Raw genomic sequence first — 92778 nt, 5'->3', positions numbered from 1 at the left:
CAGGTAGGCATAGCAAAGTAAAAATTAAGCCAACTTCCATATATTTATTTCAGCGATATCACATTTAAAAAGCTGTGTAATACATTTAGATGTGTCCATCTTATCAGAGTAGGACGAACCTCAGAGATTGATAACTTAAAGTCAGTTTCATAATTCGCCTCGACAATCGCTAATAACTAGGTATACGGCCACATACCTTAAACAGCTCACCGTTCATATATCATACACGTCCATGTTGAAATTAAGTACTACCCGAAAAAAGTGTTTGCATATAAATAGTGTAACGCTTGTAAGGTTTGTACTTGAAGCGCGTTGCGCTTCTTATATAGGAAAGCAATTATGCGATTACTACACAAAACCCTTTCTTTCAAAATTGCGCTGTTACTTTCGATAGCGTCAATATCAACGCTGAGCGCCAATTCAGCATTTGCCACCTATTATAAAAAGCATGATTACTCTTATTGTGGCTCATCGAGTAGTAATAGTGGACAGAGCAAACAATGTAATTCACCGTTAGGCGAAAACACTTATGACTTGGTTGACGACGGTGTTTACAATAGTGTCGACCCAGCTAATTCAACCGTTGAAATTAATGGCGTAAACGTTTCTCTGTCTGCATTTTCAGATACGAATAATGTAAGTGGCGAAACAGTGGTTGCCGCTAACCTACAAAAAATCTCAAATACCTGGGCTTATGGAATTACTAATAATGACGAAGCTTATTATAATGGTAGTGCCGACCATGCTATCGACAACCTCAACTACTATTATGAAGGTAGTAATGCTGCTTACAAAAGTGGGGTGACCAATGTTGAGCGTGATTATGACTTTGTACTGCTTTCATTTGACTCTGCAGTAACGCTAACTGGCGCTAGTTTTTCATGGCTTTATAGCAGTAATGATAGTCAAGTTTCAGTAGCTGCCTTAAATGACACTTCCACTTTAACCTCTGGTGTAAATACATGGAGTGATATTGTTGCAGATGCTCTTACTTCAGCATCTTACGATATCGAGAACTGTGACTACGTAGAACACCGTGCAGATTTTGCGTTTACTGAATCAGCGCAATATTGGCTCGTGGGTGCATACAACACAGTATTTGGCAATATTGGTGGATACATTGGTAACGACGCTTTCAAACTTGCTAATGTTGGTTTCTCGATTACCGAAACGACAGGCACATCAGATACAACTGAAGTGTCAGAACCAGGAGCCATTGGTCTTCTAATGGCTTGTTCGCTCATCGTTATGTGGCGCCGCAAGAAACTTGTTTAACAAAATTAGACTTTAGATCAATGACAGGTGGTAGGACCTGTCAGCTTTTTTTACTCATCACTCTAGAATCCACAAAAAAACATAAAAATAACTTAAAAATCAGCATTATAAAATTTGGCACAGTTCTAGCATTCAATAGGTATTGCCTCTTTGTAGAAATTAAGTTGTAAGGCCAATACTTATGAACAAGTTATTAAACGTATCCTTTTCGTCGTTGCTACTTATCAGTACATCAGTCGCTTACGCGAGTGATTCAATGATCAAACAGTATACGTACGACATGATCACTCAAAATGTTAGTAAAGGGTTCGAACCTACAACTAATTCAATAAAAATCGACGGCTCAGATATATACGTCTCTTACACGACATGGGCAGATACCGAGCATTCTGATTATGATGGCGATGATCGCGTAGTGCGACAAAATGGTCTTGACTATTCGGCAACTTATGGATTGTCTATGCGTAATCGAGACCATGGAGGGCAGCTTTTTGATTCGCATACTATTGATAACAGTAAAGCGGACTGGAAGTATGATTTTGATATGGTACTTTTTTCATTTAGTGAAAAGGTTGCTCTTACAAATACCAAATTTAATTACCTTACTGGCGCCAGTAACGAAAACCAGTTGACAGTAGTAGGTTTCGATAACATTAACATTTTCAAAAATGCTGACAGTACGGTTACTACTTGGGAAGATATCGCTTCCTCAAATGCAATAACATCAATTACCCATAAGAACATTTCGACAAACCCCACCGGGCTTAACAAATATGAAGTAACTTACCCAACACTGACTGAAGCTAAATATTGGCTTGTGGGGGCATATAACACATTTTTTGACCCTAACAGCTCGATAGATGACATATCTGGTTCAGGGTTCAAACTAGCATCTTTTGGCATTTCTCAAGCAAAAGAAGAGTCGATCAATGAGGTAAGCGAACCAGGAGCTCTAGCACTAATGAGCTTAGGTTTAGGTCTTGTTCTATATAGACGTAAGCGTCGCGTTTAATTGTTTAAAAACGTTTAAAAAACACGTATCGTTACAAGGTGGCTTAAGCCACCTTTTTTTATGCTATTTTTAAGCCAGTGACTAGGCTGAATATCGAAGGTTTATATGGATTTTTTTAATAATAAAAAGCGTTTTATACAACGCGCTATTGTCTCTGCAGTTGCCTCATCATTTATCGCGTTTAGTAGCTTAGCTACTACGTCAGAAGACTACGAAAAGGCGCTTACTGCGTTTAACGAAAACGAGTACGATGAAGCCTATATTCACCTTAAAAACAGCTTACAAAAAGACCCTGAAAACCTAGCCGCTAAAATACTAATGGGCGAGATACTACTTATTAATGGCTACCTTACTGCGGCCGAGATGGAGTTTGTAGAAGCATTGGAAATGGGTGCCGATATCAACCTTCTGGCAGAGCCGCTAGGTAACACATGGCTATTCCTAAATAAATATCAAGAGATTGTAGACTTCTCTGATTTAACTAAGCTATCAGGTGATGCTGACCGTGAATGGTTATTAATTCGAGCTACAGCATGCATTAGATTGGAAGATGAGCAATGCGCCTCACGTGACTACAACACCATCATTTCCCGTACGCCCAACTTCGTACCTGCTATAAATGGGTTAGCTTCCATCGCCCTTCAAAACGAAGATTTACCTAAAGCGACCTCTCTTATTGATAAAGCTATGTCTTTAGAACCAGAGAACGCAATAACCTGGCGATTGAAAGGGCAACTTGCATACCGTAAAGGTGATACCGACGCTGCAACCGCACATTTACAAAAAGCCCTAACGTTTAACCGCGACGACCCTATTGCACTGCGTAATCTTGTAGATTTGTATTTAGAAGCGAAAGACTACGATACAGCAAAGCTATTCGTTGATGAGATCATTGAAGACACGCCTAACGATCCCCTCGCCATATTACTCAACAGCTGGCTGCAAAGTAGAGACAACCAACAAGCGATTGATAACGAGAAGCTAAAAGAGCTTAACGACTTCATGGCGCAGCTTGACCCTGAACTAATAACTTCTCAACCCATGTTGTTATATATAAGCGGTTTAACTAACTTCTTTAACAACAACATGGAGACAGCAGCAAAAGACTTTAATGCCTATTTGCAGCAGGAGCCTAATGACTTACAGGCAGTTTTAATGCTGAGTCAAGTTTATATGGCGACTCAACAAGATAAACAGGCCCTAGCGCTGCTTGAACGTCATCAAGATGCGTTAATGGAAGACCCCGACTCTGCACTTCTTCTAGGTGATTTGTTTATTCGCCAAAATAAAGCGTTTAAGGCTGAACGCCTATTGCAAAATCTTGAATACAAATACCCTAACGAAAACAAGCTTCAGCTTTTCAAAATTAAATTGATGGCTGCAAGAGGAAAGCAGGACGAAGCGCTATCGATTCTCGAAAAGAATTTGCCTACCTACAAAGATAATGCAGGTTTTCTTTTCACTTATTCACTAATGAACTTACAAGCGCAGCAGTTTGATAGTGCTTTGAAGGGCGCAAATTTACTGAGTGAGCTTTTTCCTGACGAAGCTGAAGTGTACAACCTAAAAGCAGGTATTTTGATTAGACAGGGTCAGTTAGAAGAAGCTAAAACCAATATTGAAAAGGCGCTAGCGCAGAACCCTACCCTCTTTCCTGCAAAATTCAATTTAGCAGCCACAGAAAGTCGTTTAGGGAATGTAGATAAATCCAATCAGCTAGTAGAAGAGTTGCTCGCTCTATCGCCTCAGCATAACGAAACACTGATGCTAAAGGCGTTTAATTTAACCAAAGCGGGCAACGTAGAAGACGCAAAGCAAATTTACCTTGATATATTAACGCTCACCCCTTCAAATATTGGTGCTAGAGAGCGCATTTCATCTTTATACCAGCAACAGGGGGACATTAAGAACGCACTATATCATTTAGATCTGCTTATTAAAGATGACTTCGACAATGCTGACTATCTCCTTCGTAAAGCCGCGCTTCAGCTATCAAATAATCAGCGTGCCGATGCGGAAAAAACGCTAAGCATAGTAAGGAGCTTTATCAATGACGATGCCGGTAAATTAATTGCATATGCCGACCAAGCTGGAAACCTTGGTAATAATGATGGCGCGTTGAACGCTATGGCCCGTGCTCATGAAATCGCCAATACAAGCACGTTTGTTACTTTGCGCTATACAAGCCTATTGTTAGACTTGCAGAAAAACGATAAGGCTCAGTCACTATTAACAACTGTTCCCCGTGAGCAGCAACAAAGCCCTGTTTATTACTTTTTAAAAGGCAGGTTAGCAGCAAATAAAGGGAGCGATAAAAGTGCTATCAAAGCATTTGAAAAAGCACTAGAAATCGACGCCACTTTTGCGCAGGCATTTATCGCTATTTACAACTACGCATTAAACGAAGAATTTGTTGATGTATTTTTGAATACTGCGCGCAAACTGGTGGATGAAAATGACAACAATCTTCTGGCAAAAAACCTGCTAGCACAATATTTATTCTTTATTCAAGAGTTTGACGAGTCTACAGCGCTTTACAAAGAGCTTATTGAAGAACCAAACTTACTGAATCCTGCCGAAGCCTTTAACCGTTTAGCTATCATGCATATCGAAAAGTCTTTGGTTTCCGCGAAAAATTATGCGCGTCAAGCTTACGAGCTGCAGCCTAACTCGTCGAAAATACTAGACACCTTCGGGCATATTAAAGCTCTGCAGGGAGATTATGAGGGTAGTCTCAAAATGCTTAGAGACGCGTTCGCTAGGGATGCTAACGATCCCAACATTCGCTACCACCTTGGCTACACGCTTGCAAAGCTAAATAGAATTGAGGAAGCGAAGAAAGAACTGGAGTTCGCAGCTAACGTTGAGCGTCCTTTCTTTAAGCGGCCCCAAGCTAAAGCATTGTTAGAGAGCCTTTAGAGCTCTCATTATGATACTTTTGCTAAAGACAGCACGAACAATTACGTTTGTGCTTTTCCATCTTACCAATACCTGGATTGAAGGTATTGGTAGGGTCTAGCTCTTTGTAAAACTGCTGTAGAGTGCTCTCTGCTTCATACAAATGCCCAACATTATGTTCTGCAGGGTACTTAGCACCACGGCTATCTAGAAGGGCTAACATGTCTGCTTTTACTTTTTTGGCGTCGCTGCCCTTTTTTAGAATGTAATCTTGATGGAAAACATGGCAGAAGAAATGCCCGTAATAAAGTGGCTTTTCTACATGCTTGCCTATGTGCTCAGGAAGCTTTTCCACCCAAAACTCGTCATTACGTCGTAAAGCGATATCTAACGCAAGAATCTCCCCTACTTGTTTGTGATGCATCATTTGATAACGCACCGCGGCACCTGCTGCTGCGAAGCGCAGTAAAAAGGCTTTAGACGCTTCCTCTTCATTACAAGTAATGTAGTCACCATCTAGCTTCTCGTCTGTAAACAGTTTGGCTAAAAGTGTCTTTGCCTCTTCAATACCGCCATCGCTCATCTTAAGAATAAGATGGTGCTCGTATTTGTCGCGGTAGACTCTTAAACTTGAAGGAATTTGATCAGAAAAAAACTTACTCCCAAACTGCATAACTCTGTCGCTTACGTAACCAGGCATAAAAGGCAGTTTGTTGAGCACAGCATCCACCCGCCCTTTAAGTGCAAACATTTTAGGTAGTGAGTCAGTGCCTAAACGTTCAATACTTAATATCGTATCTTTACCATACACATCTGCAATATCAAACATTTCTCTATGCAGGTATTCACCTACTTCAGGAAGGTATTTAAAGGTCGACAAAATATCTCGGCGGATACGGGTAAGTACAGCAGCATCATTAGTACCGATATAAAACGTTTGTTCTTTTTTAGGCACTTCAAATGTGTCTAAGCGTACGGCAAAAACGGCAACTTTACCGGCGCAACCACTGGCTTCATATAGTCTTGATGGGTCGGCATTGAAGCGACTAGGCGTATCAGCGTTCACATCGCGAACGATGGATTCATAATCACTAGCTGATGCTTTCTTACCAGTATCAGGTAAAGATTTTGAAAAATTGCCTGAAGAAAGGTTCTCAATAATTTCTTCCGGAGTCTCGCCCAAGTCTACTCCTAAACGATTGACTAGCTTTAGTTCGCCGTTTTTGTCTATTTGAGCGAATACCGATAACTCCGTATAGGCTGGGCCCCTTTTAACAAGCGCACCACCTGAGTTATTAGCAACACCACCAACAATAGACGCCCCCAAGCAAGACGACCCAATTACAGAATGAGGCGCACGCCCAAGGGGCTGCAACATTTTTTCAAGCTTAAACAATGTTGCGCCCGGAAAACTCAACACCTGTTTACCATCGTTTATTAGAACGATATCGTCCATTGCTAGTGTGTTAATAACCACCACAGGTCTATCGTAATCATCTCCGCTTGGCGTAGAGCCTTCGGTCAAACCTGTTTTCGCAGCTTGCATAATAATAATGCAATTAAATTCAACGCATACCTTTAGCACTTCCCAATATTGCATTAGCGTATGTGGAAAAAGTACAGCCAATGCTTCGCCTTCGCCTGACCGCCATCCTTTGCGATAGTGCTCAGTTTGGCGCGTTCCAACGGCTAGGTTGCTTTCCCCTAGTACGCGTTTAAATGCGTTAATAATTGGGGCTGTTTCCATGTATAACTCCTGACAATCGCGCTAAATTCACTTTAGTAAGTAAACTAATAGAGAAAGCACTAACAAGGCAATAAAAAAGGCACTGTCTCCAGTGCCTTTGGTGTAGTTGAATTGGCTGTTTGGTTAACCGCTTACCACAAATAAGCCGTTTTCGTCGGCGTCAATTCGAATGGTTGATTCAGGTATCAACTCACCAGCAAGTAATTGGTGCGCGAGTGGATTTTCCACCTGTACCTGTATTGCTCGCTTCAGCGGCCTAGCGCCAAATACTGGATCGAATCCAGCGTCCGCTAATTTATCCATAGCAGCGGCAGACAAAGTAAGTTTATACCCTTTTTCGGCTAACCTTGCTCTAAGCGAAGCAAGCTGAATTTTAGCAATGGACTTAATTTGCTCTTTACCCAACGGGTGAAATACCACAATGTCGTCAACGCGGTTTATAAATTCAGGCCTGAAATGCTGCCCTACCACACTCATCACCGACGCTTTCATATCGTCGTACTGACTTTCATTGTGCTTATCTTGAATGATATCTGAACCTAAGTTAGACGTCATGATCACAACCGTATTTTTGAAATCTACGGTACGCCCTTGTCCATCAGTTAGCCGTCCATCATCTAAGACCTGAAGCAGAATATTAAATACATCAGGGTGAGCCTTCTCAACTTCGTCTAACAAAATTACTGAATAAGGCTTACGGCGCACCGCTTCTGTTAAATAACCACCTTCCTCATAACCAACGTAGCCGGGAGGAGCACCTACTAAGCGAGCTACCGAGTGTTTCTCCATAAACTCTGACATGTCGATACGCACCATGGCATCTTCAGTATCGAACATGAAGCCGGCCAGCGCTTTACACAACTCAGTCTTACCAACGCCAGTTGGCCCTAAAAATAGGAATGAGCCAATAGGACGGTTCGGGTCGGCAAGTCCTGCACGCGAACGGCGAATGGCATTTGATACCGCTTCAACCGCTTCTTCTTGTCCAATAACTCGTTTGTGCAGTACATCTTCCATACGTAGCAGCTTCTCACGCTCGCCTTCTAGCATTCTAGCTACAGGAATACCTGTCCACCGTGAAAGTACATCAGCAATTTCAACGTCAGTAACTTTGTTTTTAAGTAGCGTGGTCTCGCGGGTTTCATTTTCAGCGGCTTGCTCTAGTTTAGCTTCTAACTCGGGAATACGGCCATACTGAAGCTCTGACATGCGGTTTAAATCAGATGCACGTCGTGCAATTTCCAAATCAAGCTTTGCTTGTTCAAGCTCCCCTTTAATGGTCTGGGTGCCCTGCATGGCGTCTTTTTCGTCCAACCACACTTTTTCAAGCTCAGCGTATTTAGTCTCAGCTTGCTCTCGCTCAAGTTCAATCATTTCGAGGCGCTTGTGACTGGCATCATCAGTTTCTTTAGCGAGCGCTTGTTCTTCTAACTTAAGTTGGATGATTCGCCGCTCCAATCGGTCCATGTCTTCCGGCTTAGAGTCAATTTGCAGACGAATGCTAGACGCTGCTTCATCAATAAGATCGATAGCTTTATCTGGAAGCTGGCGGTCACTAATATAGCGATGTGACAAACTTGCAGCCGCAACAATAGCTGGGTCTGTGATATCGACCGAGTGATGAAGTTCATAACGTTCTTTTAAGCCTCGAAGAATGGCAATGGTATCTTCAACGCTTGGCTCTTCTACCAATACTTTTTGGAAACGACGTTCAAGCGCAGCGTCTTTTTCAATATACTGACGATATTCGTCTAACGTCGTAGCACCTACACAGTGGAGCTCTCCGCGCGCCAGGGCAGGTTTTAGCATATTCCCTGCGTCCATCGCGCCATCGCCCTTCCCAGCACCTACCATAGTATGCAGTTCGTCAACGAATAAAATCACGCGACCTTCTTCTTTAGCTAATTCGTTGAGCACCGCTTTTAAGCGCTCCTCAAATTCGCCGCGGTATTTAGCGCCAGCCACTAACGCGCCCATATCTAGGGCGAGGACACGTTTATTTTTTAGTCCTTCTGGTACTTCACCGTTAATGATGCGTTGGGCCAAACCTTCGACAATAGCCGTTTTGCCCACACCTGGCTCACCAATAAGCACAGGGTTATTTTTAGTTCTGCGCTGCAAAACTTGAACGGTACGACGAATCTCATCGTCTCTTCCGATAACTGGGTCAAGTTTGCCTTGTTCCGCTCGCTCGGTTAAATCCGTAGTAAACTTTTCAAGGGCCTGGCGCACGTCTTCCGCGTTAGGGTCCGTCACTTTCTGTCCACCACGCATATCATCAATAGCGCCCTCAATGGTTTCTTTAGTGATACTCAGGCTTTTAAGAATTTCACCCAATCGCCCTTTATCTTCAAGGGCTGCTAACACAAAGATTTCCGAGGTAATATATTCGTCTTTGCGCTGCTGGGCTATCTTGTCGCAAAGATTAAGTAGAATGCCGCTGTCTTTACTTAACTGAACATCGCCTCCGATGCCTTCGATACGCGGAAGGCGCTCAATAGCCTGACTCAACGCAGAACGAAGCGCATTAACATTGATATTTGCTTGGTCAAGTAAAGGCCGTACTGAACCACCCTGCTGATTTAGCATGGCAGTCATTAAATGGACAGGTTCAATATATTGATGATCTCGCCCCAATGCGAGTGATTGAGCATCGGATATCGCGAGCTGAAATTTGCTGGTAAATCTATCTAGTCTCATAATCTCAACCTAATAAATGAACAACTATACCAATCCGCTTAGATAACTGCCCACTCAGAAGGCGCTGGCGAGTTTAAAATGTTCGTACTCTTTGTTGTATCACCTTGATGTAGAACCACTATACCTGCGGTAACACGCCGCGATTACGAACATTTTAACTCTCGCTGAGTGGGTAATGACCTATGCGCAATGGAATTCTTTATGTTCTAGTTATGTAGGCTTCTCAATTGCGATTCAAGTATGAGATTGAAAAGTTAGCCAAAAAGATAAGAAATAGTGACGAGAGTTTGATTTAGCGCAAACAATTAGGGTGGCATACCACATTGGCGGAAAAGTTCACAGAATGCCGATAACGCTTACTATACGCCCTGTCGTGCGTTTATTCTGATGGGTTGCTCGTCGATGCGAGTAAAAAAGCTTATCGCCGGTGTAAGTACACAAATTACTTAAAGTAATATTTTCAACACCGACTTGCTGTAATTGTAATTGTGCTACTAACGGCAAATCTAACAGGTACTTACCTTCAACACTGCTATTAACGATGGCGCCCTTTATGTGACGAAATTTACTCGCCAATTGAGCGTCGACTTCATAACAGGGACCGCTAATTGCGGGCCCTATCCATGCAATAAGCTTATTCGCATCACTGTTAAAACATGCAACAGCGTTTTTGATAATGTTGCTTTCAAGGCCTTTCCATCCCGCATGCACTGCGGCAACTTCTTGGCCGCTTTCGTCACACAATAAAATAGGTACACAGTCTGCGGTCATCACCGCACAAAAGTGTGATTTAGAAGATGAATAAGCCGCATCAGCGCTTGTATCTGCACTTGGCAGTGACACTACGCGGTTGCTATGAACTTGCTCTAACCACGTAATTTTTTGACTGTGTGGGATCAGGCTTCTATTGGCTTTTACTAGCATCAAGTCGTCACCAACATGGGCACCAACGTTTAAACCTGCAAAATCACCTACGCTTGTTCCCCCTATTCTTGTCGTTGTATAAGCGACAATGTTAGACGGACAAGACCACACTGGCGTAATCAAATCCAGCGTTGATGAAATAGATGAGTTTGCAGCTATCAATGTCATAAGCTCAACTTTCTGCTTAAAGCATATCTTGCGGATTGTCTGTAGTGTCTTTCCTTACCGCTCTGAGCATGTCTTGCATGTCCTGAGGTAGAGGCGCTTTCCAGGTCATCCACTCTTCGGTCTCAGGGTGAAATAGCGATAGCTGAGCCGCGTGTAATGCCTGGCGTTGGAACCCGCGAAGCGCAGCGATAAATTCCTCTGACGCACCTTTAGGTAAACGCGGACGCCCACCATAAACCTGATCGCCCAATAACGGATGCTTTAAATGAGCCATGTGCACGCGGATTTGGTGCGTACGACCGGTTTCAAGTTTCAAGCGCAAGTGAGTATATGCACGAAATTTTTCGATAACTCGATAATGGGTCACTGCGGGTTTACCCATTTCACGAACTGCCATATGTGTGCGCTTTGTAGCATGCCTTCCAATAGGTTCATCTACAATTCCGCCAGCAACCATTGTACCTAGAGCAATGGCTTCATATTCGCGGCTCATTTCGCGGCGCTGTAGTTGATCAACAAGGTGCGTTTGCGCAGGTATTGTTTTTGCCACGACCATTAAACCCGTGGTGTCCTTATCAAGACGGTGAACAATGCCCGCACGTGGTACCTTGTCAATCTCTGGGTAGTGATTCAACAAAGCATTTAGCACGGTACCGCTTGGGTTTCCCGCACCTGGGTGCACAACCAAATCAGCAGGTTTATTTATGACCAAGATGTGCTCATCTTCGTAGACAATATCTAGCGCAATGTCTTGCGCCACACTTGTTACCTGCACATCCATTTCGGCTTGTACAGTAATGAGTTCTTCCATTTGCATTTTGTGTCGTGGAACGGTGATTACCTCACCGTTTACAGCAACATTACCGTCTTGAATCCAAGTTTTTAACTTAGAACGAGAATATTCCGGGAACAAATCAGCTAAAACCTGATCTAACCGTAAACCAAAATGCGCAGCTTCCGTTGAAGCTTCTAATTGTATTGTGTTCGGCGACTGTGTCATAACACCATTGATTACGTCTAAAAAAGGGTATTATAACAAGTATTCACGCTGTACACTGCCTTGTTTACGTTTTTGTATGGTTTTTCTCATCGTTAGTAAGTTAGAATGCAATATAAAGTGTTGTTGTTTAACACATGAGCTTAGACAGCGAAGTATTAAACTGTTTAGCAGGAAAATAGAATTATTATGAAATCATTTCGTCTACTGGCTCCCGTTTTATTGGGAGCTATGGTATCTGTCGCAGGATGTAGCTCTTCTGACAAAGAAGAAAAAGCCGTTTTAGCTAACATGGGCGCACAACAACTGTATGACAGGGCAAAGCAGAGCATGGAAGTGGGGAACTTCAGTGCTGCAGCACAAACATTGGGTGCGTTAGATTCACGCTACCCGTTTGGTCCTTTATCGCATCAGGTACAGCTAGACCTTATCTATAGCTACTACAAGTCAGGTAAGAACGAAGAAACCCTAGCCACCATCGACAGATTTATCCGTCTGAACCCTAACCATTCAGATGTTGACTACGCTTATTACATGCGTGGATTGACTAACATGGAATCTGATAGCAATTTGTTTCAAGAATTAATGAATATTGACCGTACGGACAGAGACCCATCAAAATCCCGAGCGGCATTTGAAGATTTTCGCAGGCTAATTCAACAGTACCCTGACAGTAAATACGCAGCTGACGCGAAGCAGCGTATGGTTCATATTAAAGACCGCCTGGCGCGTTATGAAATTGCTATCGCGCGCTTTTATATGAGACGTGAAGCTTATGTAGCTGCGGCAAATCGCGGTCGCTACGTGATTGAACATTTCCCAAATAGTACTCAAGTACAACAAGCACTGGAAATCATGGTTTCAAGTTACGAACAACTTGGCTTAGCAGAGCTACGTGACAATGCAATGAAAACGCTTAAGCTTAACTATCCAGACAGTGAGTTCATTAGCTAATTGCCGCAATTATTATTGGGGTAATCACAGGCCATGTGTAGCTAAAAAGAAAAACGCACTTAGGTGCGTTTTTTTGTGATTATGGGCGAACATTTTTTAAAACGGTCTTTGCGTAACCGATACAAAGGGAAAGCTAGCGGAAAAACAAATGACTAAAGGGGTTCAGTAGTCTAGCTAGACCAGAAGTGAAGTGTAATGGTTGATCGACAATGCTGAAAACCAAGCATCCTTCTTTTCCTTCAGCCTTAGGAGTATGTGTTTTTTCGCCATCCATAAAAATAAAGTCGCCAGTATCGTAGTGGCTAAGTCCGTCACTGAACTCCCCATCGATAACTAATGTGTATTCTGTTCCGCGGTGCGTGTGCTCAGGTACGCTTCCACCACTTCCCATAAAAATAAAGTTGGCCACACCTTGATTACCTAAATCTACAGGCGCCTGCCAAAGTTTTCCGACCAAACTAGACCAGTTCCCTGTTTTATCTATATAGCGATGCAGCGTACGAGGTAATGTGAATTCCCGACCATCTAATTCAATCGTACTTAAACCCTTGTGTTCGCTACGAAGATTCGACTTATTTATCGTTTCTCGATATTCAGGAGGATGGTCTTTTTTAAGTTCGTCCACTTGTGATGAGGGAAGTTGGGTTATTTGAGACAGCATATCGCCAAATTGAAGTGTGGCATCAGCCTTATCGACGAGGCTTTCATTGGCTGTCGGAACCATTTGTGCAGCCAAACGCTCAGTTTCAATCTCCACAAGTCGCTGACACCTCTCACACATATCACAGTGCGCGGATACCATCAAAGAAATAGCTGGAGTCAGCGTGCCCTCAACGAAATCTTCGAGTTGTTGGGCACTTGGATGAAACTTAATCATTATCGTTTAACATGACCTTTAATCGTTGGAGCGCCAAGCGGGTCCGCGACTTCACTGTACCTAATGGAATAGAAAGCTCATCGGCTACTTCTTGCTGTGATTTACCATCAATATAAATGGCCTCAACTACCGCTTTTTGCTTTATAGGCAATGATTCAAACATATATCCGATCTGCTCTAACGTAATCTGCTCGTCGAGCGGTGTTTCGTTTGCATCTGCTGTTTGTTCGCAAAGAACTGGCCATAAATCGTCTGAGCATACATCTTCTTTTCGGTTTTGCAGTTTACGTAGCATATCGAAACGTATATTCCGTGCAATAGTAAAAATCCATGTCGAAGGCGAACCTTTCTCAGAATTGAACAAGTGCGCTTTTTGCCAAACATTCGACATTGTGTCTTGCACCAGCTCCATTGCTAACGCTTCGTTACCCATTTGTTTTAAAGCGTAAGAGCGTAAGCGAGGCGCGAAGTAATTAAATACTCGAGCAAATGAGCGTTTGCATCTGACCTCAGCAACCGCGACAAGGTAATCAGACATTTCAGTTGCACATTCTTTAGGTTTGATTGTGCTGTTACTTTGTTCCAGAGGAATTCCAACTAACATAAGATTCGTCCGCTTTTCCGTTTTGGTTGTATTATTCTACGACGTTATGACTTAAAGCGTTTGCGAAAATCGCAAATGTCGGATTACGAATTTGTAATGTCAATTTTAACTCTCAATATTAAACGATTAGTGCAGAGAGGTAATTTACCAAGCTAGTACATTCTCTTTGCGCTAAAAAGTGCTGCTTTTGCGAGCCATCGACTGGCAGTAATTCTAACCACCGATTTAATACCCAGTTGGGGCAGTCAAATTTTGGTGATTCGTATAGCGATGCCAATTCTTCGTAATTTCCAAATATTTCTTTAAGCCGCTCGTCCATAGGCGCTATTTGTTGAGGGGCCAAATCGCATTTCCAAGGCTCTAAAACCTTACAGCTTCCAGTGCGAAGACCATCGTTTTCAACTTCAATGCTACTTACCTCAACTAAACTAGAACCAGCAACCTTTATGCCAAGCAACCCATCGTCGAGCATGTCAAAGTCGACAACCTGTGCGTATGTCCCTATTTTATGGATATGTTCATTTGAATCTTTGTCGCCATTCGCATTTAGCATACACATCACAAAGCCTTTATTTTCGGCACATGCCTGCTTAACCATGCGCACATACCTAGGCTCAAAAATACGCAACGCCATCCTGCCCTCAGGCAATAGGTGCGCAGATAAAGGAAATAAGGGAAAACGTTCTACACTCATACTCAACACTTCCGAAAACACGAAAATAGTTACGCAACTGAGTACAAATAGGATCTAATGGGAAAATTTTTCACGGATAAATTGTTAAACATGATCTTAAGAACACCGTTTAATGTAAATTATGATTTAGATAAAAACATTAACAGATTTTAGATCAGAGACTTGCAACTCAATTTTTGAAAGTTGTATGAAGACGTAATGATACATTTCAATTAACTTGTACGTCGACTCTTAATCTTTCAACGTGAAGGAAGCTGTATGGATGTCATTGAGCGCTTTTGTAAAATTTACACAGATATATGTCAGATTTCTCCAGCAGAGTTAGAATCCATCTACGCTAATGACATTTTATTTATAGACCCTATCACCACGCATCGCGGAATAAATGAAGTTAAAGACTATTTTGCTAATCTATTAACCCAAGCTCAAAGCTGTCAATTCGATATCGCTAACATCTTCACCTGTTCATACAATTCATCACAAAGCCAGTCTGATGTATCGCACGTTGTAAATTGGACGATGACCCTGGTTCTTAAAAACAACGCTAAAGTAATTACTCTAGATGGTACAACCCAACTTGGCGTTAATAACGACCGCATCATTTACCATAAAGATTACTACGATTTGGGCGAAATGGTTTACGAGCACGTACCTATTCTAGGTTTTATAATCAAAAAGATTAAAGGGAAGCTAGCGAAATGAAGACTATTCTGATTACTGGCGCAACGTCAGGAATAGGTAAGGCATTAGCAATCAAGGCTGCCGATAATGGATATCACGTCATTGCGTGTGGAAGAAACAGAGAAGCTCTGAATGAACTGAGCAAATATAGTAACATTAGCGGTCGTCAATTTGACGTCTCAGATCTCGAAGATACACGCCAGGCACTAGCCAATGTTAAGTTCGATATTGCTGTACTTAATGCTGGAACCTGTGAATACGTAGACCTTGAGGATTTCGAGCCAGAGATGTTCCGCCGCGTTTTCGAACCTAATTTCTTCGGCGTGGTTCATTGTGTTGACGCGCTTCTTCCACGGTTAAAAGACGGGGATAAGCTAGTAATAGTCGACAGTATGGCCCGTCTATTACCTTTCACTCGCACTCAAGCTTATGGTTCTAGCAAAGCCGCCCTGCACTATTTCACAAAGTCATTAGAAGTCGATCTTCACCATAAAGGAGTGAAGGTACAAGCTGTATCACCTGGCTTCGTAGAAACTCCATTGACCGACAAAAATGACTTTGAAATGCCGATGAAGATTAGCGCTGAAGAAGCCGCTGAAGCCATGCTTAAAGGAATAGAAAGTAGTAAGCAAACCGTTTTCTTCCCTCGCTTCTTTGGGTTTATTCTGCGCTTTATGCACATTTTACCAGCACTGCTTCAAAAGCGTTTATCCCTGGCCATGCGAGAAAAACAATAAGAGAACTAAGAATGAATAATAAGATAGCCATAATAGGCACAGGTATTTCAGGGTTAACCTGTGCACACCTTCTAAACCGACAGCATGACATCACAGTTTACGAAGCGAATGACTACATTGGTGGTCACACTGCGACAAAGAAAATAGATGATAACGGCCAGACACATCATATTGATACAGGCTTTATCGTTTTCAATGACTGGACTTACCCTAACTTTATCAAGCTTATTACTCAGCTTAACGTTGAATACCAACCAACAGAAATGAGCTTCTCTGTGATGAGTAAAAAAGCGAACCTAGAGTACAACGGTAATAACTTAAATAGTTTATTTGCACAGCGAAGTAATATTTTAAGGCCCAAGTTTTGGCGGATAGTAAAAGATATATTAACGTTTAACAAAGCGTGTAAAGCGATGGTAGCCGAGAAACGGGACACGTCTACGTTGACGCTCGAAGATATTATTAAAGAGTTAAAGCTAAGCGATGATTTCGCACGCTATTATATATTGCCTATGTGCGCAGCTATTTGGTCTAGTAGTCTAGAGCAGACAAGAAAATTCCCATTAACCTTCTTCTTGCAGTTTTTCAATAATCACGGCTTGCTCAATATTACTGACCGACCACAATGGTACACAATTAAAGGTGGCTCTAGCCAATACATCCCGCCTTTGATCGCGCCATTTCAATCAAAAATCAAACTATCTACCGCCGTTGTTTCAGTGGCCAAAAGCGATGATAAGTGGAAAGTTACCGACTCATCAGGCGACGTAGTGATATATGACCATGTGGTATTTGCCTGCCACAGCGACCAAGCGTTAAAAATGCTTCATTCTCCAACCGTGCTTCATCAAGAAATTCTTGGCAATATTCCTTATGCGGAAAATGATGTAGTGATGCACAAAGACACAGGCCAATTACCTAAAAGGAAGTTGGCGTGGGCAAGCTGGAACTACAGCTTAAAAGAGGATGCAAGCGAGGAAGCCCGCCCCGCTTCTGTCACTTACAATATGAATATTCTGCAGCGATTAGAGGCGGAACGTACTTATTGTGTAACGCTGAATAATACGCTTGAAATCGACGAACATAGTATTTTGCGAAGCTACCAATACGCTCACCCACAATACAGTGCCAACATGGTTGAAGCGCAGTCACGAAGAAGAGAGATTTGCGGCGTAGATAACTTACATTTTTGTGGTGCTTATTGGTACAACGGTTTTCACGAAGACGGCGTTACTAGCGCCTTAGATGTTTGCGCTCGCTTTGGTGAAGCCCTGTGATAGAAAGCGCAATATATAAAGGCAAGGTGTATCATCAACGCTTCAAGCCTACCCAACACAAGTTCGACTACGACATTTATCTGTTTTGGTTAAAGCTTGATGCCGACGAACTTGAAACCTTATCTAGCCAGGTGACACACTTTAGTGCTATTGATAAAGCGAGGGTTTGCTTTAAGAGAGAAGACTATTTAGGCGACGCTTCAATTTCGTTGAAACAAGCCGTATTGGAAAGGATGACTGAGTTAAATGATGGTAGAGCGCTAAACGGCGACGTTTTTATACTGGGACAGCTGCGCACGTGGGGGCTATACTTTAGCCCAGTAAATTTTTATTACCTTCGCAATACTGAGGGTAAATATACTCACATGCTTGCTGAGGTTAGCAACACACCTTGGAATGAGCGTTATCATTATCTTGTAAACCTAGACACCCAAGACGATACGCCAAAGGCATTTCACGTATCGCCTTTCAACCCTATGGATATGACCTATAAATGGTCGATTTCCCAGCCTTCGACTAGACTTTCCTTAGCAATGGATTGCGTCAGAGAAGACAAAGAATTCAGCGCAGGTATAAACTTAACTAAATTTACTTTAGATAATGCGAATCTATCTGCCGCACTTAAACGTATACCCAGTATGACAATAAAAACTGTGGCCGGAATTTATTGGCACGCGCTTAAGTTACTGCTGAAACGAACGCCACTATATACACATCCAGAAAAGAGTCAGGAACAATAATAATGTCTTTCGGTGAATCTGTACTACTGACCACTTCAGAGGTCTCTTTTGTAGATAAAACTTGTAGAACACTATTTTTGAAGTGTTTAAATCAGCTTCCATTTGGTCGCTTAATTATTCAAGAAAACGGCGACGTAATAGCACGTTTTGGCGAAGAAAATAGCGATTTGAGCGCAACGGTTAACATTAAAGATGTTCAGGCGTACCGTCAATTATTGCTGGGCGGCAGCGTTGGCGCTGGCGAAGCTTTTATGGATGGGTTGTGGGACAGTGACGACGTGACTGCGGTAGTAAGGATCTTCGCCAGAAACTTACCCACACTTGACGAGTGGGAAAACAAGTTCAAATGGGTCACCATGCCTATTAATAAGCTTCAACATTTTGCCCGTCGAAACACCAAAGACCAAGCTAAGAAGAATATCGAAGCGCACTATGATTTGGGCAACAAGCTTTATACCCGCTTTCTTGACCCCACAATGATGTACTCTTCGGCCATCTATCCCGATTCAAATGCTACACTGAACGACGCGCAGAATTACAAACTAAAAGCCATTTGTGACAAACTACAACTGGCCGAAGCAGACCATCTTCTAGAAATTGGTACAGGCTGGGGCGGCCTTGCCGTTTACGCTGCTAAACATTATGGCTGCAACGTAACTACTACTACTATTTCAGAAGAACAGCACGCATGGGCCAAAGATTGGATTGTACGTGAGGGGCTTGAAAATAAAATTACGCTACTGAAAAAAGACTATCGTCTACTTGAAGGTAAGTACGATAAGCTGGTTTCTATTGAAATGATTGAAGCCGTTGGTAAAGAGTATTTAGGTAACTTTTTCGCAAAATGCGCTTCTCTTTTGAAAGACGACGGTCTTATGTTACTTCAGTCAATAACCATTGATGACCGACGTTATGACAGCTACTCAAGCAGCGTAGATTTCATTCAGAAATACATTTTTCCGGGTGGTTTTTTGCCTTCGCAATATCAGCTAAATGCCCATCTTAAAAAGTACACGAATATGATGATTCGTGACCTACACGATATTGGTATCGACTATGCCAAAACCCTGAGCCATTGGTATGATGCATTTATTTCCGCAAAGGATGAGTTACTGAGCGATGGGTACGATGAGCGCTTTATGCGTATGTGGACCTATTACCTGAAGTATTGCGAAGGCGGCTTTTTAGAAAGAACCATCAGCACTGTACAACTTGTTATATCTAAACCTCAGTACAGAGAGGATTTGGCTAGAGTTTGACTATCTTAGCTGGGTGAATACCCAGCAAGCACTTTGAAACCAAAAAGCGGTGCTATATGGCACCGCTTTTACGTGGATATCGCATTTTCAAAGGCGTAACGCTTAATCGTCAACCACTGATATGGGTTTAGATATCATTGGTTTACCTTGGTTAATATTAATTTCCACTCGGCGATTTTTGGCTCTATCGCTCGGTGTCGTTGCATTTTCAACGATGGGGTTGGTATCTGCTTTGCCGACAACAGACATACGGCTTTCATCAAAACCCGGCGCCGTCCGCATGGCTTCTGCCACCGCTACAGCACGTTGTGACGACAAATCCCAGTTAGACCGATAAAGCTCATTGGCAATATGCTGACCATCGCTGTGCCCAGAAATTTCAATTTCACCAGGCACATCCGCTAACAACGAACCAATTTTGCGTAGCACAGGCTGAAATTGTGGCTGTAAAAATGCTGACCCCGCGGAAAACGAGCCATTCTCTCGAATACGAATAGTAAGCTGCTGCCCCAGCGACTCCATCTCTACTGACCCGTCTAAAATTTGTTTTTCTAATTGTTGGGCCACTTTTTTCATTAGCTCAGCCATTTGAGACTGATCGGTGCTCTGCTCAGCCGACGAAGATGACTCAGTAGCCGTTTGTTGAGACTGTCCGCCGCGTTGTTCCCCACGCTGCTTCTGTCTACCACCGGCAGAGTCTTCATTTCCTGCCTGAAACTCTAGCATTTGCTGGGTCATTTCGTTGGTTTGCTGCTGAATGGACTCAATTGGCGTAGGGTCAGGCTTACCCGGGCGAAACTCCATGGCTATAACGCTAGTGCCCTTTGGAATGTCTTTCACTTCGATTTTATTTTGTACACCGAATGCAAATTTCATTGAGCCTGCAATTTGCTTAAATTTGAGCACATCCATTTCTGAGAATGAAAGTAGAAGTACAAAAAAGCACATAAGCAACGACATCAAGTCTGCGAAGGTCCCCATCCAAGCTGGAAGCCCCTCGGGGGGGCATTTTGGGCATTCTTCTTCGGCCATTACTCTTCCTCTGCGCTTCCGCGTTTGCTCGCCGCGAGATAATTTTTCAATACGCCTTCAATAACTCGCGGATTTTGACCATCTGCTATGCCGACTATACCGTCTAAAACAAGACTTTGATTTAGCTTCTCTTCCCCTGCTCGCACAGACAGCTTGAAAGCAATTGGCAAGCAAATAACGTTAGCGAAAAAAGCACCATATAGCGTGGTAAGTAGCGCTACCGCCATAGCAGGACCGATAGCTTTTGGATCATCCATGTTTGATAGCATAGCAACCAAGCCAATCAAGGTTCCAATCATTCCCATGGCCGGTGCGATATCACCCATGCCTTTAAAGAATGAAGCCCCAAAATCGTGGCGCTCTGACGTCATTGATATATCTTTTGCTAGTGTTTCTCTAACCACCTCAATATCGTGACCATCAACCAGCATATCGACGCCTTTTTGCATAAATTCGTTAGCGATTTCTGCTTCCTCTAATGCAAGAAATCCCCCTTTACGCGCTGCATCAGCCATTTCTACAATTTTTTCAATGAGCTCTTCTGGCGACTCAATTTTAAACATGAATGCTTTGCCAGCAATTTTACCTGCACCGAAAAACTGACCTAAAGTAAACTGTGACAAGACAACAAATAAGGTCCCACCAAATACGATCAATATTGATTGGACGTCGATGAACATGCTCAAGCTGCCACCAAGAATCATAGCCATAACTATGAAACCAATAGCGCCCAACATACCTATGACGGTTGCTAAATCCACTCACTCTTCCCCATTTATGCGCAGTCAGTGCTGTTAATGTACAAATATTCTATCGGCCATAGATAGAAATACTAAAACGACATTATTGAAAAATATCACATTTATTTGTTTTTTATGAAGTGTGTTCACTACTAATGTGTAACTCGAAGCGTTTTGCGAATATCTACGCTAATCGGCTCGAGTAATGTCCTAATTTCGACTTCACTTTAGCAAGTAATCTAACCACTAATGTCGAATATAGCACAATTTCTCCAATTTCAGCTTTTCCAACTGAATGAAAAAGAAGCTATGCCATAGTGATATTGGCGATATACAGACAAACCATTTGACCCTTGTGCGGCCCTCGGTTAATGTGCGCGGTATACGTATTTTGGCCACTATATTGAGTGTTTTTATGACGAAAGAAAAAGCATCAGCGTCTTTTGAAGAAACCTTATCAGAACTCGAAGCTATCGTTAACGAGATGGAAAACGGTGATCTGCCTCTTAATAAAGCGCTAGAAAAATTTGAACGCGGCATAGCACTTTCTCGTCGAGGCCAGCAATCGCTTGAAGATGCCGAGCAAAAAGTAAAAATACTACTTAGTGAACAAGGCGAAGAAACGCTTCAAACTCTTCCTGAAAATGAACAGCCGTAAGTCGTTCATTTTTAACTAACAGGCAATCTATGAATTTTTCTGCTTTGCATCAGCAAGTCAAACAACAAACTGATGCATCACTTCTTACATTAATAGACGAATTACCCGATTATGCGCCGCGCTTGAAAGACGCGATGCGCCACGCATTACTCGCTGGCGGCAAGCGTATGCGTCCGCTTCTGGTTCAGGTTGTGGGCAACACGTTAGACGTGCCAAAGAAAGATCAGATGGCCATCAGCATGGCTATTGAGTGCGTGCACGCTTACTCGTTGGTTCACGACGATTTACCAGCCATGGATGACGACGACTTGCGTCGTGGTATGCCAACTTGTCATATAGCCTTCGATGAAGCGACGGCTATTTTAGCTGGCGATGCGCTTCAAGCGCTTGCATTTACGGTATTAGCCGATGCGCCGCTAAGTACACATGCTGAAGCGAAGCGTGGCCAATTACTGTCTGTGCTTGCAAAAAGTGCGGGTTACGTTGGCATGTGTGGTGGCCAGGCTATTGATTTAGCAAGTACTGGTAAAGCCATCTCGTTAGAAGAGCTAAAACAACTCCACAGGCTGAAAACCGGTGCTTTGCTAAAAGCCTGTGTCGAAATGGTTGCCATCGTTAGTGAAGGCTTACTGCCTCAAACTAAAATTGACTTAATGGCTTATGCCGCGGATATTGGGCTAGCATTCCAAGTTCAAGACGATATTTTAGACGTCGAAGGCAGTAGCGAACAATTAGGTAAACCTGCAGGGTCAGACGAAGCATTAGGGAAAAACACCTTTCCAGCTAAGCTTGGTATGGAAGGTACTAAGCGAGAATTAGAAATGCTTCACAATAATGCACTTCAAGCATTGGCGCGTTTACCCTACAATACTGACAGTTTAATTGCGTTTAGCGAGCTTTTGGTAAAACGTGACCATTAGCCACGCGCCATGTTGAAAAAGATAATAAGTAAATGAGTTTAGATCTCCAACATTACCCAACGCTTGCGCTTGCGCAAACACCTGAAAAATTGAGGCAACTGCCCCAAGAGAAATTACGTGAACTAGCCGACGAATTACGTGAGTACTTACTAAATAGCGTAAGCCAAACTAGTGGCCACTTCGCTTCAGGTCTAGGCACGGTAGAGCTTACAGTCGCGTTGCATTATGTATACAACACGCCCGTTGACCGTTTATTATGGGATGTAGGGCATCAAGCCTATCCGCATAAAATTCTTACCGGCCGTGCAGAACGCATGAGTACCATTCGCCAAAAGAATGGCCTACACCCTTTCCCTTGGCCCCCTGAAAGTGAATACGACACCTTTGCCGTTGGGCATTCTTCTACTTCAATAAGCGCCGCGCTTGGTATGGCTGTGGCTGCCGAAAAAGAAGGAAAAGATCGTAAAGTAGTGGCGGTTATTGGCGATGGCGCAATGACAGCAGGTATGGCTTTCGAGGCACTTAACCATGCCGGCGATATTAAAAAAGACATGGTGGTTGTACTTAACGACAACGAAATGTCTATTTCTGAAAACGTGGGTGCATTAAACAGTCACCTAGCACGTTTGCTTACGGGCAACTTTTTCAATTCTATACGTGATGGCGGTAAAAAACTGTTAAGCAACGTACCGCCTATAAAAGAGTTTGCCAGCCGTGCAGAAGAGCACATTAAAGGCATGGTTGTGCCGGGCACAATCTTTGAAGAGCTTGGATTTAATTACATTGGCCCTATTGACGGTCACGATGTAAACGCAGTGGTAGACACCCTTCGCAATATGCGTAACTTTGAAGGTCCTCAGCTTTTACATGTCGTCACTAAAAAAGGTAAGGGCTACGCCGTTGCTGAAGAAGACCCTATTAAATTTCACGCGGTGCCAAAATTTAATCCGGCAGATAACGCTCTGCCAAAGTCGAAGCCTTCTGCCCCTACCTACTCAGCTATTTTTGGAAAATGGCTATGTGATATGGCCGCGCAAGATCCTAAGCTTATGGCGGTGACTCCCGCTATGCGCGAAGGTTCAGGCATGGTTGAGTTTTCTCAGCGTTTTCCAGAGCAGTATTTCGATGTTGCCATTGCCGAACAGCATGCGGTGACCTTTGGTGCCGGACTTGCAAAAGACGGAATGAACGCCGTAGTAGCCATTTATTCTTCATTTCTCCAGCGCGCCTACGATCAATTAATTCACGACGTTGCAATTCAAGACTTACCAGTACTATTTGCTATCGATAGAGCGGGTATTGTGGGGGCCGATGGCCCTACTCACCAGGGTGCGTTTGATATAGCTTTCCTTCGCTGTATTCCAAATATGGTCGTTATGGCACCGTCAGACGAAAATGAGTGTCGTCAAATGCTCTACACCGGTCACAAGCTGCAAAAGCCTACTGCAGTGCGTTACCCTCGCGGTGCTGGCATGGGAGTTACACCAGATGAAGCCATGACAGAACTTGAGATTGGTAAATCACGTACTTGTCGTGAATCATCAAAGGGTCATTCTGAAAGCGTAGCTATTCTTAACTTTGGCTGCTTGTTGCCAAACGCACTTGAAGCGGCAGAGGCAATCGACGCCACCGTCATCGATATGCGGTTTATAAAACCAATAGATGGCGACGCCGTTTTAAAAGCTGCAAATGAACACAGCGCACTTATCACGTTAGAAGACGGCTGTATTATGGGTGGTGCTGGCAGCGCAGTGCTTGAGCACTTACAGCAGAATGGTGTTTTAAAAGCGGTGAAAATGTTAGGTCTGCCTGATAGTTTTATCCTGCAAGGTACACAACAGGAAATGTACAAAGAGCACGGCTTGGATGCTGAAGGTATCGTTGCTGCGGCGAATAGTCTTAAGGCTGAATAGTTTGCTGTAAAACTAGCCTAATAAAGCAAGATGTTTTGCAGACCGAGAACATAAAAAATAAAGCCCGCTAATTGCGGGCTTTTTCCTAATGTTTTGTCGTTGTCGTCTAACTTTCATCTGAAGCGCATTTATCAGAGCGGCTTTGAATGTTCAAAACTAGCTAGAACACCGCCAGGGCTGCTGGCCAGAACACCATTAATAAATGTAAGCAGCCACATGCCATAGCGCCAGCGAGAAGATCATCTAACATAATGCCTGTGCCGCCGTGTAAGCGCTTATCTATAACGCCTATTGGCCATGGCTTTAAAATATCGAAAAGCCTGAAGAGAATAAACCCAATAAGCAAGGATGACGCTGAAATAGGTACAAATAGGAAGGTCACAAACATGCCCGCTATTTCATCCCACACGATGGATCCGTGATCGTGAACCTGCATATCCTCAGCGGTCTTACCACACAGATAAATACCTACAATTGAAAATATAAGCGTGACCGCGATGAAAGAAATTATGGAAATCTGGCTGCACGCTATAAGAAGCGGTAATGCAGCAAGAGAGCCAAATGTTCCGGGCATGAAAGGAGTTAGCCCACTGCCAAAGCCTAGCGCGAGAAAATGAACAGGATTTTTCATACTCACTCTAGCGCGATATTCAGCCTGCATGCTTCTTCCTTTTTATAACTTTTGCTGGATATAGGTTGCCTAAAAGGCGTGTTCGTAACCAGAAGTATTAGTCGGCGTATACTTTTCATTATCTTTGAGCAATGAAAGTGTGCCGTTGTGACCTGTTAACTGTCCGATACACGTGGCTTTAACGTTAGTACTAGCCAACGAGGTTTCAAGGCTTCCGCGCTGCTCTTCACTTACGGTAAAAATAAGCTCATAGTCATCACCAGCCGTCAACGCGTATTCGATAGCTTGTTCTGATGTGACCGCACTTGTAAGCGCGCGTGACAGCGGTAAGCGCTCCACATGAACATTCGCACCGCAGTTAGACGCTTTTAAAATGTGTCCTAAATCTGAAATCAATCCATCAGAGACATCAATGCACGACGTTGCAATACGTCGAATCGCTGTTCCCACCGCTACTCGAGGGGTTGGGAAGTAATGGCGGTTTACCAATACGTCTTTTGCTTCACCACTTACACTTAACTTATTTTGCAGAATATCTAAGCCTGCTCCTGCATCACCAAGCGTTCCGGTAACGTAAAGCCAATCACCCGGCTTCGCGCCACTGCGCGTTAGTTCTGAACCAGGTGGTATAAAACCTTGTGCAGTAATAGTAAACGCCATGGGGCCTTTTACAGTATCGCCACCAATAAGCTGGACAGAATAGTACTGAGTAAGCTCGTATAAACCAGATACAAAGTCATCTAACCACTCTTCTTTCACTTCAGGAAGAGATAGGGATAGACTAATCCAAGCTGGCTCCGCGCCCATAGCAGCCAAGTCGCTCAAATTAACAGCAACTGTTTTGTATGCCACAGACTTTGCGGGCGCATCTTCAAAAAAATGCACTCCAGCGACAAGAGTATCGGTAGTAACGGCAAGCTGTTGGTTTTCAGGAACCGTTGTTACAGCACAGTCATCACCAATACCAATAACAACGTCTTTGCGTTTGTGGCCACTGTTTGAAAAATAGCGGCCGATAAGATCAAATTCTTTCACGGTAATTATTAAACCCTTTCAGCGGCAATCCATGCCGCCACGGTAAGGTTAGTCGCGCTCGTCTTTACGCAACGTGCGCACTGCTTTATCCAGTGCACCATTAATGAATTTATGGCTTTCTTCAGCACCAAATGCCTTAGCAAGCTCAATCGCTTCATTAATAATTACGCGGTAAGGTACGTCAATGCGTTCGGTCAGTTCCAGCGTCGCAATGCGCAAGATCGCTTTTTCAATAGCGTCTAACTCTTCTGGCAAACGGCCAAGGTAAGGCTTAATGGTTGCATCAAGGTTGCTTGCGTTGTGGGCAACACCACGAAGCAAGGCTTGAAAATACGCCATGTCTACCTTTTGCATGTCGTTACTGGTGGCTAGCGCCAGTTCAACCTGCTGGATATCGTTGTGACTCATTTGCCATGAATACACGCCTTGAAGGGCGAGTTCACGGGCTTTACGACGAGCTGAAACTTTCACTTAATGTTTACCTTAAAGCTTTTCAACAGCATCGATAACGTTAACCATTTCTAGGGCACCTAGTGCGGCTTCCGCACCTTTATTGCCCGCTTTGGTTCCAGAACGCTCGATAGCTTGTTCAATTGAATCTGTTGTGATTACGCCAAATGATACGGGTACGCCGTATTCAAGTGATACTTGCGCAAGGCCTTTATTACTTTCACCTGCTACAAAATCAAAGTGTGGCGTGCCGCCACGAATGACCGCACCAAGTGCGATAATGGCGTCAAATGACTTTTTCTCAGCTAATTTCTTAGCAATAACAGGTAACTCGTATCGCCAGGTACACGTACTACCGTGATATCGTCGTCGCTTACTTCACCGTGACGCTCAAGCGTGTCTAACGCACCTTCTAATAAGCTTTCAACAACAAAGCTATTAAAGCGTGATACAACGATAGCAAACTTCTTACCGGTTGCTCTGATATTACCTTCAATTACCTGCATGGATTCATTCCTCGAGAAAAAACGGCGCGAAGTATACCACAACTGCGCCCAAACTAAATCGATTGTTTCTTTAACTTCAACTATTCGTAAACGGCTGCTTTGTGCTTAACAAAATGCGGTGGCGGAGCGTACAGGGATGTATTCACCGCTTGTTTGCGACGAGCATTCCCTCTGCACTTTTACTGTTGCCTACACCCCAGAGCTAGTCGTGTACGTACTCCACCACTTCAAGGCCGTAGCCTGACAGTGCGTGGTATTTAATTGGCTTACTAAGAAGACGCATTTTGTGTACACCCATCGATGAAAGAATTTGGCTACCTACACCTATAGTACGCGACGAACCTTGCCAGTCAGCGCCAGTTGGGCGTTCGCCTCTATCTTCTGCAGCAAAGCGGCGTACCTGGCTTTCAATATGCTCTTCTTTACCTAATAGCACCAACACGCCGCCTTCTTCTGAAATTTTACGCATGCCATCAGCTAGCGTCATTGAGCGGTGGATACCGCGCGTCGAGCCAAGAAGATCACTAAACGTATTGTGAAGATGTACACGAACAAGTGTCGGCTCATCTTCGTTAATGTCGCCTTTTTTAAGCGCATAATGAAGCTGGTTGTCGATGCTGTCTTTAAACGTGTGAAGCTCGAAATCGCCGTACTCGGTCGGCATGTTGCACTGAGCGACTTTCTGAATGGTCGTTTCGTTTAAATTGCGATATTCAATTAAATCAGCAATGGTGCCAATTTTAAGGTTGTGTTTTTCAGCGAATTTTTCTAACTCTGGACGACGAGCCATAGTGCCGTCTTCATTAAGAATTTCTACAATAACACCTGCTGGCTCTAACCCTGCCAAACGTGGCAAATCCACACCCGCTTCAGTGTGACCCGCGCGATTAAGTACACCGCCCTCTTTAGCAATTAATGGAAAGATATGACCAGGCTGAACGATGTCTGTCGCCTTAGCGTCTGTGGCGACTGCCGCTTTAATTGTAGTTGCGCGATCTGCCGCTGAGATTCCGGTTGTCACGCCGGTTGCTGCTTCAATAGACACGGTGAAGTTGGTAGAAAACTGCGCTTCGTTTTTATCAACCATTAAGGGAAGATTTAGCGTGCGGCAGCGCTCTTGAGTCATTGGCAAACACACCAAGCCACGAGCGTGAGTAACCATAAAGTTAATGGCTTCTGGTGTGACATGCTCCGCCGCCATGATTAAATCACCTTCGTTTTCCCTATCTTCATCATCCATCAAGATAACCATTTTACCTTGGCGAATGTCTTCAATTATTTCTTGTGTAGTGTTAAATGCCATGTTGTGTGCTTCTTGTAGGGTTATTTTCTTAAAAATCCGTTCTCGGCAAGGAATGCCATGTCGATGCCTTTACTTGTTGGCTCAGCAGCTTTATCGCCTAACATTAATCGCTCTAAATAGCGCGCAATAACATCAACCTCTAGGTTTACCGCTGTGCCCACTTTATAGCTTCCCATAATCGTTTCTTGCAACGTATGAGGAATTATCCAAAGCATGAATTCCGCGCCATTGACTTCGTTCACGGTCAAACTGATACCGTCGACGGTGATGCTGCCTTTGTGCGCAATGTATTTCGCTAGTGCTTCAGGCGCCTTTACCCAGAACTCGACATAATCTGAGTGCTTGATAATTTGCGTAACCTCGCCCACGCCGTCCACGTGACCTGACACGATATGACCGCCTAAACGGTCGCTAGGGCGCATCGCTTTTTCAAGATTAACGGTTGAGCCTGCACTGTAATGTGCAAACCCGGTTAGTTTGATAGTTTCGGCAGACACGTCTGCGCAGTAATAATCGGGCCCCATATCAGTTACGGTTAAGCAAACTCCATTGGTCGCGATACTGTCGCCAAGGGCGACATCAGACATATCAAGCGTAGGTGACGCAACGGTTAGGCGAATATCGTTGCCACGGTTATCAAGCTTTTTAATAGTACCTAGCGCTTGAATAATTCCAGTAAACATAAGGTTCCTCTTTAATCGCGTTAACCACGAGTGTTGCTAACATCAGGGCGATAGATAAGCTTAATATCGTTCCCCACCTGACGATTTTCAATAAGCGAAAGCGAAATACATGTATTTAAAGACGTAAACGCTGGCAAATTAACCATACTTATTCCCTTATCACCTAAAAGCTTAGGCGCTTGGTAGCAAATTAGCTCATCCACCAGCCCTTCGCACAACAATGCACCGGCTAAGCCTGGGCCCGCTTCCACCCATACTTCATTATATTGCTTATCGCCTAATGCAGACATTAGTGCATGTAAGTTTAGCTTACCGTCTTTTTCATCCACCACTAGGTAGTGCTGTGCTGCCGTATCTGGATGGGACTGAGAAGTAGCTGTTAAGGTAATATTGCCGTCGTTAAATAACGCGTAGTCTCGACTGAGTTCACTTTTACTATCAACCACAACACGGGCAGGCTGTCGAATGTGCTCAAGAGGATAGTCTGTGAACTGCGCCTCTTGTTCTCTAACTAACAAACTAGGGTTATCGGCTTTTACTGTACCCGAGCCTGTAAGTACCACGCAGCTTTGCGCGCGGTAGCGCTGCACATCGCGCCTCGCCTCTGGTCCAGTAATCCATTGACTCTCACCGTTTTGAAGGGCTATCTTTCCATCTAAGCTAATGCCTAATTTCAGACGAACAAAAGGCTTGCCGGTAAGCATGCGTTTAATAAAACCAGGGTTTAGTGCAGCAGCTTCTGCGGCCATTACATCACTGACCACTTCAATGCCTGCTTCCTGCAAGATGCTTATACCGTTACCGCAAACGTTTGGGTTAGGGTCGGTCATGGCTATAACCACCCGCGCTACTTTTGCTTCAACCAAAGCCACTGCACAAGGCGGCGTGCGGCCAAAATGACTGCAAGGTTCAAGGGTAACGTAAGCCGTCGCGCCTTTTGCGCCGTCTTCTCGTGTATTAACTGCTTGTCTTAATGCATGTACTTCAGCGTGAGGGGTGCCAGCTTGGATATGATATCCCTGACCTAATAGCTGATTGTTTTCATCAACAATTACGCAACCAACGCGAGGGTTAGGAGAAGTGGTATAGCGCCCTTGTTGGGCAAGTTGAATGGCTTTTGCCATCCAATGATAATCGTTTTTAACCGTTTCGTGGTTCACTTGGATTCCTGTTGTAGCCCTAAGTGCCTGAGATTTTGGGTATGTCCGACCTAATCCCCTAATCGTGCAATTTCTTCTCCAAATTCACGAATGTCTTCGAAGGAACGATAAACGGAGGCGAACCTGACATAGGCAACTTTGTCGAGTTCTTTTAGGGCTTTCATTATAAGGTTGCCAAGCAGTTCGCTACTCACCTCACGTTCACCCGTTGCACGCAACTGTGACTTCAGTGAAAGGATACACTGTTCAACCTTTTCAGTGCTAACAGGGCGCTTTTCCAGTGCCCGTTGCAAGCCTGCACGAAGTTTGTCTTCGTTAAACGGTTCACGAGAGCCATCGCGCTTTATCACGCGGGGCATGACAAGTTCGGCACTTTCAAAGGTCGTGAAGCGCTCGTGACACACCATGCATTCGCGGCGTCTACGCACTTGTTGCCCTTCTGCAACCAAACGAGAATCAATGACTTTTGTTTCTTGTTCTGAACAAAAAGGGCAAAACATAAATATTCCTTAAATATTGCGTACTTAGTCTAATCAATCGAACCTAGACTAGTTAGTCCAGCATTAGTATCAAAGTACGCAATAAAACACAATCCTATTTATTTATAAACAGGGAATTGTGCGCAAAGAGCAACCACTTCGTCTTGAACACGCTTAATAACTGACTCATCGCCCATGTTATCTAGAATGTCGCAAATCCAAGTAGCAACTTGCTTAGCTTGTTCTTCTTTAAAACCACGGCGAGTAATCGCTGGACTACCGATACGAAGACCACTGGTTACAAACGGTGAACGCGGGTCATTTGGAACCGAATTTTTGTTAACGGTGATGTTTGCTGCGCCTAAGGCCGCGTCTGCATCTTTACCCGTAATGTCCTTATCAATGAGGTCAAGAAGGAACAAGTGGTTGTCAGTACCGCCAGAAACGATGTTATAACCGCGCTCTTGCATTACAGAAACCATAGCTTTCGCATTAGCAACAACCTGCTGCTGATACACTTTAAATTCTGGCTGTAATGCTTCTTTGAAAGCAACCGCTTTAGCCGCGATTACATGGCAAAGAGGGCCACCTTGGTTACCTGGGAATACCGAGCTATTAAGCTTTTTGTAAATTGCTTCGTCGCCACATGCTGACAAGATTAGACCACTACGCGGGCCTGCAAGGGTTTTGTGCGTAGTCGTTGTTACTACGTGTGCGTGAGGAAGTGGATTAGGATAAACGCCAGCTGCTACAAGACCTGCAACGTGCGCCATATCTACAAGCAAGTACGCGCCGATGCTATCTGCAATTTCACGGAATTTAGCCCAATCGACAATACCTGAATAGGCAGAGAATCCACCGATAATCATTTTTGGTTTGTGCTCTTTAGCTAGCGCCTCAACCTGAGCATAGTCAATTTCACCGGTTTCTTTGTTCAAACCGTACTGAACAGCGTTGTACGTTTTACCCGAAAAGTTTACGTGTGAACCGTGAGTCAGGTGACCACCTTCGGAAAGGCTCATTCCCAATACCGTATCGCCGGCGTCAAGTAGCGCCATGAATACAGCAGAGTTTGCTTGTGAACCAGCGTGTGGCTGAACGTTTGCATAGTCTGCACCAAATAGCGCTTTTGCGCGGTCAATGGCGAGTTGTTCAACAACGTCTACATGCTCACAACCACCGTAGTAACGCTTGCCAGGATAACCTTCAGCATACTTATTCGTAAGCTGCGAACCCTGTGCTTCCATTACACGTGGACTACAGTAGTTCTCAGAGGCTATTAGCTCAATGTGATGTTCTTGACGCTCAACCTCTTTAGACATTGCATCGGCTAACTCAGGATCGAAGTCGGCTATATTCATTTCGCGAGAAAACATGGGGGCTCCTTAACTGCGGTTTTTATATGGCGTTACGCACTGATTGCTCAAATTCGAGCCATATTCTAGTCATTTTCGGTTACTTGTATACCGCTTTATGACCAAATTAATATAAATGGCACAGGTTTAACGTAATACCTGCGCCAGCGCGAGATCAGACCTGTTTTTCAAGGGCTTTAACACGGTCAAATAAACTACCAATTTTGGCTAGGCGAACTGTATTTTTACGCCAGTCGCGGTTAGTTTGTGCTGGCTGACCAGAAGAATAAACACCCGGTTCAGTAATATCTTGTACAATCATGGTATAGCCAGTTACCTGAACATTGTCGCAGATGCTGATATGACCGTTGATGCCGACTCCACCGCCAATAATCACGTGTTTGCCAATGTGACAACTGCCGGCAATACCGGTCGCGCCGCAAATGCAAGAATGATCGCCAATAATGCAGTTATGGCCAATTTGTACTTGATTGTCGATAATAACGTTGGTGCCTAACACCGTATCTTCCATAGCACCGCGATCAATACTGCTGCTCGCACCAATTTGACTGTCGTCACCAATACGAACTGATCCAGTTTGCGGAATAGGTATCCAAACACCCTTGTCGTTTGCATAACCAAAACCCGCAGCTCCAATTACCGTTTGACTGTGAATTGTCACGCGCTTACCAACGACGACGTCGTGATAAATGGTCACATTCGGGTGAATAGTACAGCCTTCACCAATGTGAGTGCCTCTGCGGATAACGGTATTCGCGCCAACCGTAACTCTATCACCCAGCACTACGTTATCTTCAATAATAACGTTGTGCCCTAGCGACACATCACTGCCGATACGTGCAGACGGCGCGATAACCGCTGACTCAGCAATGCCTGTAGCAACCGCTGGTGTGGTATCGAATAGTTGCGCGATAAGCGCAAAGGCCGCGTGAGGGTTTGCCACAACTAATGCAGGCACTGGGCTGTCACCTTTTAGGCTCTCGTGCAGAATAACCGCGCCGGCATTAGTATCTTTCAACTGTGGTTTATATTTAGGGTTGGTCAGAAACGAAATTTGATGCGATGCTGCACCAGATAGCGTGCCCACTGCAGAAATAGTGATATTGCCATCGCCCTGCACTTCCCCACCTACATGTTTGGCGAGCTCATCCAGACTGTATATGCGTTTATTCATAGCGGTCATCTTAATTGCCTGTTCAGAAATATGAATAGTATTGAGTCTATCGCTTTGGGTTCTCTATCGCTGCCTGTTAGCTCACCCAAAAGCCCCTGTTTACTCATGCTTATAAAATTAAGTTTACCTTAAATCAACTCGCCAACCGATGCATAAATCGATATTTTTAACTTGAGCGTTCAAAATATCACCAAGAGGTACAAGACCTAACGTAAGTGGCAAGGGCTTGTTGACCTTTGATGAACAGCAAAGGTCAACAGGCCCTAGCATAAACTACCCTGTTACGAGTAGAATACGCCACAATCACTTTTTTATTTTTCACCGCTTATTCAGCGAGGATAGAGCATGGCGCAATACGTTTACAGTATGCATCGCGTGGGCAAAATCGTCCCACCTAATAGACACATTTTAAAAAATATCTCACTTAGCTTTTTTCCAGGCGCCAAAATTGGTGTGTTAGGTCTAAACGGTGCGGGTAAATCAACCCTGCTTCGTATTATGGCTGGCGTAGATACCGATATCGAAGGTGAGGCACGTCCACAGCCGGGGCTGAAAGTAGGCTATCTTCCACAGGAACCTCATCTTGATGAAACCAAAGATGTTCGTGGCAATATCGAAGAAGCCGTGGCCGATGTTAAGCACGCACTGACTCGCCTAGACGAAGTCTATGCCGCTTATGCAGAGGCAGACGCAGATTTCGACGCACTTGCTAAAGAACAAGGTGAGCTAGAAGCTATCATTCAAGCGAAAGATGGCCACAATTTAGAAAATGCCTTAGAGCGTGCTGCAGATGCCCTTCGCCTGCCAGCTTGGGATGCGGACGTAAGCAAACTATCTGGTGGTGAGCGTCGCCGTGTTGCGCTTTGTCGCTTGCTTTTAGAAAAGCCTGAGATGTTGCTTCTTGACGAACCGACCAACCACTTGGACGCGGAATCAGTGGCATGGCTGGAGCGCTTCCTTCACGATTATGAAGGTACAGTGGTAGCTATTACCCATGATAGATATTTCCTTGATAACGTGGCGGGTTGGATTTTAGAGCTTGACCGAGGTGAAGGTATTCCATGGGAAGGTAACTACTCTTCTTGGTTGGAGCAAAAAGAAAACCGACTTGAGCAAGAAGAGCGCACCGAAACGGCACGTATGAAGAGCATGAAACAGGAACTTGAGTGGGTACGTTCAAACCCGAAAGGTCGTCATGCTAAAAGTAAAGCCCGTATGGCTCGTTTTGAAGAACTATCGACCAGCGATTACCAAAAGCGTAACGAAACTAACGAACTCTTCATCCCACCAGGTGAGCGCTTAGGTGATAAGGTTATTGAGGTCAGCAACCTTAAAAAGTCCTATGGCGATCGTGTACTAATTGATGATTTAACGTTTAAAGTACCGAAAGGTGCAATCGTAGGTATTGTTGGCCCTAACGGTGCGGGTAAATCGACCTTATTCAGAATGCTTACCGGCGCTGAGCAACCTGATTCAGGTAACATAGATTTAGGTGATACCGTTCAGATTGCTGCGGTAGAACAGTTCCGCGACCACATGAACGAAGAAAACACTGTGTGGAAAGAAATTTCTGACGAGCAAGATATTATTCGCATTGGTAACTTTGAAATTAACAGCCGCGCATACTGCAGCCGCTTTAACTTCAAAGGCACCGATCAGCAGAAGTTTATTAAAGACTTGTCAGGTGGTGAGCGCAACCGTGTACACCTTGCAAAACTGCTTAAAGCTGGCGGTAACGTATTGCTGCTGGATGAGCCAACCAACGACCTAGACGTAGAGACACTTCGCGCCCTAGAGAACGCGCTGTTGGAATTCCCTGGCTGTGCCATGGTTATCTCGCACGACCGCTGGTTCTTAGACCGTGTTGCAACTCACATCATAGATTACCGCGATGAAGGTAACATTAGTTTCTTTGAAGGCAACTATTCAGACTACGAAAGCTGGTTGAAGCAGGAGTTTGGAAAAGATGTAGTTGAACCCCATCGCCTTAAATATAAGCGAATGTCTAAATAAAGGTAATGTAGGGTAGACATTTCCTTACCTTTAAAGCCCAAGAGCCGCTGTCATCGATAGCGGCTTTTTTATTTGCCTGCTTTTCGTTGCGAACGCGAGAAAATTAACCAATACTAATACCAGTTCGCATAGATAATTGCCCACTCAGAAGGCACTGGTATAAAAGCGTATACAAAAATTAGGTATTTCAGTAATGACAGACAAGCGTCAATTTCAACGGGTATCACTAAATGTAAATGGCACACTGGCACATAACGACATCAGTATTGATGTGGTAGTCAGCGACGTTTCTTTGCAAGGCATTAAACTTCAGGCAACCGAAACTGCATTGTCGAACCTACCGTTCGACAGCCATGAACCTTATGTTGCTACCTTTCAAGCAAATGATGACAGCCCAGTCATTACCCTTTCCATCTCGCAGCTATATCGCCACGCGGACAGCAGGCAGGAGCTTGTTTCTTTAGGGTGCAAAGTAGAGCGTATGGATGTGGACAGCATAAGCGCCCTTCGCCGTTTAATCACCTTAAACAGCGATGACGCGAGTATTGAAGAAAAAGACCTTAACGCATTGGTTAATGCGGTCTATCAAGCGCAAAATTAAAACCTAGAGAGACTACAGGTACTAACTACGCTGTAGAAAAGTCCATACCGTTTAAATTGCGCAAGAAGCCGTATTCAATTAGCTATCTTGCACAATTCAGGTTGTTAACAAAAACCAGACTTTCGCCTTATTCCAAGGCATCTAACGCTTCGGACAAGCGTGCTACTGGCACGACTTTCATGCCGTTAATGGTTTGTTTTGGCGCGTTAGCTTTGGGCACAATGGCGCGTTTAAAACCATGTTTCGCGGCTTCGATAATACGCTCTGTCCCATTGGGGACTGGTCGAATCTCACCTGCTAATCCTACTTCACCAAATACAATTAAGTCTCGTGGTAACGAGCGATTTCTGAAACTTGAAATCATCGCCAACAACAAGGCCAAGTCAGCACTGGTTTCAGAGACGCGTACACCACCCACCACGTTTACAAATACGTCTTGGTCGTTCATTTGCACGTTACCGTGTCGATGGAGTACTGCTAAAAGCATAGACAAACGGTTTTGATCTAGGCCCACTGCTATTCGCCTTGGGTTAGACATCTGCGAATAATCCACTAAAGCCTGTATTTCAACAAGTAACGGACGGGTACCTTCCCAAATGACCATAACACTCGACCCTGGCGTTTCATTTTCACCTCGACTCAAGAAAATAGCAGAAGGGTTGCTTACCTCTTTCAATCCTTTTTCTGTCATGGCAAATACGCCCAGCTCGTTGACTGCACCGAAGCGGTTTTTGTGGCTTCGCAGAGTACGGTAACGACCATCACTTTCCCCTTCCAGCATCATAGAACTGTCAATACAGTGTTCAAGTACTTTAGGGCCCGCTAAGTTACCATCTTTGGTAACGTGGCCAACGATAAACATGGCAATGTGATTTTGCTTGGCAAAGCGCGTTAAATAGGCGGCGCTTTCTCTTACTTGGGATACGCTGCCCGGCGCAGATTGAACATCTGACACATGCATAACCTGAATAGAGTCGATAACCATAATTTTAGGCTTTTTGGTAAGCGCCAAGTCGCAAATAGTTTCCACATTAGTTTCAGCTAGCATCATTAGCTTGTCGTCAGGAAGATTCAAACGTTTAGCACGCATTGCCACCTGTTGAAGGGACTCCTCCCCAGTGACGTAAAGGGCGGTTTCGCTTTTTGCCATTTGACACATTACCTGCAGCAAAAGCGTACTTTTACCTGCACCAGGCGAACCACCAATCAACATGGCTGCACCTGGCACTATACCACCGCCTAATACTCTATCTAGCTCTTTAAACGTTGAAGAAAAGCGCGGCAATGATTCTAAATCGATGGCATTAAGTGTTTCGATTCTGGCAGCGGTTTGCCCTGCATAACCTGAGGTGGTTTGACGAGCTACACTTTTAGCACTTGCCACCACAAACTCACTTATCGTGTTCCACGCTTTACATTCAGAGCATTGCCCTTGCCAACGGGGGAATTCTGCCCCGCAGTCAGAACACACATAAGCGGTTTTACGTTTTGCCATATTCCAGTTTTATCCGTTGCTTAAAAAGAGTATTCTAACACTTAACAAGGGTGAATTAAGCACAAACCTACGGTCAGTTTTCTGACTAAAAAAAATCCCAAAATACAACAAATTTAAGGGTTAATGAGTTTTGCTGATTTGCCGATAACAACTAAAATAATGATACTTAACAACAAAGTTGCGCATTCATGAGTCAAGATTTAAAGCAATATGCTGATATTATCGAACAGCTAAAGCCCATGGTTAATGAACCTGAGTTTAACCAGGTATTGCTTCAAACTGCATCTGACGTACCTAAAGAAAAACGCTTTCTTATTAAAATGGAAGTGAAGAGGTTAGCTAAACCTTGCATGCGTACCATAGATTTGCGCGGTCACGTTGATGGCAAGTGCAAAAAATACGCACACGAAGGGCGTAACCACTACATGGACGACGTGGCTGTTGATAAGTTCGAAGAACAACTTCGCGTATTTGGTAGATACACTTACGGTGTATACGAAGCCGTCCAAAATACTGAGAACAACTTCCGATTAATGCGCGAGAAAGAACTTGTGCAAGAACGCGCAGATAAGGATAAACCTGAACTTAAAAAGCGTTCAGCGGTATTAGAGCAATTCAAAGTCCCTACAGTCAACCTTCTTGATTACAGGCAGCGCAATACCGAACGTATGAATTTTGCTGTTGCTGTTGAGATATTTAACAGTGCAAATCAGTCTATGCGGGGCTTGAGTGTAGACGTATCTTTAGAAGGTCTGCAGATTAAGCTTTCTAAAGACTCTTTTTTTGAGAAGGGCGAAACGCTTTTTATTTATTTCAGAGGGCTTGAAAACGAGTTTGCCATGGATAAGAAAAATGGCATTGCGTACAAGTTAGTAAAAATAATAACCAAAAATGATGTTAACTATTTAGCGCTTCAGCGGGACAAAACTCACCCAAACTTAGCATTTGATAAGTTCTTAGAAAGCTTTATCCACGGTAACAAACGCCGCTATAAAGTGAACATGACGAACACCATCGAAGCGATAACCAGTAAAACCTGCGAACAATACTTTTCTCCTCGCAGTCCTACGCTTCCCGTTTTTATTGACGTCGTAAACGAAACTTTGGTGCCACGCTATGCAATGGTAAATGAAGTAAACCGAGAAACCGTTCAATACTGGCACGACGAAGAAGAAAACTGTCGGCTAAACTTTTTGCTAACGCAAGAAAGACTCACCCGATTACTTAACAAATCTGATGAAGTTCGAGAAATTTTTGTTTTCAGCTTCACGCATTTGCACACTGACAAAGTTTATTTTTATTCAGCCTCTTATGAAGAGTTACTGCAAAAAGAAGTATTATCACGTGTATTTTTAGGGTTTGGCTCAAGAAAAGCGAGTTGGAGAGTTTTTAAGATAACCCTGACAGACATTGTTCCAGAACAAGCGCATATTCCGCTCTCTATCCCAGATTCCGTTGGCAATAAAGTTAAAAAACTCAATACTCCGCCTTCTGCTCGCTTAATGTCAAAACTTAAAAACTTGCGCTTTCTTGCTCATGTCACAGACGTAACCTCTGTAACAGGGCAAGAGACATATAACGAACTAAAGTTCAATCGAGACAACCTTTCGCATTTGAGAGTATTCGGTCACCCCAGAAATCGTGCGGCTTCAAATATTCATATTGTTCGCTTTAAATACGAAGAGCAGCGCATTGAAAGTCGATACCAGTTAAGAACGCAAATTGAAGCAAGATTTAATGGCGAATCGACGCTTCACCGTGGGATCAGCGAAGACATTTCAGTTCACGGACTAGGCCTTCGAGTTGAACTAGCAAAAGACTATAAAGGCAATTTAGAAGGACGAGTTGAAGTTGCATTCCCTCGCCTTCAAGAAATAGCGAACGCCTTTGACGTCATGCATCTTCAATATGAAATTATTTATCACAATGTGGAGAAAAACATCCTTCACTTGAAAACAGCCGCAGGCGAAGAGGGCAAAAGCGCACGTAACTTTTTTGAAGAACTCATCAAAAAGAATAAGGGCAACCTTAAAGTCGATAACGATGATGAAGAAGTTCCGGGTATGGGGCAAGCACTGCGCTGTATAAACGCAAGAAACGCGACCTCTTTATCTTTTCTCATGAGTAAAGAAGGGGTACGCTATACACCTCAGGCTTGTATGGTTGGTAGACAAGACGAGCGCATAACTACCCTTACTACGCAATACGCCGAACGGAACAAAGTAAATCTTGAGTTTTTGTTCAGGGATAGAAAACAGGACTCTCCATTTGTACAAAGCGGTATTAAAACGGTTAAACTTGAGAATATGCCTTTGCGACAGGAGCTATTCATATCATTTGATTCGTCGCAAAAAGAACCGCGCATGGCGATCATTCCTCGTTATTCACACAAATTTGAAAGCAATGATCAACGCCGTGCGTTTATCAAAGAAGCCATGGTACGCGGCCAATTTATAGCTATACACGTTATGCTTACAACAACTGGCAAACCCGATTTAAGCATGCTTCAAACCGAAATTAACTATGTCACCATGTACGCCATGCATAGAGCCCGTGAGTTAGAGAAGAAAATGTGGAGTATTGCAGCCTGTTCTCACCTTGTCGACGTGACTGACGAGGTGCTCATAAGATACGGTTTTACTATGGAAGACATTACGGCAAACAAAACACTGAAAAGTGAAGTCCATCCTAGTGCTTTAACAAGCAATGCATAGGTAAGATTCAATATTTCAAGCTTCTACCGCCGATCGCGCTTGAGCTTAATAGCTTTAGCTCTAGGAAATAAACCTCTGAAATTAACCTATTGAAAACGAGGACAATAGGAAAAACGCATTTAAAAGTAAGTTTGTGACCAATACCAGTAGAACGCTAGTAAGTTTGAAATTGCAAACTAGCGCTTCTCTACCAATTCAAGTTATTTGTCTAAAAAGTACAGAAGACTGTGCAAACTACCAATGCGTATTGCCACATCCGCTTTTTCGTTTACTAACGGTTTGCCGTGACACGCTACACCTAGCGCAGACTCAGCCATCATAACTAAATCGTTTGCGCCATCTCCCATAGCAACGGTTTGATTAGACGGTATTCCCCACTGTTCAGAAAGCGCTTTGACCGTGCGTGCTTTTACATCAGCGTTGATAATTTCGCCTTCCACCTTTCCTGTTAAGTGCCCATTTTTTATTGCTAATGTATTTGAAATCGCATAGTCGAGGCCTAGCCTTGCTTTTAGGTGATCAGCAAAAAAGGTAAACCCTCCAGATGCGATAGCTAACTTCCAGTCATGTTTTTTCAAGTGATTAAGCAACGCCTGAATACCAGGCATAATAGGAATGCTGTCGCGTATTTGATTAAGATGTTCAATAGGTACACCCTCTAAACACGCTACCCTGTGTGTTAAGCTATCGTTGAAAGCAATTTCTCCGCGCATGGCTTTCGCTGTAACTTCGGCGACTTGCTCGCCGACACCGGCAAGTTTTGCTATTTCATCAATACACTCAATGGCAATAACAGTACTATCCATATCCATTACAAGCAGTCCAGGCTTAGACAAGGACGGTCGCGAGGCTTGCAATCCAACATCAAGGCTATAAGCATCACTAACATCGCCAAGTAGCGACTTTATGTGCTCCGGCTTTGCGTTGATTACCTCCCCTCTTATCTCGATGGCATCATCCCCCATATGCTGATGCAAATGATGAAACGCAGCACTGGCTGGCGTAAACACCGCTTTGAGCTTTTGTAGCACACCGTCTAGTAAATAAGGGGTGATAGCTTGGCCGATAACAGTAAGCGTATGTGAATACGCGTGATTATTGTGCTCATTGCTGACAATGTTTGACAGAGATGATGCAAAATGAACATCGTGGTTACTAATATCTATGATGAATGTGTCTTTCATAACTCACACAGGAAACTGCGGTGATTGGAAAATGATGCTCTAATGCTAACCAATTAGGCTAACTAATAAAATATCCTCTTTAAAATTATTTAGATTTCACCTACTGTTAGGCAACTTATCGTATTTATGGAATTCCGCATTGGCAGACGTGCTTAGCAAAGCCCCTTCACAATCAAAGAGCAACCCACATTCTTTGTATACAGCACTGAAAAGGCTTTTTCACACGTTGATTGTAAGCACGGTTTTCGCGCTAGTCATTGTGTTAATACTATTGGTGCAACAGTATCAAAATGATTGGTTAACCGTACAAACTCGTTTTTCAGGGGAAAGTATCGCCAGGCAATACGCCAAACTACTACAACCGGCGTTTATTATTGACAACGTTCCTGTTGAAGAAAATGAATCAAGCAGTAGTTCAGTGTTATCAGGTAATTTCTCTCAACGAGAATACATTGAAAGTGTAGCTTTAATATTGGCCAACGAACCGCATATCCTCGCCTTATCTGTGTTTGATAAAGACGGTAGATATATAGCACCTCTTCCTCAAATTGACAGTGTAGTGGCATTGAGCCAAATGCAAAGAGTAACACCGCTCACCTATGTTGGCGCAATTACCGACAACAGCGGCAATTTGATGGGCTATGTGAATATTCATATGGATACACAGGAAGTATTAAAAAGCCCGCTTACACTGCGCTATCAACTGGCTTTTATTGCGTGTATTTTGGTATTTTTAGCTCTCTTGTTAGGCATATACCTCACTCGTGCATTTTACAAATCTCGCCCATGGTTTGTTCAGGTAATTGAATCTAAAAGGAACAAATCAAAGCGTTAAAGCGAATATTTACAACGTTTCAAATCCTTAGGCACTGGAGTCGGAGTTCGTGTTGAAGAGTTTAGCGTAATTAGCCGTTGTAGTAGATATTACCTCTTCTCGCGACACACCATAATTGTTGCTTATAACATCGATGACATCAGCTAAATAGCGAGGTTCGTTAGGCTCTCCCTGTCTGCCATACATAGGCATGTCTGGGGAATCAGTTTCTAAAAGCAGTTTATCGAAGTGGCAATCTAATAAAAACTTAAGGGTATCTCTCGTCTTTTGTGCCCGCTCATATGTAATGGTGCCACCTATCCCTAGGTAAAACCCTCGCTCGATATATCCTTTGGCTGCTTCGACACTGCCAGAAAAAGCATGCACAACGCCGACACCTTGGTACTTGACGTACTTAAACGCTTCAAGTAGTAAATGATGGCTTTTTCTGTGATGCAAAATAACAGGAAGCGATGTTTTATCGGCAAGCTTTAAATGGGTGTGAAGCACTTTTTTTTGAACCGCTAACGGCACGCTTATGTGCCCGTCGATACCGGTTTCTCCCACCGCTTTTACTGAAGGGTGCAGCGCGGCAGCAGCCGCTTCAAGCTGCTCAAGGTTTTCATGAATTGCCTGCTCAGGTATGTCAGTGGTAGAAGCTCTACTAGTGTGATTGCTGTCAGTCAAAAAATAGGGATGGAGACCTAGCGCGGTATCGATAGGCAAAACGCTGCTGTAATGCTCACTAAGCGCTTGGAGCGCCTGCCAAGATTGCGGATTTATACTCGGGGCCATAATGCGAGTTAGCCCAGCTGTTTTGGCATGTTCTAACGCGACTCGAAGGTCTTTTTTTGATGCAAGCAAGTCGAGGTGGCAATGGCTATCAATCATACTCTAGGCGCCCCATCCTCTCTTATCTCGTCTAATGCTAGTTACGAAAGACATCATTACGTGGCACCTGCGTCTAACTAATTTATTCGCTAAGCAGACCAAAACTTCTTACTAACGGAAACAACGTTTGCAACGAATTTCTACGGCATCAAGCGCTGTGTTACCCATGCGCCATTTTCGGTTTTATTATATTCAAAGCGGTCATGTAGTCTATCTTCCCCGCCCTGCCAAAACTCAATTTGATGAGGCACAACCCTGAAGCCGCCCCAAAAGTCCGGCACGGGTAATTCCTTATTGGCAAACTTATCCTTTAGCTGTTTAAACTGGGTAAGCAAAAGCTCTCTGCTGCCAATTGGCTTGCTTTGCTTAGACGCATACGCTGCTAGCTGACTGTCTTTAGGTCGTGAAAAGAAGTAACCCGCATTTTCAGAAACAGAGAGTTTTTCAACGCTACCACAGACGCGAACTTGGCGTTCCATAAAGAACCATGGAAAGTGGCACGACACTTTAGGGTTTACAGCTAACTCTTGCGCTTTTCTGCTTCCTAAGTTCGTGAAAAACACAAAGCCCTTTTCGCTGACATCTTTTAACAAAACAATACGTTGAGAGGGTTGACCGCTTGCATCAACGGTTGCAACCGTCATCGCGGTAGGGTCTGGAATTCCAGCGTCAACGGCATCTTTAAGCCATTTATCGAACAAAGTAAACGGGCTCGAGGTTATATCTGACTCACTCAAACTGCCTTTTGAGTACTGCCTGCGCATATCTGAAATTGCCATATACCTCTCCTGAAAACAGTTTTTCGTTCTTACTAAGCTTGTGCAAATGAAAGAGTAAATGCCTGCTATAGCACCTATGCTTACGGTTGTTACCAAAACTACTTGGCAAAAATACTGGACATAGATACTTGCCGATATAACGCTAGTTACTGCTAACTAGCGTTGCAAAGACAATGAAAACTTGAACTAGAAGTTACTGTCGTCGCCGTAACCTAGTGAGCGCAATGCACGCTCATCGTCAGCCCAACCTTGTTTCACTTTAACCCATAGTTCAAGAAAGACCTTGTTGTCGAACAAGTTTTCCATATCTTTTCGCGCTTGCTCACCAATGGTTTTTAAGTGCTTACCGCCTTTACCGATAATCATGCGCTTTTGAGTTTCACGCTCAACCAATATAAGGCCGCTAATGCGATAAACACCATTGTCAGCCATTTTGAACTGCTCTATTTCTACCGTGGTAGAGTAAGGCAACTCATCACCGGTAAAGCGCATTAGCTTTTCGCGAATTATTTCGGCAGCCATAAATCGGCTTGAACGGTCAGTGATGTAGTCTTCAGGAAAGAAAAACTCACTTTTAGGTAGAGACTTGGCCACCAACTTTCTAATTTCGTCAACCATTCTGCCCTGTTTAGCACTAATAGGGATCATGTGCTCAAACGGGTGTTTTTCACCTAACTTTTTGAGGTGAACCATAAAGTTCTCTTTGTCCTCAACCTTATCCATCTTGTTTACGATAAGATAGCAAGGAAGGTTTGCTTGCTTAACTTTACTTAACACCATTTCATCTTCGGCGTTGAATCGGTCCCCTTCTACGACAAACAGCACAAGACCAACTTCAGCAAGAGAGCTCGATGCTGCGCGATTCATGTAGCGATTAATAGCACGCTTTTCGTCTTGGTGGAGCCCTGGCGTATCAACATATATTGCTTGGTAATCACCATCTGTATCTATGCCGAGAATGCGGTGACGAGTGGTCTGAGGCTTGCGCGAGGTAATGCTTACCTTTTGCCCCAGCAGACGATTAAGTAAAGTTGATTTGCCCACATTAGGGCGACCCACTATAGCAACTAGACCACAGCGAGTTTGGATATCGGGCATGTCAGGCAAATTCGACTCATCATGCGTTGTCATCAAGCTTCTCCAATGTTAAACGAGCAGCTTCTTGTTCTGCTTTACGGCGGCTATTGCCAGACGCCACTACGACTTCTTGTAGACTTTCTACTTTGCAGCTCACTTCAAACGTTTGCGCATGATCTTTGCCTGCAATAGACAACACTTCATAGGTTGGCAGCGCCTGCTTACGGCCTTGTAAAAACTCTTGAAGACGCGTTTTACTGTCTTTAGGGTGCGCATTCGGGTCAAGCTTGTTTATGCGGGTTTCCCATAAACGATCGATAACACCGCGTACCTCATCCATCCCTGAATCAAGGTAAATGGCCCCTAAAATAGCTTCAACCGAGTCCGCTAGTATTGAACTTCTGCGATGACCACCGCTTTTAAGCTCACCGGGGCCCAAGTAAAGTAGTTCACCTACACAGGCCTCTTTTGCTAATTCGGCTAGCGTTTCACCTTTCACTAAAGTTGAGCGCATTCGAGTAAGCTTGCCTTCAGGCACGGTTGGAAAACGTTTAAACAGCGTTTCACCGACAATCATACCCAAAATAGCGTCACCCAAAAACTCTAAGCGTTCGTTGTGTTGTTTGGCCGCACTGCGATGGGTGAGTGCTTGCTCCAATAAAGCTTCATTGGTAAATGTGTAGCCTATCGCCTTATATAGGCGACGATATTTATCAATTCCCTGCATTAATGAATGCCACCTGCTCGCTCAAATCGAACGCCTGTTGGAACCCACGTAGGAAGGATATCCGACGGACTGCGTTCAAACTCAAATGAAATCCAAATAGCCACAGCTTTACCAACCAGGTTCGCGTCGGGTACAAAACCCCAAAAACGGCTGTCGCGGCTATTATCACGGTTATCGCCTAAGACGAAATACTGACCTTCCGGCACTATCCACTCATTACTGCGGGTTCCAGGCTGGGTGTAAAAATTAACCGGAGAAATTTCGCGAACTGGATGGCGTAAAATGTCATGTTCTACTGTGCCTAGATCTTCGGTATAACGCATAAGCTGCGCCATGTCTTGTACAAACTCGCCACGCTCTTGGAATGTTAATGGTACCGCTTTAAGCTTTGAACAATTTTTACCAGTCTCGCATTTCGGTTTAATATAAACCTGCTTGTTTTGATAAACTACAGTATCGCCCGGTAAGCCAATTACACGTTTGATGTAGTCTATTGATGGGTCTTCAGGATATTTAAAAACCACTACGTCTCCGCGCTCTGGAACACCGGTTTCGATCAGCTTGCTTCTGAAAACTGGGTCCTTTACACCGTAGGCAAACTTTTCAACTAAAATGAAGTCACCCACCAATAAGGTAGGCATCATTGAGCCAGATGGAATTTGAAACGGTTCGTACAAAAATGAACGCAAGACCAGAACGAAAGCAATAACAGGAAAAATCTGTTGCGAGGTATCAACTAAGTACGGCAGTTGAGGATCTTCTCCATAGCCTGCGCCTTCTGCTGTTGCCGCAGCCTGTAAACGCGCTTTTCGCTTTGGCGCAAACACCAGGCTATCCACTAGCCAGATTAGTCCTGTAACTAAGGTGAGTGCCACCAAAATCAAGGAGAAGTAATTTGCCATTATTTGCCCACCTTCAGTACTGCAAGGAACGCATCTTGTGGCAATTCAACATTACCCACTTGCTTCATTCGCTTTTTACCTTCTTTTTGTTTTTGAAGTAGCTTCTTCTTACGACTTACGTCACCGCCGTAACACTTTGCAATTACGTTTTTACGCAGCTGTTTCACTGTACTTCTTGCAACAACGTGGTTACCGATTGCGGCTTGAATAGCAATATCGAACATTTGGCGTGGAATAAGCTCACGAAGCTTCTCTACCAACTGACGTCCACGACCTTGAGAGTTTTCTCTGTGAGTAATTACCGCCAATGCGTCTACACGCTCACCGTTGATGAGGATGTCAACACGCACCATGTCTGAGGTCTGGAAACGCTTAAAGTTGTAGTCGAGCGATGCGAAACCACGACTGGTAGATTTTAAACGGTCGAAGAAATCGAGTACCACTTCAGCCATTGGCAGCTCGTAAGTTACCGCTACTTGCTTACCGTGGTATGTCATGTTGGTTTGCATACCGCGCTTTTCAACACAAAGTGTAATTACATTACCCAAGTATTCTTGTGGCACAAGAATGTTAGCCTCAACCATAGGCTCACGAATTTCTGCAATATCATTTACCGGCGGCAGTTTAGATGGACTATCTACGGTAAGTGTCTCGCCCTTGGTCGTTTCTACTTCGTAAATTACTGTAGGTGCTGTGGTTATAAGACCTAGGTCATATTCACGCTCTAAACGTTCTTGAATGATTTCCATGTGCAGCATGCCAAGGAACCCAATTCGGAACCCAAAACCAAGCGCAGCAGAGCTTTCTGGCTCATAAAATAGTGACGCGTCGTTCAAACTTAGTTTCGCAAGAGCGTCGCGGAAGTCTTCGTAGTCATCAGAGCTTATTGGGAAAATACCAGCATAGACCTGCGGTTTAACCTTTTTAAACCCCGGTAGCATTGCTTCGGCAGGCTGACGAGCAAGAGTAATGGTATCGCCTACTGGTGCACCTTGAATGTCTTTAATGCCGGCAATAATAAAGCCCACCTCACCGGCTCTTAATGTTCCTGTATCTAGCGGCTTAGGCGTAAATACCCCAATCTTGTCAACCTGATGTGTTTGTCCATTCGACATGATTTGAATTTTGTCTTTCTTGGTCAACTGGCCTTCGACAATACGTACCAGTGAAACAACGCCTTGGTAGTTGTCGAACCAAGAATCGATGATCAATGCTTTAAGCGGCGCCTCGCGGTCACCTTCTGGTGGCGGGATTCTATTTACAATGACTTCAAGCACATCTTCAATACCGATACCGGTTTTCGCTGAGCAGCGCACGGCGTCAAGCGCATCGATACCAACGATATCTTCAATTTCTTCTGCAACGCGATCTGGCTCAGCTTGAGGCAGGTCGATTTTATTCAACACAGGCACCACTTCCATATCCATCTCGATAGCGGTATAGCAGTTTGCCAATGTTTGTGCTTCTACGCCCTGACCGGCGTCAACAACCAATAGCGCACCTTCACAAGCGGCAAGTGAACGAGATACTTCATAAGTGAAGTCAACATGCCCTGGGGTATCGATGAAGTTAAGCTGATAAGTTTCACCGTCGCGCGCTTCGTAGTTCAGCGTCACGCTTTGCGCTTTAATGGTAATACCGCGCTCTTTTTCCAGGTCCATTGAGTCAAGAACCTGTTCGGCCATTTCGCGATCGGTTAGCCCTCCACAGTGCTGGATTAAACGGTCTGACAGCGTAGACTTACCGTGGTCAATGTGGGCGATAATACTGAAATTACGAATGTGCGATTGTTGCATAATGCTGGAAATTACCTGCAGAAAAATTCATTAAACAAAAAATGCTGCTTGCCTTGCTTCAAGGGTTATACGCAGCGCGTGCGGATTTTACCCATTTCTGGCGCGAAAAGCGAATTGACGTAGAGGAAAATTAATTACTCTCAACAAACTGAGACTACGGAAGTGGCAACCTAACTTAACTTTTGCCATCCAATCTGAAATTTAAAGCTTCTCACGGCTTCTTGCTACGGGCTTTAGTAAAGTTTTCAACCCAGTAATTAAGCCTTAAGCTCTTTATTATATTCCAGCGTTTCACTCAACTGTGGTTTTGTTGACCTAGTAATACAGGTTGGTATTTTGTGCGCTCTACACGGTGTAGTTTGTATGCTATAAGCTTATAAACAAAGAAGGTTATTAAAGCACTGGGAAGCATAGGCCATAATTCATGGGTAAAGCCGGAACTGATAAGTAATGAGGTTGACGCTAAATATGCCCCAATAAACGCTATAAGCGGCAACAAATACAACCATGCCGATGCACTTAAAATACCCGCTTCGGGAATACCAACTGTTACCTGCTGTCCAACACGAACAGGCACGGGAGTACGCAACGTCAATTGCTGAGTTTTAGGGGCAATAGCACGAGAAATAACACCTGTGCCACAATCACTTTGAGCCTGACATGCATTACAGGTTGATTTAATTGCCGCTTCTACTGTAACCGTATCACCGTCAACGGCAACTACGGTGGCTGTTTCTTTTATCATCGTGAATACAATACGTTGTGATTAATTTATATAGCCAAGAGTTTACGTCACTATTCGGTTGCATTGGTAATTGGCCTTAAGGACGTAGCAATAGCGTTGGCAGTTTGTAGAGGAATTTCACCCACCACGGTTACCTGAGCTTTCCCGTCAGTTAGTGTCAGAAATGTACTGACTTCATTTCGTAGCGCAAGCGGTTCACCTAACGCATCTTCCGCTGGCTGAACATAAACGGATACATCCACAAGACCGTCAGAGAAAAGTTTATATTCCACAACCTGACCTGTTAAGGCCAACCGTCTTGTATCTTGTTTGATTTCTCGCATTCCAGAGGGTAAATAAGTGACATCCCATTTATGCGAACGGCTAGGCGCGTTGCTCAACGCCATTGGTGCTGGTAACGATGCAGTGTTTATTTTTGAAAAGTACTCGGCAGGTTCAGGGGATATTGAGAATGCGGTGACCTGAATTTGTTCCAATAGCGCACCTTGTAAATCAAGCATATTTAGTTTTAGTAGCATTCCAGACGATTCATCAAGCCATAGCTGATAACCAAACCGCGTGTTATCTCGGCTAACTATTCGAATTTGCTGAGATGAGCGCCCTGCCACTCTCGCTCTTCCTACAGCTACAAACTCATAGGCTTCAGCAAGTTGTTCAGGATGGTAAACTAAAACATTGGGAATTGGCCCGTTGATATGCTTAGAACGCAAACTGTAAGGTTGGACATCGGGTTCAAACACACTTACCACATCATTAACGCGAATAAGCTCTCTGCCTGGCCCATTTTGAAGGTTTAACTGTTCAAGCTCAGAGCCATCTTCCATTATTCCGTGACGCCATAGGTAAGGAACGGTTTCTTTTCCTGCTACCGTTTGCACAAAAGACACTTGATAATTGGCATTAGTAATAATATTTTGAAGCTCTGCAAGCCACTGGTTTGCTGACTGAGGCTGCGATAGTTCAGGCGTAAATTGCTCTTCTAGAGCACGCTTGCCTTGCTTTTGATTATCGTATTCTTGTTCAGATTCTTCCGGCTTTGAGTTTTCCTGCTGAGCAAGCGCTTTGTCTGGAACTAAATTGGCTTGTGATTCACTATTTCCACCATTGGTCGTGTGAGCAGGTGCACTAGAAATTGTTGTATTTTTCGCTTCTTGCTCAAAAGAAGCAGATTGGGCATGTGTCGGCTGAATAGCCGAGCCCGTAATGAAAAAAAGTGCAAAGATAGAACTACAGCGCATTTTTCCCCGCCCTTAAAACAAACATACCAGCAGTATATGCTGGTATGATTAAAATATGAAACCGCGTTTGAATTGCAATATAAAGCACTTGAACACGGTTTTATTTGAATTCGCTTTGCATAATGACAGCGCATTCGCTGATTAAAATCATTACCGTTTGGCCGGTTTCTAATTTAAATCTATCGAATGCACCACCGATTTAATGCGGAGTCAAACTACGGACGCTCAGGGCCGTCAGCTTCACCCTTGCTTTCGTCTTCTTGCGCCTGCTTAAGCTTAACTTGCTGCTCGTGGTCCGCAATAAGCGCATTAATTTTACGTTTTTTCTCAAGCATCTCATTCATGTCGTTACGAGGTAACGTTCGGGTTTGCTCCAAACTAACTGGAGACAACCCACCCTGAGGTGCAATAGTCGGCGCTGTCATAAATGGCTCGGTAGGCGCTTCTTGATTGGTGTACTGGACACCAAAAATAACTGCCACTGCCACAGACGCAGCTACTGCAAACTGGCCTGACTGCTTCGCAAACGGAACAACGTTGCCAATTAATGGGATCGACTGCCAACGCGAGCGTTTAGGTGCGACTATAGCTGGCTCGTTTTCAAGCGCAGCTGCTACGCTTGCGGTGATGTCCAACTGAGGAGCAACGCTTGCCTCTTTTCGCATTGCACCGCGATACACGTGGTAACGTTGCCATTTGGCTTGAAGCGCTTCATCTTGCTTAATAGCATCGATGATGTCATTGCCTTCTATCTCACCATCCATGAATGCGGACAATTTTTCTTGCTGTTGCGTCATATATTCATTTCCAGATCAAAGTGATCGTTAACTACCCTAACACAGCTGTTAGTCATCGTAGAAAAAAGAAAGTTCATCTTTTTTTGATTTTATTTCTTTTTAATTTTCTAACAACGGTTGAATAACTTTATCAATCGCCTCACGAGCCCTAAAAATACGGGATCTTACCGTACCAACGGGACACGACATAACGTTCGCGATTTCCTCATAGCTCAACCCTTCAATTTCACGCAGCGTAATCGCCATGCGCAAATCATCCGGTAGCTTTTCCACTACCTTAAATAGCGTTTCTTCGATTTCCTCAGATAATAAGCTTCGCTCAGGTGTAGATTGCTCTTTTAATGCATCACTACCTTCGTAGAAGTCAGCTTCGTCAGCATCAACATCGCTTGCGGGTGGCTTGCGACCTTGAGATACAAGATAGTTCTTGGCACTGTTTACCGCAATGCGATAAAGCCAAGTATAAAATGCACTGTCGCCACGAAAATTAGGTAAAGCGCGGTATGCTTTAATGAACGCTTCTTGCGTTACATCAGCAACGTCACCGGTGTTTTTCACATAGCGAGAAACGAGATGCATTACCTTGTGTTGATAACGAGTTACCAACAAATTGAACGCATTTTTATCGCCACGCTGTACTTTTTCGACCAGTTGTTGGTCGGTTATCTGCTCGCTCATTCGAGCCATTACTCCCTACTTCAACTACACAATAGCTCTAACAAGCATGTGTATAGACGCGTTCTTTTTACAAAAGTTCTGTAAAAGCATTAAATTTTTTAAAAAATGCTTATCTCAGCGGGTAAGAATGATTGTGTTTTACGATTCATCCTTTAGACTTGCCGAACCTTTGCTCGTTTGAATTGATATAAAAATACATGAAATCTGTATCGTCTTCACTAACTTCCACATCAAACGCAATAGAACATCGTTGTGATGTATTGATTATTGGGAGTGGCGCGGCAGGATTAAGCTTAGCACTTAAGCTTGCCGACCATTGCCAGGTTATTGTACTAAGTAAAAGTGATCGCAATGAAGGCTCTACGCGCTACGCACAAGGTGGTATTGCTGCAGTTTTTGATGAACAAGACTCCATAGACGCTCACGTTAAAGACACACTAGCAGCAGGCGCAGGGCTTTGCGAAGAGTCCGCCGTAAGGTTTACTGCAGAACGAGCAAAAGCATCACTTGAGTGGCTCATCGGCTACGGCGTGCCTTTTGATACAGAAAAAAGTGAATCTGGTGAGGAACGCTTTCACCTTACCCGAGAAGGTGGACACAGCCACCGGCGTATTTTGCATGCCGCTGACGCCACAGGCGAAGCACTTCAAATAACGCTTAATGACGCCGTGTCAACGCATCCCAATATCCACGTGTTTGAGCGCTATAACGCCATTGACCTTATTCCTTCAAAAGAAGAGAAGAACAGCGTAGTTGGGGCGTATGTGTGGAACAGACAACAAGAACACGTAGAAGTAATTCGCGCACCTTTCGTTGCGTTAGCAACCGGTGGTGGCAGCAAAGTATATCAATATACATCTAACCCAGACGTATCGAGCGGCGACGGAATTGCTATGGCTTGGCGCGCGGGTTGCCGTGTAGCCAATATGGAATTCAACCAATTCCACCCAACCTGCTTATTCCACCCGCAGGCACGTAATTTTTTAATTACTGAAGCGCTACGCGGAGAAGGCGCGAACCTTTGCCATGCCGATGGCACCCGTTTTATGCACAAATTTGACGAGCGTGGCGATTTGGCTCCCCGTGACGTAGTAGCCCGAGCTATTGACTATGAAATGAAGCGTTTGGGTGCTGACTGTATGTATTTAGATATTAGTCACAAACCTGCTGATTTTATCGTTAAACACTTCCCTAACATTTATCGCAAGTGCCGTTCTCTTGGTATAGATATTACCCGCGAGCCTATTCCAGTAGTGCCAGCTGCCCACTATAGCTGCGGCGGGGTAATGACCGACTTCAACGCTAAAACAGATTTGAATAATGTCTACGCTATCGGTGAAGTGGCTTACACGGGTTTACACGGTGCTAATCGTATGGCTTCTAACTCTTTGCTTGAGTGCGTGGTATTTGCCAGTGCTGCAGCAGAAGATATTATTAAAAACCTACCAAGTGCAGATTGTGAAGAATCTATTGCTGCTTGGGATGAAAGCCAAGTCTCCAACTCAGATGAAGAAGTAATCATTCAGCATAATTGGCATGAGCTTAGACTGTTTATGTGGGATTATGTAGGGATTGTACGCACTGATAAACGTCTTGAGCGTGCTATGCGCCGCATTAAACTGCTAGAGCAAGAGATAACTGAATACTACTCGCACTTCCGTGTAAGCAACAATCTACTAGAGCTTCGAAATCTTGTTACCGTTGCCGAACTTATTGTGCGATGCGCTATGGGGCGAAAAGAAAGCAGAGGGCTACATTTTAATTTGGATCATCCGGCACAGGTAGATAGCCCCGTACCGACAATTCTTATTCCAAGAAAACAGCTATCAGGTGCTGACGTAGGTTCATTAATTACACAAGATAGCTTTACTGATGCTGACTAACCTATAGGTTAAAGTTTCTGGGAAAAACATAGAAACACGTAAACTAGAGAAACACCCTCTGTAAACACTCAGTTTACGTTGAAAGTGTTCTAAAGTACCTGCTGCAATGAATAATAAAGAACAAAAAAAGAGAGCATAACAGTATGCTCTCTTTTTTATTTTTCTAGCATTCGCAGCCTAATAGACTTCAATGACAAATCTTCACAAACCGCTCTTTTGACTACACCTTTTCAAAACTCAAACTCGCAGATAAGTGCACAAGGCTATCGTTACTATCGGTGACGTCTAACAATACACTGTTGTCAGTTTTACAGTGTTGTTGAATATGAATATCATTAGGCAAGAAAACCGGCTTTTTAAAGCGACAGCTAACTTCTTTCACTACTGAGGTTTGGACATTCTCTTGATGACTCACAAACGCCGAAACTGCGCGTGATAATGTCCACATACCATGTGCTATTGGCTGTTTAAATCCAAAGGCTTTGGCAGAGATCGCTGACAAGTGAATAGGGTTATAGTCACCCGACATCTTTGCATAGCGCCGACCTGTATCGGCTAGGGCACTTATTTCACCAATTAGTGCCCTATCCTCTAAATCACAATCATCATGTAAGTCAATTTTCGCGCTAAGTGGTGCTACATGAACAGCCTTCACTTTCACCAAGTAACTACTTATTGCTTTATAAACTAGGTTCCCAGACTGAAGTGCTTCTAACATGATATCCACTTCCCACCCGCGATTATGAGGTCTCACCTCGTGAAAGCGCACACGACATTCGAATGGCTCACTCAAATCACAATGATCTGACACAGATATTTTGTTAGCAGCGTGAATTAACCCTAGCAAGGGAAATGGACTTTGTTTGTCAAGTAAGCACTGCATTTGCAATGGTAAAGAAAGCATTTGTAAATAAAGAGGATGAGCGTGCTCACTTGCCGGCCAGTCGACTTCTTGGCAAAAAGCAGCATAATGCATGTTGTCAATATTAAGCGTTTTAGTATATATGCGTTGAGGCAGCGTAGGCGGTTTAAACTGCATAAGTTGCCTAGCATCAACGCGTTTGAACAACGCTTTGGTATACTCACGAATCATCTATTTAATTCCTTTAATGCATTGCTTTTCGGGCCAAGATAATGGCTCTAGATAATCGGCGATAGTCTGCCTCGCAGCATTCACCCTTTAAGATCCAAGCTAAATGGCTATTGTCTCTTTCAAACCATTTACGTTTCTGGCGCAGCACATTAATGCATAGCCCCCATGTAAAAAGCTGAGAAGAATGATGAATTTTCATCGCTGTGCCGTAAGCCAGAGCATCAACTAAAAGGCTACGATTCGACATATTAGTTGAAGGGGTGCCGCTGTTGTTAACAAAACGAATAATACCATCGCTCGTCAAAGAAAAAGCATATTCAGTAACAGAAAACTTGTTACTAAACGCGTCATTAAGACGCCAGCAAATCGCTAGCGCCGAAGCAGCAACAACAATCGCTAACATTGTTGGATAGCTCAACCAAGACCATACATATTGAGGGAGGTTGCTCATTACCACTATAAAACAGACAGCAACACACCCGTCCCCCATTAATCTTCTAAACCTATTATGGGTAACGCAAACTCTATACTTTGACACGATTGACGATAGTCGCAACCATAGCGGCTAGTTCAGGATCTTCACATTTCTGATGCCCCATAATCCACGCAAATAGATCGGGATCATCACTGGTGAGCAAGCGTTCGAATGTTTCCTGTTCCTCATAACTAAGAGAATCAAAGGCTTCTTCCACAAAAGGAAGTAAAAGTACGTCTAACTCTAGCATGCCTCTGCGGCATGCCCACTTTAATCGGGCTAATCTTTTTGGTTCAAACATATATCTTTTTTACCGTTTTTTATTCGCTGATAATAATACCATGCCCAAAGCAAGGTGATCACTGCTCTTTTGGTCGGATAGACAAACTAAATAGAACTTAATCTTCACCTATTAGTGCGCATTGCCCTTGAATATTGATGGTTTTACCATACCTTGAGTACATACAGCGAATTTTCTACGTGGTAAATATGACATCTATCGCATCATTACAAAGCCTTCCAAGTGAGTTTATGGTTCAACTTTCAGATACCATGATTATTTCACTAGAAGGGGAACAAGCGGACAGTTACTTGCAGGGGCAAATTACGGTCAATGTTAACAAGCTTGACGAAAATACAGCACGGCATTTCGCCCATTGCGATAACAAAGGAAAAACCTGGTCAACAGGGTATGTAACGCGTCATTTAACTAAGTTACTAATGGTTACGAATGAAGATGCGGGCAGCCACTCATTAGCACAGCTAAATAAATACGGGGTGTTCTCTAAAGTCGATATTATTGATGACACCCAATTATACCGTGCTTTTTTCATTTCATTAGATGCTGCTAAAGCTGATGAGGTGAATACTACGTTAAGCCAGCTTTTCTCCAGTGATGATTTAAAACGACTGCTTGAGAGCGATAGTTCAGACACAGTCTCGCTTCAAAAAATTGAAAGTGAGTACGGCGTTGCGTTTTTTGCCGATACCACCAGCAAGGGGATTATTGTTCTTGTAGATGAAAATGGCGGCAAACAAATAAATAAATTAGCGGAGACGCAAGCTGTAAATTGCTACTCCCAAGTTGTTTTTGACGCCATTCAAATAGAAAGCGTACACGCTCTAGTGCAAGGAGATGCGGTGACCGAGTACGTGCCACAGATGATTAATGTACACGCGCTCAACGGCATCGATTTCGATAAAGGCTGCTATATGGGGCAAGAAGTGGTTGCAAGAACACGCTTCTTAGGTAAAAACAAACGTGCTGCCTACAGCTTTAAGCTTGAAGAAAAAGTAGATATCACACCTGGTGACACCCTTGAAAAGCAGTTAGGAGAAAATTGGCGTATAGCGGGCAAAGTACTGAATGTTGCGTCGCTCGGTAATGAAACTTGGTTTATTGCTGTGTTAAATAACGATACCACCACCGAAGATTTACACAGACTGGCTGATAATAACGCCATTACCTGTTACCCTAATAGCTTGCCGTACAGTATTGAGCAACAAGCAAGCAATATTGTGAAAAAACGTCGATAAGCAGTTTTTACTGTATTCATTTATTGCCCTTCTTTTTATCAATAGGGCCAAGATAGGATTTGTTATGACAATTACTTCTGACAGCGTTGTAACGCTACACTACACCGTATCTACCGAAGACGGCACAACGCTAGACTCTTCAGAAGGGAAAGCACCGCTAGTTGTATTATTAGGTCGTCGCTTCTTAATTGAAGGACTAGAAGATTCACTTATCGGTAAATCTAAAGAAGATAGCTTCAACGTTTCTGTAACCCCTGAAAAAGCCTACGGCGAACGTGTTGATGAGCTAGTGCAAACTGTTCCTCGTTCAATGTTCGACGGTATGGACGTTGAAGTGGGTATGTCCTTCCGCGCGAATACTCCGCAAGGTGAGCAGTCGGTAATTATCATCGAAACAACTGATGAAGAAGTTGTTGTTGATGGTAACCATCCGCTAGCCGGTATCCCGTTAACATTTGATGTAACAGTTGTTGACGTGCGTGATGCGACGAAAGAAGAACTTGAGCACGGTCATGTGCACCAAGAAGAAAGCAGCTGCTGTGACCCGAAAACAGGTGAGTGCTCGGAAGATAAGCACTAAATTTGGGTTAAAAAGTACCGAAAAAGGGAGCCAACGGCTCCCTTTTTTATGCGCTATAAAATCAGGTTTTAAATAGCGTCTTCGTTTTGTTCACCAGTACGAATACGCACAGCGCTTTCAACACTATAAACGAATATTTTACCATCGCCTATTTTGCCCGTTTTAGCAGAGGACTGAATGGCTTCTACCGCTTGCTCAACGCGGTCATCGTCTAGCACAAGTTCAATTTTGATCTTAGGTAGGAAGTCTACTTGATATTCAGCTCCGCGATAAAGTTCAGTGTGGCCTTTTTGGCGACCGAATCCTTTAACCTCTGATACTGTCATCCCTGCGATACCGACTTCAGCTAGCGCTTCCCTAACATCGTCCATTTTGAACGGTTTAATGATAGCTTCAATTTTTTTCATGACTACAACTCATCGTAAATTGTTGGAATTGGTACACGCTTATGCTGTGTACGCTCATAAATATAGAGCAATTTCTCTTCCACTTCTGCAGAAACAGGCTTGCCTTCCAAAAAGTCATCGATTTGGTCGTAAGACATGCCTAGCGCTTGCTCGTCAGCTTTTTGCGGCGACAAGCTTTCTAAATCAGCGGTTGGCGCTTTGGTGATTACATTATGCGGTGCACCTAAATGGGCTGCGACTGCACGTACTTGGCGCTTACTTAGGCCAAACAAAGGCGCTAAATCGCACGCTCCATCGCCGTATTTGGTATAGAACCCTGTAATATTTTCAGCCGAGTGGTCTGTACCTAACACAAGGCCATCCACCATTCCCGCAATGTCGTATTGAATAACCATACGGGTACGCGCTTTAACATTACCTTTTACAAAGTCTTGTTTCGCATGGCTTTCAGGAAGAAGGTTGGCATTAGCAAGCGCTTGTGAAGTAGAGGCGTGAATTGCGTCTGCGCCTGGTTTAACGTTCACTGCTAGCGAATGGGAGGGCTGAATAAAATCGATAGATTTTTGCGCATCTTCTTCGTCAACTTGGGTGTCGTAAGGCAAGCGAACCGCAATGAACTGATAGTTTTCATGATGTTCGTCATTTAGCTCGTTCACTGCTAACTGTGCTAAGCGACCCAACGTACATGAATCAATTCCCCCACTAATACCCAGTACCAGCGAATTCAAACCTGAAGTAAGCAACTGTTTTTTGATAAAAGAGACTCGACGTGCAACTTCATATTCGACGTCAATTTCAGGCAGCACTTTCATTTCATCAATAACTGCTTGTTTTTGCATTGTAATATCCACGTATTTTTGAGGCGTCCTGGAACTCGATTCTACGACAATATCACGTCAGATGTTAGTGGTATCCTCGCATCTATTTGATTTACCTTGCACTTGCTGTACAACAGAAAGTGCAAAGGAACTTTATTTTATTGTTTTTAAGCGTAGGCACCGATTGTGTGAAATAGTTAACCGTAAGGCGTATGGTCAACTATTCGATATCACGGTAAAACATACCTTAGCTACTGTATTTTAGTTTACCCTAAAAAATGGGCCAGTAATGTATATTTATCGCGTAGTATCGTTACATCGAAGACAGAATAAAAAAGTAAATTGAAGGTGAACAAGTTTTTTGCTCAAAGCAGCCCTAGAGGCTTAGACACCCTAAGAGCAACAATTTTACCAGCGGTTTGTATGGCGCGACTCATAAGTAAAAATTTAGAAAAATTCGGAAAATAGCAGTCTCACAATGATAAGAACAAGATTAAAAATATATCCAAAAGCACTTGTTAATCAAAAAGGGCTTACGCTGCTGGAAATGCTGGTTGCCGTTGCCGTGCTTGCCATTATTCTTACAACTGTGGCGCCCAGTATACAAAGCATTCTAATCAAAAATAGAATCACTTCAGATTTAAATAATTTAAGTGCAGTGGCGCAGCGCGCCAGATTCACCGCTGTCGATGAACAAGCGAGCGTAGTCTTATGCCCAACAGAAAATTACACTGCATGCACAAGTAGCTGGAAGAAGGCAAAAATGGTGTTTGTTGACGCTAACGGGAATGGTAGTCGCGATAGTAGCGAGACACTAATTGTTGCAAGTGATCCGCTAAATTCAGCAAACGCTATTTATGGGATAACAGGGAGTTTAGTATTTGATGAGCAAGGTGGTATAGATAAGGCCGCCACAATTACGCTGTGTCCAAAGGATAATGATACCGATTATGCATCTGCCCTATTACTCTCGCTGTACGGCAGAATCTCGGTGGCTGTAGACAGCAATGGCGATGGAACGAAAGAAGACCTAAATGGCGATGCGTTAGCCTGTAGTTAATTGCCGTAGTTAGAGCTCACACTTACTGGCCGATGTTAGTATACGCAGTTGATAGGCAGGGATTTTTACGTTACTACCAGCACCCTTTTGGGGCCAAAGACGTTTCACTAATTTTATAATCCTACAACTGTCATTTTGCTTTTTAAACAATAGCGTAGCTGCCACTTCATATTCACCACTTTGACTCATCGTTTGTACAATACTGACTTTGTCGATATTAGCTTGAGGCAGAGCAGTTAACGGTAAATAAACACCTGACTCTAACCAACTTCTTGACTGCATTGACTGTATTGATAACAAGTACGCTTTAACTTGATTTACTTGGCTTAACTGCCAACTTGAAATTATCGCTGTTGTACTAACTAAACTTAATACACTAACAATAACCAGCACAGTTAATGCCTCAACTAGCGTAAATCCAGCCTTAGAAATTCGATTTTCTAACCCAATGCCATTCCCTTCCATAGTACAGCTTTCTCTTGTTAAGTTTTTCAGTACATTAAGCCTATCAATTTAGCTCTAGCACTATTACTGGACTTACGCATGGCTTTTCCCAAGGGAAAAATTAAAAAAAGAAAAGATAATGGGTACAAGCGCGCAAAAGGCATGTCGCTCATTGAGTTACTTATCGTAATATGTCTTACAAGTATATTGTCGGTAAGCGCGGTTCCGTCATTTCAAACGTGGCTAGAACAAAACGATTTCAAGCATTTCTCTTCGCAATTAGCCAACTCTGCAAAGCAAGCGCGTATTTATGCGCTAACCCAAAAAAAGCCCTATTACCTAATCACAAAATTTGAACATGCGAGTTGCGTAATAATCAGTGACGATGAAAACTGCACCTGTTCAACATACCCAAACTGCGCGGTAAATAACGCCGCGTTTTGGGAAATCCCGGCAAAATGGAACTCAAAGCTAACAACATTAAACGCCAAAGACAAAACCGTAGCCTTCAATCAACACGGTACACTTAATTTCGGCAGCGCCACCACGTTTAAGCTGTCCAGTCATCATTTTGATGCAAAAGTCACCATTAGTCCTCTGGGTCGCGTGAAGTTATGTAGCGAGCAACGCATTACAGGTATCACGCTATGCTAGCCTTTCCAAATACTTTAAACGGCTTAAATACAAATAAAATTGGTGGCTATAGTATTACAGAGCTTATGGTGGCCTGCACTTTATCGGGCATACTGATAGCAGCACTAACGACCTACAGTGTACAGTCTCACGTTAGCTTATCGTCACTACAACATGCTACCGCAATAGAAGAAGACGCCCGAGCACTACAAGATACTATTTCGCGGCATTTAAGCAGAGCAGGATTTATTGAAAACAGCAGCACGCTTACGCCGTTTTTAACTCTTGCTAGTACCAGCTATTCACTGCAAAACGTGACTCTTGGACACCGAGCTGGTGAAACACCTAATAGCTGCATTACGTTTTCCTATGATAAAAACCGCAGCGGCGTCATTTCTGCGGCGCAGGACGAACTGTTTGGGTACCGACTACACGATAAGTCAATTGAATATAGAGTTGGAGGAAAAACCTGTGCGCAAGGTGGATGGTTTGACTTGACCGACCCAAATACTGTCGAAGTGACCCAATTTGCTGTAAACGCATTGCACAAAAATAGCTGGGGCGCGGCTTATGAAATTAACATAAGCCTACAGAGTCTGATAAACCCAAATGTAGTAACAAATAAAACGTTCGTGGTGGAGACGGTTAATGAGAGATAAAGAGAAAGTAAAATGGAAATCTATTACCTCATACACACAAATTTTTAAGTGTAAGCCTTACTTTTTAAAAGCGAAGCAACAAGGTATGGCGGTCCTAGCCATTGTCGCCATACTACTGAGTGTGGTGACTTTTACGACCATAACTACTTCGCAAAATGTTCAGCAATACTATGCCATACAGAAAGTCAGACAAGATACAGTAAGCTCTCACTCAATATTAAAAAATCACCTTAAAGAGGTGGCGACGGCACTTCGAACGCAAAGCGTTTCAACGGCACTAAACACATCAAATAAGCCCTTTATATCAACCACAGTACATGAAGAAAGCCTAAAGGGTGCTGGACAGCAGCTTCTCACCCACTACGAAGTAAGCGTTTCTCACAATGCAGAAAACATTAAATATAAAGCTAGTTTTCTTCGCTACCCTGCCCTTTTTAGGCTGCCCACCGCAGCTCAGCTATTTTCATGGGATAACCAGCTAACACAATGGTTGTTTAATCGTAGTGTGCCCGAGCTAAGTGCAGCATTTTTTCCAAAAAGTGTGACAGCTTCTCATTGCTACAACTTGGTAGATGCCAGCGTCTATTGGATAAATGGTGACTGCGTTTTAGCCGGTAGTGACCTAACACATACATCAAGTTTAGCGCCTGCCTTGTTAATTGTGGTAGATGGAGACCTTACTTTAAGTACGAATACCCATTTTTTTGGGCTAATCATCATGCTCTCCACAACCAGTGCTACTCATGAACTTCATCTGGCACATTCAAGTTCAATTAAAGGCGCATTTGTATCTAACACTCAGTTACAAAAGCAAATTTATGGCCTATTGACGCCTTCAGCGCAAGTACTTAGCAATCTACAAGCTAGCACTCAAATGGCAAAAATAATCCCTGTTCCAGGAACCTGGTATGACATCAATTAAAAAGCTGCAACAAAGAGAATTCAAAAGCGTATTGGCAGTTACGCCCTTTACTGCACGTAAAAATGATAGCTCAAACTCTCCCCCATGCATTGCATGTAACGGCGGAGTGTTAATAGAGGTACTCATTGCCCTTTTTATTTTCATGACCTCTAGTACTTATCTACTTTCAAGCGAAATTAAAACACGGGTGCTTTGGCAGGCAACGTTAAAGTCACAAGGCGAACAAATACAATTGTTAAATACTGCGAAATTGGCTCTCACGCAAGATAACGTAGAGCAACGCTGGGAGGATATAGCCGTATTTGGTATTCCAACCATCACACCTTAGCGCGTTATATTTTGCTAAGGTGCAATAATGAGGTGCACTAGTTAAATATTAACAAGACCAGCAAAACTCACTGGAATCAAGAGAGCCATTATTGTTTTTGTCCCACCCTTTTCTTCCATCGCTAAAGTAAAACAAGGTTCCATCTGCCGCTTGACCTGAACCCGTTACAGGGGTTGCCCTCAATTCATAATCGGTCGCACTTGCAGATTGAATAGTTAAATTATAACGACGGTTTGCCGCTGGTTCAGAAGACGGAGAGTGCGTTGAGAAAATTGAAGGTGCCCCCGTGTCGCCGCCACTAGCCCCAGCACCTTTGTAACTAAAAGAGCCACTGTGATGACGCTCCATTGCGGACGCTAAGCCTAGTAAATCTGCCTGACCTGTACCGCGATAGCCATCAGCAATAACGCCCTGATACGACGGATAGGCAATGGCGGCGATTATTCCAACAATAGCCACCACAATCATAAGTTCAATAAGTGAAAAGCCCCTCAAGTGCATTTTTACCTTCATTATCATTCCCTTTCTGTTTCTGAATGCCAACTACCGCGCTGAATACGTTCAAATCTTCCGTATATATTTTCAGCCAAACATTCAAATGCGCTGGCACAGGCTACGTCATTACCGTCTTCATCGACTTCTATTACTGCCGACACACACTCAGTCCCTAAACATACAACAGGGCTAACAATATCTTCTATGAGTATTTTGGTTTCAGGTGCAATCCCCGTTTGCTTCAAGTCGGTTGTGCGGTCATCAGCATTTACATCACCGTCATTGTTAACATCGGTCACAGCATTCCCATTGAACATACTGACGAGATACGCACGACTGTTGCCGGTAGGTGGTGCACAGGCGCTGGTACTACTAACAGCAGGAACATAAGTAGTAAAAAACACCTTGTAATCTATGATCAACGGTGACGAAAGTACTTTTTCACCATTCGTTGTTAAGTTCAAATACCATCCATCTTTATTGGCAAACGCAGCCGCAGCTAGCGCACGCTCACTTTCATCACTACTATTTAGTGCGTGACTGGTCGCGTTATACATTTTGCTCTCAGTCACAGTCGTCATATAAGTGAAATTGCCACTTGCATCCCGATTAAATACGCCAGTATCTTTAAGCATATAGAAATTATCTTCTACTACCGTATCTAGTGGAGATGCTCGCCATCCGCTACCTAGCGCAACGGCATAGTACAATTCATCACCTAATGCGATTTCAGATACATCCGGACCATAGTAAAAGCGACGATTGGTTTCTTCAGTATCACCACCGAAATCAGCAATACGCGCACCTTTTATAAAATCAGCGCCAGATTTACCGTTGTAGATGTCTAGGCGAAATAGCTGGCCGCCCGTGTCAGCAACATACATATGGTCAGCTTGTCCGTCGTTATCTCTATCAATTACAGAAATTCGCCCCGGAATACTGTAGGTCATATTAGTCAAATTAAGGTCAGAATCGGCGTTACTTGCATGCCATAACAAACTTCCAGTATCAGCATCGAACATGTAAATAGCATTGCCAACTACATCATTAGCTCTTAACGAACGATCATCCTGAGCATCATCGTACCCGCCACCAACAATCATTACATTTTTTACTTGGCCACCCATGTTTACTTCGGTAATGGTAGGTCTTGACCAGGTTTGACCAAGCTTACTTAGCTCCCCTTCACCACCTGTCAGTTGAAACTTAAGCTTAGGAGAGTCTTTAGCGGTGACATCAAATACATAATAGTTTCTACCGCCTCTACGCATGCCTACATAAAGATACTTTTTGTCATCTACAGTCCTTAGGACCATATCACCATCCAGCCCATATTCATGGTCTAACGATGGGGTATCTTTATAGAAGTGGTGTAAATTTTGTAGTAGCTCTTTTGGCATTATGGCAAAGTTCTCTTCGCCTGTAGCTGTATCAAACGAATGAAGCATGCCTTGGTTAGTCGCGACAAATATGGCCGAGTCGTTATTACCGTAATTAACGATAATAGGCTGCGAATGAATAGGGTCGCCCATTTGGGTTCTATAGTCACTTGTACTACCGTCACCATTACTGTCTTTCACATCGACACCACGTGCCCATTTTAATATCGCTTCTCTCAAATCACTGGCATCAGTTTCACTTTGAATAGCTAAATCTGCGGTAGTGATTGATGAGTTGTCTTCATGAAGGGCGTTATCTTCATCCACAATCGCCCCTACGCCGTCAAACACATAAACATTGCGGTTTATTCCCAATCGGCTTGCGGCACCACCCTCGCTCACCTCACTTCCATCAGCAAGTGTCGACCAGTAGCTATGCGAATTTTCAGCAAAGAAGCCTGTTTCACTATCCACCGCAGTATGACTATTCTTATCGAGAATTTCGTCTCCACTTAACCGGTAGCGCTTTAGGTTGCCAGGCCATATTGCACCTTCACTCGGTTTAAATAGTGCGAAGTAGAGCTCATCTAAGTGAGTAAGGCGATTTAGCTGGTTCACCGCAACACCAGGAGAGACAAATGTTGCATTCACGTCTTTTACAGAGCGTAAAATGGTGTTGAAAGCTTCGAGCAATTCGGTGCTGTTGTCTGCTTGGTAAAAGCCGCCACCACTTTGCAAAGCGAGTTGATTAAGGAAATTATTGGCCGTGTTGTTCGCCGCGAAACCTATTGTGTGCGTTATCACTCTCGGACCAATTACTGATGTAGAGGTATCGCTAATGTTTCTTACTAGATCTAGGCCGCATTTTTCACCACCACTACCTGTACAGCTTTCACCTAATAGGGTCTGAATTTTAGAAACACTATGGTTGTTGTTTGCCTCACCATCAGAGAGCAATACAATATGATTGTTGGTTTGGCACTGTAAGTCAGACACAGGTGAGATGTACGTTGCAGGGGTTGGAATTTGCTCGGTAATACAATCACTGTCAGATAAATTATCTTCTGTACACCCTGACGGTAAAATTGAGTCTGCGCCTATATAAGAACTACGATGACTTACCCTAGTGCTTTTTCTAACGGAGCTACTAACGCCATTCTCGCCACGTTTACGGCCGTAATCAACGCTTCGACCTCCGTAGTAGTTTGTAGCTTCTAACAGCGTATCAACAATGGGAGTAAACCCGTTTGCGCTCAACTCGTCAATCTTACTTATTAAGTGTTCACGTACCGATGCTGTTGCGCCTGGCGTCGCTGCTCCATTAAATTTAACAACGAGCTTCGGTGCCTTAGACGGCGAGTTGTAGGTGTGCGCACCTCGGTATGAGGCAAAATCGTCCATTACAAATGCCATATCATTGCCTGACTGCCAGCCTGAACGGTCGACTATTTGCTTAACTATACTGCTTATATCAGGCGTTCGATAAGTATTATTATTGTAAAAATCAGGCATTGACCAAGTAATACCTGATGTTTTTGGCAAATTCCTTAAACGATAGCGCTGGTTTGGATAGAAGTCTGACGCGTCATCGTTAGCTACACCGCGTATTCGCATACTCGGATTCCCGGTGGTTCTTGTGCTATAGGCAGTGAACTCTAAATATGCTTCAGCTACCTCTGCACCCTGTGGAATATTCACATTCCTAAAACGAACGCCGATGTAATCATTGTAAGAAGAGCTAAAGGTAAGCTCACTACCTGTAGCGGGGTACCCATTAGTACTTTCCTCAGAGTTATCTTTCGAGTTACCAACCTGATAAATCCCCTCACCTTGCACGCAGCCTGTCGCTGTAGAATCATCGTAAGACACAACTAATTGTGGCGCACCGCTTTGCCCTACATCACTAGCCCTTACTTCTCGCCCACTAGCAGTATCCGAACTTGAGCCCTCAATTAGAATGTTTATATTTTTTCCGCCACACCATGCAGATAAGTCAACAACCTCTTGTATGACCTCACTGATATCTGGCGTGGTAATGATCTCGCCTGAAGCGGGAAAGCTGTTGTCGGTTAGCCATTCAACATTTGCTGCTGTTTTTGTTCGTACACTGAGATTGTTATTGCTCGAGGAAAATTTGGTGCTCGATGCGGATGCTTCCGCTGAAAACACGAGAGAAGTCCCAGCTACGTTAAACCTTTCTGAAGTAAAGCGAATATTCGCACTGACAATAGTAGCCCCTTGAGGAATATTTAATTCAGTAAAACGCAAACCCGAAGTCACAGTTTGAGTGCCACTACTTAATAGCAAGTCATTACTTTCAGTGGTCACACTTCCATTTATCTCATGGGCATCGTGATCTTCATCGTTCGTCGAAATAACAATCTCGGGGCGTACTGACTCATCAACATTGCGAATTGGATAAAGAATTGGCCCCCCATAATCGGAGAAGCGCATTAGCCCGGCATTGATATTTGTGGCGGAACGAAGGGCGTCTTTGAGCGCGTTTTGGACTCGCAGCATTCTTGTTTGGCTGGTGTTATCGTAAGACCCCATACTACCTGATGAGTCCATGATAAAGAGTACATTTGGGTTATATGTAACCGCACTGCTAGAATTTCCTAGATATATATCAAGGTCATCGCCAAAAGCAGAAAAGCCAATGCAGCTAAATAGCGTAATCGAAGCAAGGTAATTAGTTATTTTTTTCATTGTGATACCTACTGTGAAGCTGGGCCAAAAACGGATGCAGCTAAGCTATTGGCTACAACTGTGGACTTCCCCGCAACTTTTCCGCAGCCTCTAATAATAAATACATGGCAGTTAACATTACTTCCACCTATAACGTTGCTCGAGCCTCGACATGCTTGCTCACGAATAAATGCCGTGCGAGACCAGCTTTTTGAAGATGCAGCGCTTTGATATGTACCATCTATTACGTGTCTCTCACCAACAGTCAAGCCGCCTTCGGTCATATACCTATCGGTCCATTGAGCATTGTCGAAACAGCTCATCGTATCTAACTCTGGGTCAAATTCATTACCTTGTCTTGCTTCAGAAAGTGGGTCAGTTTTAGTTGCATCAGTAAGCAGCATTTCATCTTCTGATTCAAAGAACACGCCTGCAATTGCCGCTTCAGCAGCATCGAAAGCTAAACCACTTTGTTGCATAGATACCGCCATTTTAGATTGCGAGAGACTGCTGGTAACCGCGCTTACGCCTAAAACAGTAATGGAAAGCAAAACAAGTAGCGCGAATACCATGACTAATCCTTGTTGTTTCATTGAGAACTCCTGACAAAATTTTTCATATTTCTTAGCGCTAGTGTCTTTGAGAAGACTTGATAATAGTGAGCCGTATCCATAGTTTTTGACGCTTCATTTAAAAGCGTATATTTTTGTGACTGGGTTTGCCTCACTTCATTTTGATAGCTTTTAAGCATAATAGCCCAGCGTAATGACACTACCTGTTGATTGAGCGATCTTAGGTTTTCAATATCATTGGCTGTTACATAAGTCACAGCTTGACCATTTGAGCTTGTAATCACGTCTGATACGCCAAACTGCACTTGAAAGCTTTCAATGTTGTCTAGCAGAGTAATTGTTTTGGGAGCTACAGATTGTGCTTTCAGCCCCCGAAGGACACGCCCATCGTAACCTGTGCATTTTAGCGCACTGCCACTCACAAAATAGTGATTAACAACGTGAAACTCGCGGCCTCCATAACCGTGCTGGTTGCCGGTGCAATCTTCATTATTTAAAAGACTTACAACAAGTTTATCGCTGCCACCGCTGTTAGTTTGCACACTCCCTAAAGTGTTGTTGGTAGGGAAATCACCGGCTACGGCAATTGGATGATTTTCAACATAGGCGGCTTCGGCAACGATATCCACAGACGTATCAACATCTGCTACAATTTGATCATAACGGCCAACTTCATAGAACTCTGCAGACAATCGAGCCATAATAAATCGCCCTGATTCTTGAACTTGAGCAACCGCTTGATTTAGCTTGTTGGTTACACTTGAACTAACTAAAACTTGAATTACTGCGCCAGAAATAACCAAGCCAAGAGTCAAAGTAATCATTAACTCTACGAGTGAAAAACCATGCTGCTTGCGCTGATAACGGCTGATCATAACGTAATGTCCTTAAATACACAGGCGTTGCTGTCTCCATCGGCTTTATTGCATCGCGAGTTCAGATTGTATTGTTGGTTGCCGGCTGATGACACAGGCCACATAAGCAAAACTTCAACACGGGAACCAGGACTACAGCTGTAGGTGTCGGCGGTATTGCTATCATCACAGGTTACCGACACGGTGGTTTGAGGGTTGGTTTGTACCGCAGAGCAAGATAGCGCCCAGCCGTCGTATTTGGCCATTTGAGCCTCGCTACACGTTTGTCCTTCACAGTTAGGGATGTCAGCAGGCCTAGTTAAACAGCAGCCATAATAGGGTTGAGAGGAGCTTGAGCAACTTAAACCTGAAAAATTATAGGTTGTGTCTGCGAAATAGTCGTTGTTTGCCACCATGCCATCGCCAATAGTCGCTGGACGAGCTGCGGCGCGTAATCTCTCTGCTACTTGCGCAGCTACCATTTCCGCCTGCGTTCGGCTAATAGCATCTTTGTTAGCAAAAGAGCCAGTAAATTGTAATGCAGCAACCCCTAGCAAACCTACCGCTAAAATAAATAGAGTGATTAAGATCTCTATAAGACCCACACCGCGCTGTGTGTAGATAGTGCATCCTTTCACTTGGTTTATCGCCACCGTTTTAACTCTCATCACTTTTGCCAAACCCCAAACATAACAATGGGTGTTATCACCAATTTAGTATAGTAAGACAAAAATGTATTACACTGGGTATCATTGGTTATTAAAACGTATAATTTTTAGCTACCTTTTTAGGTTGTAAACTTATGTTGTAATCAAGACAGACCCGTTAAATTGCAAACAACCACAGGTCGACAGTAGGACACATCAAATGCTCAGTGTTGCAAAGCCAGTAGGCATCACACCAAATCACCATCGCGCCGTGTGCATAAAAAAGTACAGTTGAATTCTATACCTTGCCCGATTTCTTCAATTTACGAGTAGCTAAATCTCGTTTCGACTTAAGGTATTATTATCTATCCGCAAGCCATTGAATTTCCAGTAGACAAAAGCATAAAAAAACACCGCAACATAGTGCGGTGTTTTCATTAAAGATTTCTACCCAAGCAGTATTAAACGATCTGTTTAACCCTTAACTCTTTGGGTACGGCAAATTCAACATTCTCTTCTCGCCCGGCTCGTTCAGAGGCTGAGACCGCGCCCCATGCTTTAAGCTTGTTTACCACACCTTGCACCAAGACTTCAGGCGCAGACGCGCCGGCGGTAACACCAATATGGTCAACGCCATCAAGCCACTCTTTCTGAATACAGTTGGCATCAGCAATCAAGTGTGCTTTAGCACCGATTTTTTCGGCAAGTTCACGTAGGCGGTTTGAGTTAGAACTATTCTGGGCGCCAACCACAAGTAAGACCTGACAGTCTTGCGATAAATCGCGCACTGCGTCTTGACGATTTTGAGTGGCATAACAAATATCGTCTTTTCTTGGGCCATTGATTTTAGGAAACTTGGCGCGAAGCGCGTCGATAACATCGGCAGTATCATCTACAGATAGCGTAGTTTGGCTACAATAATAAAGGTTTGTTGGATCTTTAACTTCCAGTGTTGCCACGTCAGCCTCAGACTCAACTAAATAAATTCCGCCTTCTTCATTGCTGTACTGGCCCATAGTACCTTCTACTTCAGGGTGACCAGCATGACCGATTAAAATACACTCTGTACCTGTTTTGCTAGCCCGGGTTACTTCCATATGTACTTTCGTGACTAAAGGGCACGTTGCGTCAAACACCTTAAGCCCTCGACTCTCAGCTTCCATTCTTACTGCTTGCGACACACCATGAGCAGAAAAAATCACTATACTATCATTTGGCACTTCGTGAAGTTCGTCGACAAATAGCGCGCCACGCTCGCGTAATCCGTCTACCACAAATTTGTTGTGTACCACTTCGTGGCGTACATAAATTGGCGGCTCAAACATTTCAAGCGCTCGCTCAACGATAGTGATAGCTCTGTCAACGCCTGCGCAAAAGCCACGAGGGTTAGCTAAATGAATTTGCATAACTAGTTTCCACCTTGTGCTGACACGCCAGGTTTGACATCAATAATTTCAACGTCAAAGATAACTGTCTGCCCTGCTAGCGGGTGATTGAAATCCACCGTTACAGAATCTCCGGCAGTACTACGAATAATACCCGGAATTTCTGAGCCGTCTGGCTGAGAAAAAGCTAATATCATACCTTCTTCAATCTTTAAATCAGCCCCAAAACGGCTTCTATCCATATAATGGATATTGTTAGGATTAGGCTCGCCGAAGGCGTCATTGGCCGCCAACGTAAAGGCTTTTTTATCGCCTTTCTTTAGCCCTAGTAAACATGCTTCAAAGTTAGATGTAAGGCTGCCGTCGCCCATAACCATTTTGGCAGGTTTATTGTTTACACGAGTGCTATCAGCGGCAGAGCCATCTTCTAGCTTTAAATCAAAGTGAAGAATAACTTCGCTATCAGCGCCAATTTCTAATGAATCTGTCATAACCTTTCCGAGTACTACTTAGTGGTTTCGCTAGTTGCAGAGTTGGCTTTTGATTCTACGCCGTTATCTTCACTTTTTTTGTCGCCATTTTTGAACATGTCGAGAATAAGTAAAGCTGCACCAATAAATATTGCACTGTCGGCAATATTGAATGCCGGCCAATGATAATTGTTTACGTAGAAATCTAGAAAGTCGATGACATACCCGTGTGCAAGACGGTCGTAAACGTTACCTAGTGCGCCACCTAAAATAAAAGCAAATGCAACCGGCAGCATTTTTTGTGACCGAGGTGATTGTTTAAGCCACCATAAAATCACCACACTTACTACAACTGCAATCGCAGTAAAAAACCATCGCTGCCAACCGCCCGCATTTTCTAAAAAGCTAAATGCCGCGCCGTAGTTGTGCACGTAAGTAAAATTAAAAAACGGCAATATCTGTATCGACTGATAAAGAGACATGCTGTCGATAACCGTATACTTGCTCCATTGATCAAGGATAAGCGCAGTTGCGCTTATCCATAAAAAGCGAAGCCCAGTTTCGCGAAAGAGCTTAAGCATAGTGACGCTCTTCTCCATCACCCTCAATGTTAGTCACACAGCGACCACAAAGCTCCTCGTGACCCTCATGTGAGCCTACATCTTCACGATGATGCCAGCAGCGAACACACTTTTCACCGCTTGCTTTATCAACGCTCAGCCATAAACCTTCTACGTCTGTGGCTTTTGCTTCAGACGGTGCATCGTCTACTTTCGTAAGCGTAACGCCTGACGTGATAAGGACGAAACGTAGCTCATCTTCAAGCTTAGCTAGTACGTTGTATAATGACTCGGTAGCATAAAGCGAAATACTCGCTTCTAGTGACCCACCCAGTTCGCCATCTTTACGCGCCTGTTCCATCGCTTGGTTTGCCGCATCTTTTACGCTTAGTACTTGATGCCATAGGGCATCGTTAAACGTATCACTTTGCGTAAAATTATTAAAACCTTCATACCAGGTTTCAGTAAATACAAACTCACTACGCTCGCCAGGTAACGTTTCCCAGATTTCTTGAGCAGTAAAGCTGGTAATAGGCGCCATCCAGCGTACCAATGCTTCAATGATATGATACATGGCCGTTTGGCATGAACGACGGGCCAGGCCATCTGCTTTGGCTGTGTACTGTCGGTCTTTAATCACGTCTAAATAGAAAGAACCCAGTTCAATTGAACAGAAGTGCGTAAGCTTCTGTGACACGACTAGTAAATCGTAATTATCATACGCTTCGATAAGTTCTTCCTGAAGTGCCTTGGCGCGAGCAACAATCCAGCGATCAAGGGCTACCATATCTTCTTCTGCAACCGCATCTTCAACAGCGAAACCATTAAGGTTAGCAAGCAAGAAACGTGCGGTGTTACGTACGCGGCGGTAGCCATCTGCAGCACGCTTTAAGATTTCATCCGATACTGCAATTTCACCGCGATAGTCAGTAGACGCCACCCATAGACGAAGGATATCAGCACCTAGCTTATTAGTGACTTCCTGAGGTGCCACAACGTTGCCCACCGACTTCGACATTTTTCTGCCGTGGGCATCTACCGTAAAGCCGTGGGTTAGCACTTCTTTATAAGGCGCGTGACCATGCATGGCAGTGGATGACATAAGCGAAGACATGAACCAACCGCGATGCTGGTCAGAACCTTCAAGATATAAATCGGCTGACGCGGGAATATCGTCACGACGGTCTACAACAAAGTAGTGAGTAACACCCGAGTCAAACCATACATCTAGGGTATCGGTCACTTTCTCGTAGTTGTCTAACTCGCTACCAAGCAGTACTGAGTCGTCTAAATCCCACCACGCTTGAATACCCTTTGCTTCAACTTCAACTGCAACTTTTTCCATCAATGCCGCAGACTCAGGGTGAATTTCACCGGTAAGTTTGTGCACATATAGTGGAATAGGCACACCCCAGGTACGTTGACGTGAGATACACCAGTCTGGGCGACCTTCAACCATTTTTTCAATGCGGTTTTGGCCCCACTCTGGGATCCATTTAGTCTGCTTAATTTGCTCAAGTGATTCAGCGCGAAGACCTTTCTTATCCATGCTAATAAACCACTGTGGCGTAGCACGAAAAATAATTGGCGTTTTATGACGCCAGCAATGCGGGTAGCTGTGCTCGTATTTAACGTTTAAGACAAGGTTGCCCTTCTCTTTTACCGTTTCGATAATTTCATCGTTAGCTTTAAAGACAAACTTGCCTGCAAATAGCGGTGTGTTTTCAAGGTAAACACCGTTATTACCTACTGGGTTGTACACCTCGATATCGTATTGCTTACCAACGTTAAAATCGTCTACACCATGAGCGGGCGCTGTGTGTACACAGCCGGTACCAGATTCGGTAGTTACGTGATCGCCAAGAATTAGCGGTACTTCAAGGTCTAAGAATGGGTGATTCACTTTTAGCCTATCAAGTGCTTCACCTGTACAGGTGGCTACTTCGCGGTAATCTTCTACACTGTATCGGCTCATACAGCTTTCAAGCAGGTCTTGCGCCACTATTAACCATTCGTTAGAAGGCTGAACTTCAACAATCGCATAGGTAAGTTCCGGATGTAAGCTAATGGCTCGGTTGGCCGGCAGTGTCCAAGGAGTAGTGGTCCAAATGACAACGCCTGCTTTGTGCGTAGTTAAATCACCTTCAGACACGCCAAATGCTTCTGCAATAGCGGCTACATCAGCTACTGGAAATTTAACGTCGATAGCTGGAGACACTTTATCTTTGTATTCAACTTCTGCTTCAGCAAGCGCTGAACCGCAATCTGTACACCAATGAACAGGCTTAAAACCCTTTTCTAAGTGACCAGAATCAACAATTTTACTTAGCGCACGAATGATGTCGGCTTCAGATTTGAAGTCCATGGTTTTGTATGGGTTATCCCATTCACCAAATACACCTAAGCGTTTAAAGTCAGACATTTGACCGTCGATTTGCTTCTGTGCATATTCGCGACATTTTTGACGGAATTCAGCTGCCGTTACTTTTTTGCCGGGCTTACCTACTTTCTTTTCTACCATCAATTCAATAGGCAGACCGTGACAATCCCAACCAGGAACATACGGAGAGTCGAAGTCAGAAAGGTTTTTCGACTTTACAATAATGTCCTTAAGAATCTTGTTAACCGCGTGACCAATATGAATATCGCCATTTGCATATGGAGGGCCATCGTGAAGAATAAACGGCTTTTTACCTTTTTTCGCTTCACGAATTTTGCTGTATACCCCTTTCTCTTGCCAGTCTTTAAGCATTTTCGGCTCTCGCTGAGCAAGGTTACCGCGCATCGGGAACGCAGTTTCTGGAAGGTTCAGTGTGGCTTTGTAATCACTCATAAAATTGTATTATCCGGTTACCTTAATTTTCACCCAATGCACTAAAACATTGTGAAGGCGATATTCATTTTGCGATGTTCAAATTAAAACGCTGAATTTAAAGGGTTCAACGTAAAACTGTATGTCGTTCTCACTACCGCGAGAGCGAAGTAATTTGCTTTAGCACAGCAGCTTGCTTATAGGTTTCGTGAACAAGAATCCATGCTTACGAGCCGAACTCAATGAAACAAACACGCGCAGAAACTTTTTGCGACTTTATCACGTTTAACTATGCTAATAACAGACGCGCTTGTGCTGCATCTGCCTGAATTTGTTCTTTCAACATTTCAAAAGAATCAAATTTTATTTCATCTCTTATTTTTGCCATTGGGAATACCGTTATGGGCTTTCCATATAAGTCAGATGACAAATCGAAAATATGAACTTCTAGCTGATTTCTTACGCCGTTAACAGTCGGTCTAGTACCTATATTCGCAACGCCATTAAAGTGCTCCCCATCTACGTCAACACGAACCGCAAACACACCATGAATAGGCGTTCTTTGGCGTTTCAACATCACGTTGGCCGTTGGAAAACCAATGGTGCGACCTTTCTTCTCGCCGTGAACCACCCTGCCGTGAATAGCAAAAGGGCGGCCTAACATCTCAGTAGATAGGCCAAATTCACTGTCGGCTAAAGCTTCTCGCACCGCGGTAGAGCTTATGCGGTGAGCATGCATAGTAAAACTATGGGTACTTACCACTTCAAAGCCGTACTGACGACCCGCCGCTTCAAGCATCTCAAAATCCCCCTTTCGGCCATTGCCAAAACGGAAATCATCGCCAACAACAAGAAATCTAACACCCAATTTGTCCACCAATAAATCGTGAACGAAGGTGTCGGCACTTTGTTTAGCAAACTCAGCGTTAAATCGAACAGCAAGTAGTCTGTCTACACCTTGTTGATGCAGCAATTCATACTTTTCGCGAAGAGGGCTAATACGAGCTGGCGCCATATCAGGCATAAAGACTTCTTCTGGCTGCGGCTCAAACACCATGACGGTGGCTGGAAGTGATAGCGATTTCGCTTTTTCAAGCACGTTGGCCAGCACGGCTTGATGACCACGGTGTACGCCATCGAACTTGCCAATAGTGAGCACACACCCTTTATGGTGCGGTTTTACATTGTATAGCCCGCGGATAAATTCCACTGTTAGCCACTACCTTTTAACTGCTAGAAAATCAAAGCTCGCGATTATAGCCGACCGCGAGCACAATACCAAGCATACGCGCCATTCTGACCCGGTGCCTTTTCGCTTATATTAATAATTCACTTAATAATTAACCGCCGCCGCTTCTGAAGTGCCTAGGTCGCATGCCCAGTACAACCATAGTAGTCATAAACAAAATGACAGACAGCGCAATTGTTATTCCTACTTCTAGCATTTGGGCTGAAAGGGATAAATCAAAGAAAGCTAAGCCTAGATCTCGGTAATAAATAAGCCCGCCCATAGCAGCACTCGCTATTACTACGCGCGCAATGAACAGCACAGATGTGCGGCTCAATGCAAACACACCTTGGCGGTGAAGCGTAATATAGAGCAAAGCGGCGTTTAACGTAGCTGACATACTGGTGGCAATGGCTAATCCTACGTAGCCAAAGGGTATCGCTAGAACAACGTTAAACACCATATTAGCAACCATACACCAGATGCCAAATTTCACCGGCGTTTTGGTGTCTTGACGAGAATAAAAACCTGGCGCAAGAATTTTAACAAGCATAAAGCTGAGTAAGCCAAACGAATATGCAGTAAGCGAGTAAGACGCCATGATGGCAGTGTCAGCGGTGAACGCTCCGCGCTGAAATATAACGGTTAAAATAGGTCTAGCCATCACACCAAGCCCTACGGCCGCAGGAATACCCAATAAACACACCATGCGAAACGCCCAGTCGATATTCGCGGCAAACGCTTTAGGGTTATTACTTACATGGTTTCGGGATAGCGTAGGTAAGATAACCGTTGCGATAGCGATACCGAAAAGTCCCAAAGGAAATTCAAGTAGCCTGTCAGAATAGTACAACCAGCTTATAGAGCCGGTAACTAAAAAGCTGGCAATAAAGGTATCGAACAACAAGTTAATTTGCCCTACTGACACACCGAATAATGCGGGTATCATTAAGGTCCGGACCTTAACCACGTTTTCGTCGTGCCAGCCCCACTTCGGCTTAACCAGAAGCCCTGCTCTGAACAAGAACGGTAGTTGAAACAAAAACTGAACGATACCACCAATAAAGACACCCCACGCTAGGGCGTAAGCGGGTTGCTCCAGCGTAGGTGCTAAGTATATTGCGCATGCAATAATGCACACATTAAGTAACACAGGGGTAAACGCAGCAACCGCAAACTTGTTGAGCGTATTTAATATTGCCCCTGAGAGCCCAGTCAGGGATATAAACGCCAAATAAGGGAAAGTAATTTTCAGCATCGTCGACGCAAGCACGAATTTATCACCGGCTTCATCTCCTTCAAGCCAAGCGACAAACCATCCAGTGCCAAATAGCGCGGCCAAAACTGGCGATGCGATAACCCCTATGATAGATACCACAAAAACGATAGCACCTAACGTTCCGCTAATTTTCGCAACAAATTCTCTTAGCTGTTTTTTACTGTCGTTCTCGTGAACTTCGGTTAATACCGGAATAAATGCTTGCGCAAACGCACCTTCAGCGAAGAGACGACGAAGAAAATTAGGAATTTTGTTGGCAAAGAAAAACACGTCTGCTGCCGCCCCATCGCCCATGAGCTTGGCTACGACAACATCGCGAACCAGACCTAATACTCGCGATACCAAGGTCATAATACTGACAATAAGACCAGATTTTATTAACTTCCGTGACACGTCACATTTCCAAAAAGAGGTAAAGAATAGGCTGAATAGCACAAGCCACTTGAAGGATAATCATAGGCTTCAGCTAAACGTTAAGAGGCAACAATAGGTTGCAAGCGAGCCATAATAACGAAAGGCCATGATAGGCGAAACGATTTATTCAAAATAGTTGTGCATCTTTGATAACTTTATTGTTATAATCCGCGCCCGATATGGGGTGCTGTCATTTTTGTGCACGTCTATCGCTTAGATGTCCGGAAAGAGTATCGTTACGAATCTCTTTTTAGAAAATGTCGCAGAAAAATGTCGCAAAGAATGTGCAACGTGTTGAGCATACTTTGTGTTCAATAGCTTGCGCGTTTTAACGCGAAACGATTTAAGTTTTAAATCGTTTGACATTTGGGCGTTTGGTAGGCACAATCCGCACCCTCGTTTTTGACATGAATTTATTTTGGGAGTTACACCTTGGCTAACATTAAGTCTGCTAAGAAGCGTGCAATCCAAGCCGAAAAGCGTCGCCAGCACAACGCTAGCCGTCGTTCAATGACTCGTACAAGCATCAAGAAAGTTATCGCTGCAATTGCAAGTGGTGACAAAGAAGCGGCACAAGCTGCACTTACTGCTGCTACTCCAGTACTTGACAGAATGGCTACTAAAGGCTTGATTCACAAGAACAAAGCTGCTCGTCATAAGAGCCGTCTAGCTGCACAAATCAAAGCACTAGGTTAATCTTTAAGATTAGTAGTTAAAAAAGCGCCTTTCGGCGCTTTTTTTGTATCTGTTATAAACGTTTATTTGTTGACGCTGAACAAGCGCTTTAAACCTACGAGCATTAAGTTCACCGGTAGACGAGCCTTTGATAACACTAAAGGCCCTTAGCTTGTTTAAAAGCCTTTAGCGGTATGCTCAGCCTAACAATACGCTTATCAGCTCATCTTTCTTATTGTGCTTGCCGGCGCTATACGCATTATCCAATGGAGGATTGCCCACGGCCAACTCGGCACAAATGCTCTTGCCTTTTCTTTGTTAATTGCATTCACCATCGCACGACAACCTACATCGGTATCAACGATAAAGGGAACCTTTTCGACCTTTTCATTTATTTCACTGCGAATAAAACCTGGATGAATACAGGTTACCTTGATCGGCGTATTCATTACATCCATTCGAATACCTTCGGTCATAGACGTTAGCCCTGCTTTTGTTGCCGCGTAAACGGTCATAGCACGTCTAAACCCGCGTACAGCACTTATAGAAGAAATCGTTACAAGGTGCCCACTATTTTGTGCTCTGAAGATCGCCATTGCAGCCTCGCACTGTGCTAATGCAGACACGAAGTTAGTCACTGCTGTTTGCTTATTGGCGTGGAAAAATCCCGTACCAATCGACGCCCCTTTCCCCATTCCAGCGTTGACAATAACTCTGTCAAGGGATCCCATATCGGCCTTAAATGCGTCGAACACTTCGAAAACCGCGTCATGCTCGTTTACATCCAGCGAGCGAATGTACACGTCAATGTTCGGGTTAATTGAAAGCAGTTCTTCTTTTAACTTTTCTAAGTTTTCTAAGCGTCTTGCGCAAAGTGCTAAGTTACACCCCTGCTTGGCAAATTCGATAGCCATCCCCTTGCCAAGGCCCGAACTTGCGCCTGTGATCAGAATATTGCGTCTTGTTGTCATTATTATTTTCCTGATGCTTTAATGGCTTTATTACAACGCCACATTAAGTAGTGAATGAAGATCCAGAAATTTTTAAAGGCTGGGTTGTTTGTTTGCTTGTGGTGATAACGATAGTAGATTTGCTGAGCAATACCGGCTAAGCGGAAAAGTCCGTAAACTTCATAAAAGGTAAAATCTTCTACGTCTATCTCCATTTCATTACAATAGTACGCCACCACCTGCTTACGGGTTAGCATACCGGGTAAGTGGGTAGGCTGACGACGAGTTGATTGTGCTAAAAAATCATCGTCGGCTTGTACCCAATACGCCAAGCTATTGCCCAAGTCCATTAGAGGATCACCCAAGGTAGCTAATTCCCAATCTAATACACCGATAATTTGCGTATAGTTTTCCGGCTTCAAAACCACATTATCGAACCGGAAATCATTATGCGTAATACAGATACGCTCTTCAGCAGGCATGTTATTTTCAAGCCAGCGCATAACTTTCTTAGCTGAGGGTACGTTCCACGTTTTAGCTTTACTGTAACGTTCGCTCCATCCGCTAATTTGGCGCTCGATATACCCTGCTCCCTTTCCTAAGTGTTCAAGCCCCGCTTTTTGATAATCCACTTTATGAAGTTCAATTAGACTATCAAGTACATTAGTGCAAAGCCGTTTAGTTTGCTGTTCAGACGTACTCAAGCCTCTGGGTAAGTTCTTTCTAGGTATAACACCAGTAAACTTCTCCATCACGTAGAACTCAGTGCCTAGTATGCTTTCATCTTCACAAAGCCCAAGCATTTCTGGAACGTACCGATACACAGGTTTTAGCGCATGCTGTAGCCGATACTCTCGACCCATATCGTGGGCCCCTTTTGCTTTTGTACCCGCCGGAGCTCTGCGCAAAATTAGCGATACTTGCTGGGCCCCCTCTTGATTGTTAGCTTGATAATCCAAGCAATACGTCCAATTAGAAGCACCACCTGAATATTGGGTTACATGAGGCAAACCGTTGCTATTTTGTATCGCAGCCGATAATGATGGATTGGATGAGCTAGCGTGCTCTTTAAGCCAGTTATGTACCGAGTCGACGTTTAACTCTTCGCCCTCGCGCACATTATCAGCTTTATCTACTACCTGTTGTTGCATATACCCTTCTTCTTTTAAATCAATTTCTAACCACTTACTAAAACGCACTTATTCAAAGGTGCTTCTATATTCGCTCGTCAGCGCAAAAATTCAAATTAATAAGCAATTCTGGGAACCTCGGCGATAATGCAAAAAAAAGCGTTTGTTTATTCTTTAACTTTGCTTTCCATTGCGCGTTTCATCGTTTTAGTTTGATTAAGCATATTGCTGATGTAACGCTGGGTTGGTAAGAGTTTCTTTAACAAGAAAGCCCGTTTGCCTAACTTGTGAGTAAGAATAAGGAATCTCTTTTGGCTAACTTGTTGGTATATTGACTCTGCAACCTCTTCTTTAGTGATATCTGCCTTAGCAAAAAACTTACTAATCATTTTATGCGAGGCTGGATTACTGCTTCTCATCGACTCATCTAAATTCGTTTTAAAGAAGCTGGGGCACACCACACTGACATCAATATTGTCTGGCGCCAATTCCAACTTCATGGTTTCAGAAAACGATACTACAGCAGCTTTCACCGAGTTATAGCTGCCCATATAAGGAATAGGTGTCAGTCCAGCTTGCGAAGCGATATTGATAAAGTAGCCACTACCTCGCTTTCGCATTAACGGCAATAGCGCGCGACTTACTCTCACCATACCAAGCACGTTAATGTCGAATACCCACTGCCACTGTTCAATGGTTTCATCTAAGAGACTACCACCTGTAGCAACACCGGCATTATTGAATACATAGTCAACGCTGCCCCAACGGGTTTCGATAGTTTGCGCTAGTGTTTGAACATCATTATCTGAAGTGATATCACAATGCATGTAAAAAGCATTTGCGCCTTTTGCGGTAAGCGCATTTACCGTTTCATTACCCCTTTCTATGTTGATATCGGCAATACAGATATCTAAAACACCTTTTTTGCTTACACACTTATCTGCCCATTTGAGCGCAATTGCTTGACCTAAGCCGGTTGCGCCACCGGTGATTAATACGCGCATGATGTGCTTCCTACTTGTTCTTGTTTCATTATTCTTTTTCTTTTCTATTTATTTTTGATAGTTCGTTGCTTTATAAAATTAAGGGAGCTGATGTCTGCTTTTGTGAAGTGGTACTGGTTCTGGTCCATTTCGCATTTTTCGCTTTGCCCACACAGCTAATAATGCAGGGCCTATGTACATTGCAATACCATAAACTCCAGGCGCAATTGCATAGTCAGGCGCATCTAAAAAGCTAATACATATCAGCATGGCAAGGGCCGCGTTTTGAACGCCAATCTCTATAGCTAAGGTCAAAGAGTCTTTAAATGCCAAATTAGATACCTTAGAAAGACCAAGTCCAAGGAGAACCGAAAGAAGATTAAGAGTTACACAAACTAAAAACGCGCTTTCAAACGAGGACGCTAAGTTTTGTCTTTCAGAAACAAGTACGCCAACAATCATAAGCAGCATAAAGTACATAGAGAACTGTCGAAAAAAGTTCTCGGTTTTCATGGCGAATGCCTCGTTAAAGCGGCGGATGCTCATGCCAATGACTACAGGTAAGATTGAAACTCCAACCAACCCTATCACCGTTTGAATGATAGAAAAATCAGGGGCATTTTCCTTTACAAAATAATCGATGGCAAACTGTATGATAAATGGCGTGGTGAATACGCACGCGATGGTTGAAATTGCGGTTAAGCTTACCGAAAGAGCTAAATTCGCTTTTGCAATGTGACTGATTAAATTACTGGTAGTGCCACCTGGGCATGCAGCTAAAACTAAAACCCCAACGGCAATATAGTCGGGCACACCAAAGGCTAAGCACAGACCTAGTGCTAAAAGAGGTAACAAGATAATTTGACCTACAAAACCTGCTACCACTGCTTTAGGCGATTTGAGTAATCTGCCGAAGTCAGCAAGGGTTAGTGTTAGCCCCATCCCAAACATAACGAATGCCAAAGCTAGAGGTAACAACACCTCAGTAAGTACTGATGCTTGCATGTACACTCCCCTTACACAAGAAGCCTCTATTAAAGAAACCTTTTATTAACATTTAAGCCAGTGTACTCTGTTTAATAATAAATAAAAATGATGCCTTATTATGGAAACCCATAAATTCTATGCATGGAAAATTAGACCTTAACCTGTTCGTTGTGCTACGCGCAGTTTACGACCACGGCAGTATTACGAAAGCCGCCAACGCACTGCATATTACTCAGCCTGCGGTGAGTCATGCGTTAGGCCGCCTGCGAGACAAATTTGACGACCCACTGTTTACCCGTCATGGGCGACAAGTTGCCCCTACGCCCTTTTGTCAAAGCATCATCACATCGGTTGTGACATCAATTGAAACTCTTGAAAACACGTTAAAAGGTAAAGTGAGCTTTGATATTAGCGATAAACCCCGTCAGGTGAAGCTCGGCCTTCGTGATATTTTAGAATCTATATTTTTCCCAACGTTAATTCCTGAACTTGTTAAGTTTACCCCTAATATCACGGTAGATAGCAGACAGGTGACTTGGCCAGAACTTGCTCCAGCGCTGGCTGGTAAAGAGCTTGATATCGTTATTGACGCGCTGGTTCCCACCAGCAGCGATATTCGTTCTCAATTTATCTGCGAGGAAACGTTTGTAGTGGTCTGTGGGCCAACAAACAGTTACTTAAAGAACCCAAGTATCGAGAACTATTCAGTTGCACAACATGTGCTTGTGTCTTTGAAAGATTCTAAGCTTGATACAGTAGACCTCGCTCTTGCCCAACACAATTTGCATCGAAAAATATCACTACAATGTGAACATTACTTTGCCGCTATTAACGTGGTTAGTCAGTGCGACCTTTTACTAACTATGCCAACGCGATTTGCGCAACAGTTGTGCAGCAAATTCGATATCGAAATTTCGCCACTTCCGTTTGAAGTCCATCCTCTCCCCGTACACATGTATTGGCACAAAAACGCAGACGACGATTTAGTAAATCTATGGATGCGAGAAAAGCTTTTAGAAGTGGCAAATAAGTTGGGGTTATAAAAAAGCCGATACATTGAGGTATCGGCTTACACTCACATCACTTTTCTAGAGCTAAAGAATTGGAAGCGTTAACTTACCCGATGCATTTTCCCCGGCTTTTGTTTGATATTCATAACTAAAAGTCGCACTCACTGGATTTTCAGCAGTATTATCCTCTAGATATAGGCCGATACTATCTCTGTAGATGTACTCACCGTCGGCTACTGTAGTACCTAATAGATAAGACATACCTGACTGGTTAGAAATCCTCTCATTTTGGGCCACGTTTATTGCAAACTGACGCTGCATATAAATGTTTTCATTTCGAACTAGTTCATACTGGTCAACAAAAGCGTATTCACTCCCATATGCAGTGTAACTTTCAAAATTGATGATGAGATAGTTGAGCGATTCAACTGACGTTGGCAGTAATATACTTACCGAACTACCGTAGTTGTTTGCCGAGTTTGGAACGCCGGCTGTGTTTTCACTAACGATAATCGAGCCATTAGAATAGAAATTACTGTTATCTAATTTTAACGCGTTAATATCGAACTGCGCAGTTTCATCTGCGGGCGTGGTGAACGAATAATCGTCACCATAAACATTTGCAGAAACGCCACCAGAGGTTGGAGAAACTTCCCCAATTGCAAAACGGTAGTTAGTATTAGCTAGTAAATCTGTTGCTGGAGTAAAGGTGTGCTTAACGCCGCCTAATGCCACATTCTGGCTTAGCTCCACGCTTGCTTCTTCACTTAAAATATAAGTGTAACCATTAGGAACGCTATCATCAGCAGACTCGTTACCGCGAACCATTGAAACTTGGTCATAGGTCAGGCTGACCTCGTCAAGATCTATGTCGACTGCTTCGCTGTAATACACTGAATAAGCAAAATTAGAAGGGCTTACATTCGTAGTAATAACCTCTACGGTTGCTTGGGGCTCAACTTCAGTTGGAACTAAGATTAAGTTAATAGTCTCCGAGTCGGCGACTGTATAATAGCTATTCGATTCAAACCCACTTGTATTAACGTTAATTGAAGTTTCACCTGTGGCATAACGTGTTGAACGACTGAGGTTGATACTGCCCGTCGAATAGGTGATATCACCCACTTGGAAAGAGGACATTTCAAATGAGATACCACCATCAAATGGAACGACCAACTCGTAAGAACCACTTTCTTCATCATATTCAGATGTGTACGTATCCTCAAACATATCCATCATGAATTCAGCGCCTGCGATAGGCTCGCCCATACCGTCAATTAGGCTTATTACAACAGTTTTCTCTTCAGCTGCAACTTCATCGTATTGACTAAGGCTAATTTCACCTTCCGTAAACTCACTTGCTTCGTAAATAAACAGTGTATCTCCAGAAATATTCACATTGCCGTTATTAGTGAAATCGAAGTCAGCTTCACCATCATCATCTATGTCGATATTCGCGCGCAACGTAACGTTCAAGTCACGCGGTAAAGTGATTTGGTAAGTTTGTGTGTCTTCATTAAATTCACTTTCATGGGCAAAATCAAACACGCTGCTGGTAGATGAACCGGAAAAAGAAAAACCGATGAAGCTAAGCTCGCTTACCGCTTCGCCACTTTGCGTGTCCGTAACGCTGAACTCTACTTCAACTGGTGCAGAAACCCCAATGATACCGATGTCATCGTACCCTTCGCCAGAGCTCACCGGACCTGTGGTAATAAAAAATGCGCGTTCTAAGTAACTTTCATCAGTGGATGACACTACAACGGTAAGGTCTGCACTTGCCGGTAGGCCTTCTAAGTTAAAGCCGCCGTTATCTAAAGTTTCGCCTTCTGCAATAGTTTCGCTTCCTTGATAAACTACTACGTTTAAGCCAGCCAGAGGCGTATCGGTTCGTGTGTCGACTACAGCGCCTGCTAACGTAACCGAAGTTTCACTACTCTCGATTTGCTCTTCAAGAAGGTTATTTTGCTCTGTAAGCACAGCGTTTTGTTGATTAAGTGCATCAACAACACCATCGTTACTATCGTCGTCAACTTCAATGCACCCTGTAAGAGCGAGTGATACGAAAAGTGGAATAGGAGCGAGCTTTTTATTAATTTTCATAGAGGGTCTCTTAGTTATTGCTTTACATTACAGTGGGAACTAAGGACAAAGAAAAAACGAGAGGATATTGATAACGGTCTGTATTCTGACTCCGAACTACCTTGTACGTTATATAACTTCATCCTTGTATTGTTAGATTATCCGATAAAACTAAGGTTTGCATGTCATTTATAACTGTAATTACCGCTTTTTTCTTATACTTTCGGATGACTTTGTAACACAATGGTCAAGCAAGCGTCACGGTAGTGTCAATATGCCAACCTATAGTGACGGTCCAAGACATCGTTTTTGGAAACCGCTATGAAAAAGACACACTATCGCACGCTTTGGCTTTCAGATATCCATTTGGGAAATCGCGATTGTAAAGCAGAATACTTACTTTCCTTTCTAGATAGCATTACTGTCGACACCTTATACTTGGTGGGTGATATTGTTGATATGTGGCAAATGACTAAGCAATTTCGCTGGCCAAAGGCACATAATCAAGTTATGCATAAGTTTATGCAAATGAGTCAGGAAGGCACGCGCGTAGTGTACTTACCCGGCAACCATGACGAACCAATTCAGTCATACTCTGGCATGGCCTTCGGTGATATAGAGATAGAGCGAGAGCTAGTACATACCACGGCGCAAGGAAAACGGTACCTGGTTTTGCACGGTGATCAGTTTGATGGTGAAGTGACAATGGGCAAGTTTCATGCGTGGATTGGCGATAAAGGTTACGACCTATTGCTCTTTTTAAACCGCGAGTTTAATCGCCTACGCGCATGGCAAAAAAGGGAATATTGGTCGCTGGCAGGTTACATTAAAAAGCACATCAAAGGAGCAAATGAAGCTATTGCCCGGTATCGAGAGGCTTGTTGTAAACGCGCCGATGACATGGGGTTAGATGGCGTAGTGTGCGGCCATATACATCACCCTGAAAGTACTTTCGAAAAGGGCATTCACTACATTAACGACGGTGATTGGATAGAAAACTGCAGCGCACTTTCAGAAGATATGAACGGTAATTTATCCATCATTCACTATCTCGATTCATTAGAGTCAGCTACGGTAACATCAATCACAACCAAAACTTCTCGCTCAAAAGCAGCATAGTAACCCTACATAGTTACCCTAGCGAAAAAGGGGCTTTAACAGCCCCTTACTATTGCTATTACCTATAGCTTCCGCGCAAATAAATTTAGCGAACTCGCAGCATCAACATCTTTTTAACACTGTAAAATAATTGCCATGAAACTGTGTAAAAAGCGTCACATTGCCCTGCTATTGTTCGCCAAAACCGAAAGAGAAACAGGTTCTATGTTTACTGTAAACGACGTACTGAACAAGCATTATCCTCAAGTAGCGAACAACCCTATTCTGTTTAAATCGCTGTCTTTCGTATTAAGACACCTACTCCACGAACGTGAAATTACAGAGTTTGGTGAAACCTATCCACACTATGAAGATATTGATTTTGTCGAGCAAGTGTTGGAATACTTCAATATCAGCTACTCCACTCGCGATGTTGAGAAAGAAAGAATTCCTAGTGAAGGTAAAGTGGTGATCATTGCAAACCACCCTATCGGCTCGCTTGATGCTCTTGCCCTTATCAAGCTAGTGAGCGAAGTACGACACGATTTAAAAGTGGTTGCCAATGATATGCTTATGGCCATTGAGCCGCTTCACGATATGCTGCTACCGGTTAACAATATGCAGGGCGGCACACCCAAACAGCATTTGTCTGCCATTCAATCACACTTAAATACTGACGGGGCAATACTGATTTTTCCCGCAGGAGAAGTTTCGCGACTGCGCCCGCAAGGCGTTCGGGATACAAGATGGCACACAGGTTTTTTACGCATTGCCAGGCACGCAAAAGCGCCAATTTTGCCGGTTTATATCGATGCGAAAAACAGCCCGCTGTTTTATAGCGTGTCCATGATATACAAGCCGTTAGCCACTGCCTTACTCGTTAAAGAAATGTTCAAGCAACGTAAGAAGCATTTGCCTATGCGCATTGGTGAACTTATTCCTTTTGAAGCATATCAGCAAACTAATATCCCCCTTAAAGAGCAGGTGAAGCTGTTTAAGCGCCACCTTTATCGCATTGGAAGTAATAAGAAAGGCGTATTTGAGACACAGGCTTCTATTGCTATGCCAGAAGACAGGAAAGAACTGGCGCGCGCTATACGAGAATGCGAACATCTAGGTGAAACGGGTGACGGAAAGTCTATCTACCTTTATCAACACAAGAGTTGCTCCCCAATTATGCGTGAGATTGGTCGCTTACGGGAAGTGGCCTTTCGCGCTGTGGGTGAAGGCACTAACAAACGTAGAGACATCGATCAGTACGACTCCCATTATTACCACCTTGTACTTTGGGATGACAACGATTTAGAAATTGTTGGCGCTTATCGGTTTGGTGATGCTGAACTTCTAACCGCACCAGATCATCCTACCGGGCTCTACTCTGCCACCTTGTTTAACTACAACAAAAACAACGACAAACTTTTCAAGGAAGGCTTAGAGTTAGGGCGAAGCTTTGTGCAGCCTCGTTACTGGGGCAAACGCAGTTTAGATTATTTGTGGTTTGGCATCGGGGCATTTTTAAGTCGCTACCCTAAATATCGCTACCTTTTTGGTGCGGTATCACTCAGCAACGCTTACCCAGAGCCCGCAAAAGATTTGTTGGTACAATTCTATTCTACATACTTTCCCGCAAAGTTTGGCGAAGCAACCTGTAAACGCCCTTATCAAATAACACAAGACACGTTGCACCAATTTACCGGAAACGATTACAAGGCCGAATTTACACAGTTAAAACACCTATTGGCCAACATGGGGGTTAACGTACCAACGCTTTATAAGCAATATTCTGAATTAGCTAAAGACGGCGGTGTGGCCTTCTTGGGCTTTAATGTCGACCCAGACTTTAACAACTGTATCGATGGACTAGTGGTGGTTGATGTGCAGACGCTCACTGATAAAAAGCGTAAACGGTATTTAACCGACATTCAGCTTAAAGCCACGGCTTAAGCCCTGCGTGTTAATGCGTTAGAAAAAGCATAGAAAATAGTTGATATTCATCGATACTACGATGCTTTACGGATTCATGAAGTATTAAGCGTACATGAGTAGACCGCATTAAAAACCACCTCAAAAAAGGCGAGCCCTTTACTAATACTAGGCAAAAGTGAAAAGGGAACGTTTACTTAACGCTCCCACTTTCTCAATGCTTTATTAGAAGTATCAGGGGTAACTATCGCCCACCAACATAATTGAGGATATAGGTATAGATATCCTCAAGCGTAAGCAAATCAGATAAATGAATGTGTTCGTTTACCTGATGAATAGTTGTATTAGGCACACCTACTTCGACAACTTGTGTAAGCTCACTGGCAAAAAAACGGCCGTCAGAAGTCCCACCAGAAGTACTAATAATCGGATAACGACCCGTGGTGGTCTTGATTGCTTTTTCAGCGCAAGCGATAAGGCAGCAATCAGTATTGCTGTTAGGTTTGCTTATATATGCCTCGCACGGTCTTGAAAAGCTCACGTCGGCTTCGGCATCTATATTATTAATAATATTACGAAGCAATGCAGATAAGCTTTTTCGATCGAACTGCCAAGAGTATCGAACATTAAACTCTATCCTCGCCGAGCTTGGTACAACGTTATCAGTGAAGCTTCCAGTATCCATGTGTGTAATTTGAAGCGTAGTGCCAGGAAAATCGTCACTACCAGTGTCGAATGGATACTGTGTTAGCGCATTTATTACGTTACTTGCTTTGTGAATAGCATTTATCGCGGTCTTTGGGTAAGCCACATGTCCTTGCTTGCCTGTAATATGAATAGTGCCTGAAAGTGAGCCTCTGCGGCCAATCTTTATCGCATCACCGGTTTTTGTTGATGCAGAAGGTTCGCCTACCAAGCACATATCAAGTTGCACATCTTTAGACGCTAAGTATTCAGCTATCCATTTTGAGCCCCATTCTGCTTCCCCTTCTTCATCACTGGTGATCAGCCACCAGAAAGATACCTTGCTGTTATCTAGAGAACCGATGGTTCGCTCTGTTGCGGCTAACATTGCCGCAATTGAGGTTTTCATGTCGGCAGCACCACGCCCATATAGCTTATTTTGGCTTATCACTGGGCTAAAAGGCGGGGTATTCCACTTATCCAGGGGACCTGGTGGCACAACATCAGTATGACCGCTAAATGCAAAGTTAATCGGGCCCTGCCCCCACCTAGCAACGAGGTTCTTAACGCCATTTATTGTGTGTTTTTCACACGTGAAGCCAAGCTTTTCGAGCTTATAGATAAGGTAGCTTTGGCAACCAGCGTCCCTGGGAGTAATAGACTCTCTTGCCATTAGTACTTCGGCAAAATAAATGCTGCGTGCTGGCGCTAAAGAAGGTAAAGGCTGAATTGACATGCATTAAAAACCTTTAAGAAATGTGGGCCTATTACACAAATGTAAAGTGACAAGCCAATAACAGATTTACGACAATGTCGTGACAGAAAGCTTAACTGAGCTAAATTAAGCAAAAGGGAAGAATGTTTATTTAGGCAGAAAAGCGTCTTGTACTATTTCGCTAAGATTTGTCTAAATCAGCGCACATTGATATAAATAGAACATAACTTATAGAAAGGCACTACTGTGTTAAAAATCATTGTTTTAATACCTCTCATTTTGTCATTACTCTGGTTTGGCTACTTACAGGTTAATAAGTACACGCTAGAACAAGGCAAGCAAGGTTTTCTGTACATATTCGTATTATCGGGTGTCATTGCTGCATTTTATACACTGATGCTGTTCTTAACGAATTAACGCCCTCTTTTAAATAAAGGGATTGTACCGGATCAAAAAAGCCAGCCTCTATAATGAGGCTGGCTTTTTAGTATTTACTGACGTTGCTGATTATCACAGCGACAGCTTTAACGCACTAGCGCTATAGTGTCTGTGAGATAGTCACTTCAGCGTTTGCACGTAGCGCATCAATATATTGTTGATAAACACGTTGACCTTGTACCTGAGCAAGGCGCTGTTTAAGACTTTCACCCAACTCATTCTCAAGCTCTGGCGCTGCATTTACACCTTCTAGCATAACAACCGCCACATCACCGTTCACCGTTGTTGCAACATCTACTTTGTCTTCGCCTTCAAGAGCAAGAGAGAAAAGCGTATCAACCAATGCGCGTGCAAGTGTACCACCTGCTCTTGGCACAGCCGCTGCAGTTTCCCAAGACACAGACTTTTCGGCTAGCTCACTTTCAACGCTTTCTCCCGCACGTACTTTTTGCGCGATATCGAACGCCCATGCTTCAGCGGCTTCTTTTGCTTTCTCAGCTTTTACCGACGCTTCAATGCCTTCGCGTACTTCATCAAGAGATTGAGTACGCTGTGGCTGATGCTCAACAACGCGCGCAACAACAACTGTTTCATCATCAAGCTCTATGATATCGCTATTAAGCCCTTCATCAACTAGTTCAGAAGAGAAAGCTACATCTAAAAGACCTGGGAAACTCAGCTCGGCAGGCGCCGTGTTACGACTAAATAACACTGACTCTTGCACTGGTAAATCAACCGCATTTGCTGCATCTTCTAGCGTGTCTGGCACCTCGAACGCAATTTCGGCTAGGGTATTTTGAAGCTCAAAGTACTTCTCCATTGCCGCATCGTAAAGAAGGGTATCGCGAATTTCGCTGGCCACTTCATCAAATGATTTTACTTGCGCTTCTTTAATGTCTGTTAACTTAATAATGTGAAAGCCAAACTCGGTCTCAACAACGTCAGATACATCACCCACATTTTCTAAAGCAAAGGCAGCTTCATCAAACGCTGGGTCCATCATTTCAGGGGTAATGAAATCTAGGTCACCGCCGTTCTCTGCCGAGAAGGTGTCATCAGAGTTTTCTTCAGCAAGTACTGCAAAGTCAGCACCGTTATCAAGCTCAGTTTTTAATGACTCTGCTTTTGCTTTCGCAGCGTCTTGGTCATCACCGGCTTCGATAAGAATATGTGAAACTCGGCGTTCTTCTTCAGTGCCGTAGCTTCCCAGGTTATTGTCGTAATATGTACGTACTGCTTCTTCATCTACAGAAACGCGACCTTTCAGGTCTTCAACGCTTAGTTTTACATAAGCGAGTTTCACCTGCTCTTCAGTATCGAAAGAAGCAATATTGTTGTTGTAGAAAGCTTCTACATCAGCGTCTGTTACTTCGATAGAATCGGCGAATTCGTCAGAGCTCACCAATACGTATTTTGCATCGCGAGTTTGACGTTGAAGAGCATTAGCCTGCTGCACTTCGCCATCTAGAGAAAATGAAGAATTCGTTAACGCTGCCGCCAACTGATTCTGGGTCATTTGCGTTCTTAGATAATCGCGGAAGTCTGCAACTTGAAAACCATTTTGACGGAGAATAGCTTGGAAACGCTCGTTATCAAACTGGCCACCAAACTGAAATTCAGGCATTTGCACTATCGTTTCACGAATTTGTTCATCGCTTACACGCAAACCCATATCGGTAGCTTGTTGCTGAATCAGTTTTTCAGCAATAAGTCTGTCCAGTACATTTTTTCTAAAATCTGCGAGATATTGTTCGCTGGAGAAAAGCTGCGCGATGCTTTCGCCGTACTGTGACTCCATTTGTGCACGCTGATTTTGGTATGCACGTTCTAGTTCTTGTGCCGAAATTTCTTCGCCGTTGACAGTTGCTACTGCTGTAGTACCTGATGATGTTAGGTAACTACCAACACCTGCGAATACGAAACTTAAAACGATAAGCGCAATTATCGCCATCGCCCAAGGGCCTTGAGAACCTTCTCTGATTCTTTCTAGCATGATTGTTCTTCAACTCCGTTGCTTACTACAGTTACCCTAATTCACCATCTGCTGGCAAGCTCAAGGTAAAATAAGCGCTGATTATAACCCAATGCCACCGAATATAAACGCCAAAACACACTATTTGTAATGTCTTTCGTCAAGTAAGGGTGTTTCACAAACATGTATAAGAAATAGACATGCCTGAAAGGGGTTATTCCTATTCTTAAAATATTGGGGTCAGAGTCGTTACTCTGACCCCAATATTGAATTCTTTCTTTTAGAAATAAAAAAGGCGATGGACTAGCCATTGCCTTTTTCTATAATTTTTTTGCTTAGTTACAAGCGTCTTTCAGTGCTTTACCAGCTTTGAAAGATGGAACTTTCGCTGCTGAAATCTGAATAGTCTCACCAGTTTGTGGGTTACGGCCACTGCGAGCTGAACGTTCGCGAAC

The 92778-nt window shown here is 43.7% G+C and carries 83 protein-coding genes and 1 pseudogene; 28 read left to right on the top strand and 56 right to left on the bottom strand.

Annotated features, from left to right (window positions below):
- Positions 1 to 339 precede the first annotated feature (339 nt).
- The 3 genes from xdp1 (KL866_RS18270) to prsT all read left to right on the top strand — a co-directional run bounded on the left by xdp1 (KL866_RS18270) (position 340) and on the right by prsT (position 5206).
- The gene (gene xdp1, locus KL866_RS18270; RefSeq protein WP_025255801.1) at positions 340 to 1275 is read left to right on the top strand and encodes an exosortase-dependent surface protein XDP1; all 936 of its coding nucleotides are present in this window, start codon (positions 340 to 342) and stop codon (positions 1273 to 1275) included.
- 181 nt (positions 1276 to 1456) lie between these two features.
- Complete coding sequence (gene xdp1 / locus KL866_RS18265) at positions 1457 to 2287, top strand: exosortase-dependent surface protein XDP1 (RefSeq protein WP_025255802.1); 831 nt, start codon at positions 1457 to 1459, stop codon at positions 2285 to 2287.
- Between the two features lie 105 nt (positions 2288 to 2392).
- Positions 2393 to 5206, top strand: a complete 2814-nt coding sequence (prsT, locus tag KL866_RS18260) for an XrtA/PEP-CTERM system TPR-repeat protein PrsT (RefSeq protein ID WP_214996334.1) — start codon at positions 2393 to 2395, stop codon at positions 5204 to 5206.
- 22 nt (positions 5207 to 5228) lie between these two features.
- On the opposite strand, the gene dld is transcribed toward prsT, so the two are convergent.
- The 4 genes from dld to rluD all read right to left on the bottom strand — a co-directional run bounded on the left by dld (position 5229) and on the right by rluD (position 11724).
- Positions 5229 to 6932: a D-lactate dehydrogenase gene (gene dld, locus KL866_RS18255; RefSeq protein WP_025255804.1), complete on the bottom strand. Its 1704-nt coding sequence runs from the start codon at positions 6930 to 6932 to the stop codon at positions 5229 to 5231.
- Positions 6933 to 7055: 123 nt separating this feature from the next.
- Positions 7056 to 9632: an ATP-dependent chaperone ClpB gene (clpB, locus tag KL866_RS18250; protein ID WP_025255805.1), complete on the bottom strand. Its 2577-nt coding sequence runs from the start codon at positions 9630 to 9632 to the stop codon at positions 7056 to 7058.
- A 336-nt stretch (positions 9633 to 9968) separates the two neighbouring features.
- Positions 9969 to 10724, bottom strand: coding sequence for a peptidoglycan editing factor PgeF (gene pgeF, locus KL866_RS18245; protein ID WP_025255806.1), 756 nt, complete (start codon positions 10722 to 10724; stop codon positions 9969 to 9971).
- A gap of 16 nt (positions 10725 to 10740) precedes the next feature.
- Positions 10741 to 11724 carry a 23S rRNA pseudouridine(1911/1915/1917) synthase RluD gene (rluD, locus tag KL866_RS18240; protein WP_214996332.1) on the bottom strand — a complete coding sequence of 328 codons (984 nt, stop codon included), beginning with the start codon at positions 11722 to 11724 and terminating at the stop codon, positions 10741 to 10743.
- A 186-nt stretch (positions 11725 to 11910) separates the two neighbouring features.
- Between rluD and KL866_RS18235 the strand changes: the two genes are divergently transcribed.
- Entirely contained in the window at positions 11911 to 12675 is a 765-nt protein-coding gene (locus tag KL866_RS18235; RefSeq protein WP_025255808.1) for an outer membrane protein assembly factor BamD, read from the top strand.
- A gap of 133 nt (positions 12676 to 12808) precedes the next feature.
- On the opposite strand, the gene KL866_RS18230 is transcribed toward KL866_RS18235, so the two are convergent.
- From KL866_RS18230 to KL866_RS18220, 3 genes are all read right to left on the bottom strand, one after another.
- A complete protein-coding gene (locus KL866_RS18230; RefSeq protein ID WP_214996330.1) occupies positions 12809 to 13552 on the bottom strand; it encodes a ChrR family anti-sigma-E factor in 744 nt (247 codons plus the stop codon).
- On the bottom strand, positions 13545 to 14156 hold the full coding sequence (locus KL866_RS18225; protein WP_025255810.1) for a sigma-70 family RNA polymerase sigma factor: 612 nt from the start codon (positions 14154 to 14156) through the stop codon (positions 13545 to 13547). The genes KL866_RS18230 and KL866_RS18225 overlap by 8 nt, the downstream gene beginning before the upstream one ends.
- Positions 14157 to 14274: 118 nt before the next feature.
- Positions 14275 to 14850, bottom strand: coding sequence for an LON peptidase substrate-binding domain-containing protein (locus KL866_RS18220; RefSeq protein WP_029661453.1), 576 nt, complete (start codon positions 14848 to 14850; stop codon positions 14275 to 14277).
- Positions 14851 to 15108: 258 nt separating this feature from the next.
- Between KL866_RS18220 and KL866_RS18215 the strand changes: the two genes are divergently transcribed.
- From KL866_RS18215 to KL866_RS18195, 5 genes are read left to right on the top strand one after another with little or no spacing between them, the layout of a single operon-like run.
- On the top strand, positions 15109 to 15552 hold the full coding sequence (locus KL866_RS18215; RefSeq protein ID WP_025255812.1) for a nuclear transport factor 2 family protein: 444 nt from the start codon (positions 15109 to 15111) through the stop codon (positions 15550 to 15552).
- Positions 15549 to 16268, top strand: coding sequence for an SDR family NAD(P)-dependent oxidoreductase (locus KL866_RS18210; RefSeq protein ID WP_025255813.1), 720 nt, complete (start codon positions 15549 to 15551; stop codon positions 16266 to 16268). Before KL866_RS18215 ends, KL866_RS18210 begins: the two co-directional genes overlap by 4 nt.
- Positions 16269 to 16279: 11 nt before the next feature.
- On the top strand, positions 16280 to 17545 hold the full coding sequence (locus KL866_RS18205) for an NAD(P)/FAD-dependent oxidoreductase (RefSeq protein WP_214996328.1): 1266 nt from the start codon (positions 16280 to 16282) through the stop codon (positions 17543 to 17545).
- Entirely contained in the window at positions 17542 to 18285 is a 744-nt protein-coding gene (locus KL866_RS18200) for a DUF1365 domain-containing protein (RefSeq protein WP_214996326.1), read from the top strand. The genes KL866_RS18205 and KL866_RS18200 overlap by 4 nt, the downstream gene beginning before the upstream one ends.
- A gap of 2 nt (positions 18286 to 18287) precedes the next feature.
- Complete coding sequence (locus tag KL866_RS18195; RefSeq protein ID WP_214996324.1) at positions 18288 to 19544, top strand: cyclopropane-fatty-acyl-phospholipid synthase family protein; 1257 nt, start codon at positions 18288 to 18290, stop codon at positions 19542 to 19544.
- A 102-nt stretch (positions 19545 to 19646) separates the two neighbouring features.
- On the opposite strand, the gene KL866_RS18190 is transcribed toward KL866_RS18195, so the two are convergent.
- The gene (locus KL866_RS18190; RefSeq protein WP_025255817.1) at positions 19647 to 20576 is read right to left on the bottom strand and encodes a flagellar motor protein MotB; all 930 of its coding nucleotides are present in this window, start codon (positions 20574 to 20576) and stop codon (positions 19647 to 19649) included.
- Positions 20576 to 21337, bottom strand: a complete 762-nt coding sequence (pomA, locus tag KL866_RS18185) for a flagellar motor protein PomA (protein ID WP_025255818.1) — start codon at positions 21335 to 21337, stop codon at positions 20576 to 20578. Before pomA ends, KL866_RS18190 begins: the two co-directional genes overlap by 1 nt.
- 394 nt (positions 21338 to 21731) lie before the next feature.
- Between pomA and xseB the strand changes: the two genes are divergently transcribed.
- Genes xseB through dxs form a run of 3 tightly spaced genes read left to right on the top strand, consistent with a single transcriptional unit; the run spans position 21732 to position 24807 of the window.
- A complete protein-coding gene (gene xseB / locus KL866_RS18180; RefSeq protein WP_025255819.1) occupies positions 21732 to 21974 on the top strand; it encodes an exodeoxyribonuclease VII small subunit in 243 nt (80 codons plus the stop codon).
- A gap of 29 nt (positions 21975 to 22003) precedes the next feature.
- Positions 22004 to 22894: a farnesyl diphosphate synthase gene (locus KL866_RS18175; protein WP_025255820.1), complete on the top strand. Its 891-nt coding sequence runs from the start codon at positions 22004 to 22006 to the stop codon at positions 22892 to 22894.
- 32 nt (positions 22895 to 22926) lie between these two features.
- A complete protein-coding gene (gene dxs / locus KL866_RS18170; protein WP_214996322.1) occupies positions 22927 to 24807 on the top strand; it encodes a 1-deoxy-D-xylulose-5-phosphate synthase in 1881 nt (626 codons plus the stop codon).
- Positions 24808 to 24967: 160 nt separating this feature from the next.
- Here dxs and KL866_RS18165 read toward each other — a convergent pair whose 3' ends face one another.
- From KL866_RS18165 to lpxD, 10 genes and pseudogenes are all read right to left on the bottom strand, one after another.
- Positions 24968 to 25468 carry a phosphatidylglycerophosphatase A gene (locus tag KL866_RS18165; RefSeq protein ID WP_025255830.1) on the bottom strand — a complete coding sequence of 167 codons (501 nt, stop codon included), beginning with the start codon at positions 25466 to 25468 and terminating at the stop codon, positions 24968 to 24970.
- A 39-nt stretch (positions 25469 to 25507) separates the two neighbouring features.
- Positions 25508 to 26473, bottom strand: a complete 966-nt coding sequence (gene thiL, locus KL866_RS18160) for a thiamine-phosphate kinase (RefSeq protein WP_214996320.1) — start codon at positions 26471 to 26473, stop codon at positions 25508 to 25510.
- Between the two features lie 48 nt (positions 26474 to 26521).
- On the bottom strand, positions 26522 to 26944 hold the full coding sequence (gene nusB, locus KL866_RS18155; protein WP_014979773.1) for a transcription antitermination factor NusB: 423 nt from the start codon (positions 26942 to 26944) through the stop codon (positions 26522 to 26524).
- Between the two features lie 12 nt (positions 26945 to 26956).
- A pseudogene (gene ribE, locus KL866_RS18150) lies at positions 26957 to 27429 on the bottom strand (6,7-dimethyl-8-ribityllumazine synthase).
- A 202-nt stretch (positions 27430 to 27631) separates the two neighbouring features.
- Positions 27632 to 28732, bottom strand: coding sequence for a bifunctional 3,4-dihydroxy-2-butanone-4-phosphate synthase/GTP cyclohydrolase II (gene ribBA, locus KL866_RS18145; protein ID WP_025255833.1), 1101 nt, complete (start codon positions 28730 to 28732; stop codon positions 27632 to 27634).
- 20 nt (positions 28733 to 28752) lie between these two features.
- The gene (locus tag KL866_RS18140; RefSeq protein WP_025255834.1) at positions 28753 to 29415 is read right to left on the bottom strand and encodes a riboflavin synthase; all 663 of its coding nucleotides are present in this window, start codon (positions 29413 to 29415) and stop codon (positions 28753 to 28755) included.
- Positions 29416 to 29435: 20 nt separating this feature from the next.
- Complete coding sequence (gene ribD / locus KL866_RS18135) at positions 29436 to 30575, bottom strand: bifunctional diaminohydroxyphosphoribosylaminopyrimidine deaminase/5-amino-6-(5-phosphoribosylamino)uracil reductase RibD (protein ID WP_025255835.1); 1140 nt, start codon at positions 30573 to 30575, stop codon at positions 29436 to 29438.
- 50 nt (positions 30576 to 30625) lie between these two features.
- Positions 30626 to 31075, bottom strand: coding sequence for a transcriptional regulator NrdR (gene nrdR, locus KL866_RS18130; protein WP_012517538.1), 450 nt, complete (start codon positions 31073 to 31075; stop codon positions 30626 to 30628).
- 98 nt (positions 31076 to 31173) lie between these two features.
- Complete coding sequence (glyA, locus tag KL866_RS18125) at positions 31174 to 32430, bottom strand: serine hydroxymethyltransferase (RefSeq protein WP_025255836.1); 1257 nt, start codon at positions 32428 to 32430, stop codon at positions 31174 to 31176.
- 154 nt (positions 32431 to 32584) lie between these two features.
- Positions 32585 to 33613, bottom strand: a complete 1029-nt coding sequence (gene lpxD, locus KL866_RS18120; RefSeq protein ID WP_025255837.1) for a UDP-3-O-(3-hydroxymyristoyl)glucosamine N-acyltransferase — start codon at positions 33611 to 33613, stop codon at positions 32585 to 32587.
- Between the two features lie 336 nt (positions 33614 to 33949).
- Here lpxD and ettA point away from each other — a divergent pair, with 336 nt between their 5' ends.
- Together ettA and KL866_RS18110 are read left to right on the top strand one after the other, a co-directional pair.
- Positions 33950 to 35617 carry an energy-dependent translational throttle protein EttA gene (ettA, locus tag KL866_RS18115; RefSeq protein WP_025255838.1) on the top strand — a complete coding sequence of 556 codons (1668 nt, stop codon included), beginning with the start codon at positions 33950 to 33952 and terminating at the stop codon, positions 35615 to 35617.
- Positions 35618 to 35810: 193 nt separating this feature from the next.
- The gene (locus tag KL866_RS18110) at positions 35811 to 36218 is read left to right on the top strand and encodes a PilZ domain-containing protein (protein WP_214996318.1); all 408 of its coding nucleotides are present in this window, start codon (positions 35811 to 35813) and stop codon (positions 36216 to 36218) included.
- A 127-nt stretch (positions 36219 to 36345) separates the two neighbouring features.
- Here KL866_RS18110 and radA read toward each other — a convergent pair whose 3' ends face one another.
- The gene (gene radA / locus KL866_RS18105) at positions 36346 to 37713 is read right to left on the bottom strand and encodes a DNA repair protein RadA (RefSeq protein WP_025255840.1); all 1368 of its coding nucleotides are present in this window, start codon (positions 37711 to 37713) and stop codon (positions 36346 to 36348) included.
- Between the two features lie 188 nt (positions 37714 to 37901).
- Here radA and KL866_RS18100 point away from each other — a divergent pair, with 188 nt between their 5' ends.
- Positions 37902 to 40427, top strand: coding sequence for a PilZ domain-containing protein (locus tag KL866_RS18100; RefSeq protein ID WP_214996316.1), 2526 nt, complete (start codon positions 37902 to 37904; stop codon positions 40425 to 40427).
- A gap of 200 nt (positions 40428 to 40627) precedes the next feature.
- Here the strand turns inward: KL866_RS18100 and serB are convergent, their stop codons facing one another.
- Entirely contained in the window at positions 40628 to 41611 is a 984-nt protein-coding gene (serB, locus tag KL866_RS18095) for a phosphoserine phosphatase SerB (protein WP_214996314.1), read from the bottom strand.
- 139 nt (positions 41612 to 41750) lie between these two features.
- Here serB and KL866_RS18090 point away from each other — a divergent pair, with 139 nt between their 5' ends.
- A complete protein-coding gene (locus KL866_RS18090; RefSeq protein ID WP_025255843.1) occupies positions 41751 to 42446 on the top strand; it encodes a hypothetical protein in 696 nt (231 codons plus the stop codon).
- A gap of 27 nt (positions 42447 to 42473) precedes the next feature.
- Here the strand turns inward: KL866_RS18090 and KL866_RS18085 are convergent, their stop codons facing one another.
- The 10 genes from KL866_RS18085 to rpoE form a co-directional block, all read right to left on the bottom strand.
- Positions 42474 to 43316 carry a TatD family hydrolase gene (locus tag KL866_RS18085; protein WP_214996313.1) on the bottom strand — a complete coding sequence of 281 codons (843 nt, stop codon included), beginning with the start codon at positions 43314 to 43316 and terminating at the stop codon, positions 42474 to 42476.
- Positions 43317 to 43456: 140 nt separating this feature from the next.
- Entirely contained in the window at positions 43457 to 44095 is a 639-nt protein-coding gene (pdxH, locus tag KL866_RS18080; protein WP_025255845.1) for a pyridoxamine 5'-phosphate oxidase, read from the bottom strand.
- Between the two features lie 186 nt (positions 44096 to 44281).
- Positions 44282 to 45193 (bottom strand): GTPase Era, encoded by a 912-nt coding sequence (era, locus tag KL866_RS18075; protein ID WP_025255846.1) that lies wholly within the window; start codon positions 45191 to 45193, stop codon positions 44282 to 44284.
- Between the two features lie 19 nt (positions 45194 to 45212).
- The gene (rnc, locus tag KL866_RS18070; RefSeq protein ID WP_025255847.1) at positions 45213 to 45899 is read right to left on the bottom strand and encodes a ribonuclease III; all 687 of its coding nucleotides are present in this window, start codon (positions 45897 to 45899) and stop codon (positions 45213 to 45215) included.
- Positions 45899 to 46801 carry a signal peptidase I gene (lepB, locus tag KL866_RS18065; RefSeq protein ID WP_025255848.1) on the bottom strand — a complete coding sequence of 301 codons (903 nt, stop codon included), beginning with the start codon at positions 46799 to 46801 and terminating at the stop codon, positions 45899 to 45901. Before lepB ends, rnc begins: the two co-directional genes overlap by 1 nt.
- Positions 46801 to 48597: a translation elongation factor 4 gene (gene lepA, locus KL866_RS18060; RefSeq protein ID WP_025255849.1), complete on the bottom strand. Its 1797-nt coding sequence runs from the start codon at positions 48595 to 48597 to the stop codon at positions 46801 to 46803. Before lepA ends, lepB begins: the two co-directional genes overlap by 1 nt.
- A gap of 295 nt (positions 48598 to 48892) precedes the next feature.
- Positions 48893 to 49342, bottom strand: a complete 450-nt coding sequence (locus tag KL866_RS18055; protein WP_025255850.1) for a SoxR reducing system RseC family protein — start codon at positions 49340 to 49342, stop codon at positions 48893 to 48895.
- A 50-nt stretch (positions 49343 to 49392) separates the two neighbouring features.
- Positions 49393 to 50580, bottom strand: a complete 1188-nt coding sequence (locus KL866_RS18050; RefSeq protein WP_025255851.1) for a MucB/RseB C-terminal domain-containing protein — start codon at positions 50578 to 50580, stop codon at positions 49393 to 49395.
- Positions 50581 to 50795: 215 nt separating this feature from the next.
- On the bottom strand, positions 50796 to 51377 hold the full coding sequence (locus KL866_RS18045) for a sigma-E factor negative regulatory protein (RefSeq protein WP_025255852.1): 582 nt from the start codon (positions 51375 to 51377) through the stop codon (positions 50796 to 50798).
- A 99-nt stretch (positions 51378 to 51476) separates the two neighbouring features.
- Positions 51477 to 52055 (bottom strand): RNA polymerase sigma factor RpoE, encoded by a 579-nt coding sequence (rpoE, locus tag KL866_RS18040; protein ID WP_012518957.1) that lies wholly within the window; start codon positions 52053 to 52055, stop codon positions 51477 to 51479.
- A 197-nt stretch (positions 52056 to 52252) separates the two neighbouring features.
- On the opposite strand from rpoE, the gene nadB reads away from it, so the two are divergent.
- Positions 52253 to 53938 carry an L-aspartate oxidase gene (gene nadB, locus KL866_RS18035; RefSeq protein WP_025255853.1) on the top strand — a complete coding sequence of 562 codons (1686 nt, stop codon included), beginning with the start codon at positions 52253 to 52255 and terminating at the stop codon, positions 53936 to 53938.
- A gap of 220 nt (positions 53939 to 54158) precedes the next feature.
- Here the strand turns inward: nadB and KL866_RS18030 are convergent, their stop codons facing one another.
- From KL866_RS18030 to KL866_RS18020, 3 genes are all read right to left on the bottom strand, one after another.
- Positions 54159 to 55031 (bottom strand): MaoC/PaaZ C-terminal domain-containing protein, encoded by an 873-nt coding sequence (locus tag KL866_RS18030; RefSeq protein ID WP_214996311.1) that lies wholly within the window; start codon positions 55029 to 55031, stop codon positions 54159 to 54161.
- 13 nt (positions 55032 to 55044) lie between these two features.
- Positions 55045 to 55482: a hypothetical protein gene (locus KL866_RS18025; RefSeq protein WP_251140153.1), complete on the bottom strand. Its 438-nt coding sequence runs from the start codon at positions 55480 to 55482 to the stop codon at positions 55045 to 55047.
- Between the two features lie 73 nt (positions 55483 to 55555).
- Positions 55556 to 55807, bottom strand: coding sequence for a succinate dehydrogenase assembly factor 2 (locus tag KL866_RS18020; RefSeq protein WP_025255855.1), 252 nt, complete (start codon positions 55805 to 55807; stop codon positions 55556 to 55558).
- 188 nt (positions 55808 to 55995) lie between these two features.
- Between KL866_RS18020 and KL866_RS18015 the strand changes: the two genes are divergently transcribed.
- Together KL866_RS18015 and KL866_RS18010 are read left to right on the top strand one after the other, a co-directional pair.
- Positions 55996 to 57042, top strand: a complete 1047-nt coding sequence (locus tag KL866_RS18015; protein WP_025255856.1) for a folate-binding protein YgfZ — start codon at positions 55996 to 55998, stop codon at positions 57040 to 57042.
- A 64-nt stretch (positions 57043 to 57106) separates the two neighbouring features.
- The gene (locus KL866_RS18010; RefSeq protein ID WP_025255857.1) at positions 57107 to 57622 is read left to right on the top strand and encodes a peptidylprolyl isomerase; all 516 of its coding nucleotides are present in this window, start codon (positions 57107 to 57109) and stop codon (positions 57620 to 57622) included.
- A 68-nt stretch (positions 57623 to 57690) separates the two neighbouring features.
- Here the strand turns inward: KL866_RS18010 and KL866_RS18005 are convergent, their stop codons facing one another.
- Entirely contained in the window at positions 57691 to 58029 is a 339-nt protein-coding gene (locus KL866_RS18005; protein ID WP_012517511.1) for a P-II family nitrogen regulator, read from the bottom strand.
- A gap of 2 nt (positions 58030 to 58031) precedes the next feature.
- Positions 58032 to 58868, bottom strand: a complete 837-nt coding sequence (nadE, locus tag KL866_RS18000; RefSeq protein ID WP_214996309.1) for an ammonia-dependent NAD(+) synthetase — start codon at positions 58866 to 58868, stop codon at positions 58032 to 58034.
- A gap of 457 nt (positions 58869 to 59325) precedes the next feature.
- Between nadE and KL866_RS17995 the strand changes: the two genes are divergently transcribed.
- Positions 59326 to 59907: a GspH/FimT family pseudopilin gene (locus tag KL866_RS17995; RefSeq protein ID WP_214996300.1), complete on the top strand. Its 582-nt coding sequence runs from the start codon at positions 59326 to 59328 to the stop codon at positions 59905 to 59907.
- A gap of 9 nt (positions 59908 to 59916) precedes the next feature.
- On the opposite strand, the gene KL866_RS17990 is transcribed toward KL866_RS17995, so the two are convergent.
- Positions 59917 to 60372 carry a type IV pilin protein gene (locus KL866_RS17990; RefSeq protein ID WP_251140152.1) on the bottom strand — a complete coding sequence of 152 codons (456 nt, stop codon included), beginning with the start codon at positions 60370 to 60372 and terminating at the stop codon, positions 59917 to 59919.
- A gap of 78 nt (positions 60373 to 60450) precedes the next feature.
- On the opposite strand from KL866_RS17990, the gene KL866_RS17985 reads away from it, so the two are divergent.
- Genes KL866_RS17985 through KL866_RS17970 form a run of 4 tightly spaced genes read left to right on the top strand, consistent with a single transcriptional unit; the run spans position 60451 to position 62893 of the window.
- A complete protein-coding gene (locus KL866_RS17985) occupies positions 60451 to 61005 on the top strand; it encodes a prepilin-type N-terminal cleavage/methylation domain-containing protein (RefSeq protein ID WP_025255861.1) in 555 nt (184 codons plus the stop codon).
- Positions 60999 to 61643 (top strand): potassium:proton antiporter, encoded by a 645-nt coding sequence (locus tag KL866_RS17980; RefSeq protein WP_214996298.1) that lies wholly within the window; start codon positions 60999 to 61001, stop codon positions 61641 to 61643. Before KL866_RS17985 ends, KL866_RS17980 begins: the two co-directional genes overlap by 7 nt.
- Positions 61633 to 62565, top strand: a complete 933-nt coding sequence (locus tag KL866_RS17975) for a hypothetical protein (RefSeq protein WP_251140151.1) — start codon at positions 61633 to 61635, stop codon at positions 62563 to 62565. The genes KL866_RS17980 and KL866_RS17975 overlap by 11 nt, the downstream gene beginning before the upstream one ends.
- Positions 62552 to 62893 (top strand): hypothetical protein, encoded by a 342-nt coding sequence (locus KL866_RS17970; protein ID WP_251140150.1) that lies wholly within the window; start codon positions 62552 to 62554, stop codon positions 62891 to 62893. The genes KL866_RS17975 and KL866_RS17970 overlap by 14 nt, the downstream gene beginning before the upstream one ends.
- Positions 62894 to 62941: 48 nt before the next feature.
- Here KL866_RS17970 and KL866_RS17965 read toward each other — a convergent pair whose 3' ends face one another.
- From KL866_RS17965 to murJ, 11 genes are all read right to left on the bottom strand, one after another.
- Positions 62942 to 63406 (bottom strand): type IV pilin protein, encoded by a 465-nt coding sequence (locus KL866_RS17965; RefSeq protein ID WP_214996296.1) that lies wholly within the window; start codon positions 63404 to 63406, stop codon positions 62942 to 62944.
- Positions 63407 to 63408: 2 nt separating this feature from the next.
- Entirely contained in the window at positions 63409 to 67476 is a 4068-nt protein-coding gene (locus KL866_RS17960) for a PilC/PilY family type IV pilus protein (RefSeq protein ID WP_214996294.1), read from the bottom strand.
- 8 nt (positions 67477 to 67484) lie between these two features.
- Positions 67485 to 68048 carry a PilX N-terminal domain-containing pilus assembly protein gene (locus KL866_RS17955; protein WP_025255867.1) on the bottom strand — a complete coding sequence of 188 codons (564 nt, stop codon included), beginning with the start codon at positions 68046 to 68048 and terminating at the stop codon, positions 67485 to 67487.
- A complete protein-coding gene (locus tag KL866_RS17950) occupies positions 68045 to 68902 on the bottom strand; it encodes a PilW family protein (protein ID WP_214996292.1) in 858 nt (285 codons plus the stop codon). Before KL866_RS17950 ends, KL866_RS17955 begins: the two co-directional genes overlap by 4 nt.
- Positions 68899 to 69549, bottom strand: a complete 651-nt coding sequence (gene pilV / locus KL866_RS17945; RefSeq protein WP_214996290.1) for a type IV pilus modification protein PilV — start codon at positions 69547 to 69549, stop codon at positions 68899 to 68901. The genes KL866_RS17950 and pilV overlap by 4 nt, the downstream gene beginning before the upstream one ends.
- A gap of 440 nt (positions 69550 to 69989) precedes the next feature.
- Positions 69990 to 70934, bottom strand: coding sequence for a 4-hydroxy-3-methylbut-2-enyl diphosphate reductase (gene ispH / locus KL866_RS17940; protein WP_025255870.1), 945 nt, complete (start codon positions 70932 to 70934; stop codon positions 69990 to 69992).
- 2 nt (positions 70935 to 70936) lie between these two features.
- The gene (gene fkpB / locus KL866_RS17935; protein ID WP_025255871.1) at positions 70937 to 71404 is read right to left on the bottom strand and encodes an FKBP-type peptidyl-prolyl cis-trans isomerase; all 468 of its coding nucleotides are present in this window, start codon (positions 71402 to 71404) and stop codon (positions 70937 to 70939) included.
- Between the two features lie 14 nt (positions 71405 to 71418).
- Positions 71419 to 71964: a signal peptidase II gene (gene lspA / locus KL866_RS17930; protein WP_025255872.1), complete on the bottom strand. Its 546-nt coding sequence runs from the start codon at positions 71962 to 71964 to the stop codon at positions 71419 to 71421.
- A complete protein-coding gene (gene ileS, locus KL866_RS17925; protein WP_025255873.1) occupies positions 71957 to 74776 on the bottom strand; it encodes an isoleucine--tRNA ligase in 2820 nt (939 codons plus the stop codon). The genes lspA and ileS overlap by 8 nt, the downstream gene beginning before the upstream one ends.
- A gap of 268 nt (positions 74777 to 75044) precedes the next feature.
- Complete coding sequence (ribF, locus tag KL866_RS17920; protein WP_025255874.1) at positions 75045 to 75965, bottom strand: bifunctional riboflavin kinase/FAD synthetase; 921 nt, start codon at positions 75963 to 75965, stop codon at positions 75045 to 75047.
- Positions 75966 to 76095: 130 nt separating this feature from the next.
- Positions 76096 to 77655, bottom strand: a complete 1560-nt coding sequence (gene murJ, locus KL866_RS17915) for a murein biosynthesis integral membrane protein MurJ (RefSeq protein ID WP_025255875.1) — start codon at positions 77653 to 77655, stop codon at positions 76096 to 76098.
- A gap of 453 nt (positions 77656 to 78108) precedes the next feature.
- On the opposite strand from murJ, the gene rpsT reads away from it, so the two are divergent.
- On the top strand, positions 78109 to 78372 hold the full coding sequence (gene rpsT / locus KL866_RS17910; protein ID WP_014950134.1) for a 30S ribosomal protein S20: 264 nt from the start codon (positions 78109 to 78111) through the stop codon (positions 78370 to 78372).
- 197 nt (positions 78373 to 78569) lie between these two features.
- Here rpsT and KL866_RS17905 read toward each other — a convergent pair whose 3' ends face one another.
- From KL866_RS17905 to KL866_RS17890, 4 genes are all read right to left on the bottom strand, one after another.
- Positions 78570 to 79322 carry an SDR family oxidoreductase gene (locus tag KL866_RS17905; protein WP_025255876.1) on the bottom strand — a complete coding sequence of 251 codons (753 nt, stop codon included), beginning with the start codon at positions 79320 to 79322 and terminating at the stop codon, positions 78570 to 78572.
- A 2-nt stretch (positions 79323 to 79324) separates the two neighbouring features.
- On the bottom strand, positions 79325 to 80452 hold the full coding sequence (locus tag KL866_RS17900) for a phosphotransferase family protein (RefSeq protein ID WP_025255877.1): 1128 nt from the start codon (positions 80450 to 80452) through the stop codon (positions 79325 to 79327).
- Positions 80453 to 80598: 146 nt separating this feature from the next.
- A complete protein-coding gene (locus KL866_RS17895) occupies positions 80599 to 81435 on the bottom strand; it encodes an SDR family oxidoreductase (RefSeq protein WP_025255878.1) in 837 nt (278 codons plus the stop codon).
- 78 nt (positions 81436 to 81513) lie between these two features.
- Positions 81514 to 82419: a bile acid:sodium symporter family protein gene (locus KL866_RS17890; protein ID WP_025255879.1), complete on the bottom strand. Its 906-nt coding sequence runs from the start codon at positions 82417 to 82419 to the stop codon at positions 81514 to 81516.
- A 119-nt stretch (positions 82420 to 82538) separates the two neighbouring features.
- Here KL866_RS17890 and KL866_RS17885 point away from each other — a divergent pair, with 119 nt between their 5' ends.
- Complete coding sequence (locus tag KL866_RS17885; protein ID WP_214996288.1) at positions 82539 to 83444, top strand: LysR family transcriptional regulator; 906 nt, start codon at positions 82539 to 82541, stop codon at positions 83442 to 83444.
- 51 nt (positions 83445 to 83495) lie between these two features.
- Here the strand turns inward: KL866_RS17885 and KL866_RS17880 are convergent, their stop codons facing one another.
- Entirely contained in the window at positions 83496 to 85514 is a 2019-nt protein-coding gene (locus KL866_RS17880) for a hypothetical protein (RefSeq protein WP_214996287.1), read from the bottom strand.
- A gap of 300 nt (positions 85515 to 85814) precedes the next feature.
- On the opposite strand from KL866_RS17880, the gene KL866_RS17875 reads away from it, so the two are divergent.
- Positions 85815 to 86612, top strand: coding sequence for a UDP-2,3-diacylglucosamine diphosphatase (locus KL866_RS17875; protein WP_025255882.1), 798 nt, complete (start codon positions 85815 to 85817; stop codon positions 86610 to 86612).
- A 135-nt stretch (positions 86613 to 86747) separates the two neighbouring features.
- Positions 86748 to 88535, top strand: coding sequence for a lysophospholipid acyltransferase family protein (locus tag KL866_RS17870; RefSeq protein ID WP_285801347.1), 1788 nt, complete (start codon positions 86748 to 86750; stop codon positions 88533 to 88535).
- A gap of 223 nt (positions 88536 to 88758) precedes the next feature.
- Here KL866_RS17870 and dapE read toward each other — a convergent pair whose 3' ends face one another.
- The 3 genes from dapE to KL866_RS17855 all read right to left on the bottom strand — a co-directional run.
- Positions 88759 to 89934, bottom strand: a complete 1176-nt coding sequence (gene dapE, locus KL866_RS17865) for a succinyl-diaminopimelate desuccinylase (protein ID WP_214996284.1) — start codon at positions 89932 to 89934, stop codon at positions 88759 to 88761.
- Positions 89935 to 90451: 517 nt separating this feature from the next.
- Positions 90452 to 92344, bottom strand: a complete 1893-nt coding sequence (locus KL866_RS17860) for a SurA N-terminal domain-containing protein (RefSeq protein ID WP_214996282.1) — start codon at positions 92342 to 92344, stop codon at positions 90452 to 90454.
- A 314-nt stretch (positions 92345 to 92658) separates the two neighbouring features.
- Positions 92659 to 92778: HU family DNA-binding protein (locus KL866_RS17855; protein WP_214996336.1), on the bottom strand; the 120-nt coding region annotated here is incomplete at its 5' end.

This window comes from Alteromonas sp. ALT199 (assembly GCF_018619335.1).
Classification (GTDB): Bacteria; Pseudomonadota; Gammaproteobacteria; order Enterobacterales; family Alteromonadaceae; genus Alteromonas.
The sequence above is the reverse complement of the archived record's forward strand: the minus strand, read 5'-3'. Positions and strand labels throughout refer to the sequence as shown.

What these genes read in the sequence shown, in the direction of transcription:
- KL866_RS17975 (WP_251140151.1), top strand. Translation starts at nt 61,633, where the DNA reads ATGAGAGATAAAGAGAAAGTAAAATGGAAATCTATTACCTCATACACA.
- KL866_RS17995 (WP_214996300.1), top strand. Translation starts at nt 59,326, where the DNA reads ATGATAAGAACAAGATTAAAAATATATCCAAAAGCACTTGTTAATCAA.
- rluD (WP_214996332.1), bottom strand. Translation starts at nt 11,724, where the DNA reads ATGACACAGTCGCCGAACACAATACAATTAGAAGCTTCAACGGAAGCT.
- KL866_RS17885 (WP_214996288.1), top strand. Translation starts at nt 82,539, where the DNA reads ATGCATGGAAAATTAGACCTTAACCTGTTCGTTGTGCTACGCGCAGTT.
- xdp1 (WP_025255801.1), top strand. Translation starts at nt 340, where the DNA reads ATGCGATTACTACACAAAACCCTTTCTTTCAAAATTGCGCTGTTACTT.
- KL866_RS18110 (WP_214996318.1), top strand. Translation starts at nt 35,811, where the DNA reads ATGACAGACAAGCGTCAATTTCAACGGGTATCACTAAATGTAAATGGC.
- KL866_RS18165 (WP_025255830.1), bottom strand. Translation starts at nt 25,468, where the DNA reads ATGCAGGCTGAATATCGCGCTAGAGTGAGTATGAAAAATCCTGTTCAT.
- KL866_RS17960 (WP_214996294.1), bottom strand. Translation starts at nt 67,476, where the DNA reads ATGAAAAAAATAACTAATTACCTTGCTTCGATTACGCTATTTAGCTGC.
- KL866_RS17950 (WP_214996292.1), bottom strand. Translation starts at nt 68,902, where the DNA reads ATGATCAGCCGTTATCAGCGCAAGCAGCATGGTTTTTCACTCGTAGAG.
- serB (WP_214996314.1), bottom strand. Translation starts at nt 41,611, where the DNA reads ATGAAAGACACATTCATCATAGATATTAGTAACCACGATGTTCATTTT.
- KL866_RS18050 (WP_025255851.1), bottom strand. Translation starts at nt 50,580, where the DNA reads ATGCGCTGTAGTTCTATCTTTGCACTTTTTTTCATTACGGGCTCGGCT.
- KL866_RS18225 (WP_025255810.1), bottom strand. Translation starts at nt 14,156, where the DNA reads ATGTTAGTTGGAATTCCTCTGGAACAAAGTAACAGCACAATCAAACCT.
- KL866_RS18195 (WP_214996324.1), top strand. Translation starts at nt 18,288, where the DNA reads ATGTCTTTCGGTGAATCTGTACTACTGACCACTTCAGAGGTCTCTTTT.
- era (WP_025255846.1), bottom strand. Translation starts at nt 45,193, where the DNA reads ATGCCCGATATCCAAACTCGCTGTGGTCTAGTTGCTATAGTGGGTCGC.
- KL866_RS18100 (WP_214996316.1), top strand. Translation starts at nt 37,902, where the DNA reads ATGAGTCAAGATTTAAAGCAATATGCTGATATTATCGAACAGCTAAAG.
- fkpB (WP_025255871.1), bottom strand. Translation starts at nt 71,404, where the DNA reads ATGACAGATTCATTAGAAATTGGCGCTGATAGCGAAGTTATTCTTCAC.
- KL866_RS17860 (WP_214996282.1), bottom strand. Translation starts at nt 92,344, where the DNA reads ATGCTAGAAAGAATCAGAGAAGGTTCTCAAGGCCCTTGGGCGATGGCG.
- lepB (WP_025255848.1), bottom strand. Translation starts at nt 46,801, where the DNA reads ATGGCAAATTACTTCTCCTTGATTTTGGTGGCACTCACCTTAGTTACA.
- KL866_RS18215 (WP_025255812.1), top strand. Translation starts at nt 15,109, where the DNA reads ATGGATGTCATTGAGCGCTTTTGTAAAATTTACACAGATATATGTCAG.
- ribBA (WP_025255833.1), bottom strand. Translation starts at nt 28,732, where the DNA reads ATGGCATTTAACACTACACAAGAAATAATTGAAGACATTCGCCAAGGT.
- glyA (WP_025255836.1), bottom strand. Translation starts at nt 32,430, where the DNA reads ATGTTTTCTCGCGAAATGAATATAGCCGACTTCGATCCTGAGTTAGCC.
- KL866_RS17985 (WP_025255861.1), top strand. Translation starts at nt 60,451, where the DNA reads ATGGCTTTTCCCAAGGGAAAAATTAAAAAAAGAAAAGATAATGGGTAC.
- KL866_RS17990 (WP_251140152.1), bottom strand. Translation starts at nt 60,372, where the DNA reads ATGGAAGGGAATGGCATTGGGTTAGAAAATCGAATTTCTAAGGCTGGA.
- KL866_RS17905 (WP_025255876.1), bottom strand. Translation starts at nt 79,322, where the DNA reads ATGACAACAAGACGCAATATTCTGATCACAGGCGCAAGTTCGGGCCTT.
- ispH (WP_025255870.1), bottom strand. Translation starts at nt 70,934, where the DNA reads ATGCAAATTCATTTAGCTAACCCTCGTGGCTTTTGCGCAGGCGTTGAC.
- rnc (WP_025255847.1), bottom strand. Translation starts at nt 45,899, where the DNA reads ATGCAGGGAATTGATAAATATCGTCGCCTATATAAGGCGATAGGCTAC.
- KL866_RS18055 (WP_025255850.1), bottom strand. Translation starts at nt 49,342, where the DNA reads ATGATAAAAGAAACAGCCACCGTAGTTGCCGTTGACGGTGATACGGTT.
- KL866_RS17980 (WP_214996298.1), top strand. Translation starts at nt 60,999, where the DNA reads ATGCTAGCCTTTCCAAATACTTTAAACGGCTTAAATACAAATAAAATT.
- KL866_RS17955 (WP_025255867.1), bottom strand. Translation starts at nt 68,048, where the DNA reads ATGAAACAACAAGGATTAGTCATGGTATTCGCGCTACTTGTTTTGCTT.
- nadE (WP_214996309.1), bottom strand. Translation starts at nt 58,868, where the DNA reads ATGCAAAAACAAGCAGTTATTGATGAAATGAAAGTGCTGCCTGAAATT.
- pilV (WP_214996290.1), bottom strand. Translation starts at nt 69,549, where the DNA reads ATGAGAGTTAAAACGGTGGCGATAAACCAAGTGAAAGGATGCACTATC.
- lepA (WP_025255849.1), bottom strand. Translation starts at nt 48,597, where the DNA reads ATGCAACAATCGCACATTCGTAATTTCAGTATTATCGCCCACATTGAC.
- KL866_RS18010 (WP_025255857.1), top strand. Translation starts at nt 57,107, where the DNA reads ATGACAATTACTTCTGACAGCGTTGTAACGCTACACTACACCGTATCT.
- pgeF (WP_025255806.1), bottom strand. Translation starts at nt 10,724, where the DNA reads ATGACATTGATAGCTGCAAACTCATCTATTTCATCAACGCTGGATTTG.
- ileS (WP_025255873.1), bottom strand. Translation starts at nt 74,776, where the DNA reads ATGAGTGATTACAAAGCCACACTGAACCTTCCAGAAACTGCGTTCCCG.
- KL866_RS18085 (WP_214996313.1), bottom strand. Translation starts at nt 43,316, where the DNA reads ATGATTGATAGCCATTGCCACCTCGACTTGCTTGCATCAAAAAAAGAC.
- KL866_RS18030 (WP_214996311.1), bottom strand. Translation starts at nt 55,031, where the DNA reads ATGATTCGTGAGTATACCAAAGCGTTGTTCAAACGCGTTGATGCTAGG.
- KL866_RS18015 (WP_025255856.1), top strand. Translation starts at nt 55,996, where the DNA reads ATGACATCTATCGCATCATTACAAAGCCTTCCAAGTGAGTTTATGGTT.
- KL866_RS17900 (WP_025255877.1), bottom strand. Translation starts at nt 80,452, where the DNA reads ATGCAACAACAGGTAGTAGATAAAGCTGATAATGTGCGCGAGGGCGAA.
- KL866_RS18140 (WP_025255834.1), bottom strand. Translation starts at nt 29,415, where the DNA reads ATGTTTACTGGAATTATTCAAGCGCTAGGTACTATTAAAAAGCTTGAT.
- xseB (WP_025255819.1), top strand. Translation starts at nt 21,732, where the DNA reads ATGACGAAAGAAAAAGCATCAGCGTCTTTTGAAGAAACCTTATCAGAA.
- KL866_RS18025 (WP_251140153.1), bottom strand. Translation starts at nt 55,482, where the DNA reads ATGAGCAACCTCCCTCAATATGTATGGTCTTGGTTGAGCTATCCAACA.
- KL866_RS17870 (WP_285801347.1), top strand. Translation starts at nt 86,748, where the DNA reads ATGAAACTGTGTAAAAAGCGTCACATTGCCCTGCTATTGTTCGCCAAA.
- KL866_RS18220 (WP_029661453.1), bottom strand. Translation starts at nt 14,850, where the DNA reads ATGAGTGTAGAACGTTTTCCCTTATTTCCTTTATCTGCGCACCTATTG.
- ettA (WP_025255838.1), top strand. Translation starts at nt 33,950, where the DNA reads ATGGCGCAATACGTTTACAGTATGCATCGCGTGGGCAAAATCGTCCCA.
- KL866_RS18230 (WP_214996330.1), bottom strand. Translation starts at nt 13,552, where the DNA reads ATGATTAAGTTTCATCCAAGTGCCCAACAACTCGAAGATTTCGTTGAG.
- dapE (WP_214996284.1), bottom strand. Translation starts at nt 89,934, where the DNA reads ATGTCAATTCAGCCTTTACCTTCTTTAGCGCCAGCACGCAGCATTTAT.
- KL866_RS18020 (WP_025255855.1), bottom strand. Translation starts at nt 55,807, where the DNA reads ATGTTTGAACCAAAAAGATTAGCCCGATTAAAGTGGGCATGCCGCAGA.
- KL866_RS18210 (WP_025255813.1), top strand. Translation starts at nt 15,549, where the DNA reads ATGAAGACTATTCTGATTACTGGCGCAACGTCAGGAATAGGTAAGGCA.
- lspA (WP_025255872.1), bottom strand. Translation starts at nt 71,964, where the DNA reads ATGCTTAAGCTCTTTCGCGAAACTGGGCTTCGCTTTTTATGGATAAGC.
- radA (WP_025255840.1), bottom strand. Translation starts at nt 37,713, where the DNA reads ATGGCAAAACGTAAAACCGCTTATGTGTGTTCTGACTGCGGGGCAGAA.
- rpoE (WP_012518957.1), bottom strand. Translation starts at nt 52,055, where the DNA reads ATGAGCGAGCAGATAACCGACCAACAACTGGTCGAAAAAGTACAGCGT.
- pdxH (WP_025255845.1), bottom strand. Translation starts at nt 44,095, where the DNA reads ATGGCAATTTCAGATATGCGCAGGCAGTACTCAAAAGGCAGTTTGAGT.
- prsT (WP_214996334.1), top strand. Translation starts at nt 2,393, where the DNA reads ATGGATTTTTTTAATAATAAAAAGCGTTTTATACAACGCGCTATTGTC.
- KL866_RS17965 (WP_214996296.1), bottom strand. Translation starts at nt 63,406, where the DNA reads ATGAAGGTAAAAATGCACTTGAGGGGCTTTTCACTTATTGAACTTATG.
- KL866_RS17875 (WP_025255882.1), top strand. Translation starts at nt 85,815, where the DNA reads ATGAAAAAGACACACTATCGCACGCTTTGGCTTTCAGATATCCATTTG.
- dld (WP_025255804.1), bottom strand. Translation starts at nt 6,932, where the DNA reads ATGGAAACAGCCCCAATTATTAACGCATTTAAACGCGTACTAGGGGAA.
- xdp1 (WP_025255802.1), top strand. Translation starts at nt 1,457, where the DNA reads ATGAACAAGTTATTAAACGTATCCTTTTCGTCGTTGCTACTTATCAGT.
- KL866_RS18205 (WP_214996328.1), top strand. Translation starts at nt 16,280, where the DNA reads ATGAATAATAAGATAGCCATAATAGGCACAGGTATTTCAGGGTTAACC.
- KL866_RS18005 (WP_012517511.1), bottom strand. Translation starts at nt 58,029, where the DNA reads ATGAAAAAAATTGAAGCTATCATTAAACCGTTCAAAATGGACGATGTT.
- KL866_RS17880 (WP_214996287.1), bottom strand. Translation starts at nt 85,514, where the DNA reads ATGAAAATTAATAAAAAGCTCGCTCCTATTCCACTTTTCGTATCACTC.
- KL866_RS18235 (WP_025255808.1), top strand. Translation starts at nt 11,911, where the DNA reads ATGAAATCATTTCGTCTACTGGCTCCCGTTTTATTGGGAGCTATGGTA.
- clpB (WP_025255805.1), bottom strand. Translation starts at nt 9,632, where the DNA reads ATGAGACTAGATAGATTTACCAGCAAATTTCAGCTCGCGATATCCGAT.
- nadB (WP_025255853.1), top strand. Translation starts at nt 52,253, where the DNA reads ATGAAATCTGTATCGTCTTCACTAACTTCCACATCAAACGCAATAGAA.
- lpxD (WP_025255837.1), bottom strand. Translation starts at nt 33,613, where the DNA reads ATGACCGCTATGAATAAACGCATATACAGTCTGGATGAGCTCGCCAAA.
- KL866_RS17890 (WP_025255879.1), bottom strand. Translation starts at nt 82,419, where the DNA reads ATGCAAGCATCAGTACTTACTGAGGTGTTGTTACCTCTAGCTTTGGCA.
- KL866_RS18190 (WP_025255817.1), bottom strand. Translation starts at nt 20,576, where the DNA reads ATGGCCGAAGAAGAATGCCCAAAATGCCCCCCCGAGGGGCTTCCAGCT.
- KL866_RS17970 (WP_251140150.1), top strand. Translation starts at nt 62,552, where the DNA reads ATGACATCAATTAAAAAGCTGCAACAAAGAGAATTCAAAAGCGTATTG.
- KL866_RS18175 (WP_025255820.1), top strand. Translation starts at nt 22,004, where the DNA reads ATGAATTTTTCTGCTTTGCATCAGCAAGTCAAACAACAAACTGATGCA.
- KL866_RS18045 (WP_025255852.1), bottom strand. Translation starts at nt 51,377, where the DNA reads ATGACGCAACAGCAAGAAAAATTGTCCGCATTCATGGATGGTGAGATA.
- nrdR (WP_012517538.1), bottom strand. Translation starts at nt 31,075, where the DNA reads ATGTTTTGCCCTTTTTGTTCAGAACAAGAAACAAAAGTCATTGATTCT.
- dxs (WP_214996322.1), top strand. Translation starts at nt 22,927, where the DNA reads ATGAGTTTAGATCTCCAACATTACCCAACGCTTGCGCTTGCGCAAACA.
- KL866_RS17895 (WP_025255878.1), bottom strand. Translation starts at nt 81,435, where the DNA reads ATGCGCGTATTAATCACCGGTGGCGCAACCGGCTTAGGTCAAGCAATT.